Raw genomic sequence first — 115,343 nt, forward strand, 5'->3', positions numbered from 1 at the left:
TTGTGCTGCTCGAGCTCGAAGTAAATGCGCATCGGCCAATGGTGAAAACGGAAGCCTTCGAGTTTAAATACATGATAGAGGGTAAAGTAGAATATCAGTTTTCGAAAAAGAAAATTATACTCGAAAAAGGAGACTCCATGCTTTTCGATGGAAGGCTTTCACATACCCCCGTTAATGTTGGCGATGGTAAGGCGCTGATGCTGGTTATTTATTTCTTTGAGTAAATTAATAAACAAAGTTTATTAATACTTAACAAATCTTTATCTTCACGTTTATAAACCAATCTTAGATTTGGTAATAGAAAATTATGAGTATGATACCATCTCAATTTTTCAAACCACACAGGGTGTGAAAAATCTGATCGCTTCATAACCATTGAACTAAAATTATATACGAATGAAAAAGTTTTTGAAAAGTACTTTAGTGTTACTTTGTTTAGTTGTATTTGCGCAGGCGCAATCTAAAAAAATTAAACACGTGATCTTAATTGGTTGCGATGGTTTTGGCGGCTACGCTTTGCCGGAGGCGAATATGCCTAATCTTAAAGCGCTAATGGCTAATGGCTCGTGGACCACGCAGGCACGCTGTGTATTGCCATCATCCAGTGCGGTAAACTGGGCCTCTTTGTTAATGGGCGCCGGACCAACCGAACATGGATATACCGAATGGGACAGTAAGGTTCCCGAAATCCCATCTGTTACTAAAACATCTTATGGTTTGTTCCCGGGGATCTTTAGCGTAATCAGAGATCAAAAAAAACAGGCTAAAACCGCTATTGTGTATAGCTGGAGTGGTATTGGCTACTTATTTGAAAAAGAAGCAGTAAACATCATTGTTAGCGGAAATGATAAAGATGATTTTTGTACTGATACTACTGTTGCGATTATCAAAAAAGAAAAACCTTATTTTACCTTCCTGCATTTAGACGAACCAGATGGCACAGGACATTCAATTGGTCACCGTACGCCCGCTTATTATAAACAACTGGAGCTGGTGGATCAGCGGATTGGTAAAATTGTAAAAGCAGTTAACGATGCGGGCATAGCCGATGAAACCGTTATCCTGGTTACTGCCGATCATGGCGGTAAGGGTAAGGGTCATGGCGGTAAATCGCTTGATGAAGTGCAGATTCCATGGATTATCTCAGGGCCAGGTGTACGCAAAAACCACGAATTAAAAGATGTGATTATTACCTACGATACGGCAGCAACACTGGCCTGGTTAATGGGTTTGCAGCAACCGCAAAGTTGGAGAGGAAGACCAGTGTTAGAGGCTTTTACGAAATAAAATACAAGCCCTGTATGGTGAAAGCTTAACAATTTGATAATCTTGACTTTGTTTACAAATAATAAACAATGTTTACCATTGTGTTTTAAATGAAATGCATATTTCAATCAAATTAGTGGTGTTCGGTATGGCGGGCACAAAAATTAAAGACGGATATTGGATGGAGCTGGCCTTTCAGCAAGCCATGCCTGGTTTTAGTGCTGAGCGGAGTCGTATCGGTCAGGTAAACAGTGGTTTAAACAACATAAGTAGATACTAAGATGAGTTTACTCCATCTTGCCCGGAAAAAAGCACTTAACTGGCCTTATTGGTTAATTACCGTGCTTGGTGGTATAGCAGCATTTGGTTGTTATACCAGTATGTATGCCTTTCGCAAAGCTTTTGCCTCTGCTACTTTCGATCACCAGGAATTTTTGCATATCGATTATAAAGTTTGGCTGGTTATTGCGCAAATGGTAGGTTATACCTTAAGTAAGTTTTATGGTATCCGTTTTATTTCCGAATCGGGGAAAAGTAACCGGGCAAGGAGCATCATTTTTCTGATCCTCTTTTCCTGGCTGGCCTTACTCGGCTTTGCCCTGGTACCTGCACCCTACAATATTGTATTCCTTTTTCTTAATGGTTTCCCTTTGGGTATGATCTGGGGCTTGGTATTCAGTTATCTGGAAGGAAGAAAAACAACCGAATTTATGGGCGCATTAATGTCGATCAGTTTAATATTTGCCTCAGGTTTTGTTAAAACGGTAGCGCGTACACTGATGTCTTTTGCCTCGGTAAGCGATTATTGGATGCCTTTTCTTACCGGACTGGTTTTCCTGCTTCCGCTGTTCCTGTTTGTTTTTTGCCTGGAGGTTATTCCACCGCCTTCAAAAGAAGATCAGGAGTTGCGTACCAAACGGGTGCCCATGGATGCGAAACAGCGCAGAAAGTTTATCACTACATTTTTACCGGGCATTATCTTAACCATCATCATTTATGTGCTGCTTACCTGTATCCGCGATATGCGCGATAATTTCGAAGTAGAAATCTGGAACGGTCTGGGTATTCATAACAACCATATCTACACACAGATTGATACGCTGATTTCGGTGGTGGTATTGGTGATGATGGGGCTTTTGATCCTGATTAAAGATAACCTTAAAGCCTTCACCGTGATCCATATCATGATTATTTCAGGCTGTTTGCTGATCGGGGTGAGTACATTCTTTTTCGATAGAGGTTACATTGGGCCAGTGAGCTGGATGGCTTTACTGGGGATGGGCTTATACATGGCCTATATTCCGTATAATGCCATTTTCTTTGAACGAATGATTGCCAATTTTCACTATAAAAGCAATATCGGTTTTATTATGTATGTGGCCGATTCCATCGGTTACGTAGGTAGCTTTTCCATACTGCTTTTTCATGAGTTCGGCGAAACGAATACCAGCTGGATGTACTTTTTTAAACAGTGTTTGTTTGCCATACCATTAATTGGAGGAATATGTAGTGTGCTCTCATTGATTTATTTCAGAAGGAAAACAGTGGCTACAAATAAAAAAATGCCGACAGCGGAGCAGTTGGTTTTAGCAGGGAAATAAAGCTTAGATTGATCGTCATTTCGAGCGGAGTGTAACGCAGCCGAGAAATCTATATTAAAAAGATTCCCGCCTGCGCGGGAATGACGTGTAATTTTAAAGAATTGCGTAGTTAAAATAAATATTAAATAACATTGGTGCCTGGATAGATCAAAAACATTAGGCATCAGCAAAAAAATAAACAATGAACAAACATTTCGATCTTATTGTAATTGGTGGAGGGATTTTAGGAACATTCCATGCTTACCATGCATTACTTTCGGGCAAATCGGTTTTGCAGCTCGAAAAAGACAATTTCCCGGTAGGCGCAACCGTGCGCAATTTTGGTCAGGTGGTGCCCTCGGGTATGGAAGCCGAATGGTTCGAATACGGTGTTGCGGGATTAGATATTTATAAATCTATCCAGCAAGAATTTGATATTTCTGTGCAGCAAAATGGTAGTGTGTACATTGCATCAGATAACGATGAGCAGACTTTGATCCACGAGCTGAAGGCACATTACGATACCATTGGTTATGAAACTGAATTGCTTAGTCAGGACGCGGTTTTAAAAAAATATCCTGCTATTAAATCTTCTTACGCCAAAGAAGCCATCTTTTTTCCGCAGGAAATTAGTGTAGCGCCAGATCAGATGATCCACCGTTTACACGAATATATGCAGAATAAGTTTGCACAATACACCCTTAAATATAATAGTCCGGTTACCGCTTGCGAAAGTAAAGGTGCTGGTGTGGAGGTTGGTTTAAGAAACAATGCCGAACGCTTTACGGCAGAAAAAGCCATTATCTGTAACGGTTACGAATTTAAATTACTTTATCCCGAACTGTTTAGCGAAAGCGGTATTGTGGTTAGTAAACTGCAAATGATGCGCAGTATTCCTATGCCAGAGGTAGCTTTAGCAGGGAATATTTTAACGGGCTTAACCACCAGGCGTTATGAGAGTTTTGAGCACTATTGCCCTTCTTTTAAAAGCATTAAAACGCCGGAGCATTACGAAGAACTGAAAAAATGGGGCATTCATATCCTGTTTAAGAAAGCTGCGGATAATACGATCATTATTGGCGATTCGCATGTGTATGCCGATGTAAATCATTTCGACGATCTTGGCTTCGATTTAAGCCATCACATTAATGAGCTGATGCTGGAAGAAGCAGCCCGTATTGTCGATTTCGATGTCCGCAAACTGCAAAGTACCTGGGCCGGATTTTATCCGCAGCACGCCACAAAACATATTGTAACATACGATCTGGATGATCGCATCCACATCCGTACAGCTATTGGTGGCAAAGGAATGACGGCCAGTGCAGGCTATGCTGCAGAAAGTATTAAGAAAATATTTAGTTAACAAATACTAAACAAAAACTAAGGTTTTTGTTAACTGAAAGTTGGCATTACGCTAACATGCACATCTTATCATTGCATCTATAAAACCTAAAAAATTATAGATAAATGAAACATCTCTACAAGATGAAGATGTGCATGATAGTTTTGCTGCTATTATGCCTCACGCCTTATTTTACATGGGCGCAAACAAAAATTGCTGGTCTGGTTAAAGACGATGCACAACAGCCAATCCCTGGCGTTAGTGTACTGGTAAAAGGCACTAAAAGAGCGACCTCTACCGATTTATCAGGTCGCTTTAGCCTCGATGCCAAAACAGGTGAAACACTTGTTTTGAGTTCAATCGGATTTCTTCCTCAGGAAGTTCAGGTTACTGCGGCAAACCTGACCATAACTTTAAAAACAGACTCGAAAAACTTAAACGAAGTGGTGGTTACCGCCCTTGGTATCCGTAAAGAAAAAAGAAACCTGGGTTATGCCATTCAGGAAGTAAAAGGTGCCGATCTGGTAAAAGCCAGGGAAGCGAATCCGGTAAACGGATTGGTGGGAAAAGTAGCCGGTTTAACTGTAGGAGTATCTTCAGAGCTTTTGGGCCGCTCATCGCTTTACCTTCGTGGTAACGATGTTAATTTAGTCGTGGTAGATGGGGTGCCGATCAATTCAGATACCTGGAACATCAATCCCGATGATATTGACACTTACACCGTGCTTAAAGGCCCGGCAGCAGCAGCATTATATGGTTATCAGGCTTATAATGGTGCATTATTAATCACCACCAAAAGAGGTAAGTTAAGTGATAAAGGTTTTACAGTTGAACTAAACTCAAGCACGCAGTTTAACAAAGGTTTTATCGCTTTACCAAAAAGCCAGGACGAGTACGGGCCAGGTGAGCACAGTGCCTATGCCTTTGGCGATGGAAAAGGTGGTGGCTTAAACGATGGCGATTACGATATCTGGGGTCCAAAATTCGAAGGGCAATTAATCCCGCAGTACGATAGTCCGGTGGTAAACGGCGTGCGCCAGGGTACGCCATGGGTGGCCCGCGGAAAAGATAACTTAAAGCGTTTCATCCAAACCGGATTACTTTCTGCAAACAATATTGCTTTATCTTCTGCAACGGATAAGTATAATTTAAGGGTTTCTATTTCCAATAATTACCAGAAAGGAATTATACCGAATACACAATTAAATATCAATAATTTTAATGTAAGTGGTTCTTATAACATCAGCCCGAAATTAAGGGCCGAAGCCTATATCAATTACAGTCGTCAGTTTTCTGATAACATACCGGATGTAAACTATGGCCCGAACAGTGTAATTTATAACATGACGCTTTGGGGCGGTGCCGACTGGAATATCGACGACATGAAAAACTACTGGCAGCCAGGCAAAGAAGGCATTCAGTCTATCTATGCAGAATACCAGCGTTACCATAATCCTTATTTTATGTCGTACGAATGGTTGCGCGGACATAAAAAGAACGATATTAACGGTTATGCTTCATTAAACTATAATGTAAGCAAAGGGCTGGACGTTTTGTTAAAAACACAAATTTCGACCTACGATCAGTTAAGAACCGAGAAAATGCCATTTTCTGCCCACCCGTACGGACGTGAAGAAGGTTTAGGTGATTACAGGGAAGACCGCCGCAGCATGTTCGAGAACAATACCCAGCTGATTTTGAAATACAACAAAAACGTTGGCGATATATTGGAGATCAGCGCTTTTGGTGGCGGTAATGCCCGTAACTTCAGCTACAATTCGAGTTTTACCACGACCGATTATTTAAATGTTCCGAATGTATATAACTTTTCGAACTCTAAAAATCCGGTAAAAGCTTTCGATTTCAATTCTCAAATGTTGGTGCTAAGTGCCTTTTATTCGGTTGATTTAAGCTTTAAAAAATACCTGAATATCAATACCACAGGTCGTGTAGATAAAAACTCTGCACTTGCTCCGGGCAACAATGCTGCATTCTATCCTTCGGTTTCGTTAAGTTCGGTAATTTCCGATTATGTAAAAATGCCTGCTTTTATTTCATTTGCAAAAGTAAGGGCATCGTATGCAAACGTTAAAGATCCGGGTTTGGGTACGCAGGAATTTATTGGGGCGACGCCATTACAAACTTATCCGCTCGGTTATGGTGCAGAATACACTTCGTCATATGGTGGTCCTGGATATGGCCTTTCTTCTCCATATAGCATCAGACCAACCTATAATAATCAAACAGGCGCCTATTATACCAATAACCTGATCGATCTGAATGCAGTAAAAGCGCAGAGCAGAACCAATTACGAAGGGGGTATCGACCTGAAATTTCTTAAAAACAGGTTAGGTTTCGAAGCCACTTATTTCAGGTATATCGATGGACCGAAAATTATCAGACAAAATATCTCAGCAGCTACAGGTTACCAGACCAATACCATTAACGGCCGTAAAACGCAAAACAGTGGTGTGGAGTTAAGTTTGTCGGGCGCACCAATTCTGACCGATAAATTTGGCTGGGACGTAATGATCAACTGGTCGACCTACAAACAAATTTACAAAGAACTTGCCCCTGGCGAAACATCGGTTGATCAGTTCTTTAAAACCGGCGACCGTATCGATAATATCTATGGTTCTGTTTTAGCTAAAACACCAGGCGGACAGGTAATCCATACTTCAAGCGGAACACCAATCTCATTGCCGGTGAATCAATTGTTAGGGCACGCCGATCCAAACTGGGTATGGAGTATTGGTAATAAATTCAGGTATGAGAATTTCTCTTTCAGCTTCCAGTTAGATGGTAAAGTGGGTGGGGTAATGCAAGATTACGTGAGGTTAAAATCGTTTCAGGGCGGTCGTCAGATCGAAACCATTCAGGGTAAAATGGGTGAGGCCAGATACCAGGATTACCTGCGTGTAAACGATCCAGCTTACAAAGGTACCTGGGTAGGCGATGGGGTGGTTATTGCCAATGGCGGTAAACTTAACTTCGATCCGGTTACAGGTGTAATTACCAACTACGGCGACCTGTCTTTTACACCAAACACCACACCTCAGTTATTACAAGATTATCTGGGTGTTTTTTATGGTGCCAAAGAAAATACCATGATGAGCCGTACCTACGCCAAATTACGCGAAGTAACCTTTGGTTACCAGTTACCTAAAAAGTTATTGGAGCGCACATTTATCAAATCGGCCAATATTTCGGTAGTAGGACGTAACCTGTTGTACTTTATCAATTCTACCTATAATGATGTGGATGTAGATCAGTATTCGGGTAGAGAAGGTACCTCTACGTTACAAACACCAACTACACGAAGTGTAGGCTTTAACCTTAATATTACTTTTTAATCGCTAGAACATGAAATCAATATATAAAATCCTGTTCCTCTTCATCATCGTTGCTGTTTGCGGCGGATGTAAGAAAGAATTTGAAGAAAATTTTAAAAATCCAAACCAGGCCGAAACCGTTCCGCCGAACTTATTGTTGAACGGTATTTTGTTCGACATGTATGAAGCCCCTTTTTCGGGCTCGGAAAGATGGAACCAATACACGGCGGCCAATTATTTCTATTATGCCAACAATAACTACGATTGGACAGGTGCTACTTTAGATTACACTACTTTAAAAAATGTGGTTAAAATGGAAGAAGAAGCCAATCGTTTAGGTGGTGCAGTAGCTAAACCTTACCTGGCTTTGGCTAAATTCTTTAAAGCCTATTTCTTTGTGAAAATGAGTTTGAAAGTAGGCGATCTACCGATGATGGAAGCTTTAAAAGGTTTCGCTAACCTGACTCCAAAGTACGATACCCAAAAAGATATTTTTAAACAATCCTTAACCTGGTTAGAAGAATCGAACACCGATTTAACCGCTTTAATTGCAGCGGGCAACAAGGAATTAAAAGGCGATATCTACCTTAAAAATGACCTGATTGCCTGGCAAAAGGTAGTGAATACCTTTAAATTAAGAACCCTGATCCAGTTGAGTGCCAAAGTAGACGATGCCGATTTGCAGGTTAAACAACAGTTTGCTGCGGTATTGGGTAATGCAGGCAAATACCCGGTAATGGATAGCATGGCCGATAACCTGCAGTTTGTGTACAACGAAAGTTTTAACAAATACCCAAACAACAAGGATAACTTTGGTAACGATGCTTTGCGTTATAACATGGCTGGTACTTATTTAAATACACTTTCGGGTTATAAAGACCCAAGAGCCTATATGGTTGCCGAACCAGCAAGAGGAATAGCCGAAGCCAATGGCTATGCCATTACCGATTACCGCAATTTTATCGGCGCAAGCTCTGGCGAAGATCAGGGGGTGATGCTGGATAAAGTACAGAAAGGATTGTATTCGCTTATTGGTCGTAACCGGTATTACAGCGGTTATACTGCCGAAAATACCTTTATCATTTCTTATCCAGAGCTCTGTTTTATTAAAGCCGAAGGCATTAACCGTGGCTGGGCAACTGGCGATGCCGAAAGCTGGTATAAAAAAGGCATCCAGGCATCTATTGCTTTTTACGGAATTAAAGATGGCAGCAATGTGGTAACCTTTTTGAAAAAGGACGGTAAGCTAGGCGAATTTGAAACTTACAATGTAAACTTCACTTTCGAGACGGATTATTATGCACAGCCTGTTATCAAGTATGCAGGCAATACGGCTGCGGGTTTAACACAAATCCTAACCCAAAAATACCTGGCGTTTTTTCGTAATTCGGGTTTCGAAGCTTATTATCAGTACCGCAGAACAGGCATACCCGAATTCCTGGTAGGGCCGGGTACAGGTAACAGCCAAAGGATTCCGAAACGTTTTCAGTACCCTACTATAGAAAGAACGACCAACGGCGAAAACCTAAAACAGGCTCTACTTCGCCAATATAGCGGAATTGACGATATTAACCTGGCGCCTTGGATTGTTAAACCCTAATTGGTAATGGTCTGATATTCAGTTTGAAATATACGAAACGATCCTCCGTTGCAAATGGAGGATCGTTTTCTTAAACAATAATTGAATTAATTTTTGCATAAATAGTTTAAAAGCGCTAATATTGCACTCCCAAAACGAACAAGGGTATTTAACTGCAAAGTGTAAATAAACCTCGTTTTAGGAAACGACCAGTACTCCTTCTTAGCTCAGCTGGTTAGAGCATCTGACTGTTAATCAGAGGGTCGCTGGTTCGAGCCCAGCAGAGGGAGCAGATTGAAAGCCTTACAACACCGTTGTAAGGCTTTTTTATTTTTAAAGGTTTTTATGGACCCAAACCTATACTGCGTATTTCGGCAAAAGTGTACACGCGTTTCGCATTTATGCTGACACCCTATTTCGCTGCAAACTGACGAGCTGTTTCGGACCAAACTGACGGCGCTGATCTTTGGATCAGAATTTCTTCACTCAGTAAACCCATTTAATTTTATAAGTTCAGGCCAAATAAAAGGCTCAGGCGTTAAATTACTGCTAGATGCAATCTTCGATCTGTCTGGTGGGGTTTGGATGCTGTGGCGCGTCTTTTAGGTGGAATTCTGCAATGATTTTTTATTAAAGATCCATTGTTGATCTAAAAAGATAGGTTGGATGTGAACCTGAATTAGATGAATCTGGTTGCTGCCAGGAAGAAGGATATTTGAAGTCGAGGCCTGTTTTTGTTCAGAGGGAAAAGGAACATTTTAGACAGCCGCCCGGCAATCAAATTCGCGTACAGTTTGGCCCGAAATGGATTGACCAGTTTCATTGAAATATGCATTAATAGAACAGTTTTTGTTTCTCACTACTTCGCACGATGGCTTTGGAAGCATTACCGCATCATTTACACCGATTAGGATTTGTTGCCAAAACACATTGAATGCCGCTTTGAGAAATCGGAGCAATGCAATCAAAATACGCCATACAGCAAGCGCACACGATAGGCTAAAAGAAGCACATAAACTGTTGGGCATTACAAATCTGTTGGCAAAAGAAATGGAGGGGGTTTTTAACCAATGGTCAAAAGTAAGGATTACCGATAAGCAGGTTAAAAAATTGGTGCAGATTGCGATGGCTCCGAATAAGGAAACTTTGCAGAATTTGCAAACAGGAAAAAAGGACGAATTTTCTAGTGTGTTTACCAATATGGTAGATAATGTTTTGGAATATACCGCCACAAGCCCTACCCAACACATGGAAACCACAAAAGGCACTTTATTTGGTGCTTATAATGGGGTTACGGGGTATTTTCAGAACGTGAAAAATTATAAAGACACTGAAACAAAATTTAAATCCATTATGGCAGGTAATGCATTCGGAAAGGCACAGACTACATTTGATTTGTGCAATGAATTTGCACAAATTGGTGTGAATGCCTTGAATTAGTAGTAATGAATAATTAAATAGGCACTAAGAACTATTGTTCTTAGTGCTTTGCGTTGCCCAAAATTTCAGGCGGCCCTTGCGGGCAATAAGTGTTTTAACTTTTGATTAATGAGATAAATAATAATTATATTGCAAGTTGATATATGATTTTTAACAATTAAATTAAAACTCATTAAATAATAATTGATTCTGCAATATAATGGCAAATATCAAGTTAAACTTTCTTCCGTTAGATAATAATTCGTTTGATTATACAGTTTACAGAAAACTTCCAGAGGAAGAAGAAAAGTTGGATAAATCAGAGATGAGATATCCGTTCGTTGAAACTGATGGAAATCCCACAAAAGTAAATTATAACATATCTTTTAAGCCCAAAGATGGGTTTGTAGAACATGAAGTAAATTCAGCCGATTTTTTAGGCTTAACGAAAAAATTCCTATTGCTGAAATTACTAGAAACACTCGACAGTACCTTTTGTCCATACACGTATAATCATTATAAGCGATTTACTGAAGAACAAGTTGAGTTTATTATTGAAGAATTTCCTGAAGGTAATAGAGTAGTATTTCTTACTCCCTATTATTTGGAAGAGCAAAAAAAATTCGGGTTTCTTATAGATTTCAAATTTATCAAAAATGAAAGCACCCAGTTTAATAAACAGGTTCAACGGTTAAGTCTGAGCCTAGATGATCATTACCGTAGTAACAAGAACTATTATTCTGAAAAATACCATTTGATACAATCTTTTATTAGACTTTCCTATGGTACTTGGAGCACTTTAAATATTGGGGGAGCTAAAATCAATATTTCAGATAAACTTAACGATGTCCCTAGCTTTCTTTTGAATAAGAAAGAATATCTATTCAATGTTAATAAATCTGCTTATTCACAATTTCAGGGTATAAGAAATTATGGCCCTTATAAAAGAATTGACGATCAAGTAATCTTTGTATTTATTTTTGAAGAGCGGTTCAAATCCTTTGCCAACCAACTTTATTTAAGCCTTATCGGAAAATTAAATCCAGGAACTTTTTCAGGATTCGAATCTATGTTTAAGATTAAATTTGGCTTGGAGAATGTAAAACAGATTAGCTTATCCAATAATAGTCACTCCGAATTATCCAAAGTTGTAAATGAGGTCAAACAATATAATGGAGAAAATGCAAACGTTATTGGGATTTATATTGAAGACCACGATTTGGATAACAAAGTAGCAACTTCGGCTAATTACTACTATTTGAAATACAACTTCATTAAGGAAGACATACCACTTCAAGTAGTTAATTATCGTTCTTTAGGTGAGAAAAACTCTTTAAAATGGTCAACCTCGAATGTTGCATTGGCGATTTTTTCAAAATTAGGAGGAATACCTTGGATAGTTAAGCCGAGTAATGCCAACTGTTTGATATTGGGAATAGGCAGTTCTCACAAAATTGATCCTGAAACAAAAAAAATCAGTAAATTCTTTGCTTATAGTGTGTGTTTAGATTCCAGCGGGCTCTATAAGAGCTTAGAAGTACTTGCAGATGAGGCAGAACATGAACATTATTTGGACAAACTGCAGAAAAATTTGGTGACCATGCTAAACGACGAAAAATATAGTACCTATACATCTTGTGTTTTGCATCTACCATTCAAAATAAAACGAAAAGAAATCGACGCACTATCTAAGGCAATCCAACAGGTCACAACAATGGAGTTTATTGTTATAAAGATCAATCTTGACAATAAATTTTTCGGATATAGCGCACACAATACCTTTGTACCTTACGAGAGTAGCTTTGTTAAATTGTCTCAACGACAATATTTAGTATGGTTTGAAGGGCTGCTTTTTGGGAAAGAAATTGTCGATAAACGACTTGGCAATCCAGTGCACATAGAGTTTTTAAATTTACCAAATACAAATAACATAGATGAACGGAAGTACTTACAGGATGTTTTAAATCTTTCTGGTGCAAACTGGCGAGGATTTAATGCGAAATCTGTACCTATTTCTATCTATTATTCACAACTGATAGCAAACTACACCAAAGCTTTTGAAGATATTGAGGGTTATGATGAAAAAATACTCTCTAATGAAAGACCTTGGTTTCTTTAAGTAAATAATTATGGAAATAAAAGGTGAAGATTTAATATTTCTTTTTGGAGCTGGGGTTAGCCTGGAAGCAGGGATACCAATTTCTAATAAGATGGTAGAAGAAATTGAGTCTCTAGTTCGGGGAGATGCAGATTGGAAGCCATACAAAGACTTATATTTTTATTTAAGGAGTAGCATTCAGTATTCTGACGGGATAATGGGAAAATTTGATGAGCCATTTAATGTAGAAAGATTGTTGGTGGTCATTTCTCAAATAGAAGAGAGGGAACGGAATATAATGTACCCTTTTATTGGTACTTGGAATATAAGACTCCTAGACTTGGCCGGCTTGAATTTCGACAATATTTCTAAGTTTAAAAAACTTATACGCAAACAATTGAATGAATGGGTAGGTCTTAGAAACTATGATCAGGCCAGTTATTTTACTTCCTTTAGTACTTTGGCAGGAGAAGTTGGAACCTTAATTAAAGCATTTACTCTAAATTATGACCTTTGTTTTGAAACAATTGTCGGCAGGGAAAAGGAAATTGAATTGGGATTTACTAAGGGTACAAATGAATGGCATTATTCAAATTTCGAAAATAACCATGAGAAGAGTTATAACCTTTATAAACTTCATGGTTCTATAGATTGGTATACTGACGGTAACAAGCTGATGAAAAGTGATCGGCAGGAGCAAAATCCTGAATTGATTTTCGGAATTCAGCACAAAATGACGTCCGTCGATCCATATTTCTACTATTCATCAAAACTACGAGAAGCTTGTTTGAATGAGGCAAAATTAATCGTTGTGATTGGGTATTCTTATGCAGATGATTATGTGAATAATATTTTATCGCAGGCTTTAAATGCTCGAAGTGAATTAAGAATTTTAAACGTTGCCCCTTTATTTGAAATACAAATTGAAGATGCACGTCAAAATATCGCAAACATTTTGAAGCTTAGAAGTAAGGATCAAGTAATATGGGAGGATTATAAAGCAAAACAATTCCTTACGGAAATTATGAATAAAGATTTCTTAGCAAACAATTTGGCTGAGCCTGATGATGTCCCTTTTTAATCTTCTTCTTTCAAAAACTTAACTAAGCAAAATGAAAACTATTAACATTAAAACAGACTCTTCAATTACAGCAGTTCCAGTATTAATTCCTTTTCAAGGGTCACCAACTGACGATTTTATAAATGGTGAAGAAATTATTATTCAACTCATCAATAACGATGGTTATAAGGTAGGTGAGCCAGAAGTGAGGTCTGTAGTTAAAACTCATGATGCCGATATTAATGAAAGTGCATGGTATGAGGCATATATTCCCGCTAAAAAATCATAACATGTCTATATTTGAACCAGCCAAGAAGTTGACTTTACTTTTTATTCATAGAAAGGATAAAACCTATATACGATCTGTTGTAACTAAGGATGATAATATGGAATTAGCTAATTATGCTATTTACAAAAGCAATGATGGTTTTCAAGACGAGCTAGTTACTGACGGGATTTTTTCGGCTGAAGTTATGCCTAAACCGGGATCCGAAATCTACAGAGCGTCGGTCAATTTAGCTAATTATATTAAGAAAAATGGATATAAGGTTTGTAATACTATAGTTCAGACCAGAAATGGAGTCAAATTCAAATAGGCTAAAAACTATGGATTAATACTGAAATTATTCTAGCAAGCTTTATAAACTCTAAAAAACAGCATCCAGTTTTTAAAATTTGTTAATGCTCTGCTTAAATCGGTACATTATTCCAAATAATTTTCATCAATTCTTGAAATTCTCGTAAGATCATCGAGCAGGTTTCTAGAAAAGTAAATAGCTTCGGGAGCCAAAACCCGCAACTAAAGTTGTGGGTTTTTTGCGTTTGGGGCCGGGCGAGAAGTTTATCCTGAGCGCAGGCGCAGGGAGCAGATTTAAAGCCCTACCATATCGTGGTAAGGCTTTTTTTATTTTATATCGATGTCGGACGAGAAAAAAACATCAACTTAGTTTGCATTACTAAATTTATTAATGCAATTTTGTTGCGATTTGAGAAAGCAAGCTACATATCAACAATATGTGAAAAGTATTTTAGCCCTTTGGTTGATTATACTTTTTGTAGGCACATCTTTTTTGCAGATTTTCCATCATCATCACCAGGATTCACCAGGTCAACAACACCATCATCAAACCTCTATTCAGAAACTGGTTAAAAGTTGTGCGGTCTGCGACTATTTAGCACACCATCACTCGGTACCAATTTTAAATGTTCATCATTTCGAATTTACCCTTCCGGTAAAATCTGCTGCAGCGTTTGCAGGCAGGTATTATATTGGATGTTATAAATTTACTTTACAGGGCTTTACCAATAAAGGTCCGCCCATTTTAAATTCTTAAAAACAAGGCCATTCCTTGCCTTCTTATGCCCCTTAGTGGCAAACAAATTCCCATATCCAGTTTTTACCGGCGGCTGATTGATTGATTTCGGTTTGCCCAAAAATTCGCGTTAGCGTATCGATTTTTCTATGAAGAAAATAATGATGCTATTATTTAGCACATTTTTTTGCCACGGTTTATTTGCTCAAACCTACACCGTATATGGCGTGGTTACCGATGGTACTCATCAGGCACTTGAAGGTATAACCGTCAAATTAAGCAATACTCATGTTTTTGCAATCAGTGATGCTCAGGGCAAGTTTTCTTTTCAGCTTGCCAATGGAGCATACGAGTTACAGGTAAATGCCATGGGTTTCCACCGCGTTAAAAATAAGATTGTGGTCAACGGAAAAGCGATGCAATTGGTTTTAAAATTACAGCCACATTCGTATTTGCTGAACGAAGTGACGATAAAAAACAATGCCGGAACGGAGCGCCGCAGATCGGAATCGTTAAATGTAGAAGTCGTTAAAGCTGATTTTATTCAACGCAATTTGGGTGGAAGTTTAATGAATACACTGCAGCGGTTACCAGGGATCAAAACCATTGGTATTGGTTCGGGGCAATCTAAACCTTTAATACGCGGCCTGGGCTTTAACCGGGTGGTGGTCATTGATAAAGGAATAAAACATGAAGGACAGCAATGGGGAGCAGATCACGGATTAGAAATTGACCAGTTTGCGGCTGAAGAGGTCGAACTTATAAAAGGTGCCGCATCATTTGCTTATGGTGCTGATGCCATAGGTGGCGCTATTCATATCAAAGCACCAGCACAACCTGCGCCTAACAGTTTTGGTGGCGAGGTGAATTTGATTGGTAAAAGTAACAATGGCTTGTACGGCACTTCAGTTCGGTTATTTCAACGAAAGGAAAAGTTATTTTTCGACGGCCGCTTTACCTATCAAAATTATGGCGACTATCGGGTGCCTACTGACACTTTATATGTGTATGATTTTGCGGTTGGCCTACACAAAAACTACCTCCGGAATACAGCTGGCAGAGAAACTGGAATCCATTTTAATACAGGATATATTAACGAAAAATTCAAATCCATTTTTTATTTGAGCAATACTTTTAGCAAAAGTGGTTTTTTCGCCAATGCCCATGGGCTTGAGCCTAGACGTGTTGATGCCGATTTGCATGATGCGAGCGATCGTGATCTATTGATGCCTTACCAAAAAGTAAATCATTTTAAGATCATTAACAGAACAGCTTTTTCTTTAAACAGGCATGCAGTTGAGTTCGAATTGGGTTATCAGCATAATTTCCGTCAGGAGTACAATCACTATGTTAATCACGGCTTTATGCCAGCTGTTTATCCGGCCACAATGACCATTCCGATTGATTTGGAAAGGGAATTTGATAAACAGGTTTATTCGTTCAATGCAAAAGATCAGATCACGCTGGGCAAGCATCTCTTACAGCTTGGCCTGAATGGCGAATTGCAGGATAATCTGATTAATGGCTGGAGTTTTTTAGTGCCCGCATTTCAGCAAAAAAGTTTGGGTGTATATGCTTATGATAAGTGGAAAGTGAGCGATAAATTACTGCTTCATGGCGCAGTAAGGTATGATTTAGCGAAGCTTGATCTGTTCAGGTACAGCGATTGGTTTAGCTCCGAAACCAATAGTGGCAGTATGATGCAACTAATAAGAGCAAATGATTTAACGAGGAATTTCAACAGCCTGGTATGGTCGCTGGGCCTCAATTACAACTTAGACCTGCTGGAGTTTAAAGCAAATGTTGGAAAGAGTTTTCGCATGCCTATCGCAAAGGAATTAGGCGCCAATGGTGTGAATTACCATTATTTCAGTTATGAAAAAGGCGATCCAAATTTAAATCCGGAGCAATCTTATCAGGCTGATTTTTCAGTGGCATTTACTACAGGGAAATGGTCGGTCAAGTTGAGCCCATTCTTCAATTATTTCCCCAATTACATTTATTTAAATCCCACATCGGCACATGATTATTTCTACGGTGCGGGTAATCAGGTTTTCGAATATGCGCAAAGTGAAGTCATGCGCTATGGTGGCGAAACGCAGGTTAAATATCAGTTCAGCAAACAGTGGAGCACGGAGTTATTGGCCGAGTACTTATATGCTGAGCAATTATCCGGGGATAAAAAAGGATACACCCTGCCTTTTTCCCCGCCGGCCTCTGCATTGTTCAATGTAACCTATGCGCCACAAAAGTTTCTTGGGAGCGCTGATGCTTATTTCTCGCTGGATTATCGCCTTACGGCCAGGCAAAATAACATTGTTCCACCAGAGCGGAAAACAGCAGGTTACAGCTTGTTCAATCTGCAGGCTGGCGCAAAGCTTCAAATCGGGCAATATCCGCTGAATATTAATGCGCAATTGCAAAATGTATTCAACACCAGATACCTCAATCACACCAGTTTTTACCGCTTAATCGGTTTACCGGAACAAGGTAGAAATTTCGTCCTGACCGTGAAAATGCCTTTCAATTTCCATCATCATTAATCATTAAAACCATGAAAAAACAACAATTGCCATTGCTCTTTTTAAGCTTCATCCTTGTGTTATCTGCCTGTAAAAAAGGCAATGAAGAAATCGATACCGAATACCCAACAATTGATGTAACCGGATCGGCCTTTCCTCAACAATGTGCTGTTATTAAACGAGGTGAAAAATTCATTTTCAAAGCAAAACTGAACGATAATGTTGAGCTCGGCTCGGTAAGTATCGACGTGCACCACAATTTCGATCACCACAATCACAGTACAGAAGTGAACGAATGCAATTTGGGGGCAGTAAAGCAACCGGTAAAGCCATTCCTGCTGATCAAGGACTTTCCAATACCATCAGGGCAAAAAACATATGAAATGGCGCAAGAAGTAACTGTGCCTGCAGATGTGGATGCAGGAGACTATCATTTCTTAATTCGCCTGACCGATAAAACCGGATGGCAAACGCTTAAGGGATTAAGCATCAAAATCAATTAACAAATCATCAATTTATTTTAAAACACAAAAAAAAATGAACACTAAAAACAAACTTAAAACCGCTTCATTATTTTTCTTGCTTGCGCTAAGTTTCTCAGCTTGTAAAAAAGACAACAATACGCCAGAACCAGAACCAGGAGTTACGGCAAAGGAACAAAAATTTGTACGCGTACTGGTCAGTGATGAAACATCGACAACGTTAACCCAAATAGATCCTTTTACAGCTAAAACATCTACGTTCATCGGTAAATACCCTTTAGCCAATATTTATGCAACAGCCTCTGGACGTTATGCTGCCGTGTTGTATGGTGCACAAAATCTGGTAGAAGTTTTTGATAGCGGTTTGCAATCTCATGACGATCATGTTGATGTGGATGGTATTGCCAAATGGGCTGCTATTACCGCTAATGGCATTAAACCAACCCATTTTAAAAGTAAAGGAACGGAATCCTTAATCTTTAATGATGGTGAAGGAACATTAAGCGTGGGCAACGATGCAGATTTCAACACCGCCAACGCAAAATTTAAAACCATTAATGCGGGTTTATTACCACATCATGGTGCAATGGCTCAATTTACCAATGGTAATTATGCCATTACTGCTACGGCAACTGCTGGCGCTTCTCCAACCAGGGTAATTGTTACAGATAAAAACGGAACATTGGTTCATGCCGCTACGCAGGAGGTTGGAAATATACACGGTAATGCCAGCGATGGGCAAAATGCAGTATTTGGCGCTTTCACCTCTTCGGCGGCAACTGCTGGCGGTGTTTTAGTGGTGGCGCAAAATGGTACACAGCGTGTTATTCCAAATCCGGATGGTTTTGGTGCATTTCGCCTGGCCACGATTTTATATGCAGAAAACGCTAAAAAGTTTATTGGTTATGTAGCGACCAAAGGCGCCTACTTAATAGACCTCACGGCTAATCGAATCACACCAATTTACGCCGGCGCAGATGCTTTTCAATGCAAGATAGATTATGCCGGCAAAAATTTATTGGTGCTAACGCTTGATGGCAAACTGAGAATTTACGATTTAACTTCAGGCAGCCTTAAAAAAGAAGGCGCTGCAATAAGTGCCGTTGCAACAACCGATACTTATAAACCAGTTTTAGAAGCTACGGCTAGATATGCCTATGTAGCTGTTCCAGGTGCCGGCGAAGTGCAACAAATAGATTTAACTGATTTCTCGAAAGTGATTAAACACAAAGTTACCTCAAGACCGGTAAGACTTACACTTTTGGGTTTCGAGAATAGCACTGAACATTAATCATTAAAATATAAGGATATTCAAAAGCATGGTCATAAACTGCATTATTTGGGTAAAGAAAAGGGAGAAATCGGTTTGTTAACAAAACTGACAGGCATCTCTAACCTTCGGAAATGATGAGCTTTTGGATATCCTTTTTAAACCTTTAAAATGAAAAATAATCCATTAAAAACGCTTATTCTTTTTGGCTTGCTAAGCATTTTTGCAACAAGCTGTAAAAAAGACAATGAACCTGAAATACTTGCGCCAACGGCTACCAATGTAGAAATAGGTACGGCCAACAATAAACAGGCCATACGCGGAAGAGATTTCCACTTAAATGCAGATGTGGTTGCCGGCGACAAAATTAAAGGGGTAGAGATTAAAATACTGCAAAAAACAGGACAAACCTATACCGCCACCTGGAAATTTGAACTGGCATGGACACAATATAATGGTGCAAAAAATACCAATGTACACAAGCATTTCACCATTCCGGCCGAAGCGCCTGAAGGCAAGTATGATTTTTACTTTATCGTATGGGATGAAAACGGAACAAAGCTCGAAATAAAAGAAGACTTCACCATCATCGACGCGGCAAATATGCCCGTTGACCCAAAAATTGGGCGGGATATTTTTTCGAGAAATGGCAACGTCATTTACTATATGGATACCTTTGTAGAGCAGGAACTTATTTTTAAAAAAGGGGATGAATTTACAGCCCATGCCCAGGTAAGTGAAATAAAGGGTGATGGCATATTATACACGGTGCTCATCAAAAGAAAAGCAAATTATTTTCCAGAATCTATCGATAAGCTTGATTTCAGCAAAGTGATTATAATTTCTAAAGTCGAACATAAAGGCCTTCCAAGTGCCTCTAAAATAGCTACGCTGAGGCAAATCAATGGCGTGTATGGTGGCGAAACAATCACCATAGGGGCAGAAAAAGACGGCAATGAACCAATGCCCAATCCGATTACCGGGGAAAAGGCATGGGAATCTGGAAAGTATAATTTAGTGATTCTTTACAAAAACTACACTTATAACAGCAATATTTATAAATCAATTCCAATTACGATAGTTTATTAAATTGAAAAAGAGAAACAGCCTTATTGGTATTTCAATCACGTTAATGCTGATCATTACCCTTTTAATAGGAATGCTGTTGGGAGCAGTTTTAACCTCACATTTTAATTAGCCTGTATTGAATATTAACGATCGGTATTTTACAAAATGGCCCACAACGAAATTTGTGGGTCTTTGCGTTTGGGAGTGTGTGAGATGACCCATTAACCTCGCCTTTCCCAGGAACCTTTTTCGTCAAGAATTTTTAAATAGCTGGTATAAGGTTCGTTAGTGTGATAAAGTTGATGCAGCTGATCGGTTAGTGCTGTTAGAAAGTTAAAGAAAGTGGAAAAATCTTCTTTTGAATTGTACAGCCCACCCCATTCGTTTAATATCCACTTTAACATTTTTCCATCCCGCGTAGTCATCGAAAATTCCAGGTAAGGAATATCGGCATCTGTTTTTTTGTAATAGTCGTGTTGTAGTCCTCCCACTAGCCCAATTTCTCTTACAGGAACCCGAATAGCGCGTATTTCTGAAAACAAAACATTACCGAAACAGGAACTGTTAAAACCTTCTTTGCTGAATGAAATAATTTCAGCCGACTTCCTTTCCGAGGCCGCTTTAAAAAGTTTGTAAAGGGCCGTTAACATTAAGGGTACGAAAATCAGCAATAGCCAGGCCGGGAAAAGCGGGCGTGGATCTGATAGTAAAGTGATGGTTGTTCCTGAAATAGCAATCGTGAGCAGGGAGGTGAAAAACCAAAACAGAATAGTTGAAGTTTTCTTGCTGTTATTAAAACGGAAGCGATAAGTATCCATATTTGTCCGAAACTTTAGAAAATAAGGTATAAAAAAGGAAATCGTTTTCCAAAAAACTGATAGGTCTTAGTTGCAAAAAGCAAATCACCATCTCCAATGGTAAAAGTAAATTTATTCGGCCAGATATTGCGGATATTAATTTGAGTTTCTATTTATAGTTCTTTTAGAAAAGTCCCGTAGCAGGTAATGTTTTCTATATTGATATACGTGATGTCAGGCTGGTTGGATACGGCAATTTTTTTCAATGATATTAAAAAAAACCGACATCATAAGTCGCTTGAATTGTCATTTTAGGTTGAGACATTTTATTACAGATTAAAGAAAATTGCCTAAAAACCAGAATGGACCGATTCGGGATGGAGATGGAAGCTTTCAGGAAGGCCAGCAAGGCACCGTATCCGAAGGAAGCCCGGCAAATACTGCTACAGGCAACACCACATCAGTTTACGTATTTTCTTTTATTTAACTTATTTCTCCAACTTTTGAATCTGATTTACGATCTCTTTCCCTTTTTTTATAGAGAATGTTGTCATAAGTGTATACCCATTGACCGACATGATATAATCACTATAGAGATATCGGTATAATTTTGTCCCGGTGAAGCCTTCAGGATGTGAATTGATTTCATACAGAATTTTTTTCTTAGATTCCTCCAGGTTCTCTTTAGCTGCATTGACTGCAGGAAGTAAATCCTGATAATATCTTAGAATTTCGTTCCGTAAGTGGCTATCTTCTATGAAGGCGATTTTCCCGCTAGCCTTAAAACCTTCAAAACTGGAATTTATGTTATAAAATACATATTTACCAGTGATGACCTTCGTGATTTGGTCGGTATTCGTAATATTTTTAATTTTTTGGTCTATAGTCGATAACTCGCTAATTTCTAATTGCTTTTCTCCAAGCATCTTATTTATTTCTATTGTAAGATCAGACATAAATTCCCTGACTTCCTTTTGCTGGTGCCGATGCTCGCTCCATTCATGTAACCATATCGATAAACTTAGCGCGAAAACAATTATAATGATTTCTAAAATAAACTCTCCTACCTTGTGCCACAAACTATGCTCTTTGCTGGTCAAGATTTTATGTGTTTTTTTAACATGTTTAATGACTTCCTGATCTGCCATAATATTTTAATTAGCGACTAAAAAAAGATTCTTCATTTAAAGGTATAAAAACAAATAATTAAATGCATAGCGCAGTATAAAAAAGATAGTATATATTGTATTTCAGTAAATTATCCCTTTTGTTTCGTTCCAAACTGGCTAGCCCTATCAGGCTTTTTCTAATATAAATCGTCTTAGCGTCTCGTAAGACAAAATTGATAAATTAGATCAGGTTAATTTACCTAACCACGATTACCTGCTATGGATCAATGGCTGTTGACCACATTATAGAATAACCCAAAACAAAAAAGGCAAGAACGAAATTCCGTTGCTTGCCCTTTTTATTAACCTTAAATATCACTATCCCTGATGTTCAGGTGCCCCGTTTGGATCCATCCATACATATTCCCAATGGTGGCCGTCAAGATCATCAAAACTATGTTGGTACATAAAACCGTAATCGGTAGCCGGATTGGGTATTGTGGCGCCGGCAGCTACAGCTTTATCTACCATTTCGTTAACGGCATCCTTGCTATCGGCCGATAAAGCAATGGAAGTTTCTATGGCCTGGTGCGCATCTACAATTTCTTTTGTAGTAAAAGTCTGGAAAAAGGGTTTGGTTAGCAACATCACGTAAATGGTATCGCTGATGATCATGCAGGTTGCTTTCTCGTTGGTAAACTGCGGGTTAAAAGTATAACCAAGTTTGGTGAAAAATTCTACCGATTTGTTAAGGTCGCTAACGGATAGGTTCACAAAAATTTGAGTTGCCATATTGTTTTCTGATTTAATTTATTCAAAGGTATCATAAAGCCAACTGGGTGTTCATGTGTAAAAACGACAAGTTAAGGGGTTAAACGCGACTTAGATGACAAGACATTGTAAAACCAAAAAGAGCATGCCTTTCGACCATGCTCCTTTTATATTTTCTGTTAATCAATAAACTGGATCTGTTGTACCAGATAGGCCTTTCCAAACTTCTGCGGATCGTGCGTAACGGTAGCTTTAATGGCTTTCCATTTTGGTCGCTGACCTTGCTTCCAGTTGGCACGGATTTCCTGTGCATTTAGCCATATTTCTTCAAGCTCATTCTGTATGGTGCTGTTTGCATAAGTGAGCTGTAACTTATCTGGAATCATGTAATAATTGTTTCCGGTTTTGCTTAGCCTGATATTTGGCCCGCCAACAGCGTAATTGGTAATGAGTTGCACAGTGAAAGATTCACTTCCTTTATACTGCTCTTTGCTAAGGATTTTTTCGAAAATAAAGTAGTATTCAGGTCCGTCTTGAAGTGGCTCTTTATCGCGGTTGAATCGGGCTTTAACGCGGTAAGAATAACCAGGTTCTCTTTCATCAAAACCCGATAAGGAAGCGCCAGCATCTACATTGCCCGGCAGCTTTAAAAGCAAATCATTATCAGCAGCATAACGAGGGCTTACAAGTAGTTCGACCTCTTGTCCGTTTTTTAAGTTCAGCGGACCGTATCTTTCCGATTTTTTACAGGAAACAAGTGCAAAGGCTACAAAAAGAAAAAGTAGGTTTTTCATAGTGAGTGGTTTTTTAGATTAATGGTTCCTCATAAAACGTAAAGATATCAGTATACGCTACAAGAGAATGATCATTTTGTGCCATTTGCTACCAGTCTTTTTTAAATACCCGTTTTTGAAACATGTTAATCCTTAAGTGAGACCTGAAATTTTTGTTCCCCCTGGTTTCTGAAAATAACAATTTCAACATGTCCTTTCCAGCGAACTTCGCTATAAATCTTTAGCAGATCAGCAACAGATTTTACTTCATTATTATCCAGGCCGATCACCACATCACCTTTCTTTAAACCATTTTTCTCTGCAATCGAGCCTTTTGTTAATTGTATGAGTAAAGCGCCATTGTTATCCGGAAGTCCGGCTGCAGATCTTTCCCCCAAACTTTCGATATTTTTAAATCTGCTACCTAACCACTCCGCTGTGATTGTTTTTTTACTGGTTGAGCTGTTGCTCAGCGGTTTTATTGGAGGCGAAGCAGCCAGTTTTTTTAACCGTGCATCTGTTACACCAAAACTCATGTCAAAATCTTTATAACCGGTTTTTAAAGCCGCTGAGGTTTTTCTGAGGTGATACTTTCCGGTATTTTCATCAACAAAAGCGACATCGCCAGTGATGCTGTTGGCATCGATATTTAATTTCTGTGTTTTGCTTAATGCATCTTTGCTTAAAAAGAAATTATGATTGATCTCTTTTCCCCAGCTTTCCATCTGTATGGGGGCGTATGCAGCACTTACAATATTATTTTTAAAAACGTCACCACTGTTTTTTAACCAGACATGCGGATGAAAGGTATTATTGATAATGATGTTATTGTATACCGTGCGATGATAACCTTCACGAAGTTTTAATCCCCCACTTAAACATATGTTATTGAAAATCTGATAATTGGTGCTTCCGTCATCCAGGTCGATGTCCCAGCCATGGTCGCACTGAAAACGATTATTGCGTAAAACGATTGGTGAAATCACATCTAAAAGTTCAATTCCGGGTTTTGCGGCAACAATACTATCCATAAGACTTCTTGCCGGCCTCCAGTAACGGTCTCTGCCCCATGAATTAAAAGCGCCATGATCTCCGGTTTCGAGTACGGTATCAAAAACGTCGTTAAATTCAATGAGGTGTCCGCCCCATGTACCCTCGCTAACATTAATGCCTGCTCTTGGTACATGGTAAATGGTATTGTGACTCACCAGAATATCGGCCGACATGGATATTTCAACGCCTGCAGATTGTTTTTCGATTTGGCCAGTATGGTGAATCAGGTTGTTTACCGCCTGGCAATGCTGCGGATAATCAGCACTTTTTGGCCCAGGTTGCATATCCATTTCCGTATAGGGAACGAAATTTTCATACCTGAAAGAAGGTGAACGTACTGCAGCCGGGTTACCCACAAATGCAATTCCATTCGCTCCAATGTTATAAATATGATTGTTGCTGATGCGATCTTCCTTATTGTAATTGCTTAAAAAAACAGCACTTCCGCCTAAGTCGTAAAAATTACAGTTTTTAACGGCACAAGATTCAGTACCTTCCAGCAATATGGCTGCTCCGCGGTATATGGCCCAGTCGCTTCTTAAAAGCGGCTCTTTTACCTGCATAAAACTCCGCGCGGTTTGTATAAAATCGATGCCTGTTATGGTTATATTTTTAATCGGATTGGCTAATGAGCCTTTAATATGCAACAGGTCACTCACCATGGTAAAGGCAAAATCAGCTGTTTGAAGGTTACTTCCGGTAGGTGGAATAAGATAAAGCGTTTCCTCTTTTTGATTGTAAAACCATTCACCCGGATGATCGAGTTCTTCAAATATGTTCTCCACATAACGGTATTGTGCATGCATTTTGGCAGGACGGTTATTCTGCCAGCCACCTTCATAAAGCAGTTTGCCAGCATCATCTTTACCGGTAATGAGGTAATGGAAATCGCCCCACTCGCCCTGGTGTAAGGTGTGTATATAACCGCCGGTAGGATCCAGCCATTTTTTTGCCCTTTCGGCAGAAATTGCATCAGCTGCGGTGCCGTTAAATACCCTGGCAGAAGCGTCGAAATCAGGGTACCTCGCCATCGATAATTTTTTGCCATTCATAAAGAGCTGGTCAGGGGCTTGAGCCAGCTTTATTTTGGCCGATAGGATGTTATTTTTATAGGGTTTCCACGAGAGTTTAACATGCTGCGAACCGGAAATGAATACTTTTTGGTTTGCCTTAGCCTTAATGGTAAGCGCCTGCAGTTGAAATTTATCTGAGGTAATTTCAACCGTTTTATCTATCGGATAAGTGCCGCCATCAAGCTCGATAACTACTTTTTTGTTTTTAACCGCCATGGCTTTTGTTATACCAGCAGCAAAGGTTTTTACAGGCTGGTAAATGGAGCCAGGATTTTTGTCGTTCCCTTTGGGCGAGATAAAAATGGTTTGCGCTTTACAAAGGCTAAACGCGAATAAAGTAGTCAGTACTAATGAAAATTGTTTTATCATTTTCTAAGTTTTTGTGGAGTTAAGGCTGTTAAATGAACGCTCCAATCTATTTAATATTTATGCACCATGTTATAGGTTGCCACCAGAGAAATTTGAATGATGATTACAAGATCGTTTGAATGCCCTGTTTATATTTAATGGTTAGTAATTAAAGTGCTATTCTTTAGTGTATTGCAATTAAACAATAACTACGTAACATAAATTTAATTCTTTTGGCAAATCATTCTTAATTATTGGCATACTACATTTGCCCTAATTTAATGAACCAGCATTACACCCATTAATCTGATGGCTTTGATGCGTGGGTTTCATTTTATCACTAAAGATGCGCACAGCTAATTTAGCTAAACCTTAAAATGTGCTAGTACTTCCGTGTTTTGTATAAATCGGACTCCGCATATGCCAATACCTTTGTTATCAATATTTAACAAAGAAAAAAATGTCGAAAATAATTTTAATTACCGGCGCCTCACGTGGTTTTGGTAAAATCTGGGCAAAGGCCCTTTTAGAACGTGGCGATAAAGTAGCTGCAACAGCAAGAAATACAGCAGATTTAAAAGATTTGGTAGAAACTTACGGTGATGCCGTGTTGCCGCTTCAATTGGATGTTAACAATAGGGAAGCCTGTTTTGCAGTAGTAGAAAAAGTAAAACAGCACTTTGGCCGAATTGATGTATTGATCAATAATGCTGGCTTTGGTTTGTTTGGAGCTATAGAAGAAACCACCGAACAACAGGCTCGTGCACAAATGGAAACCAACTTTTTCGGCCTGTTGTGGGTAACCCAGGCTGTTGTTCCGGTAATGCGCGAACAAAAGGTAGGGCACATTATTCAGGTATCGAGCTTCCTGGGTTTGGTGAGTTTACCTGTATTGGGTTTGTATAATGCCTCTAAATATGCAGTAAATGGCTTAAGCGAAACGCTGGCGCAGGAGGTGAAAGGTTTTGGAATTAATGTAAGTTTAATCGAGCCAAATGGTTTTTCTACCGATTGGTCGGGGGCTTCAGCTTTTCAAACAGCACCATTAGAAGTGTATGCACCGGTTAAGAAAGCATTTTTTGATGCCGCAACACCCGATAGCTGGGGTAAACCAGAAGCAACGGCACCTGCGGTATTGGCACTGATTGATAGTCCTGAACCTCCTTTACACTTCTTATTGGGCAAGGTGGCTTTAGCTGGAGTTAAACAGGTTTATGTTGAGCGCCTGGCCGAATTTGACGAATGGGCTGAAGTAGCTGTTGATGCGCACGGTCATTAATAAATCATTTAAACCCTTTAACTACAGGCTGTACAGGGTAATTGTGTAGCTTGTAGTTAATTACCATTTAAAGGAATGAAACACTATAAAAATTTGGCCGAATTACACCGGGAAAATGCATTTCCGCCGCCCGAAAACCCATTGTTCAGCATTTATAAATGCGACCACATGTGTACCATGGGCGACCGCGAATTTACCAGCGATTTCTATATGATCGGTTTTAAAAAAATTATTGCAGGACATATCCTTTACGGGCGTACAAAATACGACCATGAGAGTGGTTCGATGATGTTCTTTAAACCTCATCAGGTAATCGAAATGAAAAACCTGGAATTAGATGAAGATGGTTTTTTGATTTTTATTCACGAAGATTTTTTGAATGGACATCTGTTACATGATACCATTAAAAAATACCACTACTTCGATTACGAAACCAACGAAGCGCTACACCTCTCGCCCAGCGAAGAAAGTACGGTATGGGAGCTGTATCATAAAATTGAAACCGAATACCGCAATAACCAGGATGAATATAGCCGTGAACTGATTTTGGCCAATGTAGATACTTTGCTTAAATACAGTCAGCGATTTTACAAAAGGCAATTTATTAACCGCACTGAAATTTCGGGCAAAACCGTAACCAGGTTTAATGAAGAAATAAATAAATATGTGGCCAACGGATTATTAGCCACTAAAGGTTTGCCCTCGGTGCATGATATGGCCGAACGTTTAAATATTTCGGCGGGTTATTTAACAGATGTTTTAAAACAGGAGAGTGGAAAAACGGCGCTGGAGCATATTCATATTTACCTGATATCAGAAGCCAAAAATCGTTTGATTGGTGAAAACAGGTCGGTTTCGGAGATTGCTTATGCATTGGGATTTGAGAATCTCTCTTATTTCTCGCGTTTATTTAAAAAAGAAGTGGGAATTAGCCCAAATACCTTTAAAAAGCAACTGCTGAATTGAGATTTTAACCGCAAAGGACCCTAAGAGGGCCGCAGAGACCCAAAAGTTAGGTCTATTGTTGGTCAGGATTTGCAATCCAGACCCAAGGTTCTAGGGATTTGCAATCTGTTTTAACTATTTGTTTGTCCCGCAGATATAGAAGATGAGCGCTGAGGACACATGTTTTGTTTATTTGACCAGATAGATTTCTGACTCCAGACTCCTGACTTCCGACTCCGGACTATTCCATCATCCATCTTACATTTTCCATCTTTCAACCACTAAGGCATGTCTGTTTCTGTCGCGCAATAGACTCTGGACTTCTGACGCCCGAGTGCTACGGATTTGCAATCCGTTTTAACTATTTGTTTGTCCCGCAGATATAGAAGATGAACGCAGAGGGCACATATTTTGTTTTTTTGGCATTATAGCCTTCCGACTCCGGACTATTCCATCATCTATCTTACATTTTCCATCTTTCAACCACTAAGGCATGTTGGTTTCTATTGCGCAATAGACTTCGGACTTCCGACTCCCGACTCCGGACTATCCCATCATCCATCTTACATTTTCCATCCTTCAACCACTAAGGCATGTCTGTTTCTGTCGCGCAATAGACTTCGGACTCCGGACTCCGGACTCCGGACTCCCGACTCCCGACTATAAAAACCACTCATCCCCCAAAAGCCTACGTTCCTGTACTTTATCTTTTTTCTTAAAATTAGTTTTCGTTGCTTTGTTTCAAGCAGAACATTTTGGAACAGAAACCCCACATATCACTTTACTGGAAATGCCAACTCATCGGTTGGTCGGTGGCTGCGCTGTATTGGGCTTTTCAAGGCTGGTCTACTGCTGTTCGTTTCAGATTCGATATGGCTGTTGTACAGTTTGTTTCGGATGTGGTGATGTATATATTGATTACCCACTTGTACCGTAACTTTGCAAATAAAAACCGTTGGCAAGACCTGGCAATCGAGAAACTGATCTGGAGGATGTTGATCGTTATTCCGGTGATGGGTGTTTTTTTTACCATCGTTACTTTGAGTAAACTGTACCTGGTGAGGTTGTTGTTTCTTAGCCATCCAGGACAGACCTTTATTGATTTTTTTAGTTTAAATGCAGCGGGCATTTTTATTGCCGGTATCCGTTTAATGGCCATATGGCTTTTGGCCTACCACCTTTATCATTACGCAAAAAGAGAAATGCGATTATCGGTAGAAAATGCCAGACTGGAGCTTAGCTTTAAACAATCGCAACTGGATAATCTTTCTGCTCAGTTAAATCCTCATTTTTTGTTCAATGCACTCAATAACATAAAATCATTGGTGTATACCCGGCCTGAGGCTGCAGGCAGGGCAATCGACTTGCTAAGCGAATTGTTGCGCAGTGGATTGTATAAGGGTAGTGCCATGCTGATCAGGTTAAATGAAGAGATAGACCTGGTGAGGGATTACCTGGAGCTGGAAGGGTTGAGGATGGAAGAAAGGTTAACTTACGATTTGGATATTGATATTTCGCTTTCCGGACTGATGGTACCACGTTTGTGCATTCAAACATTAGTCGAAAATGCGGTAAAACATGGCATTGCATTAGAAAAGCAGGGTGGAAAGATCGAAGTAATTATTCACGAACAACATGGACTGGTAAGCATTCGTGTTTTAAACCCCGGTAAATTGCAACAGAATAAAACGGTGGCAGGTATAGGGGTTCGAAACCTGAAAGAACGACTCGAGCTGAGTTACCAGCACCTTGCATCCTTTAATCTGTATGAAATGGATCAAAAGGTTTGTGCCGAAATTAAAATCCCAATCAGATGAGAAGTATTAGGGCACTGATTATTGACGATGAACGTGGCGCTAGGCAGGAACTGGCCAGGATGCTGAAAAGCTACCCACAGGTTACCGTATTGGGTGAGGCTGCCAATGCTGATGAAGCCGAACAGCTTATCGGACTTTTAAAACCCGATCTGATTTTTTTGGATATACAGATGCCTGGCCGTTCGGGTTTCGACCTTTTAGAAACTTTGGTGCATGTGCCACAGGTAATTTTTGTAACCGCTTTTGACAGTTATGCGGTGCAGGCTTTTGAAGTAAGCGCGATGGATTACCTCATGAAGCCCGTACGGGAAGAACGCTTTAAAAGTGCAATAGATAAAGCCATAGAAAAGATCGGCGCAAATGAAGGCGCAGCTATTTTTGTAAAGGACAGGGGCAAACACCTCCTTATTAAATGGAAAGATGTGCATATGATCGAATCGGTAGAGAATTACGCCAGGCTCTTTTTCGGGCAAGAGCAGGTATTGCTTAAAACCTCTTTAAACAAACTCGAAGAAAATCCTGATTGTGAAAGATTTTTTAGGGCCGGCAGAAGTATATTATTTAACCTCGACTATATCAGCTCGGTAAAAAAAGATGATGAGGGTATGCTTGTAGAACTTAAGACAGGAAATTTAATCAGAATATCAGAGCGGCAGGCTGTTAAATTAAGAAGCCTCATTAAAACATAAACTATAATTTTTCGATCATGAAAATAAACCTGGTAAAACTGGGTGTGGCTATGCTATGCCTTGTAATGGGGATGGAAACCTTTGCACAGCAAAAACTAACCTTACCCGATAGCACTAATTATATCATCAACGATAGTGTGATGATTAAAACAAAATATGGCATTACTTTATCGGCGGTAGTGGTAAGGAAAAAAGGGGTAAAGCAGAAATTGCCTGCAGCATTATTTTATTTTATCTATTCCAATACCAATAAAAGCCTGATGGAGGCCAAATACGCTGCCGATCATGGTTATGTAGGTATTGTTGCCGATGCCAGAGGCAAACGGCTCAGTCCTGATGCGCCGGCACCTTATGAGCATGAAACAAAAGATGTAAATGCAGTGATCGATTGGATTATCAAACAATCGTGGAGCGATGGCAGGGTGGGCATGTATGGCGGAAGTTACTCCGGTTTTGCACAATGGGCAGCAGCCAAACACCTGCACCCGGCACTTAAAACCATTGTACCCTATGTAGCGGCAATTCCAGGACTTGGCTTACCCATGGAAAATAATGTTTTTTTGAACGCCAATTACCAATGGCCCTTTCATGTTACCAATAATAAATATACCGATGATGCCGTAAACAGCGATAATGCCCGTTGGCGCAGGATGCGGAATAACTGGTGGCAAAGTGGAGCCGCTTACAATAAGATCGACAGCATTGATGGTACACCAAACCCGATGTTACAGAAATGGCTTAGTCACCCCGATTACGATGCTTACTGGCAGTCGATGGTGCCCTATGGCAAAGATTTTAAACAGATCAATATTCCAGTGCTCAGTATTACCGGTTATTACGATGATGGGCAAATTTCGGCATTGGAATACCTCCGCGAACATTACAAGTATAACCCCTCTGCCGAACATTATTTAATTATAGGCCCTTATGATCATTTTGGATCGCAGATTGGCGGTGTAGCCAAGTTGAGAGACTATGAGGTAGATTCGGTTGCGTTGATCAATACCCGCGAAATCACCTTCCAATGGTTCGATTATATCTTTAAAGGTGGAAAGAAACCAGCGCTACTAAAAGATAAGATCAATTTTGAGGTAATGGGTGCAAATAAGTGGAAACATGCTGCTTCATTAGCAAAAATGGAGGATTACCATATCCGCTTTTATTTGGATAGCGCTGCAAACGAGATGCGGCTGTCGGAGCAAAAACCAGTTAAAGAAGTTTTTATGCACCAGGAGGTTGATCTGGCAGACAGAACTAAATTCTACAACGATTATTATCCCAATCCAATCATCAAAAAAGAAATCGACAGGTCTAATGGATTGTTTTTTATCACTAAGCCATTTAATCAAGCCGTTTCAGTAGCAGGTGCATTGCAGGGAGAACTTAGGGCCATCATCAACAAAAAAGATATGGATGTAGGTTTGGTCTTGTATGAAGTTACCCCTTCGGGCGAATATTTTCAGCTTTCTTATTATTTAGGAAGAGCCAGTTACGCATACGATAGGAGTCAAAGGAAATTGCTTCAGCCGGGCAAATTAGAAACCTTGCCTTTTTACCGATCGAGGGTATTCAGCAGGCAGTTGCAAAAGGGTAGCCGCTTGCTTTTGATACTCAATATTGACAAAAATCCCTTTGCACAGATCAATTATGGAACCGGGAAGGATGTGAGTAAAGAAACCGTAAAAGATGCAGGAGTTCCACTGGAAATTAAATGGTCGACACAGAGTTTTATTGAGCTTGGTTTTTCGGTAGATGCAAAAAGTTTATTTTAAATAAATATTACCGCTCGCTGGAGGCTATATCATACATTCTAATTTGTCACGCTGATCTTCCCGATGAATCGGGCAAGTAGTCGAAACGCCTTTCAAGATATTTAAACAGGTCCTTCGACAGGCTCAGGATGACAATTCTATATTTATGATACAGTCTCCTGGGCACTACGGATTTCCATTGTTGGTCAGGATTTGCAATCCGTTGTTTAGGTATTTATTTATCCCGCAGATCTAGAAGATGAGCGCAGAGGATACCAGGGCATGTTGGTTTTTTCGCGCTATAGACTTCGGACTTCCGACTCCCGACTTCAGACTAACCCATTGTTGGTCAGGATTTGCAATCCGTTTTAATGTTTATTGTCCCGCAGATATAGAAGATAAGCGCAGAGGGTTCCACGGCATGTTGATTTCTTTCGCGCTATAGACTCCGGACTTCCGACTCTGGACTCCGGACTATTTCCATCGTCCATCTTACATTTTCCATCCTTTAACCATTAAGGCACGAAGCACACCAAGGCATTACATTTTCCATCCTTTAACCATTAAGGCACGAAGCACACCAAGGCATTCTGATTTCTTTCGCGCTATAGATTCCGGACTTCCGACTCCCGACTAAACCCATCTGTCTTCAGAGTTTTCCCATCAGTTTACTCACGTGGCTTTCATCCACAAGGCCAAATTCAGCGGCAATTTGTTTCAATCCAAATCTCCCGCTTGCTATTCGCTGTTGAATTAAATTTTGACGATAATCCTGGATATACTGACGTAAGGTTATGCCTGTATTTCTTTTGAAGTAAGGGCCTATATAATCTTCAGAAAGATTAAAATGGGCGGCCATTACATTCGCCTTTAAATTTTTAGGCTGATAAATATATTTGTGCAGGTAACAGAAAATGGCTTGAATGTCTTTTGATCGTTGCGCACTGCTTTTAATTTCGGGCATATTGCGCTGCATGATGGTGGAAAGCATTAAAATCTGTGTCCAGATTAAAGCTTCATTTTGCAACATGTTGATGTTGAGCGATAAGATGAGTGCAATGATGTTTTCAACAATCAACTGATCGTCTGAAGTAAAGTTAAAACTTAGAAAATGTGTTTCCCGACTTTTGATCAGGTACTCTAAGTATTGTAAGCCCGTTGGACTAATCTCCTTTTGATGAATGTATATATCGGTAAACTTAATGTAAATGAAATGTGTTCTTTCATCAATTTCGAAACGATGGTCATCATCCGGACCAATTAAGAAGAGGTTCCCTTTTTCGTAAACAATTGGGATTTCATTAATGATATGATGGCCAGATCCATTTTTAATGTATATCAGCTCGTAATGGTTATGCCGGTGTACCGGGTGCTGCCATTTGCTTACTTCAAATGCTGAAATAACAACAGGTTGGAATTGGACATATCGCTTCATCATAGATTTATACAAATCTATCATACTATTTTACAAAAACATATCTCTGGTTTGTCAGGATTTTTGCTTTACAAGAATCAATTTAAAACAAAAGAGATGAATAACAGTAAAACAGCATTGGTTGTTGGCGCAAATGGTGTAATTGGGAGTAATTTAATCAGCCATTTAGAAAGCCTCGGCGATTGGGATATTATCGGTTTATCGCGTCGGGGTGGATTGGATTCGGATAAAACCAGGTATATTTCTGTAGACCTGCTCGACGCAGAAGACATTAAAAAACAATTGAGCACTTTAACCAAGGTAACACATATTTTTTATGCCGCGTATCAAGATAAACCTACCTGGGCAGAGTTGGTAGCACCCAATTTGGCGATGCTTGTAAACGTGGTTAATGCCATTGAAAGTATTGCAAAAGACTTACAGCACATCAGTTTAATGCAAGGTTATAAAGTATACGGGGCGCATTACGGTCCTTTTAAAACACCAGCAAAAGAAACCGACGGAGGACACATGCCTCCAGAATTTAATGTTGATCAGCAACAGTTTCTTGAGGCACAGCAAAAAGGTAAAAAATGGAATTGGTCTGCGCTTCGGCCATCTGTAGTTGCAGGTACCGCATTGGGCAATCCGATGAATTTAGTTTCTGTAATTGCAGTTTATGCTTCCATATCGAAAGAACTGGGTTTGCCTTTGCGTTTCCCCGGCAAATTAGGGGCTTATGATAAGCTTTTAGATATTACTGACGCCGGATTATTAGCAAAGGCAACAGTATGGGCGGCAACCAACCCGGCCTGTGCCAATCAAGCTTTTAATATAACCAATGGTGATTTGGTGCGCTGGAATGATCTTTGGCCTAAAATTGCAGCTTATTTTAAAATGGATACTGCCCCTCCGCTTCAAATGCCTTTGCAAACCATAATGGCCGATAAATCGGGATTGTGGACACAGCTGCAAGAAAAACATAACCTGGCCAAACACAGTTATCAGGAAGTATCTTCATGGGCCTTTGGCGACTTTGTTTTTTCCTGGGATTACGATTTTTTCTCTGACGGTACCAAAGCAAGGCGATTAGGCTTTCACGAGTATATCGATACTGAAAAAATGTTTTTTGACCTGTTTGACGAACTTAAACTTAAAAAAGTTATCCCGAGTTAAATCTATGAGGTGAATTATTATTGAGTAGGATTTGTAATCATTTATCCCGCAGATCTAAAAGATGAACGCTGAGGGCACAAGGGCATGTTGGTTTCTTTGGCGCAATAGACTCCGGACTTCCGACTCTGGACTTCGGACTATTTCCATCATCCATCTTACATTTTCCATGTTTTAACTACTAAGGCACGAAGCACACCAAGGCATGTTTTTTTGCAGCATAGACTCCGGACTCCCGACTCTGGACTTCAGACTATTTCCATCATCCATCTTACATTTCCCATTCATTATCTACTGGATATTTTCACTCTTTTGACATGAATTGCAATTTGAAGAATCTATATAGAACTAATGTGCTCATAATTTAGATATTTGCAGCTGCTAACAATTTAACTGATGAAACCCTACCTGCAACTTTTCGATTTTTCTAAGAAAGTAAATTATAAAACTGAAATTCTTGCAGGTTTAACGGTAGCCATGACCATGATTCCCGAATCACTATCATTTGCTATCCTTGCGGGTTTCCCTCCCTTAACAGGTTTATACGCTGCTTTTATTATGGGTTTGGTTACGGCCATTTTAGGCGGCAGGCCGGGATTGGTTTCCGGTGGGGCAGGTGCAACGGTAATTGTACTGATTGCTTTAATGAAAACCCAGGGCATAGAATATGTTTTTGCGGCAGTGGCTTTAGCAGGGCTAATCCAGATTATGGTTGGGCTGTTTAAACTGGGCAAATTTGTGCGGCTGGTTCCGCAGCCCGTCATGTTCGGTTTTGTTAACGGACTGGCGGTTATTATTTTCATGTCGCAGCTGGAACAGTTTAAAACCCTTGTTGATGGCCGGATAACCTGGTTAAGCGGTACTCCATTATATGTGATGTTGGCTTTGGTATTACTTACCGTTGCCATAGTGATCATTCTCCCTAAAATAACCAAAGCGGTTCCAGCCTCGCTGGTGGCCATTATTGTGGTTTTTCTTATCGTTTTATGTTTTGGAATTGATACCAAACTGGTTAAAAATATTGCTTCAGTAAACGGTGGTTTTCCTCCATTTCATATTCCGAAGGTACCGCTGAATCTGGATATGCTAAAGATTATTTTCCCCTATTCGCTCATCATGGCGGGGGTAGGCTTAACAGAAGGCCTGCTTACCCTGAATCTGGTTGATGAGATTACAGCAAGCAAGGGCAATAGGAACAGAGAGAGTATTGCACAGGGAATTGCCAATATTGCAAACGGCTTTTTTACGGGGATGGGGGGCTGCCCGATGATTGCCCAAACGCTGGTTAATCTTTCGGCAGGTGCCAGGGCAAGGTTATCGGGTATTATTGCAGCCTTAACCATATTACTTATTATTTTAGTAGGTGCTCCGGTAATAGATCGTGTACCCATGGCGGCATTGGTTGGTGTAATGATGATGGTCGCCATTGGCACTTTCGAGTGGATGAGCTTTAAAGTGATTAATAAAATGCCTGCGCAGGATATCATCATTGGTATTCTGGTGGCTGTAATTACAGTTTGGCTGCATAACCTGGCCCTTGCAGTATTAATAGGGGTAATTCTTTCGGCGCTAGTTTTCGCCTGGGAAAGTTCTAAGCGGATACGTGCCAGTAAACATACCGATGCCAGTGGGGTAAAAACCTACGAAATATTCGGTCCGCTGTTTTTTGGATCGATTGCCAATTTTAATGAACTGTTTGATGTGGCCCATGATCCGCAGCATATTGTAATTGATTTTAAGCACAGCCGTGTTTTTGATATGTCGGGTATTGATGCGCTGAATAAACTAACCGAACGTTACCGTTCGCTTGATAAAAAACTCCAGTTAAAGCACCTGAGTAACGACTGTAAGCGCCTACTGAAAAATGCAGATCAGATTATCGAAGTAAACATTATCGAAGATCCCATCTATCAGGTGGCCACGGAAAGATAGATCAATTATTAAGCTTTCTTTTTTATCGGATACATCATCATTGTAGTGAAGCACTTGCTGACTACAATAGCCGAATACCCATCCTCATCCCCAAATTAATTATCGGCTTTTAATCTGAATGGCCCACCTGAGATTAAATTTTTTACTAAAACGTTTAAGTACTTTAAGAAAATAGCAACATAAATTCGTTCGATTTATTGTAATTGTTGGCTAAAAATATCCTTATTTACTGTTTTATAGGATGTTAATTTTTTAAAGTATACTGATAATATTTATTTTTTTACCTGTCTGTTTGACAGTTATTTTAATAGAATTAAATATTATTGTGCTATTTTATAAAAATTTCATAAAAATGACAATATGTTATTAAAACGTTTTAGTATATTATATATTTGAGTTAACCAAATACTAAATTTTATGAGAATCCCTAACTATTACTACCGAAGTACCTGTCTTTTTCATCTAGGACATATCTTGCCGTTTCCGAAAAAATAAGTTTTAGAAATCATTTTTTTACCAATTAAAGATCCATTAAACTATGCGATACTTATGGGCGTGCCTTGTCTTTTTTGCCGCGTTTACGTTAAACGTTTTACCAGTTTTTTCGGCTGGCAAAAAATTGCATAAAGGCCTTACAACCAATCTTTTTGTTCTGCAGGATACGACTAAAATTAAGTACGTATCGCCAACAGACTCTTTAAGGAAAGACAGTTTAGAACAAATTAAACTCAAAACAATTTACAACAAATTGTCTGGAGGTGTACGGAAAGATGTTAAAGATCTTTCGCTGTTTCCTGCTATATCCTTACAGCAAAACCTGAAAGGAAATTATGCAGGTTTATACGTACAGGAACCATCCGGCGAACCCGGCTCAATCCAGAACATGATTATCAGGGGCGCGGCGATGCCACTGCTGTCGAAGAAGGATTTATATGCCGTACAACCTTTGGTGGTATTGGATGGAATCCCCTTAATCGGTGAGCATCCTTTTGCCTTCGATATTCAGCAGTACGATTTTAACCGGATTGGTCCGGCCACTAACCTGCTTGCCGGAATTGATATCAATAACATTGCGTCTGTAGAGGTATTGAGCGATTTGGCAGGATCATCCATTTACGGTCCAAGGGGGGTAAACGGTGTGATCGTATTGACTTCAAAAGCAGCTTCGGGCAATTCGAGGAGCATCAGCTTTAATTCCTATATCGGGATGGTGCAAAAGCCAACGGTAAATACCATTAATGGTAAATATGAAAACGAATTCAGACAGCGCTTCTATGATATTTATACCACCAATGGCCGCTATTCTGATGATGAAGAATATCCTGTTTATTTGAGCGACTCGCTTAATAACGTATACAGTGGTAAATCGAACTGGACCGATTTGTACTATAAAAACGCAATGATATATGGGATAAATTTTGGCCTGACCGGCGGATCGGACCGTGCGAATTTTAGATTTTCGTTAGGGAATGCAAAAAGCCAGAGTGTTGCCGATGGTACAGGTTTAGACCGCTACAGCGCCATGTTCAACATCAACATGCGGCCGGTTAAGTGGTTGCTTTTCTCTGCCATGATTAACGGTAACCGCTTAAACCGCGATAGGAACAGAACACTTAGGGACCGATTTGCACAGATTAATTACTTTCCTGATCTCAGTGCCCCACCTGCACCCAATAAAGATTATTACGCCAGCTATTTAAACGAATACAGCAAAGGTTTTGATGACAATAAAACCAACCTGATACAGGGTTATGCCAAATTGGTGGCTACACTGGGCAAGGTTAAATTATCGTCGGCTTTTAATGTAGATTATAATGAAGGTTACAGGGATATATTTTATGCCAGAACCTTATTGCAGGGCAATAGCTACGCTTCCAACTATTATGGCTTTAACCAACGGTTAATGATTGATAATAAAGCATCATACGACTTCAAGCTGAATAACGCGCATGATTTCCATGCAGAGCTGGGCCAGTCGATGATGTGGGATATTTATAAGTACAACTATGCATATGCTTATAAAGGAGCCAATGATTATATTAAAATTAACTTATTGGATTCTGATCCAAAATTGCCTAACGGTGCTGATAATCCCAATTACCTGGTGCCAAGGGCATTTCCGAGAGAACTTACCTATCGCTTTTTAGATAAAACAGCAGATAACCTGTTATCATTTTATGGTAAAGTAAACTACTCGTATAATGATAAGTATTTCTTATCCGGAACATTACGTTTAGATGGATCATCTAACGCGCAACCAAGCAAACGCTGGTTTTATTCTCCGGTAATCTCGGGAGCATGGAATGTTAAAAACGAATTGTTAAAGGATACCAAACTGGTTGATGATTTAGTTTTAAGGGCAAGTGTTGGCCGTTTAGGCAGAACATTTACCTATGATAATTATGCCCAGGGACCACAGTATACCGCATCGGTTGGGTACACTGGTAATTTAACTGTACCCGGATACAACGCCTTCGGTGTGCTTACCAGACCCTATTCGTTTGGCTGGGTAGGTTATGGCGTGCCATGGGCCTATTCAGATCAGTTAAATATCGGGGCTGATGTAGCCATGCTGAAAAACCGACTGCATGTTTCAGTCGATTTTTACACCAAGGCTGATAAAAACCAGTTGATCGGTATTCCATCATATGCAGAATATGGTTACAAACAATCTATAGAAAGCGGAATGGATGTGAGCAATACCGGTGTCGATTTATCTATCCACGCATTGGTAATGGCTAAGCATAAATTCACATGGAATTCTTCATTAAATGTTAACCACAATAGCAACACCTTAAAAGCATTGCCAAGAGGTTTAAATGAAATTATCATCGGAAACAGGTTATTAAGGGTTGGCGAACCGGTAGATCAATACTGGTTGCTGGAAAATGAGGGCATTTATACTTCTACTTCGCAAGTTCCGGTAGTAAAAGGACAGCCATTAAAATATAACGGACAACCATTAAAAGCCGGCGATCCGAGGTGGAAAGACCAAAATGGGGATAATGTAATCGACGAAAAAGACAAGGTATTAAAAGGACATTCCTTGCCAACGCTTTCGGGTGGTTTTGATAATGCTTTTACCTATGGCAACTGGAGCCTGAGCACCAATTTATACTTCAATTTGGGCAGGAAGCTGATTAACCAGGAAATGGCCAGCCGCTTCGACTTTGTTAACCGCGAAGGTAATACCGATGTAAGCTCAGTAAAAGAAATTACTTTTTGGGAGAAACGTGGCGATTATAGCAAATATCCGCTATACAATCCATGGAGTACCGTTATTCCTTACCGTTTAGACCAGGATCTTTTTCTTGAAAATGCCTCATTCCTTAAATTAAGATCGGTATCGGTAGGTTATGAGTTAGGTAATCTGTTGAAGAAAAGGAATATAAAGATCAATAAATTCTTTGTTTACGGCGCGGTAAGCAATGTATTTGTCATCACACCATACACCGGACAAGATCCTGAACTGGTGAGCTACGATGGCATCGATACCGGCTATGGTCAGCCGATACCAAGAACATACACCTTAGGCGTTAAAATGGAATTATAATATGGAAATAGCTACTCAAAATACATCAATAACGATGAAAAATATATTATACGCATTTCTGCTTATTGTAATGGCTTTAACCGGCTGCAATAAAGCGTTAGAAACCGACTCGAGCAGGGTGGTGGGCGAAAAAAATATGTGGAATACGGTAGAAGATGCCCGTGCCGGAATTCTGGGGGTTTATGCCTTAACCAGAGCCGCACTATCTGACAACAACAGTCACTGGATTTATGGCGACGTAAGACCAGGTGAATTTACAAGTCCGAAGAGACAGGATTTAAAAGCGGTTATCAGCAACAACTTAAATGCATCTTATCCTGTGGTAGAGTCACTTTCTGATTGGACCAGGTTTTATGCCATTGTTAATGGTGCTAATGTTTTTCTGGAAAATATTGCGCACGTTAAAGCAACCGATAAACGCTACTCAGATAATAACATGACGGTAGATATTGCGCAAGCCAGGTTTTTAAGGGCTTTTGCTTATTTCTACATGGTGCGCATCTGGGGTGATGTTCCTTTTATTATTTCATCAAATGAAGGTGCTTTCGAAAATAAAGCCAGAGAAAAACAAGCCAAGGTTTTAGCCTGGGTAGAATCGGAAATATTAAGGGCCGCGGCCGATCTGCCCTATATTTATAGTGGAAACGATATTCAGCAACCAGGCGATTATTATAATGAAGGCGGCGGAAGATGGGGGGGCGCTTTAGCGACTAAAGTTACCGCTTATGCTGTGCTATCGCATGTTGCTGCGTGGAATGCTGATTATGCTAACGTTGCCAAGTATACCAAATTTGTTGAAGATAATTATGGCAGAAGCGGCGGCGGTTTTACCTCCACTACCGATTTAAGCAACTCTAACGGTTTCTTTTACAATAAAAACAACCGACAGATGTTTGGCTTTAATTCAGATTATGGTCACATTGATGGTTCATCAACCGGGCATATTGAAGAATTAACCCTTGCAGAGCCCATTATTACCAAGTCGGTTCCTGATATCTATCTGCCAAAAGATTCGATCTTAAAATATTTCAATTTACAGAAAGATGAAAGATTCTCTATCGATACATTGGGCCAATCGAAATTCGACAGGTATTTCACTAATTTAAATGGTAAATATCCAATTTTCAGTAAAATCAAGGTTATTCAGGGTGGCGGTACCGATCCAAACTTCAGGTATTTTACCAGTGCGTTAATCTTTACCCGTTTAGAAGATATTGTACTGTTAAGGGCCGAAGCATTATCAGTTTTAGGTGATCAACAGGGTGCCATACTGGAATTAGTGCAGGTAATGAGCAGAAGGGTTACCTCGGGTACTACACTTTCTTTTAACCTGAGTAGCGACGATATTATTAAAATGATATTCGAAGAAAGACACCGCGAACTATTGGGAGAAGGGCATAGGTGGTACGACTTAATCAGATACAATAAAATTAAGCAGAACGATGCCAAATTTATGACCCTCATCAATTCGGGTGGGATCTACTGGCCGATATCGCGCAGGCTGATCGCTCAAAACAGTTTATTAACTCAGAATCCTTACTGGCGCTAAATAATATTGATATGAAAAATTTTATAAAATATATTGGTGTGCTAACAATACTCTTGTTATTCACCATCATTTATTCGGCTTGTAAAAAAAATGGGGGCTATTACGATGTAGAAGATAGCGCTGCACCATTTAATGGAAACATATATGAATATTTAAAAAGTAAACCAGGGGTATACGACTCGTTAATTGTGGCGGTTGATAGAATGGGTTTGAAGAAAACGCTGACCGATAGTAATGTAACGCTTTTTGCGGTTACCAACCCTAGTTTTCAGTTGGCCTTAAGAAACTTAAATACCTTAAGAAAACAATCGGATAAGGACCCGCTGTTTTTATCGAATATTGATGGAATACAGTTGGATACCATGGTTTCTTACTACATCATCAGAGGCGTAAAACCTTCTGATTCTTTAAAACTGCAGGATGGACTTAATTTAACCAGTGTTAAAGTAGGTTATCCCATGCATGCCAAGTCGGTGCGGGGTTCTGCCTCGGGTGAGGTGGGTGCCGGACCCGAAGTGATTCAGTTTAGCAATACCAAAAAGAGCAAATTTATCAGAAACTGGTCTAGCAGTACCACTGCTTCAAACAACATCAAAACCAAAAATGGCATTGTGCATGTAATCAGTCCCGATCATATTTTCGGTTTCGATGGCTTTGTTACCCGCTTAACTTTTATTCCACCTCCGCCAAACTTAATGGTTACCGTGGGTGGTACCTTCTCAGCTAACCGCGAAAACGGTGGTGGACCAACTAGCGGGGAAAACTCTAAAAAAGTGATCGATGGGGATGATCATACCAAGTTTTTATGCGATTTGCAAGGGTTTTTAACCATGCAGTTTAAACTTAAAACGCCGGAGGTATCTTCTGTTTATACTTTAATATCGGCAAATGATGCAGTAGAAAGAGATCCGAAAGCCTGGACTTACGAAGGCTCGCAGGATGGTGTAAACTGGACCGAGTTACACCGGGTAAGCAACTTCTTTTTTGAAGAAAGGTATCAGCAAAAAGTTTTTAGGTGTACCAATACCGTTGCCTACCAGTACTACCGCATCAATATTACGGAGTTAAGAAGTGGAGGTACCTTCCAGCTTGCAGAATGGACTATAAACAAATCGAAATAGGGTGATGGGACATAGAAAAAATAAACTAACGAAACTTATGAAGTCAATCGTAAAAATAGAAATGGTTGTGGTTTTGTTTGCATTAATCGCTTTTAGCGGATGCAAAAAACTGTACGACCTGCCTGAAGAAAAAGATTACCTAAGTAATAATGTAAACTTTAGCAATAAAGTATTTGAACCGATTATTGGCAGAACCAACTTAATGGGAGGTTTTAACGGCGATAATTCTACGCAACCCATCACCTTTGAAATTGTAAATGCACGTTTTGGTGATGGTAAACCGGTTACCGATATTTTTCAGAAAGTACCCACTTACGTGTTCATTGCGCCATACACCGGCTTGGAAAAAAGTCTGGCAGAAATAGAGGCTAAAAGAAAGATAGAAGTACACTCTTTATTCGAGATACGCTCGTCGGGAGAGTTTATCCTTTGGGGCTCATCTACTAACCAGTTAATCAAACCAAGACCAATTGATAGTACAAACTTCTCTCAGGATACCCGCTTTTTTGATGTGAAAATTAAAAATACTGGTGGCGAACGTTTAATCAGAGATTTACAGATCAGACCTTTCAGAGAAAGACCTTACGAGCCTTCTAACGATTTTAATGCTTACTCCGGTTTGCCTGCTCCCGATCCTAAATTTCCGCTGGATAAAAAGTTGAGGGATTATATCCGCCCATATCTAAATAATGTGGTTGGTGCGACAACAAACAAAAATCTGATCAGTAACAACGATCAGAAAGATGTAGTGGTATATATCCGTCCGTTTACAGGCGGTAATGGTCACTCGCTCCGCATTAAAGCCTTAAATAAGGATTCAGTTGAAATTAATCCTTCTTCCTTTAACGAAACCGTTTGGGATAAAATGATTCATGGTTTTAACATGCAGAAAACGGATAAATACGTTCAGTATGATGTGGCTTATCCCATTCCATTGGTAGAAATTCCAACTTTTTATGCGCCGGGAGGATCGAGAGCGAAAGCACAGTTGAGTTACTCCAGGGGGGCTTTTGGTGGTGGCCGTATCATTGCCAATTTCGGGGTCGATTTTGCCATTTACCAGGCCGGAGATTGGGAAATTGTATTTCACTTCAAAACAGATAATCCAAAGTTTATCAGCGAATAGGCAATATTTAAAGCTAATATGATGAAAAGAAATATACTTTTTTATACATTACTTGTGGTGTGTATAATGCTTGGCACCAGTGCTTTTTCGCAGGAGAAATTTAACCTTGTGAATGGTACCGTTGTTGATAAAGAAACAAAACAAGGCGTTCCGGGTGTATCTATTATTTTAGAAAGCACCAATAAAGGATTAACGCAAACCAACGGCAGCGGAAAATTTTCAGTTAACGTACCCGAGGGTTCTACTTTAATATTCAAGTTTATTGGTTACAATACACAGCGTGTAAAAATTACCAATCAGAATAATATTACCGTAACCATTTCTGAAGACCGCAAAGAGCTGGATCAGATTGTTATTGTGGCCTACCAGAAAAGGTCTAAACAAACCACTACAGGATCTTCTGTTTTAATTCAGGCCAAAGAGGTTCAGGATATTCCGGTTTCTAACGTTGAGCAACTTTTACAGGGTAAAGTACCGGGATTAAACATTCAGAACAATACCGGAGCGCCAGGTTTCAGGGGTTCGGTGCAAGTTCGTGGTTTATCCAGTTTAAGTATCTCGGGCAGCGGTAACGAATCATTTTTGCAGCCAACTTCACCGCTTTATATTATTGATGGTGTGCCCTTAGATGCGGATAAAGCTGCAGAGTTTGGTTTTCAGAGCCAGGGACCGGGTGTGAGTCCGCTTTCATTAATCCCTCAGGAAGATATCGAAGACATCCAGATTTTAAAAGATGCGCAGGCAACCTCTATGTATGGTTCGCGGGGTGCATACGGGGTAATTATCATCACCACCAAAAGAGGTAACTCTAAAGTTCCGAGAATTAGATATGTATCCAATTTCTTCGTTAAAACTCCACCAAAACTTCGCGAAACTTTAGGTGGTAATTCGGAAAGATCATTAAAAATCCAGCAGATTATTTTAAATGCTTCCAATGTGGACGATATCAGGCGGATTTCCAATACTTCATTCCTGGCCGATAGTTTAAATGCTTATTGGAACAACTCTACCGATTGGCAGGATGTATTTTTTCAAAATACCTACAACCAGAGTCATAACCTGGCTTTAGATGGCGGCGATCCTCGATTTAACTATAAAGCCAACTTAGGATATTATACCGAAAAAGGGGTAATCAAAAACACTGGTTATAATCGTTACAACCTCAATATGAACATGGAGTTTAAACCAAACGATAAATTTAGATTTTTTGGTTTTATTAACGGTTCGGTAGGAAAGCAAAACAAAGGAAATGGTGTAGGTTTATTACAATCGGGGGTAGCTGCAAATGGTCAGGTATCTACCTTATTGCCGCCACCATCTTTTTATCAGGCATCAGGAGGGGTTTTATCGGCATTACAAACATTAAACGATAACAATTCCAGAAACTTAAGAACTAACGTAGAAGCACGTTACGAGTTTATTCCAGGTTTGGCTGTATCATCTACTTTAAGTTACGATTATACTTCCGATACCGAATCTACCTTTACGCCGGCGGCGGCAAATGGGCAGTTTGCTAAGGTATACGATTATGTAGGCAGAAATTTCCAGTTGTACAATAGAAATGGGATTACCTACGCCAAAACCTTTGGCGAAAAACACAGTCTTTTTGTAAACACCTTTAACGAAATTTACAAACAGGGCGCTCAGGCTGGTATTACCCGCCAGGAAAGAACACCTAACGATCAGTTACAGGGGCCATTGGGTTACGATGCCTACTACTCGCGTGGTGGAGGGGTATTGTCTAACTATAAAAACGCAACCATTGCATCATTTGCAGGTTCGGTATCCTACGATTATGATAAAAAATATGTAGCCGAATTTTCTTACCGTTTAGATGGTACCTCATCCAGCGGATTGGAAAATCCATATTCTAAAAACCCTTCCATTGGTTTAAGGTGGAACTTTAATAAAGAGAACTGGCTGGCCGATATGAAATGGTTATCGTACGGAAGTTTGAGGTTAACCTGGGGACAAAATATTGTGCCAACGGGTAATCTCCAAAGTATTTATGGTATTTATAACCTGAACAATAACTTTAACAATAACCCAACCATTGGAATCGATTATGATATTATTCCAAATCCTAACTTAAAACCAACCACAACAAGTCAGTACAACTTAGGTTTCGATTTAGGGTTATTTAACGATAAAATCTCTGTAAACTTCGATACCTATTTTAAAAAGGTTGATAATTTATTGTTCGACAGGCTTTTATCGAATACGACCGGATTTAATAAACTGGCGAGTAACGATTTAGGTATTGCCAATTACGGATCGGAGATCATGATTACTGTGAGACCTGTTGCGAGCAAAGATTTTGATGTATCGGTTTCTGTAAATGGTGCACTTAACCGCGATGTGCTGTTAAAACTTCCGGCAGAATATAACGGGCAGTTCATCAAATTTGATGGTTCCGGTTACCTGCAACACAACGTTTACCGCGTAGGTAGAAACACACTATCTAACTATTTAAGAATCAATCAGGGCGTTTACCAAACCGATGCTGATGTGCCAACCGACCCTGTAACGGGTAAGCGCTATCAATCTAACGGGCAGTTTTTCTTAGGAGGTGATCCGATTATGAAAGATGTAAACGGAGATTATATTTTAGATGGCCGCGATTACGAAGTTACCGGTAATTCCCAGCCTTTAATCACAGGTGGTCTGTCAACCAATATCAGGTATAAAAAATGGGGCTTAAATGTTTATGCCACTTACACGGCCGACAGAACCATTTTAAATAATGCCCTGGCCGACAGGATAGCCATTATGCGCGATCCCTATTCATTAAAATCGGTGGTGCCATTAAACGACCTTAACATCTGGACCAAACCAGGGGATATTGCAAAATACCCATATCCGTATGATTACAAAAGGTTTGATCAGATCCAGCCATTAAGGGCCGACCAAACACTTTGGCAGGAAAGCGGAACCTATTTAAAAATAAGTAATGTAACCCTTTCTTACATGTTCGATAAAAAGTTTATCGCCCGTTTCGGAATGAGCAGTTTAAGGGTATATGCCTCTACAGATAACCTGATTACTTTTTCTAAGTACACCGGGCCAAATCCTGAAAACGTAACCACACTGGGTCGCGATATTTCTACAGGATATCCTGTTCCGCGTACTTATAACATTGGTGTACAGTTAGAACTTAATACAGGCAATTAATAGATATTATTATGAAAAAGTTTATCATTTATTCTTTGATTTTAGCAGCATCGTTTTCATTGCCTGCTTGTAAAAAGTTTCTGGATATCCAACCTTTAGATAAGTTATCAGGAAATAACTTCTTCCAATCTAAAGAAGATGTAGAAGCCAATATTTACGATTTATCGCGTATTGTTTTCGGTAAGTTTAACGAAACGCATTTTATAGGCGCAACAGGCGAATACCGCTCTGGCGAAGTATTATACGAAAGCCAGTCTGATTTAGCACCAGCCCGCGAGTTTGTCGAAATTTTAGGTAAAAACAACCTGTTAGGTTTATTATCAGGCGGTCGCCCATGGGATTTTTACAACTTCAACAGAATTACCGATTGGACCGATTATTACCGTGCGATACAAGGTGCCAACATTCTAATTGCGAAGCTGGACGAAGGTGTACCCGGACTTAGCGATGTGCAGAAAAACCAGTATAAAGCTGAGGCTGCATTTATCCGTTCGCTAAGTTATTTTATCATGGTCAGGTTATATGGCGATGTGGTGTATTATACCGATGCTTTCCACTCTACAGCTTTGCCTCGCGAAAATTTTGTTTCCGTATTAAACAAATGTATAGCTGATCTTAAAACCTATAAAAATCAAATTCCATGGACCTATACCGACCCATCTTTAAAAGGAGTAAGGGCCAGCCGCGGGAGCATCATTGCCTTAATTATGGAAATGAACATGTGGAATGCGGGTTTTGATGCCAACAATTCGAAAAAATATTATCAGGAAACTGCCGATTTAGGTCGCGAAATGATTGCCAGCGGTGCATACAGGTTATTGCCGATTACAGAATGGGCTACCGTAATTAAAGGAAGATCAGACGAGAGTTTGTTCGAGTTTTACCGCAGTATAAACTACGGCGATCAAAATACCAACACTGCGCCTGTGGCCGATATGTTTTTGCATTATCCATACAAAAGGCCAGAATATACCCACCGGGTAAGTTTTGCTTATTTCAGAGGAGAATACATGCAGAAAATTTTTCAGGATGGTAGCGATAAGCGAATTACCACCTGGTTTAACGAAGATATTTATGCCGATAATGGAAAATTTATGATGTTAAAATTTGCGCAGAATTCTTTCTCAACCGGTGAAGAAGATGCCAACCCTGATAACACATTCATGATTTTCAGGTATGGTGGCGAAATTTTACTCGCCGCAGAAGCACTTGCCGATTTAGGAGAAGACGCCGAAGCCACTAAGCTGGTGAATATGGTAAGAGACAGGGCGCAGGCATCAAGATATGCTGGTGGGGGTGGCTCTACCCTAAAGGATTTTATTTTTTACGAAAGATCCAGAGAATTAATTGGCGAAGGGCACCATTATTTCGATTTGGTGCGTACCAAAAGAATTTTAAGCAGCCAATGGTCGTACAACGTACTTACTTCAGATAAATTTAGCCGTGGCGCATGGACCTGGCCAATAAACGGAAATGCTTTAAATAACAATCCATTTATGCGGTTAAACGATTATTGGGTTAATGGTGGTAATTAATTTTAAATAGAAATTATACAAGATATGAAAAAGCTAATTATTGCATGTGCAGCACTTTTACTTGTTTTAAATGCCTGTAAGCGTGATGAGTATTATATAGATGGAGGGAAGGCGAAGGCAGAATTTGATGGGAACATGATGCAGTATCTTCAGGCCAAAAAAGTGCCTTTTGATACAGTGGCCCAAATTGTAAAACTGGCTGGGATGGAACAACAGTTCAGTTCGGAGAATTTCACCTTTTTTGCTTTTGATGATGATGTAGTGCGGAGAACAATCGGCAATATCCACACCAACGAAAGAGATAGAAACCCAAAGTTCGAATCCTTAAACCAATTACTTTATGAATCGGGAAGAGATACCGTAAAAACCCTCGATCAGATCAGTCCGGCCGTTTGGCGTAAATACCTGCAACGTTATATGTTTAAAGGTGTAAACATGTTAAAAGATTATCCGCAGATCGATCTGAACTTAAGAAGTATTTACCCTGGCGCCCTACACTACGATTATAACAATGATGTAGCCAACATTGGGGTCGTTTTTTACGATGCCAACGGAATTAAATACATCGGTTACAGGCAGCTTGTGCTCTCTTATATCCCCGATGTATCAAAACCGAACGATAACTGGTACCCCAATTATGTTGCATCATCTGATATTAAACCCACCAACGGAATGGTACACTCGTTAAGATACCAGGGTGCTTACCTCGGTTTCAATTTATATGAGTTTTTTAATGATGTATATAACACTGGTTTAACACCAAGTAATAATAATTAGCCTGTTATAATTTTAAAAGAATAGAATCATGAAAAAAATAAAATACATGCTAATCGTATTTTTTCTATGCTCCTTAGTTATACAGGGATGTAAGAAAGAAGAAGAATTAGGCGAAGATCCATATGCAGATGGGAAGGCTCCACTGGGTATCAGCATTAGCCAAACTTTATTACCGGTTCCGGCAGAAGGGATTGTAGGTACTACCGTAACCGTACAGGCCAAAGGTTTACTGCCTTTTAAAGATAAATTAACGTTTATGTTCAACGGCGAAAAAGCAGAAGTGCTTAGCGTTACCGAATCGGCTATCGTGGTGAAGGTTCCCGATGCCGGAAGTACAGGGATCACCTCCATTGCTATTGGCGATCAGCTGATTTTAGGTCCGCAGTTTACGGTATCAGGCCTGATAAAAAACGACATCACCTTTAAGGCAACAGCCGGAACAAATGGTTATGTGAGTCAGTTTTACGAAATGATTGATGGCAGGGCACTGGTACTTGGCAGTTTTACCAATTATGATAATAAAGGATTAATTACACCGATTAACAGAATTGCCAGAACCTCTTTAGATGGCGATTACGACCGTACTTTCAGAACAGGCAGGGGCGCAAATGGCTCGCTATCAAGAGTAATCGAAATTGGCGGACGTTTCATCATCGCCGGTGGCTTTAGTGGCTATAACCAGCGTACAGAGCACATCAGCAATATAACCAGTTTATATCCTAATGGCGCTATTGATACCATTAAAATCCAAACCAAGCGGAAACCAACCTTAACCGATACGGTTACCCAAAAATGGTTTCCTAAATTTAATGGTGGTACCAACGAATACATTAGCCGCATTTACCCGCATCAGGGCAAAATTCTGGCAACAGGTAATTTCAGGTATTACGTAAAAAGAACTTACGATAAAGACAATTACGATTTTACCAGAGATACCGTAATTCTGGATAGTACCGAAATCCGCCAGATTTTAAGGTTCAATTTAGATGGTTCTCTAGATAAAACCTATCGTTTTAATACCGCAACCAATAAAGGTAATGTGAGTGCAAATGGCCCTATTGATACCTATATGCATACCGATGCCGCCAACCTTGAAAAGTTAATGGTGTTTGGAAACTTCAGCACCTTCGATGATCAGCCTGCAGTACGTATTTTAAGGTTAAATGCCAATGGCACTAAAGATGCAAGCTTTAACCCAGGTAGTGGGGTAGATAACGCGATAACATCACTTACCTATAATGCCACCACCAGAAAATACCTGATTACTGGCGCATTTACAAAGTACAATGGTAAACCTGTATACGGAATGGCCCTAATTAATGAAGATGGCAGTCTGGATGAATCTTTCACCGCTAAATTCTTCGAAGGCGGTTACCCTTATTTTGCCCGCCAGCTTTCAGGAGGATTAATTGTAGTAAGCGGTGGTTTTAAAAAGTACAACAACGTAACCAGAAACGGTTTTATGGTGCTTACCCCTGCAGGACTGCTTGCGCCGGGATATAATGCTACCGGACCATTTTCGGGAGGCCTTTCTGATGTGATTGAAACGAAATCTGCAGACGGCAAAAAAGCACTGTTATTAATCGGAGGTTTTAACCGCTTTGATAACCAACCTTTTTATAACATCGTTAGGGTAACGATCGAATAACCAGAAGCCAATTAAATATAAATTAAGATGAGCATGACGAAAAAATATAAATTGCTGCTGGCTTTAATGGCCACCGTAATTACAACAGCCATATTTTCCTGCAATAAAGATTTCGATAGAAAACTTGTAGATAAAGACGGTACCGATACCACAAAAGTAAGATACGGAAGCCGTAAGATTTTATACCTGGTGGTTGATGGAGCAAGGGGACAATCGGTAGCGGCAGCTAATATTCCAAATATTACGGCGCTTTTACCACATTCCGTTTACAGTTGGGTGAGCTTAAATGAACCCGAAGCTACACAGAATGCCAGCAACTGGGCGAGTATGTTAACCGGAGTGAAAAAGGCGAAACACCTGGTAAATGATGATAACCTGAGTAATAATAACCTGCAGAATTACCCGGTCATCTTTAAAAGAATTAAAGAGAGCAGACCACAGACCAAAATTGTGGCACATACCCCATCTCCGGTTTTTAAATCATTAACAACAGGTGCAGATATCAGCACTTTGGCCACCAACGATGATCAGGTTAAAGCTTCGGTAATTAACGATTTAAATACCGATACCGCTTCAGTAATTTTAGGCCACTTTACCGATGTGGATAAAGCCGGCGCACAATATGGTTACGATAATTCGTTCCCGAACTATAAATCGGCAATAGAAAAATTCGATACCGGAGTGGGCGAGATGATGGCTGCATTAAAAAAACGTCCTAATTATGTTAACGAAGACTGGCTGGTTATTATCGCCTCTAGTGATGGTGGTGCATTTACCCTTCCACCCAATACCGACGATCAAACCATTTTTAGCAAACCGGCAAATAATGCTTTTATCATTTACTATAGCGCCAGTTATAATAAACGAATCCTGGTAAAGCCTTTTACAGGTAACCGGTATTTGGGTAAAACCGTAAAAATGACTGGTACAGCCATTAGGGCTGAAGTGGCCAGCGAAGATGCAGGTGTTTACAATATAGATGATACCACCAAAATGACCATCGAGCTTAAAGTTAAAAAGAACCGGGAGCAGATTTCATATCCGAGTATTTTAGGTAAAAGAAACGAATGGTCTAGTGGTCACCCGAGTGTGGGTTGGGTTATTTATTTAGAAGACCGTTACTGGTATTTCGAATGGAGGGGTACAAAAGATGGCGATTACCGTCAATGCAGAGGTGCTGATATCGTTCAGGGCAGATGGGAAAATCTTTCGGTTAAATTAGAACAACGCGGTAACCAAAGGTTTATCAGAACTTATACCAACGGAAAATTTAACAACGAGTTAGAAATTACCGGATCGGGTTCTTTAGCTAATTCGAATGCATTGAAACTGGGTTATTTAAATGGCCAGGGCCATGGAGAGCCTGATTATTACGTAACCGACATCCGTTTCTTTAAACTAGCTGTTCCGGATGGTGTAATTGAGCAATACTCTTGCGAAACATCAATCGATCAGAGCCACCCTTCATACAACTTCCTGGTTGGCTATTGGCCGGCAACTGATGGCAATGGCGATAAGATGATTGATCTTTCTTCACAGGCCCGCGATTTTAAATTGCAGGGACCATACGTTTGGGAAAATTTTAACGATTTAATCTGTCCGCCTTCAACCAGCTCCTTAGCGCTCCTGGTTCCGCAAACCACTGATATACCCGCACAAATGGTGAACTGGTTAAAAATTGCCAATAACCAGCGATGGGCGCTTGATGGCAGGGTTTGGTTAGACCAATAAACAAGAATATGATCATTTAAATATCGAACATGAAAAAAATTATATACACCGTATTAATGGGTTTGACAATCATGATTGTTGCCTATTCTTGTAAAGAATCTCAAATAGATGATTTGGATCTACCGCCTTCGGCAAGCAGAAGTATTACCGGCGAAGGAATTGTTGTGGGCAATGTATCAATAGATAACCAGTTTGTTAAAGTTCCCTTCAAAATTTCCCTTTCTGGAACTGCGGAAGAAGCTTTTCAGGTAGGCTTAACCCTAAATAACGATACGGTAACGCAATTAATCAATAATGGTGGTTTAACCAATGCGGTGCTCATGCCTTCCGCTGCGGTAGAATATCCAAACGTAATTAATGTGTCGTATGGAACAGATAATGCCGAAGGAGTGGCCATTGTTCGCCGCTCGGTATTGGAGCGTTATTTTGGTAAAAAAGTGGTTTTTGCCTTAAAACTTTCAGCACCAGGTAAAGGCAATAAAATTGCCAATGGTAAATCGAATATCCTGGTGATCATCAACACCGAAGAATTATTAAAATCTACCGATATCCATTTTTTAAGTTTTCAGGGTGGAGGGATTTATAACGTAACTCAGGGACCTAACTATCAGGTAGGACCTGCTGGGGTTATTATCCCCCTCATTATCAGTCTCGATAATGCACCTTCAACAGCCTTTAATGTGAAAATCAGGGATAATGTAGATACTATTGCCACCCTGGTATCAAGCGGGGTATTGCCGGCAAATGCGATTCACCTGGCGGCTAAAGATTTTACTATCGATACTTTGGTGAGATTTAATACCGGTGCAACGAATGCCATAGTGAGGTTATCTATTCCATGGCCGGTATTCGATGCAAATATTGTGGCCAATAAAAAATTCGCCTTTGCCTTAAGCTTGAGCGATAATACCAATCATGTTATCCATCCTACAAAAGGAAAAGTAATTGTGGTGGTTGATCCAAGTGTAAACCTGGATAACAACTCGCCAATTATTGGAAATGGAACAGGTTTGATTGCCAAATATTACACCAATACACAACTGGCACCAGACGACGGGCGCGAGCCTTTTGCAACCCGGGTAGATGGTACGATCGAATTCTCGGGCGATGGCTGGCCGGATAATGTAAAAAATACTGCCGGCGCTTCTTTGAGCAGGGATAACTTCGCTACCAAATGGGTGGGCGAGTTCCTGGCACCGGTAAGGGGCGACTATATTTTCTATCAAACCCGTTGGGATGATGGATCGAGACTATTTATCAACGGAAAAGCCATTATCGACGATTATACCACACAGTGGGATAAACCAGAACGAAAAGCAACCATTCGTTTAGAACGTGGTATCAGATATAAAATTGAAGCACATCACCGCGAAAATGTTGGCGGACAACAGGCATATCTCGAATATGAAGTTCCATCAGCAGGTATAACCGGTAAACGTGCCGTACCAAGAACACAATTATTTCCAACTCCTTAAACTTGAATAGATATGAAAAGTAATATGAAAAGATTATTGGGTACATGCTCACTCTTACTACTCATTGTAATGTTAACCGTGAAATGTAAAAAAAGCGAAAACGTAGAGATTGTTCCGGAAGTAGAAGAACCAAAGCCTACAGCTGGTTTTACCTTTGTAAAACCCGACACCTTAAAATTTTTAGAGTACCAGTTTACCGGAAGTTCTACAAATTATAAAAGTTTATTGTGGCAGTTTGGCGATGACAGTACCTCTGTTGCCGTAAACCCGAAACATACTTACCGTTTCCCGGGAAAATATAAGGTAACCTTAACAACCAGAAATGGCCAGGGCTATACCGCTGCCAAAGAAGTCGTGCTTAATGTGGTCGATCCGACGATAAATTACTCCATTTGTGGCGAAAATTACATGAAAACCATTGGCGGTAAATTTTCAGTTAACCTGGAGGCTGGTGCAGGAGCAGATTCTGGCGAAGGCTCCAAAAAACTCGTCGATCAGGATATCAATACGAAATTCTTACAGGCCGGTTTCGATGGTACGCAAAAATGTACCTTCGAATTAAATACCCCACAGGTGGTAGGTGCTTATACCCTAACTTCGGGTAATGATGCTGCAGACCGCGATCCAAGATTCTGGATTTTGCAAGGTTCTTTAGACGGTATCCAGTATACCGATTTACATACGGTAACAGTATGCCCCTGGGAGAATACAAACGATGGTCCGAGTAGGAAACAGACTAAACTTTTCCACTTCGATAATTACATTGCTTACAAATTTTACCGTCTTTACATTAAATCGAATAGAGGAAGCCGCGTGTTTCAACTGGCCGAGTGGACCATCAACAAAAAACAACCTTAGCTTATAGGTTTTACACACAATTTGAAAGATACATGGAGCTTAAAAACTTCATGTATTTTTTTGAAGGTTGTTTTTAAGTGTCATTTAGACAATTAAAACCGGACTTCCCTTGCAAAAAGTAAATTATATTTTATACATTAGTAAAACGTTTAACTAACGCTGAATCTAACCATAATATAAATCAGATTTCAATACACACACAAATTATGAACAAAATCAACACTTTAAAATTTTTAGGCATACTGGGCTGCATGTTTGCAGGCAACATGCTCAAGGCACAGGAGCGAAAGGCGCCGGCTTATCCCTTAATTACGCATAATACCTATTTCAGTATTTGGTCTAACACAGATAAATTAAACGAATCTGCTACCCAACATTGGACAGGTGCCGATCATTCTCTTTTAGGAATGATTAATGTTGACGGTGGTATTTATCGCTTTTTAGGTAAAGAAACCACTACCTATAAAACGGTTGTACCTGCTTCAGATGAAAAAGCTTATGAAGTAAAATATACCGAAACCGAACCCCAAGGCGATTGGAAGGCAGCCAACTATACCGCCAGCAACTGGCAAACGGGTAATGCACCCATAGGAGACGATGCCAAAAACGTGAAAACATTATGGAAATCGCACGATATCTGGGTAAGAAGAACTTTTAATATAGTTAACCCGGCAGCAATAAACGAGTTGTTTTTAAAGATCAATCACGATGATAATATTGAGGTTTACCTAAACGGGAAGAAAATTTACACCAAAGAAGGCTGGACCAATAATTTCCAATACATTGCGTTAAGCAACAGCGATAAAAGCGCATTAAAAGCTGGATCGAACGTAATTGCGATTCATTTAATCAATACTGCAGGTGGCCGTTTCCTTGATTTTGGTTTGGTAGACCGCTTAAAAGATAATGCCGAAAAAGTACAGATCGCTAAGCAAAAAAGTGTTGATATTAATGCCACACAAACCATTTATAACTTTACCTGCGGTAAGATCGATTTAAAATTAACGTTTACCTCTCCCTTGTTAATGAACGATTTGGGTTTATTTGCACGTCCGGTTTCTTATGTTTCCTATCAGGTAAAAGCAAACGACGGTAAAACCCACCAGGTAAAAGTATACTTAAGTGCATCGTCAAACATTGCAGTTTATCGTCCTGCGCAGGAAGTTACCGCAAGCAAATACAGCACCGCTAAATTATCGGTATTAAAAACGGGCACGGTAGAACAGCCAGTTCTTCAAAAAGCGAGTGATGACATGCGGATTGATTGGGGTTACTTTTATGTGGCTGCGCCAAAAACAAGCAATGCCATCCAGTTTGTAACGGCTGAAAAAGATGCTGCTGACGCTTTTAGAAAAGGCAATTCAGCTTCAACCGCTAAACAGGGTAAAATGCTCGCATTAAATACCGTTATCCCTTTTGGAGCCGTAGGTAAAGCTGCAGTAGAAAAATATATTGAACTGGGCTATGATGAAATTTATTCTGTTCAATATTTTAACAAAAATTTAAGGCCATGGTGGAATACCTCAGGCAAAGAAACCATCGAAGCGCAACTAACCGCTGCTGCAGATGAGTACAAAACGGTGATCCAGAAATGCGAGGCTTTTAATAAAACTTTATATGCCGATGCCTTAAAATCAGGCGGTAAAGAATATGCCGATTTATGTGTTTTAGGTTATCGCCAGAGCATTGCAGCACATACTTTGGTAAAGAGTCCGCAAGGCGAGATTTTATGGTTATCTAAAGAAAACAACAGTGGAGGTTTCATCAATACCGTCGATGTAACTTACCCTTCGGCACCATTGTACCTGATTTATAACCCCGAATTATTACAGGGCATGTTGAACGGTATTTTCTATTTCAGCGAAAGCGGAAAATATCCTCATCCCTGGGCTGCTCACGATTTAGGAACTTACCCATTGGCAAACGGACAAACTTATGGCGAGCCGATGCCGGTTGAAGAATCGGGTAACATGATTATTTTAACGGCTGCCATTGCCAAAGCACAGGGAAATGCCGATTATGCCAAAGCACATTGGAAAACCTTAACCACCTGGGTTGATTATTTAACCAAAGAAGGTTTGGATCCAAAAACACAGTTATGTACCGACGATTTTGCTGGTCACCTGGCCCGTAATGCCAACTTATCGGTAAAAGCGATTGTAGGCATTGCCAGTTATGCGCAGATGGCACAAACCCTAGGTTATGATGATGTAGCTAAAAAATACAGGGCTATTGCCGAAAGTATGGTGCCGAAATGGATAGAAATGGCCGATGCCGGCGATCATTATGCTTTAACTTTTGATAATAAAAATACATGGAGCCAGAAGTATAACCTGGTTTGGGATAAAGTTTTAAAGTTAAACCTGTTTCCGCAAAAGATATACGAAACCGAAACCAAATACTACCTGACTAAACAAAATAGATACGGTATTCCATTAGATAGCAGAAAAGCCTACACTAAAAATGACTGGATTCTGTGGACGGCTACCTTTGCACCAACACAAAGCGAATTCGAAGCCCTGGTTCATCCGGTTTACAAACATGCTATCGAAACCGAATCGAGAGTGCCTTTGAACGATTTCTACGATTCGAACACAGGTATCCGCGATAATTTTAAAGCGCGTAGCGTAGTGGGCGGTTTTTATATGAAAATGCTTGCCGATAAACTAGCCGGTAAATAAAATCTTACCCTTCAAAATTAACAATTCAAGGACCTGTATTTAGTTGCAGGTCCTTTTTTATTCCCCTTGGTCTGTGTCCTCACAGACCAACTAGACATACTCAAGCGAGACCTATCGGTTGGTGGCTCACCTACCGAAATGAAGGTGTGCTTACTAAAATACTTTTTATGATTAGGAAATGGATGGCCTGTAGTTCCTGGCGGTTTGCAGCCCCGCCATTCGCTGTAGCTCCGATGGAAGGATCGGAGGCTGCCGCTACTGTCGGGTTTAGGCACAAAGGCTGGTGCACCATGCAACCTTAAAAATGAAACACTGTTTTGGCCACCTAGCCCTATCCCCTTGGTCTGTGTCCTCACAGACCAACTAGATATATCAGGCGCGGCCTATCGGTTGGTGTCTCACCTACCGAAATGAAGGTGTGCTTACTAGAATACTTTTTATGATTAGGAAATGGATGGCCTGTAGTTCCTGGCGGTTTGCAGCCCCGCCATTCGCTGTAGCTCCGATGGAAGGATCGGAGGCTGCCGCTACTGTCGGGTTTAGGCACAAAGGCTGGTGCACCATGCAACCTTGAAAATGAAACACTGTTTTGGCTCCATAGCCCCCTGCCCGAAGCAGGCGGGCGGTTGAAGCGTTACCCTGCAGCAACGAGGAACGAGGCAGCGAAGCGTAAAAGCGTAAAACGGGAAGAAACTTAGTGTTTTGTACTGGCCTTGCGCTTCAAATAGAAATTAGGTTTTTTATCCAATCGGTTGGTGTTTCACCGACAGAAATAAAGTAGGCATACGATTTATCTTTCAAAACTCAAATTCCAGCTGGTTGCTCTCCGGCTTTTCGATCTCTACATCATCATAAAACCGTGATAAGGTAATACCTAGAAGCCTCACCTGCGTGGTGCCGAGAGCGGCCTCTTCCAAAAGTTTAATGGCTTCAGCATAAATTACCTCTGCTTTGTTAATCGGTGCAGCGAAAGAGCGGCTGCGGGTGATCAGTTTAAAATCGGCAAACTTGATTTTTAAGGTTACCGTTTTTCCGCTGAGTTGATATTTTTCCAAACGTTTGGCCACCGTTTCACTGATCTGTTTCAGGAGGTCGTGCATCACCGAATCCTCATTGGTATCCTCCGGAAAGGTATCTTCTGCACCTACCGATTTGGTTTCGCGATGCGACTGAACCGGGCGCTCGTCAATACCGCGGACAATTTTATAATAAAATCTTCCCGATTTCCCGAATTGGGCTACAAGCTGTGCTTCTGTTAATTTTTTTAAATCTGCACCAGTATTAATCTGCATGGCCTTCATTTTGGCTCCGGTAACTTTGCCTACGCCAAAGAATTTTTCGACCGGAAGTTTTTCCATAAAAGCTTTAATCTTCGATGGGCCAATAAAAGTTAAACCATCTGGTTTGTTCATATCTGAAGCTACCTTTGCAACAAATTTATTGATGGAAACGCCTGCGGAGGCCGTTAAATTTAATTCATTTTTAATGGCATCTTTAATGGATTGAGCAATGTCAATAGCCGATCCAATGCCGAGTTTGTCTTCAGTAACGTCAAGATAGGCTTCATCCAATGATAAGGGTTCAATGAGATCCGTGTACCGGCTAAAAATTTCCCTAAGCGCTTTCGAAACCGCAGTGTAAGCATCAAAACGGGGGTAGACGAAAATGGCTGTCGGGCAAAGCTGGTAAGCTTTACTGGAAGACATTGCCGAACGGATTCCATATTGCCGGGCTTCGTAACTGGCTGTTGAAACTACGCCACGGCTATCAGGCTTGCCACCCACCACTAAAGGCTTTCCTCTGTATTCGGGAAAATCACGTTGCTCTACCGATGCATAAAATGCATCCATATCAATATGAATTATTTTTCTTAAAACCGTTGGTGTTAAATCAGACATGCAATGATCTAAATTTCGCGATTTTTATCAGGATTATTCAGTTAGATTTTTTTTCTTTACAAAATATGGAAAGAGCAATTCGTTTTTATAAAAATGCAAAGCACGAATGGTATGCCGATATACCAGAATGGGGTGGAGCTATTGCCGATTTGCAAATGGTTGAAGGCGCAGATGAATTATTAAACTGGATAGCCACTGTTGAAAGCGAATGTAAATTACTGATGGCTGATGCGCCTATTGAAAATGCGGAGATTTTGGATCTTGTATATGCGCGTGAAGAGAATTTGGGTGGTGGTGGAGATTATCTGTTAGAAAACTTTAGAGGAGAATTTAAAAACCATAAACTTTGGCTTTGCCACGTAACGGAGTTTGTTTTTAAGCAGTTGCCCGAGCGTATTTATTTTAAAGAAATTGATTAAGTATGATCATTGGGAAATAAAGATATTGGAGTTTTATTCGTTGCGTCCGTCATCCTGAACTTGTTTCAGGATCCATTTAAGCACCATTCGTTTACTATTGATTTATCATTATTAAATAGCCAGACGGGATCCATCGTGCAGAAGACCCTGAAACAAGTTCAGGGTGACGGTTCTGGGTAGTATCAAATTAATTCAACAATATTTCTACCTTATTCAGTAACGAATCCATTTCGAATGGTTTTTCCATAAAATCATTTGCACCCGCATCCAGCGCAGATTGCCTGATGTCTCTGCTCGCCGAGATCATTAAAATCGGGATCTCCTTATATTGTGGATCGTTTTTAAGTTGTTTGCATATATCCCTGCCATCATGCCCGCTCATCCAGATGTCGAGCATAATCAGATCTGGTTTGTTTTTAACCGCATCAATTACTGCTCCACCATCATATGTAAATTCAACATCGTAACCCATCACTTCCAAAATCATCGTCACAGCATCAACAATTCCTTCGTCATCATCGGCAATGAGTATTTTCTTATTTCCCATTTTGTAATTTTATTTCATATGGTTTTGTTTTGCAATCGGTACAATGAGATGATTAACAGCGTATAATTATTAAAGCGGTAAAGATGCTTTTTGTTTTAAAAAAAATGAATATTTATTTAAAGAATTTTACCATTATGACAATCAACGACTTTTTCAATGGGATTTCATCGATGATTGTACAGGCGCATCAATACAACCTGAAATACACAATTTTAAAGCTTATCAAATATTTTGGACATTTATAGTTTATATTTACAGCGTTTATTCGAATTAATTGGGTTTAATAACCAAAAATGGATAGTATTAATATTAAGAAGTTAGCAGAAGCATTAAATTTATCTACTTCTACCATTTCGAGGGCTTTTAGGGATAATAGTGACATTAATGGAGCTACCAAAGCACGTATATTAGCCAAAGCAAAAGAATTAAACTATCAGCCTAACCATTACGCCAGTAATTTAAGGGAGCAAAAAAGTAAAACCATTGCGGTTATTGTACCCGAACTGGCCAATAATTATTTCTCACAGGCCATTCATGGTATTGAACGTTTAGCCAGAGAAAATGGTTACCATATTCTGATTTACGTAACGGATGATGATTATAATAAAGAAGTAACTTTTATCCGTCACTTACACAACGGCAGGGCCGATGGTATTATCATGTCGGTTTCAGGAGAAGCCAATGACCATAATTACCTGAATAAATTTGGCAGCAAAAGATTACCATTGGTGTTTTTCGACCGGATTTACGAAGACATTGATACCCCAAGGGTAATTACAAACGATTATAACAGCAGTTTTCTGGCTACAGAGCATTTAATAGAGCAGGGTTGCAAACGAATTGCCTATCTGGTGGTGAATAAAAGTTTATCCATTGGTAAAACCCGTATGCAGGGCTATATTGATGCGTTGACCAAACACCAGATTCCCTTTGAAGAACACCTGATTGTTGATTGCAGCAACAGTTACGAAGAAAACAGCATTATCATCAAACAAGCTTTAACGCAATTAAAACCCGATGGTATTTTTACCTCGGTAGAGCGTTTGGCCTTCGCCACATACTATGCCTGTTACGATCTGCATATCAACATTCCAAAAGACTTAAAGGTGATTAGTTTTTCCAGTCTGGAAATTGCGCCTTTGTTAAATCCCTCCCTCACCACCATTACCCAACCGGCTACCGAAATAGGAGAGGAAGCGGCTAAATTATTGTTTACTATTTTGGATGATCATGCCGATAAAAACCTGCCAAATGAGGTGGTTTTAGAATCTAAAATTATCAAGCGGAATTCGACCGTAAACGGCTAAAAAATACCCTTAAAAACGAGCTCATTTTTAGCCGTAAATTTTCAAAAAATTTCTTCACTTAGTGTAAAATACGCAGAATTCTGACCAATTTTCGGGAACGTTCCCGAAAGATGACTGAATTTTGATCTACTTTTTTCGGGAACGTTCCCGAAAAAAGTCCCAAAAATGGCTTAGTGTAATAATTACACTTTAAATTAAAATTTAACAGTTATAATTTATTGATTATCAAATAATTATAAAATTAACAATTATTTAATATAGATTTTTACCGTTGATAAAAAGCTCAGTTTTGTGTTGATTTTCCGGCTGCAATTTTGGTCGGAAATATATTTTTTAAATAAATTTTGAAATATCATTAACAGCTGTAAATTAGGCCTATGTGTAAATCACTATAATATTTAACCAAATTTTTATACTTAAACGAGCTTCAAATATGAGAGTATTTTACCTGTTAAAACAGGGGCTTTTGGTGCTGTTAGTTTTTTCAGCATTAATGGTAAAAGCACAAACCGGATCGGTGTCTGGTAAAGTGCTTGATGAAACCGGCCTGCCATTACCTGGCGCTTCTGTAGTTGTAAAAGGAACGACAAGAAGTACATCAACTGATGCGAATGGTAATTATAAACTAGGAGGTTTATCGGATGGTTCGATAACCTTATCTGCAAGTTTTGTCGGTTATCAAACCCTTGATAAAGCCGTAAGCATTTCAGCAAATGCTACTGTTAATTTTCAATTGGTACCCGATGCACAAAAACTGAACGAAGTTGTGGTGATCGGTTACGGTACTGCAGAAAAGAAAAACCTAACCGGATCTATTACCACCGTAAGTGCGAAAGATTTTCAAAAAGGCGCAATTACCACACCTGAGCAATTAATTCAGGGTAAGGTAGCAGGGGTGAACATCATCTCTAACAGCGGTCAACCTGGAGTAGGTAGCCAGATCCGTATCCGTGGTGGAGCATCATTGAATGCCAGTAACGATCCGTTAGTGGTAATTGATGGGGTGCCATTTAGTGGTAATACCATCGATAATGCGCCAAGTCCGTTATCGTTGATTAATCCGAACGATATAGAAACCTTTACCGTACTGAAAGACGCAAATGCAACCGCTATTTATGGTTCAAGGGCATCAAACGGGGTAATTTTAATCACCACTAAAAAAGGTGGTTCTGGTGCACCTGTAATTAACTTTAGTACCAATAACTCCATTGCAACAGTGGCCAGAAAAGTAGATGTACTGTCTGCTGATCAGGTTCGCGCCTATGTTAATGCGAATGGCAATGCGACACAAAAAGCCTTGTTGGGAACGGCAAATACCGATTGGCAGGATGCCATTTACCAGCGTGCATTTACCTCTGATAATAACCTGAGTATAGCAGGTTCGTTCAAAGGTGTGCCTTACCGTGTTTCAGCAGGTTACTTAGATCAGGATGGTTTATTGATTACCGATAAGTTAAAACGTGGAACAGGTTCAATTACTTTATCACCAAGATTGTTTAAAGATCATTTAAAGATCGATTTAAACTTAAAAGGATCGTTAACCGATTCGCATTTTGCAAATGCTGGTGCAATTAACTCAGCTATTCAGTTCGATCCAACACAGCCAATTTATGCAGACAATAAATACGGTAATTATTTTGAATGGACACAAGGTACAGGAAGTGCAATGGTTCCGAACCCAAATGCACCACGTAACCCTGTTGCATTAATCAGATTACAGGATAATAACGGTAATGCTGCACGGAGTGTAGGTAACGCTAAATTCGATTACTCATTTCACTTTTTACCAGAATTACACGCGAACCTAAATCTTGGTTACGATGTATCTAAAGGTTATGGTAGCATTGCTGTGCCAACTTACGCTGCTCAATCTGCAGCAACAAGCGGCTCATTTTCTAGGGCTTTAAAAACAGAAGCTGATAAATTTTCTGAGTTCTATTTAAATTATGCACATACCGTAGAAAGCATTAAAAGTAGATTTGATGTAACTGCTGGTTATGGTTATTATGATATTGCCACCACTGGTTATAACTTTACCAACTACACCGGGTTAGGTGTACCAATCGTTACCCCGGTTTTCCCATTTTCTGTAGAACGTAATAAAATGCTTTCTTACTACGGAAGATTTAACTATACTCTTGCTGATAAATACATCCTGTCGGCTACGATGCGTGCCGATGCTTCTTCAAAATTTGCTGAAAGCAATCGCTGGGGATATTTCCCTTCAGTGGGTTTTACCTGGAGAATTATCGGAGAAAATTTCCTTAAAGACAGCAAAGTGTTATCTGATCTGAAATTGAGATTAAGTTATGGCGAAACAGGTAATAAGGATGGTGCTGATATTGGTAACTACAATTACATCGCTAAATATTATGCCAGCAGCAATACAGGTCAATACCAGATTGGCAATACTTTTTACAATTATTATGCCCCGGCTGGATATGATCCTGATTTGAGATGGGAAACCACTACTACTTATAATGCAGGTTTAGATTATGGATTTTTAGGCGGAAGGTTATATGGTAGCATTGATGTGTATTATAAAAAAACTGCCGATTTATTAAGTAAGATTACCATTCCGGTAGGAACAAACTTTAGCAATGAACTGGTTACCAACGTAGGTAATATGGATGTTAAAGGTGCAGAAGTAAGCTTAAATTTTACGGCCGTTAAAACTGAAAATACCACCTGGGATTTTGGTGTAAATGCCTCTTACAATAAAAGAAAGGTAACCAATTTAACCCTGAACCCGAACTCTGGATTTAAAATCGATGCTGGTGATATCTCAGGCGGAACCGGTATCCACTTAAAATACAATGCGGTTAATCAGATTCCTCAATCCTATTTTGTGTACAAACAGGTTTATGATGCAGGCGGCAAACCATTAGAAGGTGTTTATCAGGATTTAAATGGTGATGGTACGATTACTACTGATGATCAGTATTTCTATAAATCACCGGATCCTCAATTTACTTTTGGTTTCAATACCTCATTTACCTACAAAAAATGGAGTGTTAATACGGTTTTAAGAGCCAGTTTAGGCAATTACGTTTATGATAACGTGAGTTCGAACTTTGGTATCAAATCAAACCTGTTAAGTTCGGTAGGTATCCTGAATAATGCCAGCAGTGATATATTGAATACTGGTTTTACCAATACGCAATACCTGAGCGATTACTATATCAAGAATGCATCCTTTCTGAAAATGGATAATTTAGGTTTAGCCTATAATATTGGCAAACTATCTAAAGATGGAACCGCAACGATGAGAATTTCGGCAAACTGCCAGAATGTTTTCGTTGTAACGAAATACAAAGGTCTTGATCCGGAATTAGCTACAGGTATCGATTATAACCTGTATCCACGACCAAGAACATACACGCTAGGTTTAAACGTTGGTTTTTAATAGAAGAAAATAAAATGAAAAGCTCATTTAAAATAATATTGGCATCGGCGGTTTTAGTGTTATCATTAAACGCATGCAAAAAAGACGCATTAAATCTAACACCAACCAACGATGTAACAGCAGATATTGCTTACGCTACGCCTGCAGGTTACAAACAACAGTTGGTGAGGTTATATGCAAATTATGGATTAACAAGTCCATCGGGTTCAGATAACAGTGATGTTGGGGGCTTAAACTCAGGTTTTGCAGATTTTTTAAGGTTATTCTGGACCTCGCAAGAATTGGTGACAGATGAAGCAGTGTGTAACTGGGGCGATACCGGTATTCCTGAATTAGATAATGCAACCTGGTCTACCGATAACCAGTTTTTAAGGGGGTTATACTCACGCAGTATTTCGCAAATTACCCTGGTTAACGATTATTTACGTCAAAGTACTGCCGATAAACTGGCTTCACGTAATATTACCGGAGCCGATGCAACTAATGTTGCACGTTATCGTGCAGAAGCCCGTTTCTTACGTGCCTATCAGTATTGGGTATTGTTAGATGCATTTGGAAATCCGCCATTTGTTACTGAAGCTGATGAAATTGGAAAGGTTAACCCTAAACAGATTCAGCGTGCAGCCTTGTTTGCTTATGTGGAATCAGAATTGAAAGCCATAGAAAGCGACCTTGCTGAACCACGTGCGAACGAGTATGGCCGTGCCGATAAAGGCGCAGATTGGGCATTGCTGGCCAGGTTGTATTTGAATGCGCAAGTTTATACCGGTACTGCAAAATACACTGAAGCGATTACCTATTCAAGTAAAGTTATTGCGGCCAGTTATACTTTAAATCCGAGTTATGCCAATCTGTTTAAAGCAGATAACAATATCGGAAACACCGAGAATATATTAACCATTAATTATGACGGTGTAAACGGAACCAATTACGGAGGTACCACTTTCCTGATCAACGCAGCAGTTTATGCATCAGCTGATGCTGCAGGTATGGTGGCAGGTGACTATGGTGTGCCAAATGGTGGTTGGGCCGGTAACCGTACCCGTCAGAATTTACCAGCCTTATTTCCTAATACTACAGGATCTATTGATAAACGTGGTGTTTTTGTTGGACCGAAAGCCACAATAGATGCCATTTCAGATCCTAATGATGGTTTAAAGGTAACCAAGTTTAAAAATGTAACTTCCGGCGGAACAACGCCTGCATCATTAAACGGAACATTCAGTTCTTTAGATTTTGCCCTTTTCCGTTTGGCAGAACAATATCTTATTTATGGAGAAGCAGTCGCCAGAGGCGGTTCGGGTGGTAATGTAACAGATGCTTTAACTTACGTGAATAGATTACGTCAAAGAGCTTATGGCAATGCAAGCGGTAATGTTAGCGCAGCAGCTTTAACAACTGATTTTTATTTAGATGAAAGAGGTCGCGAGTTGTATTGGGAAGGTCACCGTCGTACCGATTTAATCCGTTATGGCAAATTTACCGGCGCTACTTATTTATGGCCGTTTAAAGGTGGTGTAAAAGCTGGTACTAGTTTGCCTGCTTACCGTAATCTATATCCGATTCCGAATGCCGATTTAATTGCAAATCCGAATCTGGTTCAAAACACTGGTTATTAATCTCATAACATATGAAATCAATATTATTTAAATCCTTAGCGGTATGCTGTTTAGCGGTATCGCTTTGGTCTTGCAAAAAAGACGAAACGCAGACGGTTTCGAATGTAAGCCCTGCGGGTACACTTACTGCCTCGGCTACGAGCTTAAGCTTAGTACAGGCAAATGGAACAAAACCTGCGTTGACCTTAACATTTCCTGCATCAACCGTTACGGGTTACACGGTTCCGGTAACCTCTACCATTCAGTTTGATATTAAAGGAAAAAACTTTGCTTCGCCTAAAGAATATGTAATCAGTACAACTTCCTATTCGCCTACGGTAAACGATTTTAATACCATGATGTTAGCACTGGGTGCAACTATCGGTACACCGGCGCAGGTAGAAGTAAGGTTGAAATCAGGTGCTGCGGCAAATGCCATGACCTATTCTAATGTAATTACGTTAAGCGCTACCCCTTATTTAGCATCGGCATGGATTTATGTACCTGGCAATTATCAGGGCTGGAACCCTTCAACAGCTGATAGTTTGGTGTCCTTAACCAGCAATGGCATTTATACCGGAATCATCAAGTTTGATGGTAGTCCGTTTAAAATTACACCAGAAAAAAAATGGGATGTAGCTTATGGCGATGCAGGTGGTGGTACAATTAGTACCTCTGGAGGCGATATCAGTTCAGTATCTGCAGAATTCAAACTACTAACCGTTGACTTAAATAAGAAAACCTATACCATTGCAAAAGCCGACTACTGGTCTGTTATTGGTAGTGCAATTCCTGGCAGTAACTGGGCAGTAGATACCGATTTAAAATTTATTAATGATGGAAAAGGCACCTGGCAAGCGAAAATTGCTTTAACAGCCGGTGCTTTTAAATTCAGATTAAACCACGATTGGACAACCAGTATTGGCAACAATGGCGCTGATATCATGGTAACCGATGCCGGAACCTATACTTTAACCTTAACCGTTAATGCTGATGGTAAAACCGGATCATACACCATGGTTAAAAATTAATCATTAACTAAACTATTCCTGTAGAGATCGTTTGATCTCTGCAGGATTTTTAAAATCATTAAAAAGTTTTAGCATGATAAAATCGCTTACCTCAGCTACCTTTTCTTCCGTTATTGCCTCTCCCTTTAATGCTCAAACTAAAATCCACGCAAATGTGCCGGGATTAAAAAAAATATTCATTGTCCTGGTTGTACTGTTTAGCAGTATCAATCTCTTCGCCCAAAAGCTGGAGCGTGTAGAGCCCATGTTCTGGTACGTGGGGATGCATAATCCTAAATTACAGTTACTCGTGCACGGCGATAACATTGCCCAAACCACAGTAGCCTTAACTTATCCAGGCGTTAAGCTGGTTAAAGTAAATAAAGTAGAAAATCCCAATTATCTATTTCTCGATTTAACAATTGCCGCTACCGTAAAATCGGGTAGTTTTCCAATCAATTTTTCTGTAAATGGCAAAAAGATATTCAGTTACACTTACGAATTAAAAAACCGCGATAAAAGCGCGGGTAGAATTCAGGGCGTAACCAACAAAGATTTTATTTATCTGCTTATGCCCGATCGTTTTTCGAATGGCGATAAAAGCAACGATGTAGTTCAGGGTTTAACAGAAATGGCATTAAACCGCGATAGCATGTACTACCGTCATGGTGGCGATATACAAGGCGTAATTAACCACCTCGATTACCTGAAAGATTTGGGTGTAACTACAGTCTGGATGACTCCGGAGGTAGAAAACGATATGCCACAGGCTTCTTACCACGGCTACGCAGTAACTGATCACTATAAAATAGATCCCCGTTATGGCACAAATGCACTTTACAAAAAGTATGTAGAGATTGCCCATGCCAAAGGATTAAAAGTAATTAAAGATATTGTACACAACCACATTGGTACACAACATTGGTTTTATAAAGATTTACCAATGAAAAACTGGTTAAACCAATGGCCAAAATATACCCAAACGAGTTACCGCGATCAGACCGTGATGGATGTGCATGCCTCTACGGCAGATCGTAAACAGATGTTAGATGGTTGGTTTGTACCTTCAATGCCCGATTTAAATCAAACCAATCCTTATGTGCAGAACTACCTTACCCAAAATCACATTTGGTGGATTGAATATGCTGGTATTGATGGTTTGCGTTTGGATACTTACGGGTATAACGATCCCGTTTATATGGCCGATTGGGCTTTAAAAGTTCAGGCGGAATTCCCTCATCTATCTGTTTTTGGTGAAACGTTGGTGACTGCAGTGGCCAACCAGGCCTTTTTTACAGGAGGAAATACCGTTAACCGTGGTTTTGATACACACCTTCAAGGTATAACCGATGCCACTTTGAAAGATGCCATTTACGAAGGAATAAATGGCAAGAACGGTTGGGTTGACGGAATTAACCGTTTGTATGCCACATTAGCGCACGATTTTCTTTATAAAAATCCAAATACCAACTGCATCTTTTTGGATAACCATGATATGAGCCGCTTCTATTCGATGGTGGGCGAAGATTTAGATAAATATAAAATGGGAATGAGCATCCTGTTAACCATGCGCGGCATTCCTGAAATGTATTACGGAACAGAAATTTTAATGAAAAACTTTTCCAATCCCGATGGTTTAATCCGTTCTGATTTCCCTGGTGGATGGGAAGGCGATAAAAAAGATAAGTTCATCGCTAATGGCCGTACCAATAAAGAAAATGATGCCTTCAACTTTGTTAAAACCTTGGCAAATTTTCGCAAAAGCAGCGCAGCACTACAAACAGGTAAACTGATGCAATTTGTCCCTCAGGATGATATTTATGTTTATTTCCGCTACAATGCAGAACCAAAAGGAACAGTAATGGTTATAGTAAACAATATTGACAAAGAAAAAATAATAAATACCGATCGTTTTGCCGAAAGAACAAAAGGGATTACAGCCGCTAAAAATGTAATCACAGGTGAAAACATCGATTTTAAAAGCATTAAAGTGCCTGCTAAAACAACATTGGTTTTAGTATTAAATTAATTCCCGTCGACTTAAGTCGACGACTACAGATAAAAAATATGCTAGAAATACTCCCGACTTCGGACTCCGGACTTCCGACTAAAATCAAGGCTTGTCTTTTTGACCTCGATGGCGTCCTGGTTGACACCGCCGTTTATCACTACAAAGCCTGGAAACGTTTAGCCAACACCATGGGTTTCGATTTTACAGAAGAGCAGAACGAACAGTTGAAAGGTGTTAGTCGCGTAGAAAGTTTGAATAAGATTTTGGCCTGGGGTGGTATAGAAAAAACAGATAGCGAAAAGGATGAGCTTGCTGGCTTAAAAAATAGCTGGTATGTAGATATGATTACTAAAATGACACCTGCAGAAGTTCTACCTGGAACGGTTGATTTCTTAACGGCGATTCATAAAGCGGGTTACAAATTGGCTTTAGGCTCGGCAAGTAAAAACTCAGGAATTATTTTGGAGAAAACAGATCTTGCTCATTTCTTCGATAAGATTGTTGACGGAAACATGGTGACCAAATCAAAACCCGATCCGGAAGTATTTTTAAAAGGAGCCGAACTCTTAGGCTTCGCACCTGACGAATGTGTGGTTTTTGAAGATGCTGTTGCGGGTGTAGAGGCTGCAAAAAGAGGCGGAATGAAAGCCATCGGTATCGGCGAAAAAAGCGTGCTTACCCAGGCAGATGTAGTCGTAAGCGGATTAGACAAATTAACAGTTAAAGACCTAGAAGAATTGTAAAGGAGTAGCAAGTATTAAGTAGTAAGTATCAAGTAGTAAATTTATCTTGATACTCAATTCTAATTACTTGATACTAGTTACTCGCTACTTGACTAAATATGAAAAATTACATTAAAGCAGATGAGTGGAATATTATCGAAGAAGGCTTTGATCCACATTTAAATAAAATTTCCGAAAGTATTTTCAGCTTAGGTAATGGCCGTATGGGCCAGCGCGCCAATTTTGAAGAAACTTACACCGGAGAAACCTTACCTGGAAATTATGTTGCAGGTGTTTATTATCCAGATAAAACCCGTGTGGGCTGGTGGAAAAACGGGTATCCGGAATATTTTGCAAAAGTATTAAACGCAGCAAACTGGATAGGCATTGAAGTAAAACTAGATGGTGAAATCCTTGATCTGGCAACAGCTGAGGTAAGCGATTTTAAACGTGTGTTGAACATGCATGCCGGATACCTGGAGCGTACTTTTACGGCAAAATTAAAAAGTGGTAAAACCTTAAAAGTTAAATCAACCCGTTTTTGCAGCATCGCTGATGATGAAGTGGGTGCCATCCGTTATAGCATTACGCCGTTAAATTTCGATGGCAGATTAACATTAATGCCTTTTATTGATGGCGATGTTAAAAATCAGGACAGTAACTACGACGAAAAATTCTGGGATAAAGTTGCAGATGAAATTTCTGGAACAGAGGCTTACATTAAATTAAGAACTAAGAAAACTGAATTTGAGGTTTGTACCGGGAGTAATATTGAACTATATAAAAATGCGGAGAAATTAGCGATTAACCCAGAGGCGGTTCGCAAAGAGAAATTTGTGGGGCAAACTTTTTCTCTTGAGGTAAAAGCAAACGAAGAGATCAGTTTGGTCAAAATTGCGGCGAATTTATCTTCAGAAAATTATCCAAAAGAATCACTTCTAAAAGAAACAAAATCGATAATTGCCAAAGCATCTGCCAAAGGTTTTGATACTTTATTAAAAGAACAAACTGAAGCCTGGGCAAGCAAGTGGGAAGAAAGTGATATCATTATCGAAGGTGATGTTTCAGCCCAACAAGCCATTCGTTTCAATATTTTTCAGCTTTTTCAAACCTACACTGGTAAAGATGACCGCTTGAACATCGGTCCGAAAGGTTTTACTGGCGAAAAATATGGGGGCTCTACCTATTGGGATACAGAAGCCTATTGTGTGCCTTTTTACCTGGCAACAGCCCCACAGGAAGTAAGCAAAAACCTATTAGTTTATCGCCATAAACAATTGGGCAAGGCAATAGAAAATGCAGCGAAATTAGGCTTTAAAGATGGTGCCGCACTTTATCCAATGGTGACGATGAATGGTGAAGAATGCCATAACGAGTGGGAAATTACATTCGAAGAAATCCACCGGAATGGGGCCATCGCTTTTGCCATTTTCAATTATATCCGCTATACAGGCGATGAAAGTTATCTTTCTGATTTTGGTTTGGAAGTATTGATCGGTATTGCCCGTTTCTGGAAACAACGTGTTAACTGGAGCAACGATAAACAGCAATACGTAATGCTTGGCGTAACTGGTCCAAACGAATACGAGAACAATGTAAACAACAACTGGTACACCAATATTTTGGCTACCTGGTGTATGAAATATGCAACCGAAGCTGCCGAAATCGTGAAAACGCAGCAGCCAGAAAAATATAACAGTTTATTAAAAAGCTTAAATTTCGATCAAAAGGAATTTGCCGATTGGGCAGATATTATCGAAAAGATGTATTATCCGCAGGATGAAAAATTGGGTATTTTCTTACAACAGGATGGCTACCTCGATAAAGAACAAACTTTAGTTAAAGATCTGCCGGCGAGCGAACGTCCGATTAACCAGAAGTGGAGCTGGGACAGGATTTTACGTTCGTGTTTCATTAAACAGGCTGATGTTTTACAGGGATTATATTTCTTTGAAGAAGACTACGATCTGGATACTTTGAAACGCAATTTCGATTTTTATGAACCGCGTACCGTACACGAAAGCTCATTATCTCCTTGTGTACACAGTATTTTAGCGGCAAAATTAAATGACGAAGCACGCGCCTATGAATTTTATCTGCGTACTGCCCGTTTAGATCTGGATGATTATAACAACGATACCGAAGATGGTTTGCACATCACTTCGATGGCAGGAACCTGGATGAGTGTGGTAGAAGGTTTTGCAGGTATGCGTGTGCGTGAAGGTAAACTGCAGTTTAATCCTTTCTTGCCAGGCAAATGGAAATCTTTTTCGTTTACCATTGGTTTCAGAGGCGCTACCTTAAAGATCAATATTACCGAGAGCGGCATCAGCATCAAAAACAATGCAGCGGTTGATTTAGAAATCGGCATCAGAAACCAGCTTTATAAATTGGCGGGAAATACCGAAATTGAAGTGAATAACGCAGAATTGGTATGAGAAAGGTAGAGGGTTTAAAGGTGGAAGGTAGAGGGTTAAAATCACTCGGTTTAACTAAACGAGATAACAGTCCCGCGTTTCATTTGTCCCCCTCTAGAGGGGGTAGGGGGATGATTATATCACTTTCCCTTACCTTTGCAATTCTCTCACTATCATCCTTTGCACAAAAACAGTCTACAAAAATGAACGATAAGCAGATCGTTATTTACCAGTTATTGCCCCGTTTATTTGGGAATAAAAATACAACCAATACCCCTTACGGAACCATTGAACAAAATGGTTCTGGTAAGTTTAACGATATTACCGATAAAGCTTTAGACGGTATAAAAGAACTCCATGTAAACTATGTGTGGTATACCGGCGCATTGGCCCATGCAAGTTTAACCGATTATTCGGCCTATGGAATTAAACCTGATGACGCCGATGTGGTAAAGGGTAGAGCGGGATCTCCTTATGCCATCCGCGATTATTATGATGTAGATCCCGATCTGGCGGTTGATGTTAAAAACAGAATGAAGGAGTTTGAAGCACTGGTGAAAAGAACACATGCTAAAAACTTAAAAGTGCTGATCGATTTTGTTCCCAATCACGTAGCCAGAAGTTACCATTCTTATGCAAAACCAAAAGATGTAGTCGATTTTGGTGCCCAGGATGATGTAACCAAAGCTTTTAGCGCCAGCAACGATTTTTATTATAGCCCTGGTCAGCCTTTTGCATCGCCAACTGGTGGGGCAACACAAACACCGCTTTCGGTTTTGCAGGACGGTAAGTTTAATGAGAATCCGGCAAAAGCTACCGGTAACAATGTATTTTCACCACAGCCTAAATACGATGACTGGTACGAAACCATTAAATTGAATTATGGGGTAGATTATCAGAATGGCGAAAAACAATACTTCAATCCCATTCCTCCGGTTTGGTTAAAAATGCGCGATATTTTAACCTATTGGACCAACAAAGGCGTGGATGGTTTTAGATGTGATATGGCCGAAATGGTGCCTATTGCGTTTTGGAACTGGGTAATTCCACAAGTGAAAAAAGTGAATCCTGATTTGATTTTTCTGGGCGAAGCCTACAATCCAAAAGTTTACAAACAATATTTAGATGAAGGTAAATTCGATTACCTCTACGATAAAGTGGGTTTATACGATGGACTTAAAAAACTGATCAGAAATGAACCAACTGCAGATGTAGCGGCGATTAAACACGTGTGGCAGGTAGAGAGTGCTGGTTTTGGCAAACATATGTTGCGCTTTTTAGAAAATCACGATGAAGAACGTATTGCATCAGCAGGATTTGCAGGCAAGGCCGAGCTGGCTTTACCTGCAATGGTTGTTTCGGCAACATTAGGTGCTGGTCCGGTGATGCTTTATTTCGGGCAAGAGGTGGGTGAGCCCGGAAAAGGACAAGAGGGTTTTGGCGGAGATGATAACCGAACCACTATTTTTGATTATTGGGGTGTTCCAAGCCACCAGAAATGGATGAATAATGGCGCCTTTGATGGTAAAAAATTAAGTGAAAACGAGCAGAAATTACGCGCTTATTATCAACAGTTATTAAAAGTTACTTCATCGAGTGATGCCGTAATGAATGGTGAAATTTATGAGGTGCCGGTTACAGGTAATATGAATAATCGCATGTATGCTTTTATCCGTTACTCAGGTAAACAACGTTTATTGGTAGTGGCCAATTTTGATCGGACACAAACCTTAACCGCCAATATCGAAATCCCTGATCAGATTTTAAAAGTTAAACATTCATCTCCGGTTACAGATTTGTTAACAGACAGAAAATTAAATATCCCGGCCGGAACAAGCATACCCGTAAGCCTTGCACCCGTTAGTGCACAGGTGATTGAATTTTAACCAATTGCCATGCGTTAAGCGTCACGCGTTTGGCGGTAGAGAATGGTGTAGATGAAATATTTAAATTAATTTATTAACCGAATAGGACGCCATGCGCCCAGCGCTAAGCGCTTAAACTAAACAAAATGAGCTTAAAAACAATATTCGAGAACCCAAAATTAACACTTGTACAAATCATCAACATGAGTGTTGGTTTTTTTGGGATTCAATTCGGTTGGGATTTACAGCGTGCAAACATGGGGCGTATTTACGAAAACCTTGGTGCCAATCCCGATCAGGTTCCTTTATTGTTTTTGGCTGCGCCCTTAACCGGATTATTGGTGCAGCCGATTATTGGTTACCTGAGCGATCGTACCTGGCATCCAAAATGGGGTAGAAGAAGACCTTATTTTATGATTGGGGCCATTGTGAGCAGCATTGCTTTAATTTTTATGCCGCATAGCAGTGTGCTGTGGATGGCAGCTGGTTTGCTTTGGATCCTGGATGTTTTTGGGAACATTGCCATGGAACCTTTCCGTGCATTTGTGACCGATAAATTACCCGATAGTCAGGTGAACCGCGGTTTCATTATGCAAAGTATGATGATTGGTTTGGGTGGAAGTGTAGCTTCGGCCTTACCATGGATTATGAACAATGTATTCCACTTAACCAATACCGCCGAACAGGGAAGTATTCCTGAAAATGTAAAGTTCTCTTTTTATATAGGCGCTTTTTTCTTCTTTGCTGCCGTATTGTGGACGGTTTTTACCACCAAAGAATATCCTCCGCAAGATGTAGATTTTAAAGAAAAAGTAAAAGAAAGCAATAAAGGTTTTGGTGGTGGTGCAAGGGAAATTTTTCATGCCTTAAGGAACATGCCAAAAAGAATGCAGATTGTTTCTTTGGTTCAGTTTTTTACATGGCCAGGTTTGTTTTTAATGTGGTTTTATTATACCACAGCTGTTGCCGTGAACGTTTTTGGTGGGAAAGATGCTGCCGACCCGGTTTACGCACAAGGTGCCGATTTTGGCAGTTTAACCCTCGCTTATTATAGCGTAATTACTTTTCTGTTTGCTTTGGTATTGCCAAAAATTGCAGATGCGCTAGGGAGAAAAACCACACATGCTTTATGCTTAATTTGTGGGGCAATTGGTTTAATCAGTGTGGCCTGGGTTCATGATAAAAATATGCTGTATCTCTGTATGACAGGGGTTGGTATTGCCTGGGCCAGTATCCTTTCTATGCCTTACGCCATGTTAAGCGGTTCTTTACCTAAAGATAAAATCGGGATCTACATGGGTATTTTTAACTTTTTTATTGTGCTGCCCGAAATTATTGCTTCACTTGGTTTTGGCTGGTTAATGCGCAATGTACTTAATAACGACAGGCTTTTAGCTGTTCAATTGGGTGGTGGCTTAATGATTTTAGCCGCTGTAATCTGTTATGTATTTATCCGTGAACCCAAAAAAACGGATGAAGTTTTAGCTGCCAAACTTGGAGTAGAAGAAAATAGATCAGTATAGATATTCCATGGTCTGTGCCTCCCACAGACCATTTGATTGATGTCCGTGGTTTGTGTGCTCACAAACCATTAGCGGGTATTTCGGTTTGTGAGCGCACAGACCGATAGAAAGGTTCGTCATTGAGAGTAGGAACGACTGCCTGTCCCGACTTTTCGGGGAAGCAATCTTAAAGCGATCGTGGTAAGATTGCTTCGGGCCTCGCAATGACGTGAATTAATAAAACCCCTAACCAAATGAAAAAAATAATTTACCGTCTTGGTTCGTGTCTGCACGAAACAAAAAAAGCAAAAAAGATAGTCTATCTATTGCTATTGGTAACAGCGTTCAATACCGCCTGTAAAAAAACATCAACAGATAGCGGTTTGGATCCTTCGCCAACAAACCAAACAGCAGCTTTACCAGCGGGAGCCAAAGATGGGGTGGTATTTATCAATAACGGAACATCGGCTATTGTAACCCTATATGCACCGGGCAAAAAATCAGTTTCCCTCATTGGCGAATTTAACGATTGGTCTGCAGCAACAACACCAATGAAAAATACACCTGATGGCAGTTATTGGTGGGTTCAGGTAGATCATTTAAACCCGAATACAGAATATGCCTACCAGTTTTATGTAGATGGTAACTTAAAGGTTGCCGATCCTTATTGTGAGAAAATACTCGATCCGAACAATGATCAATACATTACTGCCGCGACCTATCCAAACTTAAAAGCCTATCCAGCAGGTAAAACCACAGGTATTGTAAGTGTCATGCAGGCAAATCAGCCAACTTACACCTGGAAAAATGCCAGTTTTGTCCGTCCGGCTAAAGATAACCTGGTCATTTACGAATTGCTCATCCGCGATTTTACCACCGAGCATAATTATACCTCAACCTTAGCCAAACTCGATTATTTAACCGCTTTGGGGATCAATGCCATAGAGCTGATGCCGGTAACCGAATTTGAAGGTAATTTAAGCTGGGGTTATAATCCGTCATTTTATTTTGCACCTGATAAATATTACGGTACCAAAACGGCCTTGCAAAATTTTATCGATGAATGCCATGGCCGTGGCATTGCCGTGATTATGGACATGGTATTGAACCATTCCTTTGGCCAATCGCCTATGGTGCAATTGTATTTCGATGGCTCAAAACCTACTGCAAATAGCCCATGGTTTAATGTTGAGGCTAAACATCCATTTAATGTAGGTTATGATTTTAACCACGAGCATTTAGCGACCAAAAAATTCTCGAAAGATGTGATGAAGTTTTGGATGCAGCAATATAAAATTGATGGTTTCCGTTTCGATCTTTCGAAAGGATTTACGCAAAAGCAATCAACTGATGATGGACAGTTTAGGTTATATGATGCTGGCCGGATTGCGACCTGGAAAGACTATAATGGCTATATCAAAAGTATTGATCCGAATTTCTACGTGATTTTAGAGCATTTTGCTGAAGAATCAGAAGAAAAGGTATTGGCCGATGACGGTATGATGCTGTGGAACAACATGAATTACAACATGAACGAGGCTACAATGGGCTGGTTAGATGGCTCTAATTTTCAATGGGGTTTTTATGCCAATCATGGTTTTACGAAGTCTGAAAATTTGGTTGGTTATGGTGAGAGTCACGATGAAGAGCGGTTGAATTTTAAAAACATCAGCTATGGTAATGCTTCGGGCAGTTATGTAATTAAAGGAAACTTGGCTACTTCGTTAAAAAGAGAAGAACTGGTTGCTGCTTTTCTATTTAGTATCCCCGGACCAAAAATGATCTGGCAGTTTGGTGAATTGGGTTATGATATCAGCATCGATTTTAATGGAAGAACAGGTGAAAAACCAATTAAATGGGATTATTATACCGATCCGAACCGTAAAGCTTTGTACGATGCCTATGCTAAATTGATCAGGTTGAAAAAGAATAACAGCATTTTTAATTCAACAAACTCAAGTTATAACCTGGCTGGTGGAATCAAGTATATTAAACTAATAGAGGGTGCAAATACGGTAGTGGTGGTTGGAAATTTTGATGTGGTAAGCCAGACGGCCAATATTGATTTTGGTTCATCGGGCATTTGGGTCGATGCGGTTGGAAGCAGTATTGACCTTTCATCAAATAGCTATAACAGAACTTTGGCCCCTGGTGAATATCATATTTTCAGCAAAACGGCTTTAAAATAATATTCAAACCTATCAGGTTTTCGAAACCTGATAGGTTTTTTTAATTGATCGAAATCTGTACGTAATAATCTTGTTGTTTTTAGTTAATATTGTGATAACAACTAACAATTTTAATGGATAACAAATTAGCGCATCACTTATTATGGGAACGATTACGGGTTGGCGATAAAGATGCGTTTTTTGATCTCTATGCGGCACTTTATTACCCGCTTGTAAATTTCGGGATCAGGGTTTGTGCCGATGCAGATACTTCCAGTGAAGCTACGGACCTTGTATTTACCACCATTTGGGAGAAACACGAAAGCCTAAGCCGTGTTGATCATGTTGAAGCCTATCTGCGTACCTTCCTTAAACGCAAACTGCTCAGGATTTTAGAAAGGAAGCGCAAAATTAACGATGCACTTTTTAATGCTGGCGCCGATGGTGAGTGGATGGAAATGAGTTACGAAGAGTTTATTGTTAAAGTACAAAGTGATGAACTGGTGCAACATCAGCTTAAAAATGCCCTCGAAAAACTGACCTTTCGCCAAAAACAGCTTATCCATTTGAAGTTTTTTGATGGATTAAGTTATGAACAGATCGCCGAGCAAAGTAATCAGACAATAAAAACAGCCTACAATACCATTTACGATGCGCTTAAAATCCTGAGAAAAGAATTTAATGCGTAAATCTCCGCATTTCGTCATCTCGATTGCAGCGCAGCGGAATGGAGAGATCTTTTGCAGTTAGTTCAATTCCTTTATAAACTTCTGATTTGGGCAGAAAATCTGCGTTAACGATAGGAGCGGCATCCTTTTGGTGATCCTGAGCCAGTTGAAGGAAAGCCAAAAGATACAGCGGATAGCGTGTTAAAACGCCCCAAAAATTAATAACTTAAATTTCTGAAGTCTTTCTATTCTCACAGTCTGCCAGTTTGAGATAGTGGTTTTTATATTTTGAAAACGAACATCCCTGTCTCCGTGGGTGCTATAGTCCCGATATACACTCCAATCTTTTTATTGCAAATAAACGTTATAGTTAAATATGGTTGTAAGCAATAAAAAGGATTTCCGTTTCTACCGCCTGCCTGCTGCAGGCAGGGGTTTAGGAACAACGGGCTGGTGCTACTTGGCGGCTTCCCGTGCAATTGCTTTCCAAAAAACATAAAAACTACTTAAACCTTGAGCGGATCAACTCCTTTGTGTTTCTTAAGCTGCATTCCTGCAAATTAAATTTCTTCATTTAATCTGCTTTCAGCGCATATATTCGGCTGTGTTAAAAAAAAGTTAAAATTTCCTTAGGAAAAAGTAAAGCTTTTGGGCACTGATATATAAAAGGCAAATTAGAATGGTTGATAGAAGTAAATTCAATGCAGAAGATTTTCTTGTCGATAGCACTTTTCAGCAATATTGCGCTGGAACCGACAAGCTTTGCATTGGATATTGGGAGAAGTACGTTAATGCCCACCCCGAGCAGGCTGCAGTAATTGCAGAAGCAAAAAAACTTTATCTGATATTGAGTGGCAATAAACGCCCCTTAACTAAACAGACGGAAAGTTTGAAGGAAAGTATGTTTCCTGAAGAAAAGGTAGTTAAACTGAACCGTTATTTATGGCTTAAAATTGCAGCCGCATTGGTTTTTGTGCTGGGCTCGGTTTTGGTTTACAATAGCTACTTTAATAACAGTAATACCAAAAACGTGGTGCAGGAGGTTTATACTTTTACTACAAAAAGTGGTGAACGTAAAAAAATTAAGCTTCAGGATGGAACATCGGTACTCTTAAACGCAAAAAGTTCTTTATCTGTTACCAAAGGTTTTAACGATCAGTGCAGAGAGGTGACCTTAACAGGCGAGGCTTTTTTTGATGTAGCCCATGATAAAAATAAACCTTTTAAAGTACATACAAGTGATTTTAACATCAATGTACTGGGTACTGCTTTTAATGTGAAAGCTTATCCTGATGAAACAACGTCAGAAGCCACTTTAATTCGTGGCTTAATTACCATGGAGGCGATAAATGGAAATGGCGGAACCATTACTTTAAAACCAAGTCAGAAAGTTACTTTTTACAAAAATGTTGCGCCGCAACAAAAAAGTAAATTGCTTAAGCCTACAGCCTTACAGCCCGAAATTACGATCAATCATTACACCAAGATTAAAGATAGCACCATTGTAGAAACCGCATGGACGCAGAACCGGATCGAAATATACGATCAGGATTTTGATGAGATTAAGAATGTTTTAGAAAAATGGTATAACGTAGAAATTAAGTTTACAGATCCTTCAATAGAAAAATACCGTTTTACGGCAACCATCACCAACGAAAGTATTGAAGAAGTTTTACACGCCTTAAAAGCAACTGAAAATAATTTTAAATATGAGATAAAAGGAAAACAGGTAACCATCTCGAAATAGGAAGATAAAAAGGACGGTGTTGGAGCACCGCCCTTAACAATTTCTCTTTTGATTAATTAATGGCAGTTTATGCGCAAACAGATTGCTGCCAAGAACTTTATGCAACCAAAAAAACAAAAATATGATTTATTATTACTTACTGCAAGGGCGCCCAAAATATAAAGCGCTTCTAAAATTCATTATGCTAATGAAACTAGCCTGTATTATGGTTTTCATTACCTGTCTTAATGTTTCGGCATCGGTTTTTTCTCAGGAAAAAATTTCTTTAGATGTTAAGAAAACAAAGCTAGCCAGGGTATTACAGATTATTGAGCAGCAAAGCAGTTACCATTTTGTTTACAGCTCTTCTTACGTTCCCGTAAATAAGGATGTAAGCATTACTGTAACCAATACTTTGGTTACTGACGTATTGGCTGCCATTTTAAACAGAACGAACCTGAAATATTCTGTTTCTGATGGTGGCTTGATTGTCATTAGCAAAAATAAAGAAGTCCCGATTTCGGGAACAGTTAAAGATGCACTTGGAGGTGCTTTACCTGGTGCAAGCGTTAGGGTTAAAGGAACAGGTATTGGTACTTCTACCGATGTAAACGGTAAATTTGCTTTAAATGCTCCTGAAAATGCTACGCTGGTTATTTCTTATGCTGGTTTTCAAACCAGGGAAATTGCTATCGGTTCACAAACCAATATCGATGTTGTACTCTCAGAAGATACCAAACAGCTTACTGATGTGGTGGTTACGGCTTTAGGCATCAAAAAAGAAAGAAGGGCCCTGGGTTATTCGGTAACACAGATTGGTGGTGAAACCTTAACACAGGCCCGCGAAAATAACATTACCAACTCTTTGGTGGGTAAAGTAGCAGGTTTGGATATCGCCGGTACTTCTGGAGGTGCAGGGGCAGCCACCAATGTGACTATCCGTGGTGTTTCCAGTTTAGGCCCATCAAGTCAGCCATTGTATGTGGTAAATGGTATTCCAATGGAAAGTGCACCGGTTGGTTTTGGAAGCACCATTGGTATTGGTAATAATGGAGGTCAATACGATAATGCACCAGATTTAGGCGATGCGATTAGCAACTTAAATCCTGATGATATTGAGAGTATTTCGGTATTGAAGGGCGCTGCAGCTTCTGCACTTTATGGTAATAGGGCCAAAGCAGGTGTAATTTTGATTACCACCAAAAGTGGAAAAGGGAACAATATTGAGTTTAGCAGTAATTATGTTGCCGAGCAGGTGATGGATAGAACCAACTGGCAATATATATACGGACAAGGTGTAAACGGCCAGAAACCAGCTACGCAACTGGCTGCTGCTTCTACCGGAAGTTCGAGCTGGGGTGCCAGGTTAGATGGTTCTAATGTGGTTCAGTTTGACGGGGTAAGCAGACCTTATTCTGCTCAGGAGGATAACATTGAAGATTTTTACAGAACAGGAGGAACTTTTACCAACACCCTGGCCTTAAACAAATCGTTTACGGGTGGAGTAATGCGCTTATCGGCAAGCGATTTAACCAATAGGTCGGTTGTACCTAACTCGGGTTTAAACAGACAAAATTTTACCCTCTCTGGTACTTTCGATCCAATCAAGAACCTGGTGATTGATGCCCGTTTCAACTATATTTTAGAACAGGCCAAAAACAGGCCGATGGTTTCAGATGGTGCAGGTAATGCCAATTATAATGCCGCATTTTTGCCAACTAGTGTAAATATTGAAACACTAAAGCCGGGTAAAAAACCTGATGGAACGGAGCTTTCATACAATACCGGTAATACCTATGCAACCAATCCCTGGTTTGCAGCTTATGATTTTATACACAATACCAAAAGAGAACGTTTATTAAGCTCTATCAGTGCAAAATATACCTTCGATAACGGATTGTTTTTACAGGCGCGTGCAGGTAGAGATTCTTACAACGATAATTACGTTGCGGTTACGCCGTCTGGTACAGCTTATGATGCTGACGGAGGTTACACCGAACAGATCAGTAAATTCTCCGATATCAATGTAGATGCATTAATTGGTAAATCTTTTAAAATAGATGATTTCTCCATTACCCCTAATTTTGGAGCAAGTTATCGTCGTACCAAAGGTTCAGGAACCACCAATACCGGCGGATCTTTCCAGATTTTTGGCGTTTATAATTTAGCCAATACCGGAGGTAAAGCAGTTGCTGTTTATCAGACCGATCAGGAAACTCAATCGGTTTATGGAACGTTAGAAGTAACCTATAAAGATATTTTATATTTAACAGGAAGCGCACGTAACGATTGGTTTTCTACATTGGCAACACCGGGAAGAGATAATAAATTAAATACGATTTATCCATCCATAAGTGGTTCATTCGTTTTCACCGAATTATGGAAACCTTCTTTCTTAAGCTTTGGTAAATTAAGGGCGGGTTATGCAAACGTTGGGCAGGCAACTACCCCTTTCCAAACACAGCTTTATTATAATTTACGTAGTGAAACCATTAATGGTAGCTCGCTCGGAAATATTGTAAATGCTGCAATCCCGAATGCTACTTTAAAAGCATCTAGTGCCAGTGAGCTGGAAGTTGGTACGGAAATGAGGTTTTTTGGCGATCGCCTTAGTGTAGATTTTACCTGGTACAATAAAAAATCGAAAGATGAAATCCTTGCTGTTCCTACTTCAACTACAACCGGTTATAACGGCGCATTTTTAAATATTGGTAAGTTGCAAAACCGTGGGGTTGAAGCCTTAGTGTCAGGCGTTGTTTTAAAAAATAAAGATTTCAGCTGGACCTCAACCATAAATGGTTCATATAACGATAACAAGGTAATTACATTGGCACCAGGTACCGCCTCGCAACCTTTGGCAACCTCCAGAAGTAATGTTGGTTTCTTACAAAACCTGGAAGGACTGGCTATTGCACAGATAATGGCTTACGATTATAAATATGATGCCAATGGCAATATTATAAAAGATACCAACGGTATTCCGGAAAGAGGAGACTTGAAACCTTATGGCTCAGCCTATAACAAGTGGACTGCTGGTTGGAACAACGAGTTTAACTATAAAGGCATTAACTTTTCATTCCTGATAGATGGTAAATGGGGCGGTAAAATTTTCTCTGCAACTGATTATTATGGTTATGTGTTTGGCTTGCACCAGGCTACGCTGGAAAACCGCGATGCTCTAGGCATAAATGCAGCAAATTATTACAGCACTTTCGCCAATAATGTATCAAAACAGTTTGTTCAGGATGCCAGTTTTATCAAATTCAGACAGGTTATTCTGGGTTATAATTTCCCTGGAAAACTGTTCAATAATAAGATTAAAGGTTTAAATGTGAGTTTTGTTGGTCGTAATTTATTCATCCTGATGAAGAAAACAGACAACATCGATCCCGAGTCGAGCTATAATGCAACCATTCCGGGTATGGAGCTGGGCGGAGTACCACCGGTGCGCACCTACGGTTTAAATTTAAGTGTTAAGTTATAATCCTTTAAACGAATTGAAAATGAAAACGATCATAAAATTATACGTACCACTTTTATTATCTGGATTAGCCCTGATAGCTGGTTGTACCAAAGACTTTGAAAAAATTAATACAGATCCAACCTCAGTTGGACAAGAGCAATACAATCCGAACTTTCTTTTATCTACAGCCCAGTTAAATTATACCGGAAGCATCGATTTTGCTTACGAAACCTGGCGGGGAAATTTAATCTATGCTTCTACCATGATGCAGGGCATGTCGTCGGTAATTGGTTATTGGGCAGGTGATAAATATATGCTTAATGAAGGTTACACAGCAGCTTATTGGGAGAAAGCTTATCCTGATCAGGTTAAATATGCTGCAGATTTAGTGGAGTTTACCAAAGGAAAAAACCAATATAATAACGTTTATCAGATGGGTAGAATCTGGAAAGCCCTGATTTTTGAGCGATTAACAGACTTATATGGCGATATACCTTATTTTGATGCAGGAAGAGGCTATTATACGGCAAATTTATATCCTAAATATGATGCACAACAAGCCATTTATACCGATCTGTTAAAAGAGGTTGATGAAGCGAGTACTGCCTTAAATGCCAGTGGTGATAAAGTAACAGGCGATCTTGTTTTCGCCGGCGACATTGCAAAGTGGAAACGTTTTGGAAATAGTTTGATGTTACGTATGGCCATGAGGTTAACCAAGGCTGATGCTACTCTGGCCCAGACCTACATCAATAAAGCAGTTGGTAAAACCATGACAGGCGATGCAGATAATGCTTTATTTAAACATGATAGCAATGGTGCCCGTGTAACACAGAACAGAAATGCACAGGTTTTATTGGGCGATGGTGGTCAGGAGAATTATTACACCAGGTGGAGCAGTACCTTCATCAATTATTTAAAAACAAATAACGACCCACGTTTAGGCAAGGTAGCGGTAACCAAGTTATATTTAACGGATGGGACCAAGGATCAGAACCCTGCTTTCGTTACGAATCCTGCGGTGCAAAAAGGAATGCCTAATGGTAAAGATTTAAGTGGTATTGCAGGAAGAGATGTTCGTCAGGATCCTTCTTACACTGATTTTACAGATTATTCTTCTCCAAATCCAGGTATGTTAAAAAGAGATGGCAACACTTTTATCCTCACCTATGCCGAAACAGAACTGCTATGGGCAGAGGCGGCACAACGTTATGGTATTGGTGGTTCGGCAGCTACACATTATAATGCTGGTGTAACTTCTGCAATGACCTATCTTTCTCAATATGATGCATCAATGGCTATAAGTGGAACCGATGCTGCGGCTTATTTAACCGCCCATCCATATGTAGCGGCCAATGGTTTAGAGATGATTGGCACCCAATACTGGGCGCATACCATTACCATGCTCGATTTTTATGAAGCCTGGTCGAACTGGAGAAGAACAGGTATCCCTGCGCTGGTACCTATTGTATATCCGAACACCAACACGGGCGGTTCAATTCCACGTCGTTTTCCTTACCCACTTTTCGAAGGGGTTACCAATGCCGTAAACTATAAAGCGGCATCAGCAGCTGTTCCGGGAGGCGATAAGCTGGTGGGAAAAGTATGGTGGGATAAATAAAATAATTAATATCATCCCGATTTTTACCAGCCGATATTGCATTTTGCAATGTCGGCTTTTTTTATGGTCTGTATTTTAGGCCCATCCATTTGCGATAATGATCAACTTGTTAAAGTTCTATATTCATCAAACGTTTGCGCGAAACTTGCTTGAGCGTATCAAAAAGTTTAGTTTATCTTTAACTCACATGAGCACCATCTTCAGCATTAAAACTGTGATCTGCTCAACAGAATAAGCTAAACGCTAATAATATTAATTCAGTATTTACACATGAAAAGCATGCTATTTACGGTTGGTTTCATTATCACCGCTCAAAGTCTTTTATTCGGTCAAACCGACAGCACGGTTATTAAATCAGTGCCTAATATTAAAGAACTAAAAGCCGGCGATAAGAAAGTTGTTTTCCCCGAAAGCCCGAAAGGTTATTCGCTGGTATTCAAAGGAAGTAACCGCACCCCGATTATCGATGAATCTGGAAGCATAACCACGCCTTTGGTGGCAACAAATGTCAACTTGTACTTCCAGCTGGTTAGTCAGGTAAGCGATTCGATAAAATATGATGTATCCAGGCAGGTTGTTGTTCCAGGCAAATTCTCTGATTCGGGTGTTAACCCACAACCCTTTGTAATTCCTGCCTTGCGCGAATGGCATGGCGGCAAGGGTGAGTTATTTTTAACGGCCACCAGCAGAATTGTTTTAAATGCAGCGAATGAAAAACAATTGCAAAACGCTGCCAATATTTTAAAACAAGAACTGAAAGATCAGTTAGGTTTTAACCTGTTAATTGTGAAAGGTAAGCCTAAAAAGGGAGATGTTTTTTTAACCTTAAACGCAAATGATAAAAGCATTGGCGAAGAAGGTTATTACTTTGATACAGATGAATATGTTACCATCAGTGCAGTAAAATATCAAGGATTATTCTGGGGAACGAGAACTTTATTACAGTTATTGGAGCAGAAAAATGCCATTCCAAAAGGATTAGCAAGAGATTATCCAGAGTTTAAAGTCCGCGGATTTGTACTCGATGTAGGCCGTAAGTTCTTTAGCCTTCAGTTTTTAAGAGATTATGTGAAATTCATGTCGTATTACAAATTGAACGATTTTCAGATTCATTTGAATGATAATGGCTTTAAAAAATATTTCAACGATAACTGGGCCGATACCTATTCGGCTTTCCGTTTAGAAAATACAACCTATCCGGGGTTAACCGCAAAAGACGGTTCCTATACCAAAAAGGAATTTATAGCATTACAACAACTGGCCGATCAGTATGCTGTTCGCATTATTCCAGAAATTGATGCACCAGCACATGCACTGGCCTTTACCAAAGTGGTTCCCGAAATTGGCAGTAAAGCATATGGTATGGACCATCTCGATCTCCATAATCCACTTAGTTATACGGTTATGGAAAATGTGTTTAAAGAATATATTTCTGGTAGCACACCCGTGTTTACCGGTAAAGCAGTTCACATTGGTACCGATGAATATGCTAAAAAAGATGCCGAAGTTTTTAGGGCTTTTACCGATCGCATGATTAAATACGTAGAAGGTTTTGGGAAAGATGTAAGGCTTTGGGGAGCGTTAACCCATGCAAAGGGTACTACTCCTGTTAAAGTAGAAAATGTGGTGATGAATACCTGGTACAATGGTTATGCAAATCCTATTGAAATGAAGAAACTGGGCTATAAGCAAATTAGTACGCCTGATGGATGGTTGTATATTGTACCGGCAGCGGGCTACTACTACGATTACCTGAATATTAAAAATCTTTATAATAAATGGACGCCTTCGATGATTGGAAACGTTCAGTTCCCATCAGGCGATCCGACCATATTAGGTGGTTCTTTTGCCGTATGGAATGATATTGTAGGCAACGGAATTACAGAGAAGGATGTACACGACAGGGTATTCCCGGCAATGCAGGTGTTAGCACAAAAAATGTGGGGAGGCAGTAATACCACTTTAAAGTTCGATGATTTTAATGTGTTGAGCAAAAAGATAGGAGAAGGACCCTCGTTAAATATAAGTGGAAAGTTATCTAAAAACGATGTGCCATTTACAGCTCAATTTAATTTTGATAAAAAGGATAATCAGATCAAAACCACTGGCGCGGCATATGCAGAAGGATATGCAAAAAATGCGTTATCATTTTCAGGAAAGGATAGTTACGCCAGGTTGCCTTACACTGAAATAGGATATAACTATACGGTTTCTTTTTGGGTAAATCCTGCAAATAACAATGCAGATGGTGCAGTGTTATTCAAATCGCCTAATGCAACTGTAAAATTAAAACAAACAGGTACCGGTAAACTTGGCTTTTCAAGGGAGGGTTATGATATCGATTTCGGATATGTTTTACCTGAAAATAGCTGGACCCACGTAGTGATAACCGGAACCAATAAGGGTACTAGTCTTTATGTAAATGGCAAACTTGAAAAACGCTTGTACGATAACTGGATCACGTTTACGGATAAAGACAAAACGAAAGTACGTAAATCGGAAACTTTGTTTTTTCCGCTTCAAACCGTAGGTGGATTTAAAGGGAAGATAGATGAATTACAGGTTTGGAACAAGGTATTATCAGATGAAGAGATCCTGGCCTTAAAATGATAAAAAAGAATTAAACAATACCCGTCTCGATTAAATTAGTTTTTACCAGCCGATACCGCATTTGCGGTATCGGCTTTTTTGTTCTGCATATTTCGGATAACATTTTAGGCAAACGTTTGTGCTGTACCAATTTCCGGCTTTATTTTCTGATGCTTAAACCCTATCTAAACTGTAATATTAAACAGTCGCAGGTGTTTGATTTGGTTGTATTTTTTGATTTTGTATCCTCTTATTAATCAAACGTTTGCGCGTTGATTCGGAAAAATATCTTCGCTGCAAACCATTATCTTTAATTAACAGGCTGCGATATCACCACGTAATTTAATGTTTGTTCATTTTAACTACCTTGGTAAGATTGTAGTTGTATTTTCTGGCGCAATACACAAATGATTTTTAATTAATATTTAACCAATTTAAACCAAAGAAAATGAAAAAAACAATTGCTTTACTAGTCGCTACCTTAGCTTTTACCGTTTGTCTGTTTAGTAGTTTTACGCCCGAAAAAGTAGCCCTTGCTCCAAAAAAGGTGATGCGTAGAGGTGTAGTTACGGTTACTAAAAATTTTACCACCAGTAATGGACTGGCTGCTGTGGCAACACTTCAGTATACTACAGGTCAGGTATATAACAGCATCACCGTAACCATACAGGGAGAAGGTAACGTTCCGTTAACTTCGGTATCACATTCCTCAGGCCCGATTTATGCCGATACTTTTGAAGGTTACAAAGCCGGATCTTATTATGAATATTTTGTAGATGTATTGGTTACCGGAAACCAAACTATAGGCTGGCAAATTGCAGATGCAAGCGCCGAAGCGGTTGTTATTTAAATTGTAAGCCTAAATAAAGAGTCTACTGCTTCATAGCAGCAGTTTTTTGCAGAACCGGCATTGCCAAAAGCAGTGCTGGTTTTTTTATGGTAACATTTCTAATGCGCTTTTTGATAAACGCCACAATAGTTTGATATTTAGGAACCAAACCAAAACGATGAAATTCAGATTTATACTTGCTACATTTTTAAGCGTAAGCGCTTTTGCCTATGCACAACAGGGGCCAAGAAAAAGCCAATCTAAAGAAACTGTAACCACCACCCAGGTTACCGTTAAAGACGAGCCAAAATCTTCGGCAAACGAAAGAACCATTAAAGTGGAGAGCTCGGTAGTTACCAATCACGCGGTAACCATTGATGGTAAATCCGTTCCGTATAAGGCTACAACAGGTACGCTGCCCGTTTGGGATGAAGACGGAAAACCGATTGCAGGTTTGTTTTATACTTATTACGAACGCAGCGATGTGCAAAATCGTGATAAGCGACCTTTAGTCATCTCTTTTAACGGTGGCCCGGGCTCGGCTTCAGTGTGGATGCATATTGCCTATACGGGTCCTGTGGTTTTGAATATTGATGATGAAGGTTATCCTGTACAACCTTATGGTTATAAAGAAAATCCATATTCTATTTTAGATGTTGCCGATATTATCTACATCGATCCGGTTAACACCGGCTATTCGAGAGCAGTAAGTAAAGATATTCCCACCAATAAGTTTTTTGGGGTGCGTGCCGATATCAAATACCTGGCCGAGTGGATCAATACTTTTGTAACGCGCAACAACCGATGGGCCTCTCCAAAATTTTTAATTGGCGAAAGTTATGGTACCACACGTGTTTCGGGCTTGGCTTTAGAGCTGCAGAACAGCCAGTGGATGTATTTAAATGGTGTGGTATTGGTTTCGCCAACCGAACTCGGTATTGAACGGAGCGGTCCTGTTGATGCGGCTTTGCGTTTGCCGTATTTTGCTGCTACAGCCTGGTACCATAAAGCTTTGGCCGCCGATTTACAAGCTAAAGATTTAACGGCGATGCTTCCGGAAGTGGAAAGTTTTACCATTAATGAATTGATCCCCGCTATTTCGCAGGGTGGAATGTTGAGCGCCGATAAAAAGAAAGCCATTGCCGTGAAAATGGCCCGTTACGCTGGGCTTTCAGAAAAAGTGATATTAGATTATAACCTCAATGTACCAACCGATTTCTTTTGGAAAGAATTGTTGAGGGATAAAGGTTTTACGGTGGGCAGGTTAGATTCGCGCTACCGTGGTATCGACAAAATGAGTGCCGGCGAAGGACCGGATTATAATGCAGAACTAACTTCCTGGCTGCATTCATTTACGCCAGCCATCAATATGTACATCCGTAATGAGCTGAATTATAAAACCGATTTGAAATACAATATGTTTGGCTCAGTTTATCCATGGGATCAAACTGGCAATCAAACCGGCGATAACCTCCGTCAGGCCATGGCACAGAATCCATATCTGCATTTATTGGTGCAATCGGGTTATTACGACGGGGCCTGCGATTATTTCAACGCGAAATACAGCATGTGGCAGTTAGATGCTGCGGGTAAGTTGCAGGATAGAATGAAATGGGAAGGTTACCGTAGCGGCCATATGATGTACCTACGTAAGGATGACCTGAAAACGGCTAATAACCATATCCGTGAGTTTATTAAAAAAGCATTACCAAAGCCTGGCGAAGCCGCTAAGTTCTAAGATTTTAGAGTTGACAACTTTTAATAGCAATGTGTATAGGAAGTTGTCAACTCTCTTAGCCAAAGCTCTTACCTAAGAGACTCTTTTTTTTGGAGCGCAGAGGCAGTACAATAATTAACGTTCGTCCTGCTTTGCGCTTCGATCTTTTTTGCCCTTTCACTTCGTCCAGGCTGACAAAAAAGGATCTCCGCTTCAATCAGGGCTAGATGGGTTGGGCCGGGGGCACGGAAAACCCTCATCGATGCAAGAACAGGTGTAATCTAAACCTGACAGCCGCGATAGCCCAGATTTAAGCACGGTCTGTTGTTTTTATGGTGTGCTTGCTTATTTCACAGGTTTCATCTGGGCTAAAGCAAATGGCAGGACTGTTCTAACCGAAGCGCTACAGGAATTGCTTTCCAAACCCTAATTTAAAGTGTATAAATTCTTTTAATGTGTCAACACTTTTTGATTAATTTGAAGCGCAGCTGCAGCATAAATATTATCGTTTGTCCTGCTTTGCGCTCCGATCTTTTTTGCAGTTCCACTCTGCTCAGGCTGACAAAAAAGGATCTCCGCTTCAATCAGGGCTAGATGGGTTGGGCAGTGGCATGGAAAACCCTCATCGGTGCAAAAACAGGTGTAATCTAAACCTGATCGTACGGATGCCGATTTTTCGTCGGCAGTAGGAAGAGCAGGACGGAACCTAACCCAATAACCACTGAAACTGCTTTCCAAAAAAAATAAATCATATATATAGCGTTCTTTTATCGGCCTTGCTAAAGCGATTTATTCCCTCCAAAAATGCAAACGAAAAACTGTTGGTTACAAACTAAAAATAATTACTTATTTTTGTGGTTCAATTATGCAGCAAATAAAAACATCATTCGATTTTGAAAAACCTATTGCCGATTTAGTTCAGCAGATAGAAAAGGTTAAGCAAGTTGCCGAAAAAACTAAGGTAGATATGTCTGCCACGTTAGACGAGCTTGATGGTAAATTAGATGAAACTACCAATAACTTATATAAAAATTTAACCGGTTGGAACAAGGTTCAGATGAGCCGTCACCCTGATCGCCCGCAAACCCTTGATTATATCAATATGATCTGTGATGATTTTATTGAAATGCATGGCGATAGAACGGTTAAAGATGATAAGGCAATTATTGGCGGTTTTGCTTCTATAAATGGTCAAACGGTAATGGTTATCGGTCACCAGAAAGGTAAAAATACCAAAGAGCGTCAGTTTCGCAATTTCGGTATGGCCAACCCTGAAGGTTATCGTAAAGCATTACGTTTAATGCGCTTGGCAGAAAAATTTAATAAACCGGTTGTTTCTTTTATCGATACGATGGGTGCTTACCCTGGTTTAGAGGCAGAAGAACGCGGACAGGGTGAGGCGATTGCCAGAAACTTACTGGAAATGTCTATTCTACGAGTACCCATTATCTGTATCGTTGTAGGCGAAGGTGCTTCCGGAGGTGCTTTAGGTATCGGTATCGGCGATAAGGTTTATATGTTAGAACACACTTGGTACTCGGTAATTTCTCCTGAATCTTGTTCATCTATTTTATGGAGAAGCTGGGATTTTAAAGAGAAAGCTGCTGAATGTTTGAAATTAACTTCTGATGATATGTTTGGCAACAAGCTAATCGATGGCATTATTCCAGAACCGCTTGGAGGTGCACACCAGGATCCGGAGTTAATGGGCCGAACTTTAAAAGATTACCTTGTTAAAGATTTAGCGGCATTGGGTAAATTAAAAACGGATAAACTGATTGAACAAAGAATTGAAAAATTCTGTGCAATGGGTGTAGTAAACGAATAATCATTAACTAAAATAAATTTGAATCCTGTTTGGCCATGCTGAACAGGATTTTTTTTGTTACTGAAATCCATCTATAAACACCACATATATTTAGCCCCGTCATGCTGAATTTATTTCAGCATCTATCAATGCGGTAAAGACCCTGAAATAAATTCAGGGTGACGTATCTCGCGATATCTTAAACCTATCAGGTTTTTAAAACCTGATAGGTTTGGTCAACAAAAAAGCAGCTACAAATTAATGCAGCTGCTTTGTAAGTTATTGTTCAGATTCGTTTACTGTTGCGGTCCCTGTTGTGGGAAGAACATCGACAAACGACTTTCTAAACTGTTAAATGTTTTCTGCAGCTTATCGCTCAATTTATCCTGACCTGCAGCTTTACTGGTTTTAATCATTCTGTCCAGGTAGTATAATCCGGTTTGAATGTTCTGCGAGCCGGTTAAACCTTTTGATTGTGAAATATCAGCCAGGTAGTTTAATTCCTTGTTGATATAATCGCCAGATTTGTCTAAAATATCATTGGCTCGGGCAGTTTCGCCTAGTTTATATAAGTTTTCAGCCATGTAGAATTTCACTACAACTGTACGGATGCCGAAGAATTTATCAGGCATTACCGCAAAATATTTATCGACTACTTTTTTGGCATCAGCAATTTTACCTTCTTTAATTAAGCTGTTGGTTAAGCTACTGAAGATATTAGTGAAAATGAAAGTATCGTCTGATGATTGCGGATCTAAATATTTAGCGGTTTTCATATTTCCCCACTTAAATTTAGTCATCACATTATTATACAGAACAGGCGTATTCAATTGCTCTGGTCTATCTTCCGATGCCGTAGTGTCGGCTTTAAGCGGCAATAAACGCATTGCTAAACCTTCGCTGTATAAATACTTATCTAAGCCATTATATTGCTCAGAAGGCACGGTAGAAGCAAAATAAATCGGGCGTTTCCAGTTGTTATGTGCCAGGATATCGAACATAGCCAAAGTTCCTTTAGTTACATAACCCTTATTAAACTTCCAATCCATTGTGGTTGTGATTTTTGAAGCATCGGCTGCAGGTACTGTTCCTGTACTGATTACTTGCTGTGGATCTACCGTAATTTTAAGGTTTTTAGTTGGCAGGAAGTTAGATTTTGATCCATCCTGCATCGGTACTTTATCGCTCTCATCGTTTGATAACAATAAATCAACTACGTTTTTAAGCTCAATACTACCTGCAATTTTGTAATCATCGTATGGCATTACATCCCTTTCGCCCTGTACATACTGCTCAGGTTTCATCGAAATTGGCAATGGAGCCGATTCATTTTGTTTTTGTCTCAGGCCATTGATGTACCAATCTGTATCGAATAAACTTAAGTTTACGATACGTACATCAGGACGAACATTTTCTACCTCCTGGATATACCAAAGTGGGTAGGTATCATTATCGCCGTAAGTAAATAAGATGGCATTTGGCGCACAAGATTGTAAATAATCTAAAGCAATATCGTGTGGAACCAGTTTCGTAGAACGGTCATGGTCATCCCATCCCTGCTCGGCCATAATTACCGGTGCAGCTAATAATCCAATCACCGTGGCACCAATGGCACCGGCAGTTGGGGTTAGTTTTTTAAACAGCCATTCTTTAATGGCGAGTGCACCAAGTCCGATCCATATCGCAAAGGCATAGAACGATCCAACATAAGCATAATCCCTTTCGCGGGGCTCTAATGGCTTCTGATTTAAGTATAATACAATGGCAATACCCGTGAAGAAGAATAATAAGGCCACTACTCCGGCATCTTTCTGGTTGCGTTTGAAATGCCACAGGGCACCAATAACACCTAAAATTAATGGTAGAAAGAAGAAGCGGTTATATGCTTTATTATCAACTGTTGAAGGCGGCAGATTGGTTTGGTTACCTCTCAACATGGCATCAATTGGTTTAATGCCGCTAATCCAGGTGCCCTCATGTCCGCTACCCTGACCTTGCTCATCATTCTGACGGCCGGCAAAATTCCACATGAAATAACGCATGTACATGTAGCCAATCTGATAGCTAAACAAGAAACCGACGTTATCCACCAGATTAGGGTTTTTAGAATCGTCTAAGCGCATCCATTCTTTATAAAAAGCGGCATGTTTAGGGTCATCGCTATACATACGTGGCAACAAAGTATTGTTGTTATACTCGTAGTCGGTTTTTTTACCCGCTACCTCGTACTTGTCTTTTCCTTTTCTCCAGATGGTTTTACCTTCAGTTACACCTACTCTTTCAGAGTTATAATTCGGGCCATAACCCAATGGCCTGTCGCCATATTGCTCACGGTTTAGGTAACTTAAGAAAGAGAAAGCATCTTTAGGTGCGCTGTTATTTAAGTTCGGGTCTGCCTTTGCCCTGATGATGATCATCGAGAAAGATGCATAACCGAAAATGATTAATACGGTAGAGATTAAACCTAAGTTTAATAATTTCTTTTGGTGTTGGATCGAATAGCGGATTCCCCAAACCAGGGCGCCGATTAATAAAATGGCGAAGAATAAAACACCCGTTCCAAAACCCAGACCTAATGTATTTACAAAGAATAAATCGAAATAAGCACCGAATGAAACCAGGTATTGGATAATACCATATTGGATTACCGCTAAGATTAAAATACCAACAACAAGGGTTTTGATAATTCCGGTTGGGGTTGCTTTATCGGTTCTTTTGAAATAATAAATGAAAGCAAGTGCCGGGATGGTTAACAAGTTTAACAAGTGGATACCAATTGATAAACCCATAATATAGGCAATAAACAATAACCAGCGATCGGCACGTGGCTCATCGGCATGTGCTTCCCATTTAAGGATAGCCCAGAATACAATCGCCGTGAATAATGATGATTGTGCATAAACCTCCGATTCTACTGCCGAAAACCAAAAACTATCAGAGAAAGTATAAGCCAGCGCACCAACGGCACCTGCACCCATAATACTGATTAATTTGCCGGTCGTTAATTCCTCACCAGCTTTCAACACTGTTTTTTTAGCCAATGCGGTGATGGTCCAAAATAAGAATAAGATAGTTGCCCCGCTCGAAACAGCCGAACCTACATTCATCCAGTAAGCGATTTTGGTCAAATCTCCAGCTGCAAAAATGGAGAAGAAACGTTGGATCATTAAGAATAGAGGCGCACCAGGCTGGTGAACCACCTGCATTCTAAATGCCGATGCGATAAATTCACCGCAATCCCAAAAACTGGCAGAAGGCTCTAAGGTTAAAACGTAAGTTAGTGTAGCAATTAAAAAGCAGATCCAGCCTACTATATTATTAACTTTTGAATAATTCATTGGTTTGTTTAATGATATTAAAAATTGTTTTCACATAAAAATGCTGCCGAAATTAACTATTCTAGTCGATAAAACAGGTAAATTTTTGGATTGATTTAACAATTTTTAACGGCTTAAGGCCTTTAACATAAAGGATTTTAATTTATATGGGAAGCAAAAACCCATAAGCAGAAAGATGAAATCTGCCTATGGGTTAAAATTTAGTATGTTTTTTGCTTAGCCTGCTGCAAAAGGGGTAAACCTTGTAATCAGGTTGTTGTATTGTTTTTCCAGGCTTTTGCTCAGCCCCACCTGTTTAAATACCTCGGTTAATTTTACCATTTGTCCTAAATAGCCTAGATAAAAACGCACATCCTGCTCTGATGATAGCTGGTTTTTGCTTTCTGAAACATCAGCCAGGTGGGTCAATTCCTTACCTACATAATCGGCCGTTTTTTTGATCATGGCATTTGCACGGTTTAAATCATTTAAACGATATAGACTTTCGGTGAAATAATAAGTGCTCATTACCTGGCGCATACTGTAAAATTTAGCTGGAATCACCTCGTAATATTTGTCAGCCACTTTTTTGCTCTCGGTAATTTTACCTTCGTTTATTAAACCAGTTAATAAACCGTTAAACATATTGGAGAACATGGTGACATCATCAGCAGACTGCCTGTCTAAATGATTGGCATTTTTAATGTTGCCGAAGCCATACACGTTCATTAGGTTGTTGTACATCGGTTTTAGGTTAACCCGGTCAAAATCCTGTGTGATTGCGGTATCTGGTTTTAAGGGGAGTAACCTTTTGTTGAGGCCTTCTGAATAGAGGTATTTGTTAAGCCCGATGTATTGCTCATTTGGCATGGCGCCGCTGAAATAAATCGGTCGTTCCCAGTTATTATGTGTTAAAATATCAAATAAAGCTAAGGTGCCTTTGGTTACAAAATTAGAATTGTAGGTCCATTCCATGCTGCTTGCAATTTTGCCTGCATCTTCTTTGGGTACAGTGCCGGTATCTAAAACCTGTTGCGGACTTACGGCCATTTTAAGGTTTTTGGTAGGCAGTACGTTGTATTTGGATCCATCCGTCATGGTTACCTTATCTTCATCATGATCGGATAGGAGCACGTCTAAAATTTCCTGTAACTCGATATGTTGCGCAATCTTATAATCCTGATAGTACATGATATCCCTTGTACCTTCAACATATTGCTCGTGTTTTAAGGTAATGGGTAGGGGAGCCGATTCATTTTGTTTTTTCCGCATCCCATCGATGTACCAATCGGCTGTAAATAAACTTAAATTTACCACCCGCACATCCGGACGGATATTTTCTACCTCTTGTGCATACCACACCGGATAGGTATCATTATCACCATAGGTGAATAAGATGGCGTTAGGGGCGCAGGATTTTAGATAATTAACCGACATATCCCGCGCCAGGTGACTGTCAGAGCGGTCATGATCATCCCAGCCCTGATTGGCCATAATTATCGGAGCACCCAATAAAGCAATAACCGAAGCAAAAACACTCGCCCGCAGTGGCGTTAATTTTTGGAAAACCCAATCCTTTAACCCAAATACACCTAAACCTATCCAAATGGCAAAAGCATAAAACGACCCTACGTAGGCATAATCCCTTTCGCGTGGCTCCACAGGAACAGAGTTAAGGTAAACTACAATAGCCACACCGGTAAAAACAAAGAGTAGACCGATAATGCCCGCATCTTTCTGGTTTCGCTTAAAATGCCAGACAGCACCAATTAAACCGATAATTAATGGCAGGAAGAAAAATCTATTGTATGCTTTATTTTCTACAATGGAAGGTGGCAGATTTTGTTGACTACCAAGCCTGATGGCATCCAACGGTTTTACACCACTAAGCCAATTACCATCTTTTCCGCCAAACTGCCCATCTTCATTATCCTGCCTGCCAACAAAATTCCACATAAAATAACGCATGTACATTTGCCCGGTCTGGAAAGAGAACATGTATTTTAGGTTATCCATTAAGGTAGGTTTGTGCTCATCATCAAAACCCATATAACTTTTGTAAAAGTTAATGTGTTCGGGTTTATCACTGTACATGCGGGGCAGCAAAGTTTTATCGGCAAAAACATATGCCGATTTTGTGCCCGCAAGTTCATATTTCTTGTCGCCTTTACGGATAATTTTGCCGGTCTCTTTAATGTCGGTTTTTTCTGAATTGTAGTTCTCCCCGTAAAATAGTGGCCTGTCGCCATACTGGTCGCGACCAACATACCTCGAAAAAGAATATACATTATCTACATTATAGTTGTTTAGGTTTGGTTTTGCCTGCGCCCTGATAATAAGCAGTGCGAAAGAGCTGTATCCGAAAAGTAGTAAAACAGTAAATAACATGGCCAGGTTTAAAACCCGTTTATTTTTCAGGATGGAATAACGGATACCATAAACCAAACTCCCAATAAGAAGTACGGTGAAGAACAGTATGCCTGTTCCAAAGCCTAAACCCATGGTGTTTACAAAAAAGTAGTCGAAATTTGCCGCAAAAGATATAACATACTGAATGATACCAAATTGCACCACCGCCAGTACAGCAATCGAAATCATAAATACTTTTAAAACGCTTTGCCAATTGGGTGACGGGTTCTTTTTAAAATAATAAACAAATATTAAGGCAGGTATGGTAAGCAGGTTTAAAATGTGTACACCAATAGAAATCCCCATGATGTAAGCCACAAAAAGTAACCAACGTTCTGACTTTGGTTCATCAGCCTGCGATTCCCATTTTAATATGCCCCAAAATACAATCGCACTACAAAGCGACGACATGGCGTAAACCTCTGCTTCTACGGCCGAAAACCAAAAGCTATCAGAAAAGGCATAAGCTAAAGCCCCAACAAAACCTGCACCCATAATACCGATGATTTTTTGGTTGGTAATTTCTTCTCCTTTTTTAATAATCGTTTTCCTGGCCAGTGCTGTAATGGTCCAGAATAAAAAGAGAATGGTACCTGCACTTGCCAGCGCCGAAGAGATATTAACAAAATAGGCTACTTTGGTTTTATCGCCAAAAGCAAGCGCCGAAAATAACCTTTGGATCATGGAGACTATTGGAGCACCTGGCTGGTGAACCACCTCCATTCGGAAGGCTGAAGAAATAAATTCGCCACAGTCCCAGAAACTTACAGATTGATCTAAAGTTAAGATGTACGTGAGCGCGGCAACGATAAAACAGAGCCAGCCTCCAATGGTGTTGATCCTTGAGTAATTCATAGTTTAATTTTAGTCTTTGATAATAAATGATTTAAGTGGTTCGTAGTAAAAAAAGTCGCATAAAAAAAGAAAATGTTGCACGCTATATGATGATTTTTTTATCTTTGCATCGCAAACAGGAACAGCAGGAAAGAAATTAAAAATATTTTAAAATCACTCTTGCATATTTAAAATAAGGTTCCTACATTTGCATTCCCTTTCGAGGAGAATATCCTTGAGAAGTTTTTGTCCGATAGTATAAGGGTAGTACAACGGTTTTTGGTACCGTTTGTCTTGGTTCGAATCCAGGTCGGACAACGAAAATTTAACGTCGGATCATGTTTTAAATAGACATGATCCGATTTTTTTTAACCGTAAACTACACGAACCCATGCCATTGCAGTTTAACCCGGTAAAACTTTTTTCCGGAACAGGTTCTAGGGGATTATCACTTAAGATTGCCGAACATTACGGCAAGCCACTTGGTAGCGTAACCATTCACAAATTCAGTGATGGAGAGTTTCAGCCTTCCTTTGATGAGTCAATTCGTGGTAGTGATGTTTTTCTAATCCAGTCTACTTATCAGCCCAGCGATAATTTAATGGAACTTTTGTTAATGGTTGATGCTGCTAAAAGAGCATCGGCACATTATATTACAGCAGTAGTTCCTTATTATGGTTTAGCCCGTCAGGATAGAAAAGATAAACCGCGTGTAGCAATCGGTGCCAAATTGGTGGCGAACTTATTAAAATCAGCAGGTATCCACCGCATTATGACGATGGATTTGCATGCTGCACAGATACAGGGTTTCTTCGATATTCCGGTTGATCACTTAGATGGATCGGTAATCTTTGTACCTTATATCAAAAGCTTAGGCTTAAAAAACTTAACTATTGCATCGCCAGATATGGGCGGTTCGTACAGGGCACGTACTTTTGCCAAGTTTTTTAATGCTGAGGTAATTATTTGCGATAAACGCCGTAAACGTGCCAACGAAATCGAATCAATGTCGATTATTGGTGATGTGACCGGACAGGATGTGGTATTGATCGATGATATTTGCGATACTGCCGGAACCTTATCAAAAGCTGCGGCTTTGATTATGGAAAACGGTGCAGCAAGTGTAAGAGCGGTTTGTACACATGCGGTATTATCAGGCAAAGCAATTGAAACGGTAGAAAATTCGGTATTAACCGAATTAATCGTAACGGATACCATTCCATTAAAACAGGAAAGTCCAAAAATCAGGGTGCTAAGTACAGCCGGTTTATTTGCGAGGGCAATTGCCAATGTAAACGAGCATGGTTCGATTAGTGATCTGTTTAGAGTATAAATAAGGTTGAAGGTAGAGGGTTAAAGGCTTAAGGTCTTGATACTCGACACTTAATACTGATTACTAATAAATAAGGCGGTAGGTAGAGGGTTAAAGGCTTAAGGTCTTGATACTCGATACTTAATACTAACTACTAATAAATAAGGTGAAAGGTAAAGGGTTAAAGGCTTAAGGTCTTGATACCCGATACTTAAACTTGATACTAATAATTAAATAAAAATAAAATGAAAACAATCGCAATTAGCGGTTCTCCAAGAGAGAACGTAGGGAAACGCGATGCCAAGGAACTTCGTTACGAAGGTAAAGTTCCGGCGGTATTGTATGGTGGAAAAGAGCAACAACACTTCGCTGTAGTTATTGCTGACTTAAGAGATGTTATTTATACCCCGGATGTAAACTTTGTGGAGATTGATGTGAACGGTACTAAAACTAAAGCTATCGTAAAAGACACTCAATTTCACCCACTTACCGACGTATTAATGCACATCGATTTTCTTCAGTTATTCGACGAGAAAGAAATCGTTATGGAGATCCCGGTTAAATTAACAGGAACTTCTCCAGGTGTTAAAATGGGGGGTAAATTAATCCAGAAATTACGTAAACTACGTGTTAAAGCATTACCAGCTGATATGCCACAAAACGTAGAAGTAAGCTTAGAGAAATTAGAAGTAGGTAGTTTATTCCGTGTTCGTGACCTTAAAGGTGATAAATACGTAATCACTAACACTCCTGAAGATACTATCGTTTCTGTTGCAATGTCTAGAGCATTAAAACAAGCAGAAACTGAAGCTGCTAAAGGTAAAAAATAATCAGGATTCTTAGGGTTTCTTGATTTCAAGATGAAGCGTTTCGATTTAGTTCGGAACGCTTTTTTTATTTACACCAGGATTAATCCGCTATCCGCCTCACGCTATCCGTTACAACCTGTCTGGAAATGAATGAATTAATTCGTAGTATAGACTCCCGACTTCGGACTCCGGACTTCGGACTTTTTTTTATCTTTGCGCCATGAAATATCTTATAGTTGGCTTAGGAAATATCGGACCAGATTATGCGCACACCCGGCATAACATTGGTTTTGATATTGCTGATGAACTGGTTAAAAATTTAGATGGAAGTTTCGAGAATATCCGCCTGGCTTATTATTCGGAAGTGAGCTTTAAAGGACGTAAACTCCACGTTATTAAACCAACCACTTTTATGAACTTAAGTGGTAAAGCGGTAAACTATTGGATGAAAGAGCTAAAAATAGCACCAGAAAATGTTTTGGTTATTGTTGACGACCTTGCATTACCGCTGGGTAAGCTAAGGTTAAAGCTGCAGGGCTCCAGCGCTGGCCATAATGGTTTAAAAAGCATCGAAGAGGTTTGTGGCGGACAAAACTACGCGCGTCTCCGCTTTGGCATTGGCAGCGATTATCCGAAAGGCAGGCAGGTCGATTTCGTTTTGGGTTTGTTTGATAAGAATGAACAATTGGAGCTTCCTGCATTGATTGATAAGAGCGTTGAGCTGATTAAAAGTTATGTAACCGTTGGGCCTGCCCACACCATGACGGCTTTTAATAAGTAATGGTTAATTGGTTAACTGTTCTTGCTGTCATCCTGAATGCAGCAAGGAATCTTTTATGACGAAGGAATTCCCTCGAGGGATAAAACAAATTTAACCTTATATGTTCCTCATTGCCTTATGTGGTAATAAGTGGCAAGGTTCCGTTAGAAAGGATAATTTGGAAAGCAATTGCAGAGGCTCTTTTTATTGTTCGTCCTGCTTTTCATTGCAAGTCCTCACCCGATAAAGGATCGGGCTCCGGGCTTTCCATTTCAATCAGGTTTATAGGGCAGTGTCTTTGCTGCTGTTAAAGATTGAATCGCATGGTTTTATAGATGTTCTTTTCTGCACCATGTAATTTCAAATAGTATTGCTGGCCGCGCCACCTAAACCCGATTACAGCGAACATCCCGATTTTAAGCACTGTTTTTTTTGCTTTTTATGGTGTGCTTGCTTGTTTCACAGGTTTCATCGGGATAAAGCGTAAAGCGGGGCCATCTCATCAAAAAAATAGCTGCCCCTGATTTTCAGAAAAACAATGATTATTAGAATAGCTCGTCTATCGTTAGGCGCGCAACCCAATACAGAAATAGATTTGTCATGTTGAGCCTGTCGAAGGATCTGCTATAATACATCGCAAAGCGTTTCGACAGGCTCAACATGACAGATCCGAACAGATATCAATCTTTTGAAACTGCCTTAAAGACCGATTGATGAATATTCAATAAACAAAAAAAGACCATCTTTCGATGATCTTTTCCTAAATATGTTTTAGTTAATGATTATTTAACTTTTTCCTGAGCTCTTGCAATGTAAGCATCAATTAATTGTGCTTCTGCGCTCTCCGGATATTGAGTTTTTACTTTAGTATAAGCTTCAACAGCACCTTTGAAATCATTTTGGCTTTCGTTAACCAAACCTAATTTCTTTAGGAACATTGGTGAAGTAAATTTACTTGCTTTATCTGCCGCTTTTTTATAGTAAGTAGCTGCTTGTTTGTAGTCTTTCAATTCGCTGTAAGCATCACCTAATAAACCTAAAGCCAATGGATCTGCAACCGGGCTGCCAGTAGCGCTATATTTACCTAATGATTCAATCGCTTGTTTGTACTCGCCTTTACGCAAATAAATACCACCCAAATAAAGGTTCGCTAAGTTTGCCGATTTTGTGTTATCGTATTCTTTAGCAATCTGCTCTAAGCCTGGGTAGCCACCTTCGCCTTTAACCGCTTTGTTCGATAATGAATCTACGCCAACAAATTGCTCTGCTTTGTACATTTTGCTAGCGGCTTCTTCAGCACGACCTTTTAAATACACGCCTTGATACCAAAGATATATTAAAACTAATAAAACTACAGCACCTGCAATAAACAGTAAGCTCTTATTATTCTCTTGTAAAAATGAACCTTTTTTAGTTGGTTGAATTGTCTGGTTATCTGTTGTAGACATGTTTGTTTAAAAAATTTAAGATTGCAAAAATACATTTTTCAATCAAAGTATCAATCTTTATTTTGAAGTATTTGATTAAACATTAGTTATTTAGGCGTGCAGATTGTAAAATCGTGATGAACATTAGCGTAACAAGCTAATTAATGTATTAAACCAGGTTTGGTTATCACTAAAAATACCGGTGTGGTTAATCACCAAATAGATCGTTTGACTTTCAGAGCGGCTCAACGTTGATCTAATTCGGATGGGTTGCCAGAATGCGCCGAAGTTTTTGGCCGAGGAAGCCGGAAATAAATCGTCGAAGCCCATATAAACCTCTTCTATATGGGATAATGGGAGTTCTAATTGTTCATCCCCGGTAATAAAAAGGCCGTTAGAGGCCAGCAGGATATTGCCCTCGTGATTATGAATTGGCTTTAAAAACGAAAATAAACCTGCTATTTTTTTAATCCAGCCTGAGCTTTTCTCATTGGTAAGTTCATGATCGTAAGACCACAGAACATTCCCTTCTAACATTTTTTGTGCAACCATCTAATTTTCCTTGCTATGAAAGTACAATTTTTTTAAGTGTTATTAACGTTTATTTTAAACAATGGGTGTTAAGAGGCTAAAAAACGGTAAATTTGTGACATATTTATGTGGTTAAAAAATATTACCCTTCTAAATTTTAAGAACTATACCGATGCAGATCTCCATTTCTCGGAAACTGTGAACGTTTTTACGGGTAATAATGGCTCAGGTAAAACGAATATGCTCGATGCCATTCACTATCTCTGTCTATGTAAAAGTTACTTTAACCCCATCGATAGCCAGCAGATTAAAACCAATGAAGAGGTTTTTATGATCCAGGGCGATTTTGACCGCAATGAAAAAAATGAAAAAATTTCCTGCGGTGTAAAACGTAATCAGAAAAAACAGTTCAAACGCAATAAAAAAGAATACGAGAAACTGGCCGATCATGTTGGGCTTTTTCCGGTGGTGATGGTTTCGCCTTATGATGTAAACCTGATTATGGAAGGCAGCGAGGAACGGAGAAAGTTTATTGATAATGTGATTTCGCAAACCGATGCACATTACCTCGATCAGCTGATTACCTATAACCGCATTCTGTTAAACCGGAATGCTTTGCTAAAACAGATTGCGATTACCAGAAAGTACGATCCTACGCTGCTCGAAATTTTGGACGAACAACTGGTTTTTGCCGGCAATAAGATATTCGCTATCCGTAAAGCGTTTATGGATGAGTTTATTCCGCTGTTTAACCAATATTATACCTACCTTACCGAAAACAAGGAAATTGTTGAGCTGAATTATCAGTCGCAATTAAATGAGGCTACTTTCGAAGAACTGTTAAAAAAATCAGTAGAAAAAGACCGTGTACTGGAGCGGACCACAACCGGTATCCATAAAGATGAACTGGCTTTTGTGATCAGCGATATGCCTTTAAAGAAGTTTGGCTCACAGGGTCAGCAAAAATCATTTTTAATTGCTTTGAAGATTGCTCAATACGCTTACCTTGCCAAAAACAAAGGATTTAAGCCTTTGCTTTTGCTGGATGATATTTTTGATAAGCTGGATGATAACCGCGTTCAAAAACTTATGCAAATGGTTTCCCACCATGATTTTGGGCAGATATTTATTACAGATACAGGAAGAGAAAGAGTAAAATCAATTTTTGAAAAAATAGAAGTTGATGTAACTTTGTTCGAAGTAGATAACGGAACTATACAAAATGCGTAAACCCAATGATGTTACTGTAAAAGATGCCATCAGCAAAATGCTGGATGTATACCGTTTGCGCCGTAAATTCGACGAAACTTCCATCTTGTCTATCTGGCCGGAAATTATGGGCACCGCTATAGCCAACAGGACCAAACAGATTTACATCCACGATAAAAAACTATTTTTACGTATCGAATCTTCAGTCATTAAAAATGAATTGGTGATGGTACGCCAGGGCATTATCCAGAAACTGAATGAACATGCCGGTAGTGTGGTCATCACCGAAATGATTTTTTTATAGGTATAAAGACCTGTAGGATTAATATATCATTGTCATCCGGAGGGATAATTATTCTATAAAAACCAATATAAATTGATTTTTTTGCAGATAGGCTTCGAGGTAGCGTCATTCCCAACTCGATTAGGAATCGTAATGCAAGTGCACTAAGATTCCCGCCTGTGTGGGAATGACGATCAGGTCATTAAAATCCTGTCAAAGGTAACTTGTCGATGGACCTGCTTAAATGTAGTTTCAAGTGCTTTGACGACCTGTGCCGATTCATCGGCAGGCGCTATGTGACAGGTAGAAAAATTAACCCCTTCCTCCAAATACCTTCGATAAAATCCAGATGAGCAGTGCAACCACTACCACTACAATAATAATACCCGACCAAACGCCGGCTTTAAATATACCTTCTACGAGTTCACAACTGCTTAAGGTGCTGCATAAAAATGCGATCAGTGCTAAAGGGAATGCTCTTTTCATATTCATGTTAATTTGTAATAGCTAACATCGAATAAGAGAGAAAGTTTTGGTAAACGTCAAGATTCGTCCTGCCGAACTTGTTTCAGCATCCCAATTTGCTAACATCTAATTGCACATTTATGGCTATAGCCGTTCGGTAATAAACCCGACAAAGCGGCATAGCCCGCATCCCGATATTTCATCGGGAGAGGACTATAAGCGGTGGCAGGGCTACACTGGCCACCTAGCATTAACATTGTTTTCCAAAAAAAAAGCCTGCTCAATAAATAAGCAGGCATCTTCACTATAATTTTTAAAGATTGTTATTTTCCGTTCACTTTTAACAATTCCACCTCGAAAATTAAAGTGCTGTATGGCGGAATATCCTGTCCTGCGCCACGTTCGCCGTAAGCCAGGTTGTAAGGAATAAAGAATTTATATTTCGAACCCGCAGGCATTAACTGTACGCCTTCTGTCCAGCCTTTAATTACCTGGTTTAAAGGAAAGGAAATCGGTTCACCTCTGTCGTAAGAGCTGTCGAATTGTTTTCCGTTTAATAATGTTCCTTTATAATGAACCAGTACCGAATCGGTTGCCAATGGTTTAACGCCAGAGCCAGCCGTTAAAACCTCGTATTGTAAACCGCTTGCAGTTGTTTGTACACCTGCACGTTTTTTGTTCTGTTCTAAGAAATCTTGTCCTTCTTTCATAATTGGTGCGTATTTAATTTTATTTGCGGCTTCTTCAGCTTTGTTTTTTACTGATGATGCCTTGGCTAATGCCTCGTTAATACATTGTTGTGCCTGTTGTTGCGTTAAAATAACCTTACCTCCTGTAAAGGCATCTTTTAGTCCTTTTAACAGTACTTCGTAATTTAGGGTAGAAAGGCCGGTTGTTTTTAAACCTGCGCCGATGGAAGTACCAAAAGCATAACTGGTAGAATCTAAGGTAGATTTTAAACCTGCAGTAGTGCTTGATGTTTTACTTGCAGCTGTGGTCGGTTTTTGGGCAACAGGTTTCTTTGCTGTTGTTTTGGTTTGTGCATAAGATGCAACAGCGATACCGGATAGACATACCGCTAAAAAAATTCTTTTCATTGATTATTTTATGTGTAATTAATTCCAACAGGTTTAAAATGGTGGATGATATTTTAAGGCCGAAAGATACAAAATAGATAAAACAATAAAACCCCGAATGTTCGGGGTTTTATTGTAAGTTTTTTGTGTTGGGAACTAGAAACGTTCGTCTGCTTTGAAGAAGAAGTTACCTTCAATTTCTGCATTCTCATCAGAATCTGAACCGTGAACCGCATTTGCATCGATTGATTTTGCATATTTCTGACGGATAGTACCTTCTGCAGCCTCAGCCGGGTTAGTCGCACCGATCAGTTTTCTGAAATCTTCAATGGCGTTGTCTTTTTCTAAAATAGCAGCAACAATAGGTCCTGAAGACATAAAGCTTACTAAATCTTTGTAAAAAGGACGCTCAGCGTGAACAGCATAAAACTGACCAGCAGTTTCGTCTGTAAGTTTAGTATATTTTAATGCGATGATTTTGAAACCTGCATTAGTAATGTCGTTAATGATTGATCCGATATGGCCGTTTGCTACTGCATCAGGCTTAATCATGGTAAAAGTTCTGTTAGTGCTCATTGTGTTTTTGATATCAAATTTTTTGCAAAAATACGTTTTAATTGATGAATAATCAATAAACATTGTTTTTCAGTCGCGAATCGAGGTTAGTAATGGATAATTAGGCTTAAAATGGCTAACTGAGCTTTTTTATGCTGTATAATCCTGTTAATCTCCATCTCTTTTAAAACTATGATCCTACTAATCCTAAAATCCTTTAATCCTAATCTAAATTTACTTAGCTTTGCAGCGCAAAAAATATATGCTTACACTAACTGAATTAAAAACATTATTGGCTACGCCACAACGAATTGTGATCACTACGCATCACAAACCCGACGGCGATGCGATGGGTTCATCTTTAGGTTTATATGGATATTTAATTCAAAAGGGCCATCATGTTAAGGTAGTCACACCCACAGATTATCCTACCTTTTTGCATTGGATGCCTAATAATGGCGATGTTATTATTTTTACGGAGCAGCAAGAAGAAGCAGCCAGGTTAGTGGATGAAGCTTCGGTTATTTTCTGCCTTGATTTTAATACCCTAAGCCGCATTAATGAGTTAGGCGAATTGGTTAGGGCAGCGGGCGCAAAAAAAATCATGATCGATCATCACCTCGAACCTGAGGATTTTGATGATTACCGTCACTGGGATATCAATGCCTGTGCTGCTGCGCAGTTGGTTTACGATTTTATTGTTAACCAATTGGAAGATAAAGCTGGGATCAATAAAGATGTTGCTGCTTGTTTGTATACCGGTATTATGACCGATTCGGGATCTTTTCGTTTCCCATCCGCAACAGCGGAGGTTTATCGTATTGCAGCAGATTTGATCGATCTGGGTGCAGAGCATTGGAAAATCCATCAATTGGTATACGATAACGCGAGCGAAAATCGTTTACGCTTTTTGGGTTATTGCCTGTCAAACAAGTTAGAGGTAATCAGAGAATACAATACGGCCATTATTTCAGTTACCAAAGAAGAACTGGCACAATACCATAGCGCAACCGGCGATACGGAGGGCGTGGTGAACTATGCTTTATCAATTAACGGGATCCGTTTAGCCGCATTAATTGTTGAGCGTCCGGATAAGGTTAAATTATCGGTGAGATCAACAGGCGATTTTCCAGCCAACGAAATCTGTAAAAAGTATTTTAATGGCGGTGGGCACAGAAATGCAGCAGGTGGTGCAGCAGAAAAACCTTTAGCTGATGTAATAACCGAATTTAAATCGATATTAGCAGAATATAAAGAACAATTGATTGCTTAGAAACAAGAAATAAAAACAATAAAAACTTAAAAAAGTCAAATTAAATAAATGAAAAAGGGAATTATTATTCTAGCAGCAGCCACTTTAGGTTTAGCGGCATGTAACAAAGAGAAAAAGGGAGCTGGTGGGTTATTGTATACCATCCACCACTCTGCAGGTAACGAGAAAATTAAAGAAGGCGATATCGTTAAAATGAATTTTATTCAGAAAAACGATAAAGATTCAGTTTTATCAAGCACTTTCGATAGCGAAACTCCTGCAGTATTTCCTGCACAGAAAAAAATGTATGCTGGTGATATGAACGATGTTTTAACATTGTTTGGAGAAGGCGATAGCGCTACTTTTAAAGTAAACTTAGATACTATGGCACTTCATAGTAAACAACCTAAGCCAGAGCAGTTCAAAAATGATAAATACATCACTTTTACAGTAAAAATCGAAAAAGTATTCAAGAAAAAAACTGGCGAAGCTGATTCTACTTTTAACAAAAGAGCACAGGAATATTTCCAGGCTGATTATAAAGCTACTACAGAAAAAAGAAAAGCTGCTGAACCTGCTAAACTTAAAGCATATTTAGAAGATACTAAACTGGCTACCAAAACTACTGCAAGTGGATTACATTACATTATAGAACAAGCAGGTAGTGCAGAAAAACCAGCTTTAGGCGATACTGTATTAATTGATTATACTGGTAGAGTAACTAAAAAAGGTAAAGATGATAAATACAAAATCTTCGATACAAGTGATGAGAAACTGGCTAAAGCAGAAAACGAATTTAAGCCAGGTAAACCTTACGGTCCTCAAAAAATGCCAGTTGGCGGTACAATCCCAGGATTTACTGAAGCTTTACAGTTAATTGGTAAAGGTGGTAAAATTAAAGTGATTATCCCTTCTAACTTAGGTTATGGAGAGCAAGGTGCACCACAAGTAGGTATTATGCCTTTCAGCCCAATTGCTTTCGATTTAGAAATCAAAGATATTATCAAAGGAAAACCAGCTCCAGCGGCTCCAGTTGCTCCGGTAGTTAAAAAATAATTTCTTAACCAATATTTTAAAATCCTGCTTATTTATTTAGGCAGGATTTTTTTTTGCCCGTATTTTTTTGATACTGAACCAGGAAATAAAACATTTCAAAGATTTATAAAAACTTATTATAACCTATCTTTGTAGTGATCTAATAAAATAGCAGGTATTTTGAAAAAGGATAGTCCAGCTGTTTTTAAATAAATAAAACTTAAATGAAGAACAGAATTATTATTCTCTTGGCAGCAGCATTAGGCCTGTCTGCCTGTAACAAATTCGAAAAGGGTGAAGGAGATATGACTTACAAGATCTATAAAAGTGATGGTAAGCCAAAAATTCAGGATGGCGATTATGTAAAGTTAAACGGCGTTCAAACGGTTGAAACCAATACTAATCCCGATTCGGTAATGGTAAATACCTATGATAATGAACGCCCTGCTTTCTTTGCCATTAGTAAATCGATGTTTAAAGGCGATTTAGCCTCGGGCTTAAAACTGCTTGGCGAAGGAGATAGTGCTGTTTTTAAATTGAACCTGGATTCGATGGAGAAATATTCAGGTCAGCCTAAACCAAAAGGACTAAAATCAAACATTGCTTCTTTTACGATTAAAATTGAGAAGGTGTTGCACAAAGGGAAAGATCCCGATTCGATTTTCGAAGCGAAGAAACGACTTTTCTTTGAATCGGAATACAAAGCACTAAATGAAAAAAATAAAGTAGTAGAGCCTGCTAAAATTGCCAAATATATTGCCGAGAACGATTTAAAGGTAACTACTGCGCCATCTGGATTGCAATATGTGATTTCTGCTCCGGGAAACTCGGAAAGAGCAACTTTAACCGATACGGTATTAATGGACTACACGGGCCAGTTTACCAACAAAAAATCGAACGGAACATTGAACGTTTTTGATACTTCGAATGCTAAAATTGCAAAAGAAGCCGGGATTTTCTCTGAAAGTGTTCAATATGTGCCACGTAGCTTACCCTTAGGCCAATTGCCACAAGGCGTTATCCAGGGTATTCAGCTTATTGGTGTTGGCGGTAAAATCAAAATGATTTTGCCATCAAGACTGGGTTTTGGTGAAAATGGCGGCGGACCAATTAATCCATTTACCCCACTGGTATTTGATGTAGAACTGAAAGGCATTATTAAACCAAATGTAGCAGTACCGCTAGCGAAGTAAAATATTTACCATCACAAAAAAAAGCGCAAGGATCAGTAAATTATCATACTGGGCTTGCGCTTTTTTTATATTAAGAAATTGATAATTATAGTAGCAAAATAAAATTTTTGTTTAAATTAGATTAACAAAACAATTAATCATCCCTATTATCACTATGCGCTCAAACAGTACTACGATGTTTCTGGGCCTGAAATTAATGCTGTTTAGCATATTTTTCAATCTTTTTATAAAGGATGGATATTGTAGACAGGTAATGGCTTTATATCATTACCCAAAGTGCCGTAAAAATAACCACCGTATTTCCAAATCGCTTCACTCAACCGCTATGCAAAGGCAGGATGTTAATTTATTGGAAAATACTGAAAACAAATTGCTACTTACCTTAGTTAAAAACATAAAATTTAAAGCTTTTGATAGGATATTGGGTAGATTTTGAAAGAAGTTAAACTTAATTTAAAATCTCTTCAAATTTTTTGCCCAAAATGCTGGTGAAAAAGGATTAACGTTTTAAAACTAAACTTTATGGAAAAGATCAAGGTCTTTTTAATTCACGATTATGATGCATTAATGGATAGTGTTGAATCCATTCTGAGTGATTCTGAAAGTATTGTTGTTGTTGGTAAGGCCAATTCTGCCGCGCTTGCCGAGCGATTGATTAGAACTAAAACGCCAGATATTGTGGTTGCCGATGTTAGTGTTTGCGAGAAGATCGGAGCTGATTTAACTAAATTGATTAAAAGAGAATTTCCGAAAATTAAAGTTATTGTGCTTTCTATGCAGGATGATTTTATCAATATTTCGAAAATGATCAAGTCGGGGGCGACCGGTTATTTATTAAAAAATGTAAAGTTTCAAGAATTGCATAAAGCCATTAATAAAGTGATGCTTGGCGAAACTTATATACAAAATTCCATTACAGCTAAATTTATTAATGGTTACCAGCGGGAAAATCATACTGAAGAAGTAAATATTTTGTCGCCGCGTGAAATAGAGGTTATCAGGTTGATTGCTAAAGAATATACTTCGGCAGATATTGGCCGGATGCTGTTTATTTCTGAGCATACCGTAGAAACCCATCGTAAAAACATCTGGCGCAAAACCGGTGTAAAATCAATTGTTGGTTTACTGAATTTTGCGCACGAACATCAGCTGATTTAATTATAAAACAGACCTCACAGGTTACAGCAACCTGCGAGATCCGTTCGCATTTTTAAGCTTGTGCTTCCAGATACTGGGCATAACAATAGCCTTCTTCGCCATCGTTGGTGCGAACCAGCCACCATAAATCGTTGCTTCTGTTTACGAGGGTAATTACCTCGCCATGGGCAGCTTTACCTACAATGGGTTGATCCGTTCCCGGGCCGTTACGGATATTTAAATTACTGCTCTGCGTAATCACTTTGGCATGGGTAACGGCGGCATCAATAGCCACATTTACATTCAGAACCAGATCGCCAGACGTAAAGTTTGGATCAATCTGATTATAAACTTCCCAAAGGTGATCTTTAGTTGCGCCATCGGCAGCAGTCCCGTCGATGTATAAAATCCCGTCCTGTTCCCTTACTGCTAAATCTGCTATGCCTGCCGCAGTTGCTGCGTCAGTTAATGCTTTGTATTTATCTGCTAATGCCATGGTCGGTTTTATTTAACGGTTAATTTATTATCGATTTTTTTAGGGTTTAATGCACTCAAATGTTGCATCAAAGTAATTAACGAGGCCTTTTTAATTTCGCCTGTCAGGAGAATCACACCATCTTTAACTTCGGCTTTTACCGTCGGAAAATCTTTGGTAGCGTCAGCAACATTTTTAATTAAAACGGGGTCTTCGGCAATTACGACAGGCAAATCTGCTGGTTTAACCGTTAAGTTGTTGATTACAGATTTCACGCCTTTTTCTGCCTTTGCAATTTCTTCTGCTTTGGTTTTTGTAGCTTCATCGTCAACCTGTCCCGTTAAAGTTACTTCGCCTTTAGTAACAGCCACGGTAATACCTGCTGCTTCTTTCGCTTGAATTGCAGCCTGGATTGCCGCATCTTTTGGTTTACAGCCTACAAAAAATAGTGTAGTTGCAATAACCATGCTTAGTAATAATTTAGTTGTTTTCATCCTTTTGGTTTTATATTGATATTATTTGATAATACAATGCTTAGAAATTAAAATAATTTCCGCTTTACCGGTGGGATGATTTCGATAAAGCTAATATATGAAATGCGTTTAACTAGAAAGTGAAATCTATTAATTATTTATAAAAAAGGCGCTGGATATAAAAAGACCTCACAGGTTTTCAAACTTGCAAGGTCTATAGGTTGTACTAAATCCAGTCTTTAAATGGCTTTACCGTTAAATTGGAATTGTAATATTTTTCTTCTTCGGTAACTTCTTTGCTTACCCAATCCGGGACGTCGAATATTTCGTCTTCACTTTCAAGTTCAATTTCGGCAACAATCAAGCCTTTGTTATCACCTAAAAATACATCTATCTCCCAAACTTTACCGTTAACCGTAATTTCATAGCGTGTTTTCGAAAGTTCAGATGAAGCGAAATTATCCAATAATTCTGTGGCCTCAGCAACCGGGATTTCATATTCATATTCCATCCTGGTGGCACCAATCGTTTGGCCTTTTATCGTTAAAAAACCTGTGGTTTCGGTTGCCCTTACGCGCACCGTTTTGTCTTTATCGCTCAGTAAATAACCTTGTCTAAAAAGTTTTCCTGCTGGTTTGCTTAGGTTATCCCACTTCTGCTGATTGATCAAAAATTTACGTTCTATTTCTTTACCCATTAAGTTTTCTTCTTTGATCAATTCTTTTTTAGTTTTTCATAAACCTGTTCAAGGTCATCTTTTGCCGTAGTATATTTAAAATATTGCGGCATATATAGAATAGAATTATAGTATATCTTCTGGCCCTCTTCTTTTCCTTTTAATTGAGTTGTGGCTACAAATTGCACCATAAGCGTATTATACAAATTATTAACATGAACAACATTGTAATGTTCTGGTTTATCATACCCAGTCCATTCGAAATCATCGTAGCCAAAATCTTTATAGTGGAAATATGGTTTATTGTTGAAAGTCGGCATCTTATTATAAAATTCTAAGATTTTA

Annotated in this window: 85 protein-coding genes and 2 tRNA genes (2 of these 87 only partly in view); 66 read left to right on the forward strand and 21 right to left on the reverse strand. The window is 39.6% G+C overall.

Annotated features, from left to right (window positions below):
- The 17 genes from CA265_24395 to CA265_24475 form a co-directional block, all read left to right on the forward strand.
- Window positions 1–224 carry the 3' portion of an XRE family transcriptional regulator gene (locus tag CA265_24395; GenBank protein ID ARS42632.1) on the forward strand. 346 nt of this gene lie to the left of the window's left edge, so only the last 224 of its 570 coding nucleotides appear in the window; its start codon lies off the left edge, out of view; it ends in the stop codon at window positions 222–224.
- 172 nt (window positions 225–396) lie between these two features.
- Window positions 397–1,287: an alkaline phosphatase gene (locus tag CA265_24400; GenBank protein ARS42633.1), complete on the forward strand. Its 891-nt coding sequence runs from the start codon at window positions 397–399 to the stop codon at window positions 1,285–1,287.
- A 260-nt stretch (window positions 1,288–1,547) separates the two neighbouring features.
- The gene (locus tag CA265_24405; protein ID ARS42634.1) at window positions 1,548–2,867 is read left to right on the forward strand and encodes a hypothetical protein; all 1,320 of its coding nucleotides are present in this window, start codon (window positions 1,548–1,550) and stop codon (window positions 2,865–2,867) included.
- Between the two features lie 181 nt (window positions 2,868–3,048).
- Window positions 3,049–4,209: an FAD-dependent oxidoreductase gene (locus CA265_24410; protein ID ARS42635.1), complete on the forward strand. Its 1,161-nt coding sequence runs from the start codon at window positions 3,049–3,051 to the stop codon at window positions 4,207–4,209.
- Window positions 4,210–4,313: 104 nt separating this feature from the next.
- Window positions 4,314–7,541, forward strand: coding sequence for a SusC/RagA family TonB-linked outer membrane protein (locus CA265_24415; protein ARS42636.1), 3,228 nt, complete (start codon window positions 4,314–4,316; stop codon window positions 7,539–7,541).
- A gap of 10 nt (window positions 7,542–7,551) precedes the next feature.
- Window positions 7,552–9,120, forward strand: a complete 1,569-nt coding sequence (locus CA265_24420) for a SusD/RagB family nutrient-binding outer membrane lipoprotein (protein ID ARS42637.1) — start codon at window positions 7,552–7,554, stop codon at window positions 9,118–9,120.
- A gap of 195 nt (window positions 9,121–9,315) precedes the next feature.
- A tRNA-Asn gene (locus CA265_24425) sits at window positions 9,316–9,389 on the forward strand.
- Between the two features lie 532 nt (window positions 9,390–9,921).
- Window positions 9,922–10,539, forward strand: coding sequence for a hypothetical protein (locus CA265_24430; protein ID ARS42638.1), 618 nt, complete (start codon window positions 9,922–9,924; stop codon window positions 10,537–10,539).
- Between the two features lie 199 nt (window positions 10,540–10,738).
- Entirely contained in the window at window positions 10,739–12,637 is a 1,899-nt protein-coding gene (locus tag CA265_24435) for a hypothetical protein (protein ID ARS42639.1), read from the forward strand.
- Between the two features lie 10 nt (window positions 12,638–12,647).
- Window positions 12,648–13,697 (forward strand): hypothetical protein, encoded by a 1,050-nt coding sequence (locus CA265_24440; protein ID ARS42640.1) that lies wholly within the window; start codon window positions 12,648–12,650, stop codon window positions 13,695–13,697.
- Window positions 13,698–13,728: 31 nt separating this feature from the next.
- On the forward strand, window positions 13,729–13,965 hold the full coding sequence (locus CA265_24445; protein ARS42641.1) for a hypothetical protein: 237 nt from the start codon (window positions 13,729–13,731) through the stop codon (window positions 13,963–13,965).
- A gap of 1 nt (window position 13,966) precedes the next feature.
- On the forward strand, window positions 13,967–14,272 hold the full coding sequence (locus CA265_24450; GenBank protein ARS42642.1) for a hypothetical protein: 306 nt from the start codon (window positions 13,967–13,969) through the stop codon (window positions 14,270–14,272).
- Window positions 14,273–14,644: 372 nt separating this feature from the next.
- The gene (locus CA265_24455; protein ID ARS42643.1) at window positions 14,645–15,010 is read left to right on the forward strand and encodes a hypothetical protein; all 366 of its coding nucleotides are present in this window, start codon (window positions 14,645–14,647) and stop codon (window positions 15,008–15,010) included.
- Between the two features lie 143 nt (window positions 15,011–15,153).
- Window positions 15,154–17,532, forward strand: coding sequence for a TonB-dependent receptor (locus CA265_24460; protein ARS43114.1), 2,379 nt, complete (start codon window positions 15,154–15,156; stop codon window positions 17,530–17,532).
- An 11-nt stretch (window positions 17,533–17,543) separates the two neighbouring features.
- Window positions 17,544–18,014 carry a hypothetical protein gene (locus CA265_24465; protein ARS42644.1) on the forward strand — a complete coding sequence of 157 codons (471 nt, stop codon included), beginning with the start codon at window positions 17,544–17,546 and terminating at the stop codon, window positions 18,012–18,014.
- Window positions 18,015–18,048: 34 nt separating this feature from the next.
- Window positions 18,049–19,284 carry a hypothetical protein gene (locus CA265_24470; protein ARS42645.1) on the forward strand — a complete coding sequence of 412 codons (1,236 nt, stop codon included), beginning with the start codon at window positions 18,049–18,051 and terminating at the stop codon, window positions 19,282–19,284.
- A 150-nt stretch (window positions 19,285–19,434) separates the two neighbouring features.
- Complete coding sequence (locus tag CA265_24475) at window positions 19,435–20,352, forward strand: hypothetical protein (protein ID ARS42646.1); 918 nt, start codon at window positions 19,435–19,437, stop codon at window positions 20,350–20,352.
- Between the two features lie 200 nt (window positions 20,353–20,552).
- Here the strand turns inward: CA265_24475 and CA265_24480 are convergent, their stop codons facing one another.
- From CA265_24480 to CA265_24500, 5 genes are all read right to left on the reverse strand, one after another.
- Entirely contained in the window at window positions 20,553–21,149 is a 597-nt protein-coding gene (locus tag CA265_24480) for a hypothetical protein (GenBank protein ARS42647.1), read from the reverse strand.
- 467 nt (window positions 21,150–21,616) lie between these two features.
- Window positions 21,617–22,276 (reverse strand): hypothetical protein, encoded by a 660-nt coding sequence (locus CA265_24485; protein ARS42648.1) that lies wholly within the window; start codon window positions 22,274–22,276, stop codon window positions 21,617–21,619.
- 339 nt (window positions 22,277–22,615) lie between these two features.
- Window positions 22,616–23,029 carry a glyoxalase/bleomycin resistance/extradiol dioxygenase family protein gene (locus CA265_24490; protein ID ARS42649.1) on the reverse strand — a complete coding sequence of 138 codons (414 nt, stop codon included), beginning with the start codon at window positions 23,027–23,029 and terminating at the stop codon, window positions 22,616–22,618.
- Between the two features lie 158 nt (window positions 23,030–23,187).
- Window positions 23,188–23,802 carry a hypothetical protein gene (locus tag CA265_24495; GenBank protein ARS42650.1) on the reverse strand — a complete coding sequence of 205 codons (615 nt, stop codon included), beginning with the start codon at window positions 23,800–23,802 and terminating at the stop codon, window positions 23,188–23,190.
- 125 nt (window positions 23,803–23,927) lie between these two features.
- The gene (locus tag CA265_24500; GenBank protein ARS42651.1) at window positions 23,928–26,276 is read right to left on the reverse strand and encodes a peptide-binding protein; all 2,349 of its coding nucleotides are present in this window, start codon (window positions 26,274–26,276) and stop codon (window positions 23,928–23,930) included.
- Between the two features lie 439 nt (window positions 26,277–26,715).
- On the opposite strand from CA265_24500, the gene CA265_24505 reads away from it, so the two are divergent.
- From CA265_24505 to CA265_24525, 5 genes are all read left to right on the forward strand, one after another.
- The gene (locus CA265_24505; protein ARS42652.1) at window positions 26,716–27,534 is read left to right on the forward strand and encodes a short-chain dehydrogenase/reductase; all 819 of its coding nucleotides are present in this window, start codon (window positions 26,716–26,718) and stop codon (window positions 27,532–27,534) included.
- Between the two features lie 75 nt (window positions 27,535–27,609).
- On the forward strand, window positions 27,610–28,500 hold the full coding sequence (locus CA265_24510) for an AraC family transcriptional regulator (GenBank protein ARS42653.1): 891 nt from the start codon (window positions 27,610–27,612) through the stop codon (window positions 28,498–28,500).
- Between the two features lie 791 nt (window positions 28,501–29,291).
- Complete coding sequence (locus CA265_24515; protein ID ARS42654.1) at window positions 29,292–30,296, forward strand: hypothetical protein; 1,005 nt, start codon at window positions 29,292–29,294, stop codon at window positions 30,294–30,296.
- Window positions 30,293–30,985 carry a hypothetical protein gene (locus tag CA265_24520; GenBank protein ID ARS42655.1) on the forward strand — a complete coding sequence of 231 codons (693 nt, stop codon included), beginning with the start codon at window positions 30,293–30,295 and terminating at the stop codon, window positions 30,983–30,985. The genes CA265_24515 and CA265_24520 overlap by 4 nt, the downstream gene beginning before the upstream one ends.
- 65 nt (window positions 30,986–31,050) lie before the next feature.
- Window positions 31,051–32,757: a peptidase S15 gene (locus CA265_24525; protein ARS43115.1), complete on the forward strand. Its 1,707-nt coding sequence runs from the start codon at window positions 31,051–31,053 to the stop codon at window positions 32,755–32,757.
- Between the two features lie 628 nt (window positions 32,758–33,385).
- On the opposite strand, the gene CA265_24530 is transcribed toward CA265_24525, so the two are convergent.
- Complete coding sequence (locus CA265_24530) at window positions 33,386–34,195, reverse strand: hypothetical protein (protein ID ARS42656.1); 810 nt, start codon at window positions 34,193–34,195, stop codon at window positions 33,386–33,388.
- A 72-nt stretch (window positions 34,196–34,267) separates the two neighbouring features.
- On the opposite strand from CA265_24530, the gene CA265_24535 reads away from it, so the two are divergent.
- The 14 genes from CA265_24535 to CA265_24600 all read left to right on the forward strand — a co-directional run bounded on the left by CA265_24535 (window position 34,268) and on the right by CA265_24600 (window position 58,480).
- Window positions 34,268–35,326, forward strand: coding sequence for an NAD-dependent dehydratase (locus CA265_24535; GenBank protein ID ARS42657.1), 1,059 nt, complete (start codon window positions 34,268–34,270; stop codon window positions 35,324–35,326).
- A gap of 393 nt (window positions 35,327–35,719) precedes the next feature.
- Complete coding sequence (locus CA265_24540) at window positions 35,720–37,255, forward strand: sodium-independent anion transporter (protein ARS42658.1); 1,536 nt, start codon at window positions 35,720–35,722, stop codon at window positions 37,253–37,255.
- Window positions 37,256–37,793: 538 nt separating this feature from the next.
- Window positions 37,794–40,808 (forward strand): SusC/RagA family TonB-linked outer membrane protein, encoded by a 3,015-nt coding sequence (locus CA265_24545; GenBank protein ARS42659.1) that lies wholly within the window; start codon window positions 37,794–37,796, stop codon window positions 40,806–40,808.
- A 1-nt stretch (window position 40,809) separates the two neighbouring features.
- Entirely contained in the window at window positions 40,810–42,357 is a 1,548-nt protein-coding gene (locus CA265_24550) for a RagB/SusD family nutrient uptake outer membrane protein (GenBank protein ARS42660.1), read from the forward strand.
- A gap of 11 nt (window positions 42,358–42,368) precedes the next feature.
- On the forward strand, window positions 42,369–43,478 hold the full coding sequence (locus CA265_24555) for an ATP/GTP-binding protein (GenBank protein ID ARS42661.1): 1,110 nt from the start codon (window positions 42,369–42,371) through the stop codon (window positions 43,476–43,478).
- 37 nt (window positions 43,479–43,515) lie between these two features.
- On the forward strand, window positions 43,516–44,604 hold the full coding sequence (locus CA265_24560) for a DUF5007 domain-containing protein (GenBank protein ID ARS43116.1): 1,089 nt from the start codon (window positions 43,516–43,518) through the stop codon (window positions 44,602–44,604).
- Window positions 44,605–44,670: 66 nt separating this feature from the next.
- Window positions 44,671–47,775 carry a SusC/RagA family TonB-linked outer membrane protein gene (locus CA265_24565; GenBank protein ID ARS42662.1) on the forward strand — a complete coding sequence of 1,035 codons (3,105 nt, stop codon included), beginning with the start codon at window positions 44,671–44,673 and terminating at the stop codon, window positions 47,773–47,775.
- Between the two features lie 11 nt (window positions 47,776–47,786).
- A complete protein-coding gene (locus CA265_24570; protein ARS42663.1) occupies window positions 47,787–49,310 on the forward strand; it encodes a RagB/SusD family nutrient uptake outer membrane protein in 1,524 nt (507 codons plus the stop codon).
- Window positions 49,311–49,334: 24 nt separating this feature from the next.
- Complete coding sequence (locus CA265_24575) at window positions 49,335–50,087, forward strand: hypothetical protein (GenBank protein ID ARS42664.1); 753 nt, start codon at window positions 49,335–49,337, stop codon at window positions 50,085–50,087.
- 28 nt (window positions 50,088–50,115) lie between these two features.
- The gene (locus CA265_24580; protein ARS42665.1) at window positions 50,116–51,735 is read left to right on the forward strand and encodes a hypothetical protein; all 1,620 of its coding nucleotides are present in this window, start codon (window positions 50,116–50,118) and stop codon (window positions 51,733–51,735) included.
- 27 nt (window positions 51,736–51,762) lie between these two features.
- Window positions 51,763–53,466, forward strand: a complete 1,704-nt coding sequence (locus CA265_24585; protein ARS42666.1) for a hypothetical protein — start codon at window positions 51,763–51,765, stop codon at window positions 53,464–53,466.
- Between the two features lie 29 nt (window positions 53,467–53,495).
- Complete coding sequence (locus tag CA265_24590) at window positions 53,496–54,941, forward strand: hypothetical protein (protein ID ARS42667.1); 1,446 nt, start codon at window positions 53,496–53,498, stop codon at window positions 54,939–54,941.
- A 12-nt stretch (window positions 54,942–54,953) separates the two neighbouring features.
- Window positions 54,954–55,799: a hypothetical protein gene (locus tag CA265_24595; protein ARS42668.1), complete on the forward strand. Its 846-nt coding sequence runs from the start codon at window positions 54,954–54,956 to the stop codon at window positions 55,797–55,799.
- Between the two features lie 206 nt (window positions 55,800–56,005).
- On the forward strand, window positions 56,006–58,480 hold the full coding sequence (locus tag CA265_24600) for a glutaminase (GenBank protein ARS42669.1): 2,475 nt from the start codon (window positions 56,006–56,008) through the stop codon (window positions 58,478–58,480).
- 402 nt (window positions 58,481–58,882) lie between these two features.
- Here CA265_24600 and CA265_24605 read toward each other — a convergent pair whose 3' ends face one another.
- Entirely contained in the window at window positions 58,883–59,128 is a 246-nt protein-coding gene (locus tag CA265_24605) for a hypothetical protein (GenBank protein ID ARS42670.1), read from the reverse strand.
- Between the two features lie 149 nt (window positions 59,129–59,277).
- Window positions 59,278–60,378, reverse strand: coding sequence for a DNA polymerase IV (locus CA265_24610; GenBank protein ARS42671.1), 1,101 nt, complete (start codon window positions 60,376–60,378; stop codon window positions 59,278–59,280).
- Between the two features lie 65 nt (window positions 60,379–60,443).
- Here CA265_24610 and CA265_24615 point away from each other — a divergent pair, with 65 nt between their 5' ends.
- Entirely contained in the window at window positions 60,444–60,797 is a 354-nt protein-coding gene (locus CA265_24615) for a hypothetical protein (GenBank protein ID ARS42672.1), read from the forward strand.
- Window positions 60,798–60,984: 187 nt separating this feature from the next.
- Here CA265_24615 and CA265_24620 read toward each other — a convergent pair whose 3' ends face one another.
- Window positions 60,985–61,344: a response regulator gene (locus CA265_24620; protein ARS42673.1), complete on the reverse strand. Its 360-nt coding sequence runs from the start codon at window positions 61,342–61,344 to the stop codon at window positions 60,985–60,987.
- Between the two features lie 293 nt (window positions 61,345–61,637).
- On the opposite strand from CA265_24620, the gene CA265_24625 reads away from it, so the two are divergent.
- From CA265_24625 to CA265_24705, 17 genes are all read left to right on the forward strand, one after another.
- Complete coding sequence (locus CA265_24625; protein ID ARS42674.1) at window positions 61,638–62,651, forward strand: LacI family transcriptional regulator; 1,014 nt, start codon at window positions 61,638–61,640, stop codon at window positions 62,649–62,651.
- 433 nt (window positions 62,652–63,084) lie between these two features.
- The gene (locus tag CA265_24630) at window positions 63,085–66,057 is read left to right on the forward strand and encodes a SusC/RagA family protein (protein ARS42675.1); all 2,973 of its coding nucleotides are present in this window, start codon (window positions 63,085–63,087) and stop codon (window positions 66,055–66,057) included.
- A 14-nt stretch (window positions 66,058–66,071) separates the two neighbouring features.
- Window positions 66,072–67,676 carry a RagB/SusD family nutrient uptake outer membrane protein gene (locus CA265_24635; protein ID ARS42676.1) on the forward strand — a complete coding sequence of 535 codons (1,605 nt, stop codon included), beginning with the start codon at window positions 66,072–66,074 and terminating at the stop codon, window positions 67,674–67,676.
- Between the two features lie 11 nt (window positions 67,677–67,687).
- A complete protein-coding gene (locus CA265_24640) occupies window positions 67,688–68,686 on the forward strand; it encodes a DUF5116 domain-containing protein (protein ARS42677.1) in 999 nt (332 codons plus the stop codon).
- Between the two features lie 73 nt (window positions 68,687–68,759).
- Window positions 68,760–70,694, forward strand: a complete 1,935-nt coding sequence (locus tag CA265_24645) for an alpha-amylase (GenBank protein ID ARS42678.1) — start codon at window positions 68,760–68,762, stop codon at window positions 70,692–70,694.
- Window positions 70,695–70,732: 38 nt separating this feature from the next.
- Window positions 70,733–71,419, forward strand: a complete 687-nt coding sequence (locus CA265_24650; GenBank protein ARS42679.1) for a beta-phosphoglucomutase — start codon at window positions 70,733–70,735, stop codon at window positions 71,417–71,419.
- Window positions 71,420–71,517: 98 nt separating this feature from the next.
- The gene (locus CA265_24655; protein ARS42680.1) at window positions 71,518–73,836 is read left to right on the forward strand and encodes a family 65 glycosyl hydrolase; all 2,319 of its coding nucleotides are present in this window, start codon (window positions 71,518–71,520) and stop codon (window positions 73,834–73,836) included.
- 110 nt (window positions 73,837–73,946) lie between these two features.
- Window positions 73,947–75,701, forward strand: coding sequence for an alpha-amylase (locus tag CA265_24660; protein ID ARS42681.1), 1,755 nt, complete (start codon window positions 73,947–73,949; stop codon window positions 75,699–75,701).
- A 125-nt stretch (window positions 75,702–75,826) separates the two neighbouring features.
- Window positions 75,827–77,203 (forward strand): MFS transporter, encoded by a 1,377-nt coding sequence (locus tag CA265_24665; GenBank protein ARS42682.1) that lies wholly within the window; start codon window positions 75,827–75,829, stop codon window positions 77,201–77,203.
- A 233-nt stretch (window positions 77,204–77,436) separates the two neighbouring features.
- Window positions 77,437–79,371: an alpha-amylase gene (locus CA265_24670; GenBank protein ID ARS42683.1), complete on the forward strand. Its 1,935-nt coding sequence runs from the start codon at window positions 77,437–77,439 to the stop codon at window positions 79,369–79,371.
- Window positions 79,372–79,484: 113 nt separating this feature from the next.
- Window positions 79,485–80,039: an RNA polymerase gene (locus CA265_24675; GenBank protein ID ARS42684.1), complete on the forward strand. Its 555-nt coding sequence runs from the start codon at window positions 79,485–79,487 to the stop codon at window positions 80,037–80,039.
- 658 nt (window positions 80,040–80,697) lie between these two features.
- On the forward strand, window positions 80,698–81,765 hold the full coding sequence (locus CA265_24680) for a hypothetical protein (protein ID ARS42685.1): 1,068 nt from the start codon (window positions 80,698–80,700) through the stop codon (window positions 81,763–81,765).
- A gap of 121 nt (window positions 81,766–81,886) precedes the next feature.
- Complete coding sequence (locus CA265_24685; protein ID ARS42686.1) at window positions 81,887–85,228, forward strand: SusC/RagA family TonB-linked outer membrane protein; 3,342 nt, start codon at window positions 81,887–81,889, stop codon at window positions 85,226–85,228.
- A gap of 19 nt (window positions 85,229–85,247) precedes the next feature.
- The gene (locus CA265_24690) at window positions 85,248–86,828 is read left to right on the forward strand and encodes a SusD/RagB family nutrient-binding outer membrane lipoprotein (GenBank protein ARS43117.1); all 1,581 of its coding nucleotides are present in this window, start codon (window positions 85,248–85,250) and stop codon (window positions 86,826–86,828) included.
- A gap of 279 nt (window positions 86,829–87,107) precedes the next feature.
- On the forward strand, window positions 87,108–89,438 hold the full coding sequence (locus CA265_24695; GenBank protein ID ARS43118.1) for a hypothetical protein: 2,331 nt from the start codon (window positions 87,108–87,110) through the stop codon (window positions 89,436–89,438).
- A 427-nt stretch (window positions 89,439–89,865) separates the two neighbouring features.
- Window positions 89,866–90,267: a hypothetical protein gene (locus CA265_24700; protein ARS42687.1), complete on the forward strand. Its 402-nt coding sequence runs from the start codon at window positions 89,866–89,868 to the stop codon at window positions 90,265–90,267.
- Between the two features lie 157 nt (window positions 90,268–90,424).
- Window positions 90,425–91,984, forward strand: coding sequence for a carboxypeptidase (locus CA265_24705; GenBank protein ID ARS42688.1), 1,560 nt, complete (start codon window positions 90,425–90,427; stop codon window positions 91,982–91,984).
- 429 nt (window positions 91,985–92,413) lie between these two features.
- Here CA265_24705 and CA265_24710 read toward each other — a convergent pair whose 3' ends face one another.
- Entirely contained in the window at window positions 92,414–92,701 is a 288-nt protein-coding gene (locus CA265_24710) for a hypothetical protein (protein ID ARS42689.1), read from the reverse strand.
- A gap of 127 nt (window positions 92,702–92,828) precedes the next feature.
- Here CA265_24710 and CA265_24715 point away from each other — a divergent pair, with 127 nt between their 5' ends.
- Window positions 92,829–93,791 (forward strand): acetyl-CoA carboxylase carboxyl transferase subunit alpha, encoded by a 963-nt coding sequence (locus tag CA265_24715; protein ARS42690.1) that lies wholly within the window; start codon window positions 92,829–92,831, stop codon window positions 93,789–93,791.
- A gap of 275 nt (window positions 93,792–94,066) precedes the next feature.
- Here CA265_24715 and CA265_24720 read toward each other — a convergent pair whose 3' ends face one another.
- Both CA265_24720 and CA265_24725 read right to left on the reverse strand, forming a co-directional pair.
- Window positions 94,067–97,108, reverse strand: coding sequence for a multidrug transporter (locus CA265_24720; GenBank protein ARS42691.1), 3,042 nt, complete (start codon window positions 97,106–97,108; stop codon window positions 94,067–94,069).
- A 216-nt stretch (window positions 97,109–97,324) separates the two neighbouring features.
- Window positions 97,325–100,351 carry a multidrug transporter gene (locus CA265_24725; GenBank protein ID ARS42692.1) on the reverse strand — a complete coding sequence of 1,009 codons (3,027 nt, stop codon included), beginning with the start codon at window positions 100,349–100,351 and terminating at the stop codon, window positions 97,325–97,327.
- Between the two features lie 226 nt (window positions 100,352–100,577).
- On the opposite strand from CA265_24725, the gene CA265_24730 reads away from it, so the two are divergent.
- The 4 genes from CA265_24730 (at window position 100,578) to CA265_24745 (ending at window position 103,232) form a co-directional block, all read left to right on the forward strand.
- A tRNA-Gln gene (locus CA265_24730) sits at window positions 100,578–100,651 on the forward strand.
- 70 nt (window positions 100,652–100,721) lie between these two features.
- Window positions 100,722–101,663: a ribose-phosphate pyrophosphokinase gene (locus tag CA265_24735; protein ARS42693.1), complete on the forward strand. Its 942-nt coding sequence runs from the start codon at window positions 100,722–100,724 to the stop codon at window positions 101,661–101,663.
- Between the two features lie 224 nt (window positions 101,664–101,887).
- Window positions 101,888–102,472: a 50S ribosomal protein L25/general stress protein Ctc gene (locus CA265_24740; protein ARS42694.1), complete on the forward strand. Its 585-nt coding sequence runs from the start codon at window positions 101,888–101,890 to the stop codon at window positions 102,470–102,472.
- 199 nt (window positions 102,473–102,671) lie between these two features.
- Window positions 102,672–103,232 carry an aminoacyl-tRNA hydrolase gene (locus CA265_24745; GenBank protein ID ARS42695.1) on the forward strand — a complete coding sequence of 187 codons (561 nt, stop codon included), beginning with the start codon at window positions 102,672–102,674 and terminating at the stop codon, window positions 103,230–103,232.
- A 761-nt stretch (window positions 103,233–103,993) separates the two neighbouring features.
- Here the strand turns inward: CA265_24745 and CA265_24750 are convergent.
- Together CA265_24750 and CA265_24755 are read right to left on the reverse strand one after the other, a co-directional pair.
- A complete protein-coding gene (locus CA265_24750) occupies window positions 103,994–104,659 on the reverse strand; it encodes a hypothetical protein (protein ID ARS42696.1) in 666 nt (221 codons plus the stop codon).
- Window positions 104,660–104,782: 123 nt separating this feature from the next.
- A complete protein-coding gene (locus CA265_24755; GenBank protein ARS42697.1) occupies window positions 104,783–105,190 on the reverse strand; it encodes a hypothetical protein in 408 nt (135 codons plus the stop codon).
- A 105-nt stretch (window positions 105,191–105,295) separates the two neighbouring features.
- Between CA265_24755 and CA265_24760 the strand changes: the two genes are divergently transcribed.
- Together CA265_24760 and CA265_24765 are read left to right on the forward strand one after the other, a co-directional pair.
- The gene (locus CA265_24760) at window positions 105,296–106,399 is read left to right on the forward strand and encodes a DNA replication and repair protein RecF (protein ARS42698.1); all 1,104 of its coding nucleotides are present in this window, start codon (window positions 105,296–105,298) and stop codon (window positions 106,397–106,399) included.
- Window positions 106,392–106,682: an RNA-binding protein gene (locus CA265_24765; protein ARS42699.1), complete on the forward strand. Its 291-nt coding sequence runs from the start codon at window positions 106,392–106,394 to the stop codon at window positions 106,680–106,682. The genes CA265_24760 and CA265_24765 overlap by 8 nt, the downstream gene beginning before the upstream one ends.
- Before the next feature lie 291 nt (window positions 106,683–106,973).
- On the opposite strand, the gene CA265_24770 is transcribed toward CA265_24765, so the two are convergent.
- The 3 genes from CA265_24770 to CA265_24780 all read right to left on the reverse strand — a co-directional run bounded on the left by CA265_24770 (window position 106,974) and on the right by CA265_24780 (window position 108,778).
- Complete coding sequence (locus CA265_24770) at window positions 106,974–107,153, reverse strand: hypothetical protein (protein ID ARS42700.1); 180 nt, start codon at window positions 107,151–107,153, stop codon at window positions 106,974–106,976.
- 296 nt (window positions 107,154–107,449) lie between these two features.
- Window positions 107,450–108,223, reverse strand: coding sequence for a peptidylprolyl isomerase (locus tag CA265_24775; protein ID ARS42701.1), 774 nt, complete (start codon window positions 108,221–108,223; stop codon window positions 107,450–107,452).
- Window positions 108,224–108,358: 135 nt separating this feature from the next.
- On the reverse strand, window positions 108,359–108,778 hold the full coding sequence (locus CA265_24780) for a nucleoside-diphosphate kinase (GenBank protein ID ARS43119.1): 420 nt from the start codon (window positions 108,776–108,778) through the stop codon (window positions 108,359–108,361).
- A gap of 241 nt (window positions 108,779–109,019) precedes the next feature.
- On the opposite strand from CA265_24780, the gene CA265_24785 reads away from it, so the two are divergent.
- The 5 genes from CA265_24785 to CA265_24805 all read left to right on the forward strand — a co-directional run bounded on the left by CA265_24785 (window position 109,020) and on the right by CA265_24805 (window position 113,395).
- Window positions 109,020–110,030 carry a DHH family phosphoesterase gene (locus tag CA265_24785; protein ARS42702.1) on the forward strand — a complete coding sequence of 337 codons (1,011 nt, stop codon included), beginning with the start codon at window positions 109,020–109,022 and terminating at the stop codon, window positions 110,028–110,030.
- A gap of 48 nt (window positions 110,031–110,078) precedes the next feature.
- A complete protein-coding gene (locus CA265_24790) occupies window positions 110,079–111,065 on the forward strand; it encodes a peptidylprolyl isomerase (GenBank protein ARS42703.1) in 987 nt (328 codons plus the stop codon).
- Window positions 111,066–111,268: 203 nt separating this feature from the next.
- Window positions 111,269–112,237 (forward strand): peptidylprolyl isomerase, encoded by a 969-nt coding sequence (locus CA265_24795; GenBank protein ID ARS42704.1) that lies wholly within the window; start codon window positions 111,269–111,271, stop codon window positions 112,235–112,237.
- 253 nt (window positions 112,238–112,490) lie between these two features.
- Window positions 112,491–112,673, forward strand: coding sequence for a hypothetical protein (locus tag CA265_24800; GenBank protein ARS42705.1), 183 nt, complete (start codon window positions 112,491–112,493; stop codon window positions 112,671–112,673).
- An 86-nt stretch (window positions 112,674–112,759) separates the two neighbouring features.
- Window positions 112,760–113,395, forward strand: coding sequence for a hypothetical protein (locus CA265_24805; protein ID ARS42706.1), 636 nt, complete (start codon window positions 112,760–112,762; stop codon window positions 113,393–113,395).
- A gap of 52 nt (window positions 113,396–113,447) precedes the next feature.
- Here the strand turns inward: CA265_24805 and CA265_24810 are convergent, their stop codons facing one another.
- The 4 genes from CA265_24810 to CA265_24825 form a co-directional block, all read right to left on the reverse strand.
- Window positions 113,448–113,870, reverse strand: coding sequence for a peptide-binding protein (locus CA265_24810; protein ID ARS42707.1), 423 nt, complete (start codon window positions 113,868–113,870; stop codon window positions 113,448–113,450).
- 8 nt (window positions 113,871–113,878) lie between these two features.
- On the reverse strand, window positions 113,879–114,343 hold the full coding sequence (locus CA265_24815) for a hypothetical protein (GenBank protein ID ARS42708.1): 465 nt from the start codon (window positions 114,341–114,343) through the stop codon (window positions 113,879–113,881).
- A 205-nt stretch (window positions 114,344–114,548) separates the two neighbouring features.
- The gene (locus tag CA265_24820; protein ID ARS43120.1) at window positions 114,549–115,019 is read right to left on the reverse strand and encodes an adenylate cyclase; all 471 of its coding nucleotides are present in this window, start codon (window positions 115,017–115,019) and stop codon (window positions 114,549–114,551) included.
- Window positions 115,020–115,036: 17 nt separating this feature from the next.
- Window positions 115,037–115,343, reverse strand: the 3' portion of a protein-coding gene (locus CA265_24825) for a hypothetical protein (protein ID ARS42709.1). Its footprint extends 581 nt past the window's final position; 307 of the gene's 888 nt are visible here — the last part of the coding sequence; its start codon lies beyond the right edge, outside the window — the gene reads right to left on this strand; its stop codon occupies window positions 115,037–115,039.

The sequence above is a fragment of the Sphingobacteriaceae bacterium GW460-11-11-14-LB5 genome (assembly GCA_002151545.1).
Taxonomy (GTDB): Bacteria; Bacteroidota; Bacteroidia; order Sphingobacteriales; family Sphingobacteriaceae; genus Pedobacter.

Coding starts and splice junctions, on each gene's coding strand:
- CA265_24400 (ARS42633.1), top strand. CDS start 397: ATGAAAAAGTTTTTGAAAAGTACTTTAGTGTTACTTTGTTTAGTTGTA.
- CA265_24405 (ARS42634.1), top strand. CDS start 1,548: ATGAGTTTACTCCATCTTGCCCGGAAAAAAGCACTTAACTGGCCTTAT.
- CA265_24410 (ARS42635.1), top strand. CDS start 3,049: ATGAACAAACATTTCGATCTTATTGTAATTGGTGGAGGGATTTTAGGA.
- CA265_24415 (ARS42636.1), top strand. CDS start 4,314: ATGAAACATCTCTACAAGATGAAGATGTGCATGATAGTTTTGCTGCTA.
- CA265_24420 (ARS42637.1), top strand. CDS start 7,552: ATGAAATCAATATATAAAATCCTGTTCCTCTTCATCATCGTTGCTGTT.
- CA265_24435 (ARS42639.1), top strand. CDS start 10,739: ATGGCAAATATCAAGTTAAACTTTCTTCCGTTAGATAATAATTCGTTT.
- CA265_24440 (ARS42640.1), top strand. CDS start 12,648: ATGGAAATAAAAGGTGAAGATTTAATATTTCTTTTTGGAGCTGGGGTT.
- CA265_24445 (ARS42641.1), top strand. CDS start 13,729: ATGAAAACTATTAACATTAAAACAGACTCTTCAATTACAGCAGTTCCA.
- CA265_24450 (ARS42642.1), top strand. CDS start 13,967: ATGTCTATATTTGAACCAGCCAAGAAGTTGACTTTACTTTTTATTCAT.
- CA265_24455 (ARS42643.1), top strand. CDS start 14,645: ATGCAATTTTGTTGCGATTTGAGAAAGCAAGCTACATATCAACAATAT.
- CA265_24460 (ARS43114.1), top strand. CDS start 15,154: ATGCTATTATTTAGCACATTTTTTTGCCACGGTTTATTTGCTCAAACC.
- CA265_24465 (ARS42644.1), top strand. CDS start 17,544: ATGAAAAAACAACAATTGCCATTGCTCTTTTTAAGCTTCATCCTTGTG.
- CA265_24470 (ARS42645.1), top strand. CDS start 18,049: ATGAACACTAAAAACAAACTTAAAACCGCTTCATTATTTTTCTTGCTT.
- CA265_24475 (ARS42646.1), top strand. CDS start 19,435: ATGAAAAATAATCCATTAAAAACGCTTATTCTTTTTGGCTTGCTAAGC.
- CA265_24480 (ARS42647.1), bottom strand. CDS start 21,149: ATGGATACTTATCGCTTCCGTTTTAATAACAGCAAGAAAACTTCAACT.
- CA265_24485 (ARS42648.1), bottom strand. CDS start 22,276: ATGGCAGATCAGGAAGTCATTAAACATGTTAAAAAAACACATAAAATC.
- CA265_24490 (ARS42649.1), bottom strand. CDS start 23,029: ATGGCAACTCAAATTTTTGTGAACCTATCCGTTAGCGACCTTAACAAA.
- CA265_24495 (ARS42650.1), bottom strand. CDS start 23,802: ATGAAAAACCTACTTTTTCTTTTTGTAGCCTTTGCACTTGTTTCCTGT.
- CA265_24500 (ARS42651.1), bottom strand. CDS start 26,276: ATGATAAAACAATTTTCATTAGTACTGACTACTTTATTCGCGTTTAGC.
- CA265_24505 (ARS42652.1), top strand. CDS start 26,716: ATGTCGAAAATAATTTTAATTACCGGCGCCTCACGTGGTTTTGGTAAA.
- CA265_24510 (ARS42653.1), top strand. CDS start 27,610: ATGAAACACTATAAAAATTTGGCCGAATTACACCGGGAAAATGCATTT.
- CA265_24520 (ARS42655.1), top strand. CDS start 30,293: ATGAGAAGTATTAGGGCACTGATTATTGACGATGAACGTGGCGCTAGG.
- CA265_24525 (ARS43115.1), top strand. CDS start 31,051: ATGGGGATGGAAACCTTTGCACAGCAAAAACTAACCTTACCCGATAGC.
- CA265_24530 (ARS42656.1), bottom strand. CDS start 34,195: ATGATAGATTTGTATAAATCTATGATGAAGCGATATGTCCAATTCCAA.
- CA265_24535 (ARS42657.1), top strand. CDS start 34,268: ATGAATAACAGTAAAACAGCATTGGTTGTTGGCGCAAATGGTGTAATT.
- CA265_24540 (ARS42658.1), top strand. CDS start 35,720: ATGAAACCCTACCTGCAACTTTTCGATTTTTCTAAGAAAGTAAATTAT.
- CA265_24545 (ARS42659.1), top strand. CDS start 37,794: ATGCGATACTTATGGGCGTGCCTTGTCTTTTTTGCCGCGTTTACGTTA.
- CA265_24550 (ARS42660.1), top strand. CDS start 40,810: ATGGAAATAGCTACTCAAAATACATCAATAACGATGAAAAATATATTA.
- CA265_24555 (ARS42661.1), top strand. CDS start 42,369: ATGAAAAATTTTATAAAATATATTGGTGTGCTAACAATACTCTTGTTA.
- CA265_24560 (ARS43116.1), top strand. CDS start 43,516: ATGAAGTCAATCGTAAAAATAGAAATGGTTGTGGTTTTGTTTGCATTA.
- CA265_24565 (ARS42662.1), top strand. CDS start 44,671: ATGCTTGGCACCAGTGCTTTTTCGCAGGAGAAATTTAACCTTGTGAAT.
- CA265_24570 (ARS42663.1), top strand. CDS start 47,787: ATGAAAAAGTTTATCATTTATTCTTTGATTTTAGCAGCATCGTTTTCA.
- CA265_24575 (ARS42664.1), top strand. CDS start 49,335: ATGAAAAAGCTAATTATTGCATGTGCAGCACTTTTACTTGTTTTAAAT.
- CA265_24580 (ARS42665.1), top strand. CDS start 50,116: ATGAAAAAAATAAAATACATGCTAATCGTATTTTTTCTATGCTCCTTA.
- CA265_24585 (ARS42666.1), top strand. CDS start 51,763: ATGAGCATGACGAAAAAATATAAATTGCTGCTGGCTTTAATGGCCACC.
- CA265_24590 (ARS42667.1), top strand. CDS start 53,496: ATGAAAAAAATTATATACACCGTATTAATGGGTTTGACAATCATGATT.
- CA265_24595 (ARS42668.1), top strand. CDS start 54,954: ATGAAAAGTAATATGAAAAGATTATTGGGTACATGCTCACTCTTACTA.
- CA265_24600 (ARS42669.1), top strand. CDS start 56,006: ATGAACAAAATCAACACTTTAAAATTTTTAGGCATACTGGGCTGCATG.
- CA265_24610 (ARS42671.1), bottom strand. CDS start 60,378: ATGTCTGATTTAACACCAACGGTTTTAAGAAAAATAATTCATATTGAT.
- CA265_24615 (ARS42672.1), top strand. CDS start 60,444: ATGGAAAGAGCAATTCGTTTTTATAAAAATGCAAAGCACGAATGGTAT.
- CA265_24620 (ARS42673.1), bottom strand. CDS start 61,344: ATGGGAAATAAGAAAATACTCATTGCCGATGATGACGAAGGAATTGTT.
- CA265_24625 (ARS42674.1), top strand. CDS start 61,638: ATGGATAGTATTAATATTAAGAAGTTAGCAGAAGCATTAAATTTATCT.
- CA265_24630 (ARS42675.1), top strand. CDS start 63,085: ATGAGAGTATTTTACCTGTTAAAACAGGGGCTTTTGGTGCTGTTAGTT.
- CA265_24635 (ARS42676.1), top strand. CDS start 66,072: ATGAAAAGCTCATTTAAAATAATATTGGCATCGGCGGTTTTAGTGTTA.
- CA265_24640 (ARS42677.1), top strand. CDS start 67,688: ATGAAATCAATATTATTTAAATCCTTAGCGGTATGCTGTTTAGCGGTA.
- CA265_24645 (ARS42678.1), top strand. CDS start 68,760: ATGATAAAATCGCTTACCTCAGCTACCTTTTCTTCCGTTATTGCCTCT.
- CA265_24650 (ARS42679.1), top strand. CDS start 70,733: ATGCTAGAAATACTCCCGACTTCGGACTCCGGACTTCCGACTAAAATC.
- CA265_24655 (ARS42680.1), top strand. CDS start 71,518: ATGAAAAATTACATTAAAGCAGATGAGTGGAATATTATCGAAGAAGGC.
- CA265_24660 (ARS42681.1), top strand. CDS start 73,947: ATGATTATATCACTTTCCCTTACCTTTGCAATTCTCTCACTATCATCC.
- CA265_24665 (ARS42682.1), top strand. CDS start 75,827: ATGAGCTTAAAAACAATATTCGAGAACCCAAAATTAACACTTGTACAA.
- CA265_24670 (ARS42683.1), top strand. CDS start 77,437: ATGAAAAAAATAATTTACCGTCTTGGTTCGTGTCTGCACGAAACAAAA.
- CA265_24675 (ARS42684.1), top strand. CDS start 79,485: ATGGATAACAAATTAGCGCATCACTTATTATGGGAACGATTACGGGTT.
- CA265_24680 (ARS42685.1), top strand. CDS start 80,698: ATGGTTGATAGAAGTAAATTCAATGCAGAAGATTTTCTTGTCGATAGC.
- CA265_24685 (ARS42686.1), top strand. CDS start 81,887: ATGATTTATTATTACTTACTGCAAGGGCGCCCAAAATATAAAGCGCTT.
- CA265_24690 (ARS43117.1), top strand. CDS start 85,248: ATGAAAACGATCATAAAATTATACGTACCACTTTTATTATCTGGATTA.
- CA265_24695 (ARS43118.1), top strand. CDS start 87,108: ATGCTATTTACGGTTGGTTTCATTATCACCGCTCAAAGTCTTTTATTC.
- CA265_24700 (ARS42687.1), top strand. CDS start 89,866: ATGAAAAAAACAATTGCTTTACTAGTCGCTACCTTAGCTTTTACCGTT.
- CA265_24705 (ARS42688.1), top strand. CDS start 90,425: ATGAAATTCAGATTTATACTTGCTACATTTTTAAGCGTAAGCGCTTTT.
- CA265_24715 (ARS42690.1), top strand. CDS start 92,829: ATGCAGCAAATAAAAACATCATTCGATTTTGAAAAACCTATTGCCGAT.
- CA265_24720 (ARS42691.1), bottom strand. CDS start 97,108: ATGAATTATTCAAAAGTTAATAATATAGTAGGCTGGATCTGCTTTTTA.
- CA265_24725 (ARS42692.1), bottom strand. CDS start 100,351: ATGAATTACTCAAGGATCAACACCATTGGAGGCTGGCTCTGTTTTATC.
- CA265_24735 (ARS42693.1), top strand. CDS start 100,722: ATGCCATTGCAGTTTAACCCGGTAAAACTTTTTTCCGGAACAGGTTCT.
- CA265_24740 (ARS42694.1), top strand. CDS start 101,888: ATGAAAACAATCGCAATTAGCGGTTCTCCAAGAGAGAACGTAGGGAAA.
- CA265_24745 (ARS42695.1), top strand. CDS start 102,672: ATGAAATATCTTATAGTTGGCTTAGGAAATATCGGACCAGATTATGCG.
- CA265_24750 (ARS42696.1), bottom strand. CDS start 104,659: ATGTCTACAACAGATAACCAGACAATTCAACCAACTAAAAAAGGTTCA.
- CA265_24755 (ARS42697.1), bottom strand. CDS start 105,190: ATGGTTGCACAAAAAATGTTAGAAGGGAATGTTCTGTGGTCTTACGAT.
- CA265_24760 (ARS42698.1), top strand. CDS start 105,296: ATGTGGTTAAAAAATATTACCCTTCTAAATTTTAAGAACTATACCGAT.
- CA265_24765 (ARS42699.1), top strand. CDS start 106,392: ATGCGTAAACCCAATGATGTTACTGTAAAAGATGCCATCAGCAAAATG.
- CA265_24770 (ARS42700.1), bottom strand. CDS start 107,153: ATGAATATGAAAAGAGCATTCCCTTTAGCACTGATCGCATTTTTATGC.
- CA265_24775 (ARS42701.1), bottom strand. CDS start 108,223: ATGAAAAGAATTTTTTTAGCGGTATGTCTATCCGGTATCGCTGTTGCA.
- CA265_24780 (ARS43119.1), bottom strand. CDS start 108,778: ATGAGCACTAACAGAACTTTTACCATGATTAAGCCTGATGCAGTAGCA.
- CA265_24785 (ARS42702.1), top strand. CDS start 109,020: ATGCTTACACTAACTGAATTAAAAACATTATTGGCTACGCCACAACGA.
- CA265_24790 (ARS42703.1), top strand. CDS start 110,079: ATGAAAAAGGGAATTATTATTCTAGCAGCAGCCACTTTAGGTTTAGCG.
- CA265_24795 (ARS42704.1), top strand. CDS start 111,269: ATGAAGAACAGAATTATTATTCTCTTGGCAGCAGCATTAGGCCTGTCT.
- CA265_24800 (ARS42705.1), top strand. CDS start 112,491: ATGGCTTTATATCATTACCCAAAGTGCCGTAAAAATAACCACCGTATT.
- CA265_24805 (ARS42706.1), top strand. CDS start 112,760: ATGGAAAAGATCAAGGTCTTTTTAATTCACGATTATGATGCATTAATG.
- CA265_24810 (ARS42707.1), bottom strand. CDS start 113,870: ATGGCATTAGCAGATAAATACAAAGCATTAACTGACGCAGCAACTGCG.
- CA265_24815 (ARS42708.1), bottom strand. CDS start 114,343: ATGAAAACAACTAAATTATTACTAAGCATGGTTATTGCAACTACACTA.
- CA265_24820 (ARS43120.1), bottom strand. CDS start 115,019: ATGGGTAAAGAAATAGAACGTAAATTTTTGATCAATCAGCAGAAGTGG.